Here is a 115,343-nt window from a genome sequence, read left to right on the forward strand (position 1 = left end):
GACGGTGAAGGTGTCGTTGCCCTTGTCGCCCAGCACCAGCATCGGCAGCGAGACGCCGCGCGACAGCCACCCACGGGTGGTCCGCTCGGTCGCGTCGTCGAAGACGTCGAAGGGATCGACCGCGTTGTAGTCGCGCTCGGACCCGTAGAGCTGGCCGATCTGGAAGTCGTCCGCGCCCACGCCGCCGTCCAGCGTGACGATGGCCGAGGTGTCGTCCGAGGCGAAGACGTCGTCGTCGCCGCGCCCGTTCACGATCAGGCGGCCGTTGATGTTGCGGTCGTAGTTGATCCGCTCGACCGGCGTGCCGGCCGGCTGGCCGCCGCGCACCGCGTCCTCGTCCGCGCCGTGGATCAGCGCCACGAAGGCGGGCGCCGGGCCGTCGGCGTATTCGGCCGCGTTGGCCGGGTCGAAGTCGGGGTTCTCGGCCACCCGCCGCAGCAGGAAGGCGTCGAAGCCCGAGGTGCCCTCGATGATCAGCGTGTCGGAGCCGGAGTTCACGCCGCCGCTGTCGAGCACGTTGATCAGGTAGTCGTTGGAGCCGAGCGCCGAGCCGGTGGTCTGGATCTTGACCTCGTCGCCGCCGGCCTGGCCGTCGATCAGCAGGCTGTCGCCGGCCGACTGGGTGGCGAGCTCGTCGATCACCACCTGGTCGTCGCCGCCGCCGCCGCGGATCACCGCGGGGCCGATCAGCTCGGCCGTCGGGCGCACCACGATGCGGTCGTCGTCGCCGCCGCCGGTGATGACGATCCGCTCGGCGTCGGCGATGTCGCCGGGCCGGGTCAGGTCCGCGCCCACGTCGATGCGGCCGCGGATGCGGATCACGTCCTCGTCGCCCGCGGTCTGGATCAGCACGCCATGGGCGGCCTCGATCACCGCGCCGTCCTCGATCACCACCTCGTCGGCGTCGTCGCCGGTCAGGATCTCGACGCGCGAGCCCTGGATCGTCGCGCCGCCCTCGACGGTGACGTTGGAGCCGGAGGCGTCCACGCCGCCCATCGACTGCCGGTCGCCCAGCACGCGGACCACCCCGTTCAGCGCCAGGACCGAGGCGCCGGCCATGATCAGCACGTCGTCGCCGCCGTCCAGGATCACGTTCGAGCCGGTGGAGACGATGCTCACGGCCTCCACGACCAGGTGGTCGGGATCGCCGTCCTCCTCGCCGACCGGGATCACGCCGTCGTCGTAATTGTCGTCGTTGGCGATCACGTCGATCTGGTCGACGGCGAAGATGCTCTCGGTCACCGTGATCGGGCTCGACGCGGTCAACTCGACCGAGCCGCCGGCGACCATGCCGCCGCCGGCGCCGGAGTCGATCACCCCGCCCACGCCCAGGGCGCCGAAGTTCAGCATCCAGGTGGAGCCGGACTGCGACCAGCTCTCGGCCGAGTTGGCGATGGAGACGATCCGCGCCCCGTCGGCGCCGATGTCGTTCAGCGCGAACAGCCAGATCTTGCCCGCCAGCAGGTTCGCCGTCGTCTCGTCCGCGTCGCCGTCGAGGATCGAGCCCTCGGGCGCCCGGATGAAGGCCACGTCGCCGATCTGGGCGACCTCGACGATCCCCAGCTTCAGGTCCTCGTAGAGCGGGTTCACCGACAGCTCGGTGATCCGCTGGTCGCCGCCGGAGAAGGTGTTCAGCGACCCGCCCAGCGTGTTGATCTCGACGTAGCCGCGCAGGGCGGAGCCGATCTGCCCCTCGCCCGGGATGCCCGAGCCGTTGTCCGGCGTCGCCCACAGCGTGATGTTGATGCCGGTGACGTCGATCGTGGTGTCCTCGGACCCCGTCGTGTTGACGTCGAAGATCGAGCCCTGGCGCGCGATCAGGTGCACGTCGCCCGTCTCGGTCCAGACCCGCTCGATCACCATGTCGCCGTCGGTGAAGTCGACGTCCGGGATCTCCATGATCCGGATGTCGCCGTTCAGCGCCTCGGCGTTCAGGGATTCCAGCAGCGCGATGTCGAGGAAGTTGGAGGCCGAGCCGATCGAGCCCGCCGCCGACAGGGTCAGCGTGCCGGAGTTGATCGTCGCAACCTCCGACGGGTTCGGGACCGCCGGGTCCAGCACGCCCACGTCGAGGATGTCGCCCTTGGTCGTCTCCAGGTCCGCATGGGTCGGATCGCCCAGGGTCGAGACGGCCGAGACCTCCTTGATCAGCAGGTCGCCGCTGTCGGACGCGTCGCCTGCCAGCGAATTCTCGGTGATCCAGATCTCGACGCCCGAGCGCGCGGTCAGCGTGCCGCCCTCGCGGAGGTCGATGACGAAGCGGTCCGCGGCGTCGCCGATCGAGCCCTCCTCGGCCTCCACGATCAGGGAGCCGGCGGTGACGGTGGCGTGGTCGGAGGTGTTGGGGTTCACGTCGCGCACGCTGTGCTGCGACTTGATCTGCGCGTCGCCGGTCTGGGCGTCCACCCGCAGGATGTTCATCCCCAGGATGGAATCCGCCCCGATGAAGACGTCGCCGTCCGCGATGGCGGTGATGTCGCCCTGGGCGGCGAAGTCCAGGTCCTCGGCCCGCTCGATCACCAGGTAGCGCGCGGTGGCGGAGGTGTCTTCCTGGTCGATCACGTTCCACGACGCGTCGAAGAAGGTGATCTCCCCCGGCTCGGCCGCGGCCAGGGCCAGCAGGATGTCGGAGTTGTCGTAGCTCGGGTCGGCGGCCATGTCGGCGGCCAGCTGCTCGAGGTCGATCTCCAGCGCGTCGAGGCGGCTGCCGATGTCGCCAGCGAGCGCGTAGACCTTCACGTCGGCGCCCAGGAAGTTCGCCGCCTCGGTCGCCAGCGTGGTGCCCGGCACGGCCTTGGGCCGCAGCACCGAGGCCGAGATCGAGTTGTCGAGCTGGTCCTGCGTCCAGGCCGCGCGGGCGGCCAGCGCCCCGCCTTCCCAGAGCGCATGGCCCGAGCCGGCCCCGCCGGCGAGCGAGACGATGTTCGTCCCGTCCGCGGTCGAGCTGAGGCTGAAGGAGGTGGTCGAGCCGGCCGCGAAGACGACGTAGTAGACCTCACCCGAGACCAGGTCGCCGAACGCGTCGCCCGCGCCCGCCTGGAACAGCACCGCCTGGCCGTTCTTGAAGACGTTGACGCCGTAGTCGATCACGTCGCCCGACACGTCCGCCGCCTCGAAGGTCGAGTGCAGCGCGTCCGTCGGGGCCGCGTCGCGGGTCCCGGCGTCGTAGGCGAAGCTCTCGTCCATCAGGTCGGCGTTGTAGGCGGGCGCGCCCGGCGCGCCGGTGGCCTGCAGCAGGTTGCCCACGTCGCCGTAGGTGGCGTGCAGGTTGTGGTACTCGACCGTGCGCGACTGCTCGAGCACGTCGATGCGCGCCTGGATCTCGGCCGCGTCCAGCGTGCCGGTCAGCGAGTGGGTCAGCCCCGTGGCGACCGAGGGATCGAGCGCGATCACCAGCCCGTCGAGCGTGGTCTGCGCGGCCAGGTCGTTCAGCGCATCGCCGTCCGAGAGCTCGGCCAGCGCGACGAGGAAGGCGGCGCGGTCGGCCTCGGCGATCAGCTTGATCGCGCCGCCCGTCTCGCCGGTCTTCCAGACCACGTAGTCCTCGCCGTCCACCAGCCCGCCGATGGCGTCGCCGCCGCCGGCCGAGTAGGTGGCGAGCTGACCGTCCACCAGCCCGTGGCCGCCCAGGTCGATGGCGTCGTCGGCCACGTCGGCGGGGGCGAAGGTCTCCTCGGTGGAGGTCGCGAAGAAGGCCTCGTAGGCGGCGCGCTCGGCCTCCGACAGCTCCGCCTGGTGGCCGGGGTCGTAGTAGAGGAACATGTAGCTGACGGCGTCCCCGGTCGACACCGCGCCCGTCACCCGGATCCCGTCATGGGCCTGGTCGAGGGCGGAATCCGCCCCCGAGGGGTCGAAGGCCGCCAGCAGGGAGGCGTCGGCCCGGTCGGCGGGCGGCGTCTCGCCCAGGAACAGGCGGTGCAGCGGCTTGCCGCCGGTCAGCGAATGGCCGGAGTCGGTGGCCGTGCCCTGCCCGATGGACAGAGTCGTCCCGGCGAAGGCGTCGGCCTGGGTCGCGGCCAGCATCAGCGTGCCGTCGGCCGCGTCGTCGACGACGGCGTAGTAGACGCCCCCGTCCACCAGCCCGTCGAAGGCGTCGCCCGAGCCCGCGGAGTAGACGATCTCCTGCCCCGTGACCCAGGTGCCCGGGGTCACGTCGAAGGCCGAGCCGCTGAGGCCTGCCGGGGTCAGCGCGACCTCGGTCGGGGCGGCGCGGTCGTCGGAGACGTCGAGCGCAAGGATTTTGGGCAGGAAGGCGATGGCGTCCGCCTGGCTCGCGGCCAGGTGGATCACGTCGCTGTCGGGCAGGTCGAAGCGGATGCCCTCGACGCCCGCCGCGCCCAGGATCGACAGGTCGATCAGGTCGTTGGTGCCCTCGTCGCGCAGGCGCACGAGGTCGCCGTTCTCGGCGTCGACCTCGACCAGGTAGGTCGTGCCGTCGACCAGCCCGCCGATCTCGAGCGTGCCCGCGCGCCACAGCGCCGGGTCGTCGAAGGTTTCGGCCGTCAGGTCGTAGCCGACGGCGTCGGCGCCCAGGTAGACCCAGATCGCGCCGCCGTCGTCCACCACGTCGCCCGCGGTGAGGTCGGCCGCGGCCTCGGTCGAGGCGATGGGCGTGGCGGAGGCCAGGTTGAAGGTCACCCGGTCGCCCGTCTCCAGCCCGTGGCCGGCGCCGAAGTCGATGGCGTCCGTCGCCTCGACCAGGGTCCAGCGCGCCGCGTCGCCGAAGTTCTCGTCCGCCAGCAGCACGCCCGTCTCGGCGTCGCCCACGTATTCGTAGACCGCCCCGGCGAGCCCACCGGCCGCGTGATCCGCCGCCGCCTGCACCCGCAGGCCGACGTCGAGATCGGCCGTCCCCGCATCCGAGACGAGGTCCGCGTCGATGGCGAAGTCGCCCAGCTCGACGGAACGGAAATCCTCGACCGCGTAATAGGTTCCGCCGTGGTTGAGGCCGCCGACGCCCTCGTCCTGGCCGGAGCGCAGGGTCCAGTAGGCCTCGTAGTCCGCGTTCACCGAGGCCTCGTAGGCGCCGATGGTCAGGTCGACCGAGGCCTGGCCCGACAGGTCGGCGCCCAGCAGCCGCTCGTAGACCTTCTGCAGGGTTTCGGCGGTGCGCGGGTCGATCTGCTGGCTGTCGTAGGCGTCGATCAGGTTGCCCGTCTCGACCGTCAGCTTGACGTTGTGGACCGTGCCCGTCGCGTCGGACGACGGGATCAGCTCGTCCTCCGGCACGCCGCCGTCGGTGTCGATCCGGCGCAGGCGCAGGTCGCCCGCGGTCTCGGTGACGTTGACCTCGCCGCGCGCGGCCACGTCCAGGAAGTCGTCGGCCGTGTCGCCCGTGTCGACCCGGATCGCGAGGCCGTCGTAGTCGCCGACCGCCCCCTGCTCCGCCGTCAGGGTGATGCGCGAGCCCTTGACCAGCGCGCCGCCGTCCCGCGCGACCAGGTCGCCCTGGGAGGTGATCTCGATCTTGGAGCCGGCGCCCGAGGTCACCTGGTCGATCTTCAGATCGCCGTCGGTCTCGACCAGGCGCACGTCTCCCGCGGCGCTCTCGGCATCCAGCCAGCCGCGGGTCGCGTCGGCGAGGTTCACCGACAGCGCCTCGTCCGCGCCGATCCCCGAGGCGGCCGTGAGGTCGATCTGCTGACCGCCGATGACCGAGCCGCTGGACTGCACGATCTCGCCCGAGGTGATCAGCTGCGTGACGCCGGCCGAGTTGCGCACGGCGCCCTCGACGATGATGTCGCCGATCGAGCGCACCGCGATGAAGGGCCCGTCCACCAGCGTGGTGTTGACGCCCGCGCCGACCAGGTCGATGCCCGAGACGTCCTGGTTGGCCGAGCCGGCGTCGTAGCCGATGAAGTTGACGTTGATCGTCTTGTCGGCCTGGATCGAGTGCCGGAAGATGTTCTTCAGGTTCTCGACCTCGACGCGGTTGTAATACTGCGTCGTGGTGCCGTACCAGGTCTCGGTCTTGCGGCCCTTGGTGATCGTGTCTTCGAACTTCGACAGGGTGACCAGCGTGCCGCCTTCGCTGCCCGCGGGGAACAGGTTCTTGATCGAGCCGCCGTCTTCGGTGCTTTCGTCGCTCAGCGTCAGGTAGGTGTAGGTGTCGTCGGTGCTGACGCCGATGACGTAGTATTCGCCCGCGTCGGCGAGCCCGATGTTCGCGCCTGTGCCGTTGGCGCGGAAGCGCACCTGGTCGTTGAGCTCGTAGCCCAGGTCGGTGCCCGCGAAGCGGATCGTGTTGGCGGTGCCGTTCACGTCGTCGAAGGCGTCGAAGCTCCGGCTGTCGTCGATGCGCAGGAACTCGAACAGGTAGTCGGCGGCCGAGCCGTTCTCGTCGAAGTAGTCGCCGTCCTCCAGCGGCACCGGGCTGCCCAGCGGCGTGCGGTGCGGGCCGTCGGTGATCTTGTCGGGATCGGGCGCCCAGCTGTCGAGGCCGAGCCACGCGCTCTCGCCATACTCGGTGTCGATGCGCTCGCTCAGGTTCTGGCCGGTGGTCCAGTTGTAGCGATAGTCCTCCGAGCGCACGTCGTAGGTGGTGGCGCGGCCGGCGGCGTCGGTGGCGTTGCTCTCGTCGAAGATCTGGCCCGAGGTCAGCGCGTCGGGCGCCTCGGTCAGGTCATGCTCGCCCGCCTCGGCGTCGACCGAGCCGTTGAGCGTGATCAGCACGCCCGCCTGGGTGCGCAGCGTCACCTCGGTATAGGACAGGGTCAGGTCGTAGTTGGTGGCGCTGGCCGCCAGCACGTTGCCGGCCGCGTCGCGCTTCACCTCGTTGACCGTGCGGATCTCGTAGACGCCGCCGTCGACCATCTGGCTCGAGATCGAGGCGTCGCCGTCGGTGCGGTAGAGGATCTTGTCCCCGACCTCGTAGTCCAGCGACACGCCGTCGAGACGGATGGTGTTGCCGGTCACGTCGGCGTTGGGGTCGAACTCGCCCTTTCCGGGCGTCTCGAACAGGGTCACCGTCTTGGTGATGTCGCCGTTCAGACGCTCGTAGGTGGTGGTCCACAGCTCGTCGCCGTCGCCGAAGTCGGTGATCTTCAGCACGCCCGCCACGTCGGCGCCCGCGTCCAGCGTGTTCACCAGCAGCCCGTAGGAGGTCTGGTTGTCGATCGCGATGCGGCCGTAGCCGTCCATCACGTTGAGCTGGCCGTTGCCGGTCGACACGACCTGGCCCGTCAGGCTCATGTAGCCGCCGCGCACCTGGGCGGCGGCGACCTCGAGCCGGTTCTCCTCGACGTTGTAGAACAGGCGCAGCACGTCCGAGCCGATCTCGGTGCGCGCCCTCAGCCCGGTCTCCTCGTCGATCACCTCCTCCTCGATGGCGCCGACCTCGATCTCGTAGAGGGGCTCGAGCGAGTTCCCCGCCGCCTTGTCGGCGTTGTAGTCGGCGATGGCCGCGGTGATCTGCGACTGGATCGCGTTGGTGATCGTCAGCGTCTGCTGGGCGAGGCCGGACTGGATCACGCCGTTCACGTTGATCCGCGAGGCGGTGATCGAGACGATGTTGCCCGCCACCACGTTGGACTGGGCGCCCGTGCCCTCGGCCCCGGCGATGGCGGCGGCGAGGGCGGCGCTGAGCGTCGCGGCGTCGGTCAGCGGCAGCGAGGTGGTCGCCCCGTCGTCGTAGAGGTCGGTCAGCGCGTCGGCCACCGCCCCCCAGCGGGAGTTCGCGCCCGCCGGATCGCCGCCCGCGTGGAAGGTGGAGCCCAGCGCCGAGAGCACGAAGTCGCGCTTGGCCTGCAGGTCCAGCTTCGAGGCGTTGATGTTGGCGAAGGCCACGATCGAGCCTTCGGAGATGATCCGCACCGTGCCGTCGAGGTTGTCGATGTCCCCGGTGATCTCGACGTCGGGCGAGATCGGGAAGGCGCTGTCGTCGTAGGGCGAGCCGTAGACGCCGGCCACGAAGCTGTTCTCGATCTCGATCAGCGGCTCGGACTCGCCCTCGGCCACGATGGTGCCGCCGAAGTCCTCGGACCCGACCTCGACGTTGTTGAACAGCACCATGCCCGCGTCGCCCGAGGGGATCTCGATCTTGCCCAGGCGCAGGATGGCCGGGGTCTCGTTCTCGATCCGCACGGTGACGTCGCCGGGCGAGAACAGGTCGCCCGTGCCGCCGATATTGCCGCCCTCGACCCGGATCACGCCGGCCTGGGCGAAGATGTCGTCCACGTTGATGACGGGATAGATCAGTTCGCGGTAGGTGGTGGTGCCGTCGGACTCGATCTCCGACAGGCCCAGGTCCGCGATCTGGCGCTCCACCCGATCGAGATCGGCGCTGTAGGCGGCGAGCGAGACTTGGTCGCCCGCGTACTCGTCCATCAGCAGCAGCAGGCGGTCGCGCTGCTCGAACAGCGAGGTCGCGAGCGACTCGAACGACAGGCTCCAGCCGATGCCGGCGGTGTTCTCGGCCACCTGCACCAGGTCCTGCTCGCTGTTCACGGGGTTGCCCCGCTCGAACCGCAGGATCTGCTCGCGGAACAGGCCGGTCTGCATGAACCCGTCCAGCGTCACGTCGCTGGATTCGGTCAGGGTGACGGTGCCGCCGGCGAACTCCTCCGAGACGCCGTCCGAGCCGAACAGCGTGTCGATCCCGTCGGCCACCGCGGTCAGCCAGTTGTGGCCGGTGCCGTAGGCGAACTTGTCGCCGGTGGAGCGGTCGGCGGCCACCACGTTGATGTCGCCGCCCGCGCTGACGCCCTTCGCGTCCGCGCCGGCCTCGGTCGGGTCGAAGCCCGGCCCGTTGTCCGAGGACTCGACCACCACCTCGTTGTGGATGTCGAGATTGATCAGCGCCTCGAGGTCGTCGATCGGCACCAGCGAGGCGTTCAGCGCGTCGCCGTGGGAGGTCAGGAACAGCCGCGAGACGTTGCCGTTGCGGTCCTGACCCGCCAGCAGGTTCACGTCGCCCGCCGCCAGCAGCGAGGCGTTCTCGGCCACCGTGGTGACGTTGACCACGTCCATCGCAATCTCGGAGTCCACGATGGCGCCGGCCGCGAGGCCGTAGGTGTGGACCTGCGGCGCGACCGTCAGGGTCGCGGTGGTGCGGGTCTGCACGTCGATGTCGCCGACCGAGGAGAGCTTCGCGCCCGAGCCCACCGTCGCCGTCGCGTCCACCTGGCGCGCGATGATGTTGGAGACCGCGCCCGAGCCCGAGATCAGGCCGCCGGCGGAGAGGTTGGTGTCGTCCTCGCCCTCGAAGTCGTTCAGCGCCGTGACCAGCAGGTCGCCGGGATCGAACACGTCGCCGCGCACGTCGACCACCGCGCCCGAGCCGATCGTGGCGTTGGTGTCGTAGTAGAGGAAGCTCTCGGACTCGCCCGCGTTGCCCGCGACCACGCCGCCCGAGGAGGCCTGCACGTTGTAGTCGCCCGAGCCGCGCTCGCCCACCAGGTCCTTGCGGGCCAGGTTGTGGGCGTCGACCACGAGGTTGCGCGTCTCGATGTTGACGTTGGCGCCCAGGCTCGCGTCCACGTCCGCGTCGACCGTCGAGGTCGCCCAGGAGCCGGAGCCCCCGACCAGCGCCACGGTGGTGGAGTCGGTCTGGTGATCGAAGCGCGCGGTGTGGCGGGATTCGATGGTCAGCGAGTCCACCCGCAGGTCGCGCTCGCCGTCGTCGGCCGAATAGTCGTCCAGCCCCGCCCAGGTCGAGGAGGTCGAGGTCACGTTGACCTCGGAGGCCGCGCCCGAGAAGCCGATCGAGACCGCCGCCGCCTCGGCCCGGCCGAACAGCGTGTCGGTCCCGGTGGCCGAGATCGTCACGTCCGCCCCGCCGAGGCGCGAGTAGGTGACCGCCTGCCCGTCGATCAGGTTCACCGTCGCCGGCACCAGGCGCCACAGGCTCTGGTCGGAGAAGACGGTCGAGCCCAGGGCGATGTCGGTGGGCAGCGCGCCCGCGAACTCGTAGACCGCGCCGGTCGAGAGATCGCGCACCCGCTCGCCCGTCGACATGGTCTGCGTGCCGTCGGCCGAGGTCCAGTCGGCCGGGATGGTGATGCCCGACGACAGGTCGATGAAGTTCCCCGACACGTCGAGGTTGGGATCGAACTCGAAATCGCCCGAGATGAAGGCCGACAGCGGGGTCAGCGCGTGGGTGAACCCGTTCACGTCGAGCGCGGTGAGGTCGATCAGCACCGGATCGCCCGAGACCGGCGCCGCGTCGGTCAGCGAGGCCGCGAGCCCCACCTGCCGCGGATCCGTCAGGCGCAGCGTGTGGCCCGAGGAGCCGGGCGCCGTCAGCTGCTCGTAACCGGTGGAATAGGTGCCGTCCGAGAGCTGGCGCGACAGGCGCACCGCGCCGTCGACGACCGAGTGCACCCGGTAGGTGTCGCCCGAGCTCAGCCCGCCCACGTCCGCGCCGGTCCCGGCGTTGATGTAGGTGACGAGATCCCCGGCCTCGACCCGCAGGTCCGTGCCCACGTCGATCCGGTCGGTGGTGGCGTTCACGTCGGCGCTGGCGAAGTCCAGCTCGTCCATCACCACGATGTAGTAGGTCTGGCCGTCGGTCAGCCCGCCGACGTCCTTGCCGTTGAGGATCTGCACATCCGCGCCCAGCGTGGCGGAGGTCTCGACGTCGGCCGTCACGTTCACCAGGTTCGCGCCGATGCCGGCGAGGCCCGCGATGGCGTTGGAGTCCGCGTTCGCCTCGGTGTCGGTGTCGCCGTTGGCGACCACGTCGATGGCGACGCCCACGTCGAGGATCGAGCCTGCGCCGACGCTCGAGGACACCGTGCCGCCGGTCACGGCCTCCGACAGCGCGCCGTTCACGCCGATCAGGCCGCCCGAGGAGCCGCCCGCGAAGGCGCTCGCCGCGCGCTGGCCGGCCGGCACGCTCAGCGCCGCGCCCACCGTCATCGAGCCGACGACGGTGATCTCGCCCTCGGCGTAGGCGTCGACCTCCGGGCTGGCGACGGCCAGCGCCTCGGAGGCGCCGACCGCCAGCGTGCCGGCGTTGACGCCGTAGGCGATGGCGTTGGCGTCGGGGGTGCCGACCGCGTTCACCGTCAGGTCGCCGCCCACCGTCGCCTCGTCAACGACGAAATAGGCCTCCGCCGTCGGCGACGCCTCGGCCGTGGCGAGCGAACCGCCCGCCGCGAGGGAGAGCAGCGCGACCGAGACCGAGGCCTGGCCGGTGTAGACGTCCGTCTCGGCGAGGGCGTTCGCGTCGATGTCGACGTCGCCCCCCGCGGTCACGTCGCGCGAGGCGGAATCCACCCCCGCGTAGGCGCCCGCGAAGTTGCGCCCGGTGGCGATGGCGGCGCCGCCGCTGACCGCCACGCCGATGGAGAAGGAGGCCGAGATCGCCGCCGCCCCCGCGATGGTCGAGAGATCGGTGTCGGACGTCGCGTCGATATCGACGTCGTCGCCCGCGATCACGGCGGAGCCGCGCGCCTCGGCGGTCGCGGCGCTGTAGATCACGCTGTCGGCGGTGGCCGCGGCGATCGAGATCGCGCCGCCCACCAGGCCGACCACGGCCGAGACGGAGGCCGCCACGACCTCGGCCTCGAGGCCGCTCGTGTCGGTCGCGGTGATGATCACGTCGTCGCCCGCGTCCAGGGTCGAGCCGCTGCGCGCGACGGCCTTGGTCTCGATGTCGATGACGTTGAGCGCGTCGGCGCCCGCCCCCGCGAGGCCCAGCGCCGCCGCGCCGCCGGCGATGGCGACCGAACCGGCCGCGACGGTCGCGTCGATGTTCGCCTCGGTGTCGGCGATCAGCTTCACGTCGCCGCCCGCCTCGAGCGTCGAGCCGGTGACCCGCGCCCGGACCATGGCGCCGTCGTCGCCGATCTGGTTCTCCGCCAGGCCCACGCCGATCGAGGCGGCGCCCGCGAAGCTGCCCACCGCCAGCGCGGCCGAGAAGCCCGCCACGATGGCGTCGATGTCGCCGTCGAACTCGGCCTCGACCGTGATGGTCCCGGCCGCGTCGAGCGTGGAGCCGTCCACCTCGGTCAGCACCTGGGCGTCGATCACGTTGCGCGACTCCGCCCCCGCGCCCGACAGCGACACGCCGATGGAGCCGAAGGAGGCCGAGGCCGCCGCCGCCGCGGAGATCGAGGAGATGGACGCGTCGAAGCTGGACTCCACGGTGATGTCGGAGACCGTGGCCTCCACCCGCGCCATGTCCTCGATCCGCGCCTCGACGGTCCCGTCGATCTCGTTCTCGGCGAGCGAGATGCCGATGGAGAGCGCCACGCCCGTGCCGCCGAAGCCCACCGACAGGGCCGCCGCGCCGGCGTCGGCCACGATGCTGGATTCGTCCTTGGCGGTGACCGAGATCCAGTCCGCCTCGATCTCGTTCGTGGCGATGACGTCGCCCGCGTCCAGGCTGCCGTCGATCTCGGCGATCACCTGGCCGCCGATCTTGTTGCGGGTGTCGGAGCCGGAGCCCGCGCCGCCGGCGCCGAAGCCGCCCACGCCCACGCCGACCGCGAAGGCCGCGACGATGGCGTCGATGTCGCGCTCGGCGACCGCGTCCACGTCCACGCCCTTCTCGGCGTCCACGTAGCTGTCGACGATGGCCGCGCGCACCTGGCCGCCGCCGGCGGTCCCGTCCTCGTCGTAGCCGATGTAGTTGTCCGCGAGCGAGGCGCCGATGGCGACCCCGACGCCGGCCGCGCCGCCGCCGATGGCGGCCGAGGCGCCCACGATGTTCGCGCCGATGGTCTGCGAGGCGGAGGCGTCGACGTCGAGCCCGCCGTCGGTGTCCACGTCCGCGCTCTCGACCAGGGCGACGACGTCTCCCTGCAGCACGTTGGTCGCGATGGCGCCGGCGCCCGAGATGGCGACGCCCGCCGCCCCCGAGAAGCCCGCCGCCAGCGAGGCCGCGACGGCCTCGGACTGGATCTCGGCCTCCTCGCTCGCCTCGACCTTCAGCGAGGCGGCGCCGGTGGAGGTCAGGACCACCTGGCCCACGCGCGCCAGGCGCGCCTCGACCGTGGTGTCGACCTCGTTGCGCGCCAGCGCCACGCCGATGGACAGCGACACGCCCGCGTAGGTGCCGAAGGAGGCCGCGATGGACGCCGCCCCCGCCACCGAGAAGATCGAGGATTCGTCGGTGGCGACGATGGAGATCGCGCTCGCCCGCACCGCGTCGTCGGCGATGACCGAGGCGCCCGCCAGGTCCTTCCCGTCGATGGCCGCCATCACGTCCATGTCGATCACGTTCTCGACGTAGACGCCCGAGCCCGAGATCGCGACGCCCGCCGAGGAGCCGCCGGCGATCGCCGCCGAGCCCGCCAGCACGTAGGCGTCGATGTCCTGCTCCGAGGTCGCCGAGACGTCGACCGCGCCGGTGGTGCGCACCACCCCGTCGGCGATGTAGGCGTAGACCTCGCCGCCGCCCGCGGATCCGCCGATCTCGTTGATCGCGATGGAGGCGCCGATGGAGGCGCCCACGCCCGTGTCGCCCACCGCCACCGCGGCCGAGGCGACCGCTACCGCGGCCTCGATCTTGCCGTCGGAGCTGGCGCTCACCACCACGTCGCCGGCCGAGAACGTGTCGTCCGCGTCCGCCGTCGTGGCGCCGTCGTCGCCCATCACCGTGCGGGTCATGTGGCTGCGCACGTTCGAGGTGATGACGTTGTGCGCATAGGCGCCGCCGCCGGAGATGGCGACGCCCACGGTGCCGAAGCCCGCCGCGATGGAGGCGGCCGCGGCGATGGAGAAGATGTCGGCGGAATCGTCCGCCTCGACCACCACCGAGCCGTCGGCGACCACGTCGCGGGCGCGCAGGTCGTCCACGCCCTCGATCGCCGCCTCGAGGGCGTTGTCGATCTCGTTTTCCGCCAGCGCCAGGCCGATGGAGACCGAGACCCCCGCGGTGCCGCCCAGCGAGGCGGCGATGGAGGCCGCGCCCGCGATGGAGGAGATGTCGGCCTCGTTCACCGCCGCGACGCGGATCGAGTCCGCCAGGATCACGTCCCCGGTCAGCCCGTCGTTGTCGATCTTGGCGAGCACGTCCGCGCCCACCCGGTTCTCGACGTAGACGCCGGAGCCCGAGATCGCCACGCCCGCGTCGCCGCCGCCGGCGATGGCGGCCGCGCCCGCGAAGGTCAGCGCGTCGATGTCCTGGTCGGCCGTCGCCTCCAGCGTCAGGGAGCCGCCCGCGATCAGCGAGCTGTCGGTGACCGTCGCCCCGACCCCCGCGCCGTCGCGCCCGGAGTCGTCGAAGCCGATCTCGTTGATCGCGATGGCCGCGCCGATCGAGACGCCCACGCCCGCGGTGCCGCCAATGCCCAGCGACAGGGCCACGCCCACCACGCTCGCCTCGATCAGGCCGGAGCTGTCGGCGGTGATGCTCACGTCGCCGCCCACGTCGAGGTCGGAGTTCAGGACCCCCGCCTCGACGTCGGTCAGGATCTGGTTGTGCGCGAAGGCGCCCGCGCCCGAGATCGCGACCCCGTTGCCGCCCCCGATGGAGGCCGCCAGCGCCGCCGCCGCCGAGATGGCGGAGACGGTGGAGCGATCCTCGGCCGCCATCGTCAGCCCGCCCTCGGCGTCGAGGCCCAGGCCCGCGCCGCCGTCCACGTCCGAGATCGTCGCCTCGACCGCGTTGTCGATTTCGTTCAGCGCCACCGAGACGCCGATCGAGAGGCTGACCGCGTTGTCCGCGCCCGCGCCGCCCGAGATCGCGGCGCCGCCGGCGAAGACGTCGATGTCGCTCTTGTCCAGCGCCTCGATCGCGACGTCGCCCTCGACGTCGTAGGTCGGCGCCGGGGCGCCCGCCTTCTCGCCGTCGATGTAGGCCCGCGTGCCGGCCTTGATGCGGTTGTTGGCGGCCACGCCCACGCCCGAGAGCGCGAGCCCGTTGTTGCCGAAGGAGACCGCGACCGAGGCGGCGGCCACGAAGGCGCCGATGGTCATGTCGGAGGTCGCCTCGAGCGTCAGGTCGCCTTCGACGTCGGCCGACGAGTCCTTCATGTAGGCCTCGGTGCGGGTGCGCCCGTCGGCGGCGTCGCCCTCGATCAGGTTCTCGGCGATGGACAGGCCCAGGGAGACCGCGCCCGCGTTGCCCGCGCTGACGGAAGCCGCGGCGGTGGCCGCGATGATGTCGGCGGTGATCTCGGCTTCGTTCTCAGCGGCGATCTTCAGCCCTGCGTCGGCGTCGACCGCGGTGCGGTCGATATGGGCGACCACGTCGGTGCCGATCTCGTTGAAGGCGGTCGCGCCGGCGCCCGAGAGCGACAGGGAGGTGCCGCCCAGGCCGGCGGCCGCGGCCACGCTGACCGCGACGGCGTCGGCGTCGATGCGCGCGTCGGAACTGGCCGTGACCCTCACCGCGTTGCCCGTGGTGGAGCCGGCCGACAGGTCGTCGACGTCGGTGATCGCCGCCTCGACGTCGCCGTCGATCTCGTTGAAGGCGATGGCGATGCCCATCGAGCCGCTGGTGGCGTTGTTCGCCCCCACCGCGGCCGAGGCCGCGACGGCGTAGACGTGGCTTTCGATGGTCGAGGAATCCTGCGCGTCGACCAGGATCTTGCCCGAGCCGCTGACCACGCTGGCGCCGCCGTCGATGCCGGCCGAGACGTCGAGCCCGATGCGGTTCTCGGCGTAGAGGCCCGCGCCCGCGATGCTGAGCGAGTTGCCCCCCGCGACCGCCGCCGCCACCGCGACCGAGGCCACGGTCGCGTCGATCTTCGCGGTGGAGGTGGCGGCGACGTCGATGTTGCCGCCCGCCGCCACGTCGGAGTCGATGATCGCGGCCGACACGCCCGAGCGCGAGGCGCTGGGGGCGAAGCTGGAGTCGGCGAAGTCGATCTCGCCGTCGTTGGGATCGCCGCCGTTCTCGACCTCGTCGTAGCCGATGATGTTGCGCGCGATGGAGAAGCCCAGCGCGATGCCCTTGCCGTCGCCGAAGCTGGCCGAGGCCGCGAGCGCCGAGGCGACCACGACCGCGTCGATCTCGGAGGCGTTGTCCGCCTGGACCGAGACGCCGCCCGTGCCGCCCGAGTCCGCGGTCACGTCGGCGTTGGCGAGGGTCGCCGAGGTCGAGCTCTGGATCGCGTTCTGGGAGATCGCGCCGCCGCCCGCGACCGAGGTCGTGGCGCCGGCCGACGCGCCCACCGCAACCGCCGCGGCCGAGGCGGAGGTGGCGATGGTGCTCGCCTCGCTGGCCTCCACGATCACCGATCCGTCGATCGCCTGGATGTCGTTGAGAGAGGCCGCCGAGGTCCCCGCCAGCGTCGCCACGGTCGAGGCGTCGATGTCGTTGCGCGCCACGCCCACGCCCACCGAGACGGTCTTCGAGTCCCCCCCGAAGGTGCCCGCGATGGCGATGGCCGGCGCGGTGACGGAGGACTGGATCGCCGAGACGTCGGAGGCCCGCGCCGCCACGTCGCCGGTCGTGGCGACCAGGTCGCCGCCGGTCGAGGAGGCCTCGGTCTCCACCGCCATCGCGTTGCGCGCGATGGTCCCCGCGACCGAGATCGCGGCGTTGCTGTCGTCGGCGAGCGCGATGTCGATCGAGACGACCGCGGTCGAGACCTCGGAGTCCATGGTCGCGACCGTGTGCGCCCCGATCAGGACGGACTCCACCGCCGTGAGGTCGGAGTTCGTCACGGTCGCCTTGGTGGCCACCGGATCGGGGGTGGCGATGCCGGTCCCGAACAGCGTGTCGAGCGCGTTGAACAGGATGTTCTGGCTCTCGTAGCCGATCGAGTTGAAGGCCAGCGTCACGCCGACGCCGGTGCCCTTGGTGTTGGTGGTGTTGTCGACCAGCGCGTCGAAGTCGGTGCGGTTCTGCGCCTGCACCGAGATCGCGCCGTCGTTCGTCGCGTCCATCGTCGAGTTGACGACCGTCGCTACGGCCGAGGACATGGCCACGTTCGTCGCGACCACCGCGTTCACGCCGGTCGAGCCGCCGCCCACGAAGAAGCTGCCGCCGTCGGAGGTGACGACGGAGGTGTTCTCGACGCTGAGCGTCGCCGCCTCGGAGGCGGAGACCGCGATGCCGCCGCCGGTGGCGTCCACGTTCGCCCCGGTGACGCTGGCCGTCGCCCCGCCGCGCAGGTCGTTCATCGAGACCATCGCGCCCACGGCGGTGGAATCCGACGAGGTGACGTTGAGGTTCGGCAGGAAGTCGATCACCGAGGAGATGAAGTCGGTGTCCACCTTCTCGAACCGCGCGTCGGTGGTGAAGTCGACGGCGCTGAGGTCGATCTCGTTCTCGAGGTCGATGATGAAGGCGTCGACCGGATCCTCGCTGTCCAGCCCGATCAGCTCGGACCCGTCGGCGGCGATCTCGGCCAGGCGCGCCTCGACGTCCGCGATCAGGATGCCCGCGATCCGCGCCGCGAAGTCGAAGCTGGCGGGCAGGATGTCGCCGCCCACGTAGCGGTAGATGTCGCCCGCCGTGCCCGCGCCGGGCGTGGTGGAGGCGACGCGCACCGCGTCGCCCAGGCGCAGCTTCTGCGTCCCGGACTCGGAGCTGAAGCGGTAGTCGCCGATCAGCGCCTCGGCCAGGCCCGCCACGATGCCGATGCCGCCGTCGTTGTCCACGGTGGAGGTCGTCTCCATCGTGATGGTGGAGTCGATCGTCGCCGTCTCGTCGGCCGAAACGTGCACGCCCCCGACCCGGCGCCAGAGCTTCGGATCGGCATAGTCGGCGACCGTGAGGTCGGCGCCCAGCACCGCCTCGCCCAGCCATTCGTAGAGCTCGCCCACCTGGGCCAGCACCGGCTTCCACCTGGTCTCGTCGCCGAAGTCCTCGTCGGTCAGGTCCAGCGTGTCGCCGGCGGACGCGGGGTCCGGATCGACGTAGCGGTAGACCTTGCCGTCCACTTCCACGAAGTCGCCGTTGAAGACGGTGGCCGAAGCCTGGGTGGAATCGTGCTGGTGGCCCGGATAGCCGTCGTCGACGCGCACCACCGTGCCCGTCTCGAGCGCGGCGACGCCGTCGCTCGTCTCGAAGTCGGCCGCAAGGTCGCCCTTCACCAGGTTGCCCGCGGGCCCGGTCTGGTCGATCCAGGCTTCGGTGTTGGCGGCGACCTTGTTGGTGGCGACCGTCGCGCCCACCGCGGTGCCCGAGGCGTTGACCAGCGCCGAGGCCGCCGAGGTGGAGGTGTTGGTCAGGGTCGAGACGATCTCGGCGTCGTTCACCGCCGTCACGCCCACCCGCCCCGTCGCGTTGACCGGGCTGTTGATGATGGCGGCCTTGGTGTCGACGTCGGTCTGGCCCAGCAGGCCCGCGGCGAGCGGATCGCCGATGATCGCGTCGAAGACCTCGAAGAAGATGTTCGACGGCTTCCAGCCCACGCTGTTGAAGGCGAGCACGATGCCCACGCCCGTGTCGCCGGTGGAGGTGGTCGAGGTGTTCAGCGCCAGCAGCGAGGCGTCGTTCGTGGCCGCCACGATCACGTCGCCGCCGCCCGTCGTCGCGACGTTCGCGTTCTCGATGTAGGCGGAGGCGTCGGCGTTCACGACGTTCATCGCCGCCATGACGTTGTAGGCGTCGGAGCTGCCCGAGCCCACCGCGCTGCCGCCCGAGGACGAGGCGGTGCTGTCGAGCGTGGCGCTCAGCGTCGCGCGCTCGTCCGCGCGGACCGTCACGCCGCCCGCGCCGGCGTCGACGTCGGCGCCCTCGATCTTGGCCGTGGTCTCGGCGTCGACCTGGTTGACCACCAGGATCCCCGCCACCGCGAGGCTGTCCGAGCCGGTGACGTTGAAGCCCTGCGGGATCAGCTGGGTCGAGGGCAGCTCGCGCCACAGGTCGAGGTCGGTGTAGTCGATCAGCGCAAGGTCCGGCGTCGCGCCCAGGTCGTCGTCGCCCAGGTACTGGTAGACCGAGCCGGCGTTGCCCCGCGTCTCCTCCGACCAGTCGTCGGAGAGGCGCACCCGGTCGCCGAAGACCAGCGCCCGCTCCTGCGTCTCATCCGAGGCCAGCCAGTCGGCGTCGGTCAGGTCGTTCAGCGTCTCCTGGATCACCGAGGCGCCGCCGTCGTTCGACGTGGACGAGGCCGCCACCAGCTTGGAGTTCGACCAGATCCCGCTGTCGTCCGACGCGGTCACCGAGACCCCATCGGCCGCCACCGTCTGGCCCGCGCTTTGCACGATGCGCGCGTCCGCCGCGGCCGAGACCTTGTTGGCCGCCGCCACGAAGCCCAGCCCCTTGCCGCCCGCGCCGTAGAGCGCCGAGGCCGCGCTGTCGGCGGCGTTCGAGACGGTGGCGTTCAGCTTCGCCTGGTTGACCGCAGAGACCTCGACCTCGTTGGCCGCGGTCACCGGCGTGTCCTGGATCAGGGCCACGGCCTGGGCCGTGTCCTCGTTGTCCGTCGCCTCGGCGATCAGCCCGCCCAGCAGCAGGTCGAGCGTGCCGAACAGGATGTTCTGACCCTTCCAGCCCAGCGAGTTGAAGGCGAGCGTGACGTTCACGCCCGTGTCGCCGGTCTGCGAGGTGGAGTTCAGGCGCGCATCCATCTGCGCGTCGTTGTCGGCGAGCACGCGCACGTCGCCCGCGCCCTCGCGCAGGACCCAGTCGCCGCCCGCGAGATCGGGGGCGCCCACGTCCACGTCGGCGTCGTCGCCCGCGAACTCCCAGATCTCGCCCTCGACCTCGAGCAGGTCGCCGGTCTCGACCGCGGTCAGCCCTTCGGAGCCGTCGAACGTGGGCGCGAGGAGGGAGGAGACGTCGCTGTTCTCGATCGTGGCGGTGGCCGAGGCGTTCAGCACGTTGGTCACGATCTGCGCGTTGACCGCGAGCGAGGTGCCCCCGCCCGACAGGCTGCCGCCCGACGAGGTGACGTTGGAGGTGACGTCGGACAGGAGCGCCGCGCTCTCGGTCGCCGAGACCAGGACCTCGCCGTTCTCGGCCGTGACCTCGACGTCGGCGATCTTGGCGTCGGCGCCGCTCTCGACCTTGTTGAACACGACCAGCACGCCGAAGGCGCGGCTGTCGGAGTCGGTCAGGTTGCCGACGTTGGGGAACAGCAGGTCCGAGTAGTCGTCGGCGGTCACGTCCTCCCAGACGGCGGAGTCCGCCCCCAGGAAGTCCTGCGCGCCCAGGTCGACCTCGATCCCGCTCAGGCCCGTGTAGGCGAAGATCCGACCGCGGGCGGCCGCGTCGGGATGGCTGGAGGAGACGTAGACCTTGTCGCCGGTGAGGTTGAAGGACGGAATGGAGCTGTCGGGCGAGGTCGCCGCCCCGCCCGGACCGTAGAGGACCTGGGGCCCGGACTCGGTCGTGTACTGGTACTGGTCCGGCCCCGCCTGGTCGGAATATTCCTTCAGCGCGTCGAGGTTGTTGGTCGACGCCTGGTCGGCGATCACCGTGGACTTCGAGGTCAGGAACGCGGTCTCGTCCGCGCGGACCTCGACGTCGCCGCCGGCGTCGATGGTGGTGGTTCCGTCGTCCTCGCCGATGAAGGCTTCGACCCCGGCCGCGACCCGGTTCATCGAGACCAGCGCCGCCGCCGCCATGCCCGAGGCGCCGTACTTCGCGCTGACCGCGAAGGTGCTGGTCGAGGTGACCACGGTCTCCGCCCCCGCCACGGCGTGAAGCTGGGCGTCGTTGAGCGCGACGGCGCGGACCGCGCCGGTCGCCGCGACCTCGGAGTCGATGATCTTCGCCGTCGCCTTCACGCCCTGGTTGGCGTCGAGCAGCGTCTCGAACACGTCGTCGCCGATGATGGCGCTGGCGGCGTTGAGCAGGCTCAGCGTCGGCGTGTAGCCGACCGCGTTGAAGGCCGCCACGACGCCGAAGTTGTTGCCCTTCTTGCCGGTGACCGTCGAGGTCGCCGAGACGTCCATCAGCGAGGTGTTGGTCGCCGTCACCGTCACGTCGCCGCCCACGGGCGCGTCGGAGACGGAATCCGACAGGATCGTGGAATCCTCGATGAAGGCCTCGGCCCCGCCCTGCAGGAAGTTGGTGACCAGGATGCCGTTGATCGCCTCGGAGGCCGTGACCACGGAGTCGTCGTTGGAGACGAGGGTCGAGCCCTCGTCCGCCGACACGCTCACGCCGCCGTCCAGGGTCCCCACCTCGGCCTCGAGGATGTAGGCCTTCGCCCCGCCGCGCAGGTCGTTGTAGGCGACGAGCCCGCCGTAGCTCTCGGCCGAGCCGGTGCCCAGCCCCGCCGACTTCAGCGCCGCCTTGGCGATGGCGGTGGGGATGACGTTGTCCTCGGTGACGATCCGCCAGAAGTCGCGGTCCGAATAGTCCTCGGTCGCGAGGTCGCGGCGATCGCTCTCGCCCATGAACTGGTAGATCTCGCCTTCCTCGCCGCCGGCGCCGGCATAGGTCGAGGCGATGCGCACCATGTCGCCGAACACGAGGCCGACCAGGCCGTCGGAGGCCTCGGCGCTCTCGGTCGTGTACTCGTGGTCGTTGGAGACCTGGTTGACGAGGTTGTTGAGCAGCCCCGCCCCGCCGTCGTTGGAGGCCGAGCTCTCGGACTTGATGGCGGTGGTGGAATAAAGGCCGACCTCGTCCTCGGCGGCGACCGTGACGCCGGTCCCGGCCTGCACGGTGGTCGGGGCGGCGGCGGTCCCGCCGTCCTCGGTCCCGATCCAGGCCTCGGCCGAGCCGTTGACCTTGTTGTTGGCCAGGCCGGCCGCGAAGCTCATCCCGTCGGCGCCGTAGAGGGCCGAGGCGGCGGCGGTCGCCTCGTTGTCGAGCACCGCGGTCAGCTGCGCGGCGTTGTCGGCGGTCACCATCACGGCGCCGCCGGCGGCGACGTCGGACTCGGTGATCCAGGCGCGGCTGTCGGCGCCGATGTCGCCGTCGAAGGCCGACGAGATCGCGGGATTGCCCAGGATCGTGTCGATCGTCTCGAACAGGATGTTCTGCGGGTCCCAGCCCAGCGCGTTGAAGGCGATCAGGGCGCCGATGGACTGCGCGCCGGTGGAGACGTAGGCCGAGTTCGTCGCCGACATCTCGGCGTCGTTGGTCGCGGCCACGATCACGTCGCCGGCCGCGTCGATCTCGGAGTCGGCGATGAAGGCCGTCGCGTCGCCGTTCAGCGCGTTGGTCGAGCGCGCGCCGGCGATGCCCAGGCTCTCGCCGTTGCCGAAGGCGTCGCCGCCCGAGGAGGTCGCCGTCACGTCCACGTCGACCGAGAGCGAGGCGCTCTCGGACGCGGTGACCGAGACGTCGGCGTCGCTCGCCGTCACGTCCGCGCCCTCCAGCGAGGCGGTCGCCCCGGTGCGGTGGTCGTTCAGCGCCACGGCGAAGGCCACGGCCTTGGAATCCGAGGGCGTGACGTTGTTGCCCTGGGGCAGGATCTCGGACTCGAGGATCTCCTTCCAGAGGTCCTCGTCGAAGTAGTTCTGGGTCGCCAGCTCGACGGTCGTGCCGTCGGCGCCCATCCACTGGTAGACGGCGCCGGGCTTGCCCAGCTCCTCGTTGTAGTCGTCGGCGAGCCGGACCAGGTCGCCCAGGTTGATCTGCACCGTGGGCGTGCCGTCGGTGCTCTCGAACCGGGTCTCGATCAGGTCGTTGCGGGTCTCCTGGATCACCGAGGCGCCGCCGTCGTTGGTCGTCTCGGACGAGGTGACCACCTTGACGTTCGCGCTCACCTCCGAGACGTCGCCGGCGTGGATCTCGAGGCCCCCGACCTCGATCCGGCGCAGGGCGGGGTTGGACTCGGTCACCGACGCCTCGGCCGCGACGTTCACCTTGTTCGAGGCGATCACCGCCGCCGCGCCCTCGCCGTCGGCCTTGAAATGCGCCGAGGCGACGGAGGAGGCGGCGTTCGAGACGGTGGAGTTGAAGAGCGCCGCGTTCTGCGCGCTCACGTCCATCAGGCCCAGCGCCTCGACGGACGTGTCCTCGACCGTGGCCGAGGCCATCGAGGGTGTGTCGAAGCCCAGCAGGTCCGAGGTCAGCGTGTCGCCCAGCAGCACGTCGATGGTGTTGAACAGGATGTTGGTGGTCTCGTAGCCCAGCGTGTTGAACGCCAGCACCAGCCCGTAGGCCTCGCCCTCGGAGTTCAGCGAGGAGGTCGTGGTGGCGTCCATGCGCACCGCGTTCTCGGCCGTCACCGAGACGTCGCCGTCGGCCGTCGCGGTCGCGAGCGGGGTCCAGTCCGGGCCCGAGAAGTCCTCCGCCGCGAGGTCGATCACGTCGCCCGCGCCGCCGTAGACGTAGAAGAGGCCGCCGTCGGAGACGATCTCGTTCGGGGCCACCGCGACCTCGCCGTCGGCGGCATCGTGGTCGGCGATCGCCCAGACCAGCTCCCAGTCCGGGGAGACGTCGAAGAGCTCGGCCCCCAGGTTCCGGGGCGTGCCGTCATGGCCGTTCGAGACCGAGCGGAAGATCAACTTGCCGGCCTGCACCAGGTCGCCGAAGAACACCTCGGCCGCGCCGTCGGTCGCGGCGTGGTCGGGAACGAAGGCGGCGGTCAGCGCGCTGCCGACGACCGAGGTGGTGGCGGTGGCCAGCACCGAGTTGGTGACGATGGTCCCGCCGATGGCGCGGCTGTCGCCCTCGCCGGTGAAGGAGCTGCCGCCGGAGGAGGAGACGGTGGTCGAGGTCGTCGCCTCGAAGGTCGCGCTCTCCTCGGCGGAGATGTCGATGGCGCCGTCGCCCTGGGTCTCGATCGTCGCGTTCTCGACCGTGGTCGTCGCGCCGCCCGAGAGCTCGTTGAAGATGATCAGCGCGCCGTAGGCGGCGCTGTCGGAATTGGTCAGGTTGCCCAGCGCCGGGAAGGCCAGGTCCTCGTAGTCGGCCTGGGTCACCAGCCGCCACAGGGTGTCGTCGGTGTAGTCGGTCGCGGCCAGGTCCACGAAGCCGATGGCGCCCACGTATTCGTAGACCAGCCCGCGCGGGTCGTCGCCCGGGAAGCCGGAGGCGTTCGAGGTGTCGTAGTCGGAGGCCACGTAGACCAGCGAGCCGAAGCCCCGGGTCTCGGTCAGCAGGTCGGTCAGCGGGTCGAACTGCGGCGCGGACAGGGGCGAGCCGTCGGCGGGCGCCTGCACCAGCAGGAAGCTGCCCGAATTCGAGGTGTAGTCGTACTGGTCGAGCTGCGCGGCCACGCCCTTCAGCGCGTCGATGTTCGAGCTGGCCGACGAGATCGCCTCGACCTCGGACGTGGCCGTGAGGGCGGAGGTCTCGGCCGAGGCGACGGTCACGTCGCCGGTCGCGTCGATGGTCATCGACTCGAGGTCGCCCTTCACCCAGGCGTCGGTCGAGGCGTTGACCTTGTTGGTCGCGAACAGCAGCCCGCCCGCCATCGAGGAGGCGCCGTTCTTCGCGTTGATCGCGAAGTCGGCGGTCTTCTCGGATTTCTGGACCGTGCCCAGGTCGGCGCTGAGCGAGGCGTCGGTGGTCGCGGTGACCGAGACGTCGCCGCCGGCCTGCACGGCGCTGTCCTCCATCCACGCCTCGGTGCGGGTCTGGGGGACGCCGTAGGTCTCGCCGTCGACGAAGTTGTCGAGCTGGACCAGCTCCTCGAACAGGTCGACGAAGAGGTTGTCGGACTCCCAGCCCAGCGCGTTGAAGGCGACGATGAAGTTGACCGGAACCTCGGAGCGGGTGCGCCCCTTGTCGTCGGTGTAGGTCTTGGGCTTGGTGACCTTGGAATCCGAGCGCGCGGTGGCGTCCACGCGGCTGACGTTCTGGGCCGCGACGACCACGTTGCCCGTCAGCGCGAGCGCCGAGGCGGCGTCGACGAAGGCCTCGGCGACCGAGGTCATGTTGTTGGTGACGACCACGCCCATCTTGGTCGTGCCCGCGGTGAGGGTCGAGGCGTCGTCGGCGAGGAGCGTCGCCTCCTCGCTCGCGGTGACCGAGATGTCGCCGGCAGAGGAGACCACGGCCGCGTCCGAGATGTAGGCCTGCACGCCGCCGCGCACGTCGTTGCGCGAGACCAGCAGGGTCATGCCGTCGCTGGAGCCGGTCGAGAAGCCCGCCGCCTTCAGCGCCGCCCGCGCGACCGAGCCGGGGATGGCGTTGTCGTCGGTGACCTCGCGCCAGTAGTCCTTGTCGAGGAAGTTGGTGTCGCCGAGGTCGAAGGACCCGGCGTCGCCCATGAACTCGTAGACCGAGCCGCGCGTCCCCTTCGCCTCGTCGTAGTCGGAGGCGATGTAGACCTTCTGGCCGAACTCCAGCCCCACCGTGCCGGAGTTGGTGGTGGCGACGTAGTCGTTCAGGATCTTGTTCTGGAGGTCGTTGAAGATCCCCGCGCCGCCGTCGTTGGTGACCTTGTTCTCGACGCTCAGCAGGGTGGAGCTGTCGAGCAGGATCGCGTCGACCGCGTTCACGTGCACGCCCAGCGCGCCGGAGACCGAGGTGCTCCCAACCAGCCCGTCGTCGGTGATGTAGGCCGCCGACCGGGCGGAGACGTAGTTGCCCGACAGCACCGCGCCGTAGGAGGCCGCCGCGGCCCCCTGGAAGGCCGCCGCGGCGGTCGAGGCGGTGTTCGACAGATCCGCCGTCAGGCTGGCGCGGCTGAGCGCCTCGACCGTGACGAGGCCGTCGGAGACGACGGTGGCGTCCTGGATGTAGGCGAGCGCCTGCTCCTCGGCCTGCTCGGAGGAGAAGCCGAAGCCGAACAGCGTGTCGAGCGCCTGGCCCAGCAGGCCGAAGTCGTCCTCCCAGCCGATGGTGTTGACGGCGAGCGTCACCACGATGGCGTCGGCGCCGGAGGTGACGGCGGCCTTGTTCTCGGCGGTGATCACCTGGGCGGAATCCGCCCGCACGGTCACGTCGCCGATGGAATCCGCGGGATCCGAGGCCTCGACCACGGCGTTGGTCATCGACGCCTTCGCGCCGCCCAGGATCATGTTCGAGGCGATGACCGCCCCGCCGGTGACGGAATCCCCGCCGCCCCAGACCGAGCCGCCGGAGCTTTCGGCCGTCACGTCGACCAGCGCCTCGATCTCGGAGGAGGAGATCGCCTCGGCGACCACGCCGCCGGCGGCATGGTGGATCTCGAGCTCGTCCAGCGACGCCTCGACGTCCACGTCGATCCGGTTCAGCGCCATCGCGCCCGCGGCGCCGTAGCTGTTGGAGTCGGTGAGGTTGTAGCCCTCGGGGATCACGTCCGCGCCGGGGGCGGGCTTCCAGAAGTCGAGGTCGGTGAAGTCCTCGGTCGGGTTCGTCAGGTCGATGACCCGGTTGGTTTCGCCGAGGTAGGTGTAGACCGTGCCGCCCTCGCCGAGGTCGGAGGGCCAGTCGCGGCCGACGAAGACCGTCTCGCCGAAGGCCACGTTCAGCGGCAGGCCGTCGGCCGCCGTGGTGCGGTGGTCGGCGTTGAGCAGCAGGTTCACGGTCGCGTCGAGCACGCCCGCGCCCGCGTCGGACTTGGTGGCCGAGGAGGCGAGCACCGTCACGGCCGAGCGGATGAAGCTTTCGTCGGTCGCCCGCGCGCCCGCCACGCCGTCGGCCCGCACGCCGTCGGCGCCGGAATAAACGAGGTCGGCGCTGATCTCCCGGTCGATGCGGTTGGAGGCGAGCGCGCCCGACACGGCGCCGCCCTCGGCGCCGTAGAGGGCCGAGGCGGTCGAGGTCGCCCCCACTTGGATGTCGGCGGAGATCGCCGCGGTCGACAGCGCCTCGACCAGCGCGTCGCCGGCGCTGTCGATGTCGGTGTCGGAGACCCAGGCCGAGACGTTGCCGAAGGCGCTGTCCGCGCCGAAAGTCAGGTCCAGGCCCACCAGCGCGTCGATCATGCCGGTGGCTTCGGGCGCGGGCGTGGCGTTGTTCAGGCCGATGGCGTTGAAGGCGATCAGGGCCGAGCCCGCGACGGCGGTCGAGCCGCCCGCGTTGGCGCCGGCCCGGGCGATGGCCTCGATCCCGGAATCGTCGATCGCGCGCACCGTCACGTCGCCGGAGCCGGTGGTGCCCAGCTCGGACGAAATGACGTCGACGGTGGTGTTGCCCGACAGGTAGTTCGACGCGAACGTCCCCGCCATCGACAGGCCGCCCAGGCTCGCCACCTCGTTGACCGTCGCGTCGGCCTGGGAGGCGTGGTAGGCGCCCAGCTCGACGTCGGTCAGGGCCAGCACCGACACGTCGCCGCCCGCCCCGCTGAGCGTGGCCTGGGTCATCCAGACCTCGACGTCGCGGCTGTAGTCGTTGATCGCGAAGGCGATGTCGAAATCGAGCCCCGCCGGCGCCAGCGAGATCGAGCGCTGGTCGGCGCCCGAGCCGAACTCGGAGAACATCGCCTTGGCCTCGGAGAGGGCCAGGGTCGTGTCCTTCGCCTCGACCGAGACGCCGCCCGCGGTCCCGGTCAGCTCGGACTGGTCGACCTCGACCGAGACCTCGCCGGCGAGCTCGGTCTTCGACAGCTTGCCCATCAGGATCGACTCGGCCGAGTTCTCGGCCAGGATCGAGACGGACGCGCCCTCGATGTCGACGGCGTCGACGGCCACCGTCGCGGTGTCGTCGAGCGTGTTGAACGCCATGGCGAAGAAGTCGAACTCCGCGCCGAAGCCCAGGAAGGTCCAGTCGGGCGAGGAGTAGTCCTCGCGGTAGAGGTCCACGGGACCGGCCGCGCCGGTGTACTCGTAGACCGCGCCGCCGATGCCGCTGAAGCTGCCGAAGCGGTAGCCGTCGGCGAGCTCGACCGTGTCGCCGGGCGAGAGGTCGACGGTCTTGTCGAGCGTGCCCGGGAAGGGCTGCGTGTCGTAGTCCGCGGTCTGGATCCGGTTCGAGACGCCGCCGGTGTTCAGCGCCTCGACGACCACGTCGCCCGCGCCGGGGGCGACGAGGGTCGCCAGCGCGCCGGAATCGCCCAGGGCGACGTTGGTCGAGCGGGTCAGGTCGACGTCGGAGACGATCACCGGCACCGGGCCCAGCAGGGAGGCGGTGCGGTTGAGGATCGAATAGTCGACGGCGGAGCTGTCCTCGGCCCGGATCACCAGGCTCGCGCTCTCGCCCGCGACGGTCCCGGTCCCGACGGTCAGCAGCGCGTTGCGCGCGATCGAGACGTCGGTCTGGTTGTCGACGGTGGTGAAGGCGAGGTGGGCGGCGTGGGTCTCGGCGATGGCCGCGTCCACCTGGATGTCGGAGGTCGCCTCGATCAGCAGGCTGTCGGCGGTGATCGACGCGCCCGCGCCCAGGATCACGTCGACGTCGGTGGTCACCTCGACGTCGGTGTAGCCGCCGATGGAGCCGTCGGTGCTCAGCACCGTGCCGGCGATGCCGAAGTCCCCGTCGAGATCGAAGTCATAGTCGACCGCGGCCACGGCCTTCAGGCGCACGTCGGCGCCCGAGATGGCGCCCTGGACGTTGAGCTGCGCGGTCAGGTCGGCGGACTCCGTCTCCCACACGAAGGGGACGAGGCCGGCGGAGGCCGAGGCGGACTCCGAGTCCCGCGCGGTCAGCGAGACGTCGCCGGTGGTGGTCAGCGAGGCGCCCGACAGGACGTTGATCGTCCCCGCCGTGGCGGTCAGGTTCAGCGAGCCGAAGTCGAGCGCGCCGGAGAAGTTGAGGATGTCGTCGGCGTCGAGCTCGAACACCAGGTCGGTCACGCCGACGCCGAAGATGTAGGTCTCGGCCGTGCCGTTGGCGTCGAGCGAGAACAGCCCCCCGGTCTGGGTCAGGGTGAACTCGTCCGCCGCGGCGGAGCCCTCGAACTTGAAGATCTCGGTCGAGCCGTCGCTGTCGACCAGCGGCTCGAGCCCGGCGTAGGCGTAGACGTAGCCGTCCTTGGTGATCGAGCCGGAATGCGCGTCGATGGGCTTGTGCGAGGTCAGCGAGACCGAGCCGCCGCGGAACTCCAGCGTGTCGAAGCCGCCGGCGCCGCCGTCCACCCCGCCGTCGATCCGCGCGAGGTCGTGGACGATGAACTGGTCCTCGTTGCCGGCGGCGCCCTGCAGCGCCTCGACGTCGATGAAGGTGGCCTCCGCGCCGCCGGACGTGCGGCCGGCGTTGTCGCCGAAGATGTCCCAGATCGTGTCGTCGACGTTCTTGAACGCCAGCGTGTCCTCGCCGTCGCCGCCGTAGATCGCCAGGGGGATCGCGCCTACGGATTCGAAGCCGGCGCCGTCGAAGGTGATCAGGTCGTCGCCGTCGCCGGTCTCGATCTCGACCGCGCCGATGGTCGAGAGATCGCCGAAGGCCAGCACCGCGCCCGAGCTGCGGTCGAGCACCTGGATCTTCTGGACCACCACCTCGCCGTCGGCGGCGGCCTCGACCTCGGAGATCATCTGCACCAGCAGATCGTGGTCCTGCTGATCCGCGGGGGCGGCGGTCAGGTCCACGGCGAGGATGTCGGCGCTCAGCAGAAGGCGCGGTTCCAGGGGGTCGAACCGGATCGCGGAGAGGTGCCTGTCCCGTCGGGATCGCCTGAGGGCTTCGAGCTTGCGCCGCAGACGGCGCGGCATGGCTTGCGAAGCGTCGGCGCCGGCGTTGCGCCCGAAAGCGAATGGAAACGACATGTTTCCCCCCCATATGCATTTGAAGTTCGCCGCCGCCTCCCGCCCCCTGCGGAAACCGTGCCGGCAAACTCCCTGAGACTTTCGCGGCGGAACTCGCGTCGCGGAAATCGGGGGACATCAAGAGGTTTCATGCGCTTAATCGGGAATGAACGAGCTGTATCGTCTGGATACGATTTCCGGCGCGTTTCCCTTCCCCAGCGGCGCCGAACGGGGGTCGGATTTTTTTTTCGTTGCGGCGCACCAACCATGTGAACGGGCCGACCCGGCGCGGAACGTTGATTCGGTTCAAATATTTTCGAATCAACCGCGCCACCGTCCGGCCCGTTCAGGATTCATTGCCGCTGGGTCAGCCCGACGCCGCGACGGCGAGCCGTCGCAGCGTCACGCGGGCGGCGTCCGGGGCGCGGCCCGCGCCGCCGGACGCGCCTCGTTTTCAGGGGTTCATCTGGCTGCCGCCGTTCACCGATATGCGCTGCCCGGTGATGTAGCTCGACGCGTCCGACAGCAGGAAGGCGACCGGGGCCGCGACCTCCTCGGCCTGGGCCCAGCGGCCCAGCGGGATCCGCGCGAGGTAGGTGTCGCGGAACTTCTCCCCGCGGATCGTCTCGGTCATCGGCGTCTCGACCATGCCGAAGGCCACCGTGTTGGCGCGCACGTTGTAGCGGGCCCATTCGCGCGCCGCGGACATCGAGGCGCCGATGATCCCCGCCTTGGCGGTGGAATAGTTGATCTGCCCGATGGTCCCCTGCACGCCCGCGTCCGAGGAGATGTCGACGATCGAGCCGCCGGTCAGGTCGCCGGCCTTGTGGCGGGCGATGCAGTGCTGGCCGAAGGCCTGCAGGAACAGGAAGGCCCCGGTCAGGTGCACGTCGAGCACCAGCTTCCACTGCTCGAGCGTCATCTTGTGGATCATCGCCGGGCGGGTCAGGCCCGCCATGTTCACCAGCCCGTGCACGGCGCCGAACTTCGCCACGGCTTCCGCCACCACGCTTTCGGCGAGGTCGGGGGCCGAGACGTCGCCGATCATGCGCAGGCAGCGGTCCTCGCCCAGCTCGGCACGGGTCTCGGCGAGGCCCTCGGCGTTCATGTCCACGGCGGCGACGTTGCCGCCCAGCTGCGCCACCAGCCGCGCCACCGCGCGGCCGATGCCCTGCCCCGCGCCTGTGACGATGACGGTGCGGCCTTCCAGGCTCATCGGGTTGGTCATGGGTCCTCCTGTCCGGCCATTCGCGGCCTGTCGTTCGCAGCCCGCCTCAGGCGGCGGGCGAAAGGGTCCAGCGCAGGCCGTCGCCCTCGACGCGCGCCTCGACGTCGATGAAGGCGCGGTGGGAGGCGACGGCCCCGCGCCACAGCTCGGTCCAGCAGGCGAGCAGGTCGGCGCGGTCCTCGCCCTCGATGCCGCGGGCGACGCGCAGGCCGTCGTGGCGGATCACGGCGCGCTCGCCCTCGATCTCCACCTGCGCCTCGTCGCCCATGCCCGCGAAGATCGCGGCGAGGAAGGCGGCGGCCTCGTGCGGGCCCGCGTCCTCTCCCCCCACTGCGGCGGCGAGGCGGGGGTATTCCTGCAACCCGATCAGGCGGGCGGAGAGGCGGCCGAGCTCCACGGCGCGCGCGCGCCCCAGCACGCCCGCCAGCTCCCGGACCCCGTTGCGGCAGTATTCGACGGCGTAGTTCCGCCCGGCGCGGGCGAGGCGCTCCTCGCTCCACTGCTCGGCGGGGGGCGCGGGCTGGGCGGCGGGGTCGAAGGGGGGCGGACGCTCGCCCGGAGCGAAGCGCAGGCGCTCGTCCTCGGCGAGGTCCCGCTCCTCCTCGATGAAGTAGCCGCAGAGGCCGAACTGCCCGCTCATGTCCTCGGACACGCATACGAAGCCCAGCCGCGGGTTGCCCAGCGAGACGCCGTTCTGCGCGTACCAGCCGCGCAGGAACCCGCGGGAGGCCTCGATCGGGATGCCGCAGATCACCGCCCCGTCGTACATCCAGCGGGGATGGCGGAAGCGGACCCAGGCCTTCTTCGGCCCCTCCTCCATGTACTCCACCCGCACCCCGCCGACGCCGTTCGACAGCACGTGATAGCGCGCGCAGGCGACCGCGGGCGGCAGCCCCTCGAGCCCCAGTTTCGCGAAGCTCGACAGGAACTTGTCGTGGTGCTGGCGGCGGAACAGGCGGAACATCCATTCGCCCACCGCCGCCGGCCCCTCGCGGGTCGAGACCATCAGCTGCAGGCCCAGCAGCCACTGGTGATGCAGGCGCGCCTGCGCCTCGATCGCCGCGGATGACGTCCCGCCGCTCGCGTCCATTCCGGTCTCCTCCCCGCCCGTGTTTTTCGGCGCGAGCCTAGCGGCGCCGCGCCGCGGAGGCGAGACGAAACGCTTGCCGGTCGGCAGGTGATTTGGGGCTGCGAACGCGGTATGGTCGCGCCCGAACGCCCCGCCCGCCGCGCGACCGCGCGGGATGCGAGAGCCGGGGCGACGACGACGGGAGGAGCGCGCCATGCGCATCGAGGACGAGGCCGCCCCCGGCGGCGGGAACGACGGCGGCGGGGCGGTCGAGCGGCGCGACGCCGTGGTGGTGGGAACCGGCGTCTGCGGCATCTACCAGCTTCACCGCCTGAGGGAGATGGGGCTCGACGCGCTGGCGCTCGACGCCAATCCCGGGCCGGGCGGCACCTGGTGGATGAACCGCTACCCCGGCGCCCGCTTCGATTCGGAGAGCTACACCTACGGCTTCTCCTTCTCGAAGGAGCTGCTGGAGGAGTGGAACTGGTCCGAGCGCTTCTCCGGCCAGCCCGAGAACCTGCGCTATCTCGACTTCGTGGTGGACCGGCTCGACCTGCGCCGCCTGATGCGCTTCGACAGCCGCGTCACCGCGGCGCGCTGGGACGACGCGCGCAACCTGTGGCGGCTGGAGGTCGAGGGCGCGCGGCCCATCGAATGCCGCTGGCTGTTCCTGGGCATCGGGGTGCTGTCGCGCCCGACCATGCCGCGGATCGCGGGCGTGGGCGACTTCCAGGGGCCTGAGTTCCACACCTACGACTGGCCGCACGAGGGCCTGGACCTCGCCGGCAAGCGGGTGGGGATCATCGGCACCGGCGCGACCGGCATCCAGATCATCGCCGAGATCGCGGACAAGGTGGGCGAGCTGACCGTCTTCCAGCGCCGCCCCAACTGGAGCGCGCCGCTCAACAACAGCCCAATCTCCGCCGAGGAGATGGCGCGGATCAAGACCCGCTACGACGAGATCTTCGCGACCTGCGCCGCCTCGCCGGGCGGGTTCGAGCACATCCCCGCCGAGAAGGGCTTCTGGGAGGCGACACCCGAGGAGCGGCGCGCCCTGTGGGATCGCCTCTACGACCAGCCCGGCTTCGGCATCTGGCTGTCCAACTACCGCGAGATCTTCACCGACGAGAAGGCCAACGCCCTGTTCTCGGACTACATCGCCGAGCGCATCCGCGGCCGGGTGAAGGACCAGAGCGTCGCCGAGAAGCTGATCCCCAAGGACCACGGCTTCGGCTGGGCCCGGGTGCCGCTGGAGACCCGGTATTTCGAGGCCTACAACCGCGACAACGTCGAGCTGGTCGACGTCTCCGAGACGCCGATCGAGCGGATCACGCCGACCGGGATCAGGACCAGCGCGCGCGAGTTCGAGCTGGACGTGATCGTCTACGCCACCGGCTTCGACGCGGTGACCGGCGCCTTCGAGATGCTCGACGTCGAGGGGATCGGCGGGCGTCGGCTGAACGAGAAGTGGACGCCCGAGCCGCTGACCTGGCTGGGCATGATGACCACGGGCTTCCCGAACCTGTTCACCCCCTCGGGGCCGCAGAGCAGCTCGGCCACCGTGAACTATCCGCGCTCCATCGAGATGTGCGTGAACTTTGTCTCCGACCTGATGGAGGGGGCGCTGGCCCGCGGCGCTACCCGGATCGAGCCGACGCAGGCGGCCGAGGACGCCTGGGTGAAGCACGTGCGCGAGATGTACGAGATGCTGCTGCTGCGCAAGTCGCGCTCGTGGTTCACCGGCTACAACTCGAACGTCGAGGGGCGCGAGATCGGCAAGGTCCGCCACATCGTCTACAACGGCGGCGGGCCGAAGTATCAGCGCATCCTCGCGCGCACCGCCGCCGAGGGCTATCGCGACCTGGTCTTCGACCGCGGGGAGACGGAGGCGCGGGCCGAGGCGCCGCCCGCCCGGGCCGGCGCCTGAGCGGGGCGGACCGGCGATGAACGCGCCCGCCCCCGCCTCCACCGTCTCGGCCGCCGCCGAGCGCGGCTTCCGCCTGCCCGAACCGGAGTTCGTGCCCGAAGAGCTGAGGATGCTGCGCGCCCAGGTGCGCCGCTTCGTCGAAGCCGAGATCGTCCCCCATGGCGAGGCCTGGGAGGAGGCCGGCGAGATCCCGCGCGAGCTGTTCCGCAAGCTCGGCGCGCTGGGCCTGCTGGGGATGCAGCACGAGGAGGCCTACGGCGGCTCGGCGCTCGGCTCGATGGCCGCGGTGGTGCTGTCGGAAGAGCTGGGACGCTCCACCTTCGGGGGCGTCACGGCGGCCGTCTCGGTGCACACGGACATGAGCGCCTGCCACCTGACCCGGGTGGGCACGGAGGTGCAGAAGGCCGAATGGCTGCCGCGGGCCTGCGCGGGCGAGGCGGTCTGCGCCATCGCGGTGACCGAGCCGGACGCAGGCTCGGACGTCGCGGGCCTTCGCACGCGGGCGCGGCGGGACGGCGACGGCTGGGTGATCGACGGCGCCAAGATGTTCATTACCAACGGCGCGCTGGGCGACCTGCTGATCGTGGCCGCGCGCACCGGCGAGGCGGGCTCGCGCGGGCTGTCGCTGTTCCTGGTGCCGCGCACGACGCCGGGGGTGGAGGTGACGCGGCGGCTCGACAAGCACGGCTGGCGCTGCTCGGACACCGCGGCGCTCAGCTTCGACGGCGTGCGCGTGCCCGAGGGCGCCCTGCTGGGCGGCGAGAACCGCGGCTTCTACGCCATCATGCAGGGCTTCGAGCATGAGCGCCTGGTGCTGGCCGCCGCCGCCGTGGGCGAGGCGCAGAAGGCGATCGAGCTGACGCTGGACCACGTCCGCGCCCGGCGCGCCTTCGGCAAGACCCTGTGGGACCAGCAGGCGACGCGCCAGCGGCTGGCCGAGCTCGCCTCGCGCACCGCCATGGCGCGGGCCTTCGTCTATCAGACGGCGCTGGCCAAGGACGCGGGGCGCCCCGTCAGCCTCGAGACCTCGATGATCAAGGCGACTGCGCCGGAGGTGCTGCACGACGTGGTGCACGGCTGCCTGCAGCTGCACGGCGGGACCGGCTACATGACCGGCACGCCCATCGAGCGCATGGCCCGCGACGCCCGCATCCACCGCATCGGCGGCGGCGCGACCGAGGTGATGCTGGAGGAGGTCGCCAAGCGCATCTGACGCGCCCGGCGACCGGCCCCCTCAGCTCAGCGACGGGTCCACCGTCAGCAGCGTCTTGGCCGAGCCCGCGCCCGACAGCGCGAACTCGAGGCAGGCCTTGTGGTCCGCGAAGGCGAAGCTGCGCCCGACGGGGGGCGAGAGGCGCCCCTCGGCGACCCAGGCGAGCAACTCGTCCAGCTCCGCCTCGGCGGCGGCGGGCTCGAACACGGCGGAGAACTGGCGGTAGTCCACGCCGACCAGCGAGGCGCCCTTCAGAAGCGGCAGGTTCACCGGCAGGGCCGGGATCTCCCCGCCCGCGAAGCCGATCACCAGGTGCCGCCCGCCCCAGCGCAGGGAGCGGAAGGCGGGCTGCATCAGCGGGCCTGAGACCGGGTCGAACACCATGTCGAGCCCCTCGGGCGCCAGCGCCTTCAGGCGCTCGCGCCAGCCCTCGGGCTCGCGGTCGAGGGAGGCGTCGGCGCCGGCGGCCTCGGCGGCGGCGCGCTTCTCGGGCGTGGAGGCGACCGCGATCACCCGCGCGCCCAGCGCCTTGCCCACCTGCACCGCCGCCATGCCGGTCCCCCCGGCCGCGCCGATCACCAGCAGCGTCTCGCCGGGGGCGAGGCGGCCGCGGTCGCGCAGGCCGTGCAGGGCGGTGATGTAGTTCACCCGGAAGCCCGCGGCCTGCGCGAGGCTCATGGCGTCGGGAATGCGGCGCACGTCGGCGGCCGTCGCCACGGCGAACTCGGCGAAGCCGCCCGTGACCTTCGCCATCACCCGGTCGCCGGGGGCGAGGCCGCTCACGCCCTCGCCCAGCGCCTCGACCACGCCGGCGACCTCGCCGCCCGGCACGTGGGGGAGCGGCGGCTTCACTTGGTAGCGGCCCAGCGAGACCAGCGCGTCCACGTAGCCTACGCCGCAGCAGGCGACGCGCAGGCGCAGCTCTCCGGGGCCGGGCCGGGGGGTGGGGAGGTCGACCTCCCCGTAGGCGTCGATGGACTCGAGGCTCGCGGCCTGGATCGCCTTCATGGGCGGTCTCCTCCGGGGTCGTCTTCCTGGGTCGGGCGGACGATGAGGCCCCGCGCGCCGGGGCGCAAGCGGGCGCGGGGCGGGCGCCGCGGCGCCCCGCCCGCCGGCCGCGATTCGAGGCGCCGACGCTCGCCCGAGGCGGGATCGGCCGCGCCTGCGACGCCCCGCCGCGCTTGTCGCGCGGCCGGACCGGCAGGTCCGCGATGCCGCAATGCGGGACGGGAGGCGCCACGCGGGGCGCGAGGGCGGGCGAACCGGAGGAATGCCCCGGCGGAAAGCCGTTGAAAGCGTTCGGGTTACGGAGGGCCCGTTGCATTTCTTCACTCAACTTACGCAAACGTCAGAAAAATCTTTACAGCTTAAATACCTGTTATCATGAAACATTTCGACGTTTCGGACGATTTCTGATAACCCTGTTTTTACAAAGACGCCCGGCGCGGCCGCTTTCGCCCCCCAGGATCAATCGCGTCGCAAGCGGAGGAAGGAACCATGACCGTCCAGCCCAAGACCGCCCTCGCCGAGACCGCCGTGCACATGCCGCCGGCCGATCTCGCGGCCGCGGCCCATGCCGACGCGGCCCGCTACGAAGAGCTCTACGCCCGCTCCGTCTCCGACCCCGAGGGGTTCTGGGCCGAGCAGGGCCGCCGCCTCGACTGGATCCGTCCCTACACCCGGGCGAAGAACACCTCGTTCGCGCCCGACGACGTCTCGATCCGCTGGTTCGAGGACGGGACGCTGAACGTCGCGGCCAACTGCATCGACCGCCACCTGAAGGACCGCGCCGAGCAGACCGCGATCCTGTTCGAGCCCGACGATCCCGCGGAGCCGGCGCAGCGCATCAGCTACCGCCAGCTGCACGACGAGGTGGCGACCTTCGCCAACGTCCTGAAGGCTCTGGGCGTGGGCAAGGGCGACCGGGTGGTGATCTACCTGCCGATGATCCCGGCCGCGGCCTACGCGATGCTGGCCTGCGCGCGGATCGGGGCGATCCACTCGATCGTCTTCGCGGGCTTCTCGCCCGACGCGCTGGCGGATCGCGTGAACGACTGCGGCGCCAAGCTGGTGATCACCGCCGACCACGCCCCGCGCGGCGGGCGCACGACGGCGCTGAAGTCGAACTGCGACAAGGCCCTGCGCCGCTGCTCGGACAAGGTGAAGCTGCTGGTGGTCCGCCGCACCGGGGGCCAGATCGACTGGGTCGACGGGCGCGACTTCCACTACGAGACGCTGGCCGCCACCGTGCCCGCCGAGTGCCCGCCCGAGGAGATGGGGGCGGAGGATCCGCTGTTCATCCTCTACACCTCCGGCTCCACCGGAAAGCCGAAGGGGGTGGTGCACACCTCGGGCGGCTATCTCGTCTACGCCGCGATCACCCACCGGTACGTCTTCGACTACAAGGACGGCGACGTCTACTGGTGCACGGCCGACGTGGGCTGGGTGACGGGGCACAGCTACATCGTCTACGGCCCGCTCGCGAACGGGGCCACGACCCTGATGTTCGAGGGCGTGCCCACCTACCCCGACGCCGGCCGCTTCTGGCAGGTGTGCGAGAAGCACCGCGTCACCCAGTTCTACACCGCCCCCACCGCGATCCGCGCGCTGATGGGCAAGGGGACGGCGCCGGTCGAGGCCGCCGACCTCTCGAGCCTGCGGATCCTCGGTTCGGTCGGCGAGCCGATCAACCCCGAGGCCTGGAACTGGTACAACGAGACGGTCGGCAAGGGCCGCTGCCCCATCGTCGACACCTGGTGGCAGACCGAGACCGGCGGCATCCTGATCGCCCCCCTGCCCGGCGCGACGCCGACCAAGCCCGGCTCGGCCACCCGCCCCTTCTTCGGCGTGCAGCCGGTGGTGCTGGACGACCAGGGGAACGAGCTGACGGGCGCGGTCGAGGGCGTGCTGGCCATCAAGGACAGCTGGCCCGGCCAGATGCGCACCGTGTGGCAGGACCACGCGCGGTTCGTGCAGACCTACTTCGAGATGTTCAAGGGCTACTACTTCTCGGGCGACGGCTGCCGGCGCGACGAGGACGGGTATTACTGGATCACCGGCCGGGTCGACGACGTGATCAACGTCTCCGGCCACCGGATGGGCACCGCGGAGGTCGAAAGCGCCCTCGTCGCCCATGAGAAGGTGGCCGAGGCCGCGGTGGTGGGCTGCCCGCACGCGCTCAAGGGCCAGGGCATCTACTGCTACGTGACCCTCATGGACGGGGTGGAACCGACCGAGGCGTTGCGCGCCGAGCTCGCCAACTGGGTGCGGACCGAGATCGGGCCGATCGCCAAGCCCGACGTGATCCAGTGGGCGCCGGGCCTGCCCAAGACCCGCTCCGGCAAGATCATGCGCCGCATCCTGCGCAAGATCGCCGAGAACGAGACCGACGCGCTGGGCGACACCTCCACCCTCGCCGATCCGGCCGTCGTCGACGACCTGATCGCCAACCGCGTCACGGCCTGAGGGGGATGAGCGTCATGGACGGCAACCGTTTCGACGACCGCCCCGCCGACCTCGTGCTGCTGGGCCCGCCGGGCGCCGGCAAGGGCACCCAGGCGCGGATCCTGCAGGAGCGCTTCGGCATCGTGCAGCTCTCGACCGGGGACCTGCTGCGCGAGGCGGTGGCCCAGGGCACGCCCGCGGGGCTGGCGGCGAAGGACGTGATGGCGGCCGGCGGCCTCGTCTCGGACGAGATCGTCATCGCCATCCTGCGCGACCGCCTGGCCGCCCCGGACTGCGCCGCCGGCGTGATCTTCGACGGCTTCCCCCGCACCGCCGTGCAGGCCGAGGCGCTCGACGCGCTGCTGGCCGACGCGGGCCGCGGGATCGTGGCCGCCGTCAGCCTCGAGGTGGACGACGCGGCCATGGTCGCGCGGATCACCGGCCGCTCGACCTGCGCGGGCTGCGGCGAAGGCTATCACGACGACTTCAAGCGCCCGGCCGTGGCCGGCGTCTGCGACCGCTGCGGCGGCACGGCGTTCAAGCGCCGGGCCGACGACACCGCGGAGACCGTGAGCGCGCGCCTCGCGGCCTACCACGCCCAGACCGCGCCGCTGATCGACCACTACGCAGGCCAGGGCCTGCTGCGCCGGGTCGATGCGATGGCGCCCATAGACGAGGTGACCGCCGGCATGGCCGCCGTCGTGGAGACGGCGCTCGCCTGAGCGGACCCTCCGCCGGCGCCGCGGGGAGGCGGCGCCGGCGCATTCCATCATCGATCGACAAGCGACGGGAGGAAGCCCCTTGTCCGAAGAGAAATCCAACAACGCCTACTGGTCGGCCAACATCCGGCTGATCGTCTGGAGCCTGGTGATCTGGGCCCTGGTCTCGTTCGGGTTCGGCATCCTGCTGCGTCCCCTGATCTCGGGGATCGCGGTCGGGGGTTCCGACCTCGGGTTCTGGTTCGCGCAGCAGGGGGCGATCCTCGTCTTCCTGGCGCTGATCTTCTTCTACGCCTGGCGGATGAACAAGCTCGACCGCGACCACGGCGTGGACGAGCAGTGAGGGGCTGAAATCATGGATCAGTTCACGCTCAACCTGCTGTTCGTGGGCGCGTCCTTCGCGCTCTACATCGGCATCGCCATCTGGGCCCGCGCGGGCTCGACCTCGGAGTTCTACGCCGCCGGGCGCGGCGTGCATCCGATCACCAACGGCATGGCCACGGCGGCCGACTGGATGTCGGCGGCCTCCTTCATCTCGATGGCGGGCCTGATCGCCTTCGTGGGCTACGACAACTCGACCTACCTGATGGGCTGGACCGGCGGCTACGTGCTGCTCGCGCTCCTGCTCGCGCCCTACCTGCGCAAGTTCGGGAAGTTCACCGTCTCCGAGTTCATCGGCGACCGGTTCTATTCCCCGACCGCGCGCCTGGTGGCGGTGATCTGCCTGATCATCGCGTCCACCACCTACGTCATCGGCCAGATGACCGGCGTGGGCGTGGCCTTCGGGCGGTTCCTCGAGGTGGACAACACCACCGGCCTGCTGATCGGCGCGGTGATCGTGTTCGCCTACGCCGTGTTCGGCGGCATGAAGGGCGTCACCTACACCCAGGTCGCCCAGTACGTGGTGCTGATCCTGGCCTACACGATCCCGGCGATCTTCATCTCGCTGCAGCTGACCGGCAACCCGATCCCGGGCCTCGGCCTCTTCGGGGACCACGTCGCCTCGGGCGAGCCGCTGCTGGCCAAGCTCGACCAGATGGTCGCCGACCTCGGCTTCGCCGAGTACACGACGCACCATCAGGACACGCTCGACATGGTGCTGTTCACCCTGTCGCTGATGATCGGCACCGCGGGCCTGCCCCACGTGATCATGCGCTTCTTCACCGTGCCCCGCGTCTCCGACGCGCGCTGGTCGGCGGGCTGGGCGCTGGTGTTCATCGCGCTGCTCTACACCACCGCCCCGGCGGTCGGCGCGATGGCGCGGCTGAACATCACCGAGCAGTTCTGGCCGCAGGGCGTCGCCGGCGAGGCGGTGTCGGTCGAGACCATCGAAACCTCGCCCGAGTACGACTGGATGAAGACCTGGCGTCAGACCGGCCTGCTGGGCTGGGAGGACAAGAACGGCGACGGCCGCATCCAGTACTACAACGACAAGTCCGAGAAGATGCAGGCCGTGGCGGCGGAGAAGGGCTGGCAGGGCAACGAGCTGACCAACTTCAACCGCGACATCCTGGTGCTGGCGAACCCCGAGATCGCGAACCTGCCCGGCTGGGTCATCGGCCTGGTGGCCGCGGGGGGCCTCGCGGCGGCGCTGTCGACGGCGGCGGGCCTGCTGCTGGCGATCAGCTCGGCGGTCAGCCACGACCTGATCAAGGGCCAGATCAATCCGGGGATCTCGGAGAAGGGGGAGCTTCTGTCGGCGCGCATCGCGATGGCGGTGGCGATCGCGGTGGCGACCTACCTCGGCCTCAACCCGCCGGGCTTCGCGGCCCAGACGGTGGCGCTCGCCTTCGGGTTGGCGGCGGCCTCGATCTTCCCGGCCCTGATGATGGGAATCTTCTCCAAGAAGATCAACAATCACGGCGCCGTGGCGGGGATGCTGGCCGGCCTGCTGGTGACGCTGCTCTACATCTTCCTGCACAAGGGCTGGTTCTTCATCCCCGACACCAACAGCTTCACGGACGCCGATCCGCTGCTGGGCACGATCAAGTCGACCTCGTTCGGCGCGATCGGGGCGCTGGTGAACTTCGCGGTCGCCTACCTGGTGGCCGGGATGACCAAGCCCACGCCCAAGGAGATCCAGGAGCTGGTCGAGAGCGTGCGCATCCCCCGCGGCGCGGGCGTGGCGCAGGCCGGGCACTGACCGCCTGAAGATCGGATCCCCGGAAGGGCTCCGCGACAGGTCCGGGGGCGCGCAGGCCGCGCCCCCGGACGCCCCTTCGAAGAATTCCCGCCGCCCCCTCCCCCGCCCTCCGGGCCTGGGACCTGGGCGCCGCCGCAGCGGAGCGAGGACGCGATGAGCGAACAGACGCCGACCGGACAGGAGGCCCCGCAGGGCCGGCTCGTCGACCGGCTGGCGCGGTTCGCCCCGTTCGACCTGCTGCCCCCCGACCGCCTGGTCGAGCTCGACCGCGACCTGCGCCTGCGCGGCCTGCGCCCCGGCGAGGACCTGTTCCTCGAAGGGCAGCCGCTGGACGGGCTCTACGTGATCCTCTCGGGCGAGATCGAGGTCTACGCCCGCGGCGGCGAGGTCGTCTCCCACCGCGGCGAGGGCGAGGCGATGGGCGAGCGCGGGCTGCTGCGCGACGGCCGCGCCATGCTGAGCGCGCGCGCCGAGACCGAGGCCGAGCTGCTGCTGCTGCCCGCCCGCGCCTTCCTGCGCCTGATGGACGCCGAGCCGGCGGTGGCGCGCTGGTTCGGCCGCTCGCTGGCGCCCGAGCCGGGGGCGATGGACGACGGCCCCTACGCCGCCGGGCTGACCGCGCTCCAGGTCCGCGACCTGATGGCGAGCACGCCCCTGACCGCCCCGCCCGAGGCGACCGCGGCCGAGGTCGCGCGGATCATGCGCGGGGCGCGGGTCAGCTCGGTGCTGGTGATGGAGGGGGCGCGGCTCGCAGGCATCGTCACCGTCCACGACCTCTCCGACAAGGTGCTGGCCGAGGGGCTGGGGGGCGAGGTTCCGGTGGGCCGGATCATGACCCCCGACCCGGTGACCATCGACCCCGAGGCCACCGGCCTCGACGCCATGGTCGCGATGGCCGGGCGCGCCTTCAACCACCTGCCGGTGGTCGAGCGCTCGGGCCGGGTGGCGGGGATGATCGCGCGCACCGACCTGTTCCGCCGCCAGGCCGCCGCCGCCAGCCACATGGCCGGAGAGCTGGTCGACGCCCCCGACGCCGAGGCCATGGCCGAGGTGTTCGAACGCCTGCCCGAGCTTCTGGGCGTGCTGGTCGCCGCCGGCGCGCGGCCCGCCGCGATCTGCCGGCGGATCACCGACCTCGCCGACGCCGCCACCCGGCGCCTGCTGCAGCTCGCCGAGGCGCGGCTGGGGCCGCCGCCGGTCCCTTACCTCTGGGCCGCCTGCGGCAGCCAGGGGCGGCGGGAGCAGACCGGCGTCTCGGACCAGGACAACTGCCTGATCCTCGACGACGCCGCCACGCCCGCCCACGACGCCTATTTCCAGGCGCTGGCGAGCTTCGTCTCGGACGGGCTGAACCGGGCGGGCTTCGTCTACTGCCCCGGCGAGATGATGGCCACGAGCGACCGCTGGCGCCAGCCGCGGCGGGTCTGGCGGAGCTATTTCGCCCAGTGGATCCGCGAGCCCGACGACATGGCCCAGATGCTCGCCTCGGTGATGTTCGACCTGCGGCCCGTCGCGGGGGAGATGTCGCTGTTCGCCGACCTGCACGCCGAGACGCTGGCGATGGCGCGGGCGAACACGATCTTCGTGCGCCACATGATCGGCAACGCGCTGAAGCACGCGCCGCCGCTGACCCTGTTCCGGGGCCTGTCGGTGATCCGCTCGGGCGCGCATCGCAACACGCTCGACCTCAAGATCGCGGGCGTGGTGCCGATCGTGGACCTGGCGCGGATCTACGCCCTGCGCGGCGGGATCGAGGCGGTGAACACGCGCGAGCGGATCGTCGCCGCCCGGGACCTGGGCGTGATATCGAGGGCGGGCGCCCATGACCTGCTGGACGCCTACGACCTGATCGCCGAGACGCGGCTCCGCCACCAGGCGGCGCAGATCGCCCGCGGGGCCGCGCCCGACAACTACCTCGCGCCCGACGGTCTGTCGGACCTCGAGCGCAGCCACCTGCGCGACGCGTTCCTGGTGGTGAAGACGATGCAGTCCGCCCTGTGAGGGGGCGGGCCGGCGACGGAAGGGAGGCCGGGCCATGTTTCTGGAGCTGATCGCGACCATCGTCGCGGGCGTGGGGGCGGCGGGGCTCGTCCTGCTGCTCAACCGTACGCTGGGCGGGCGCCTGCCGCGCTGGGCCGCGCCGCTGGCGGCGGGGGCCGCGATGATCGCCGCGACCGTGTGGTCGGAATACGACTGGGCCGGGCGCACCGTCGCCGCGCTCCCCGAAGGGCTGGTGGTGGTCGAGGAGGTGCAGGAGACCGCCTGGTATCGCCCCTGGACCTACGTGGTCCCGCTGACCACGCGGCTCGCGGCGCTGGACGTGGCGCGGCTGCGCTCGCATCCCGACGCGCCGGGGGTGAAGCTGGGGGAGGTTTACCTTTTCGGCCGCTGGCGCCCCGCCGGCCGCGCGCCGCAGCTGATCCGCTGCGCGCCCGCCGCGCGCGCCGAGGTGACCGACGCCGCCCTCTCCGATCCCGCCGCCGCCGCCTGGCGCCCGGTCGATCCCGCCGACCCGATGGTCGCCGCCGCCTGCGCGGCGCCGCAGACGGAGACCGGGAAGGGCGCGGCGCGCGGCGCGGGCGCGGAGGCCGCCTCCGATGCCTGAGAAGTCGGTCCTGCTGGTCGAGGACGAGGCGAACATCGCCCTCGCCCTCAAGTTCCTGATCGGGCGCGAGGGCTTCGGCCTGCGCCATGTCTGCGACGGCGACGCGGCGCTGGCGGCGCTGGAGGCCGACCGGCCCGACCTCGTGGTGCTCGACGTGATGCTGCCGGGCCCCTCGGGCTACGAGATCTGCCAGCACATCCGCGAGGATGCGCGCCTGCGCGACGTGAAGGTGCTGGTGATGACCGCGGGCGGCGGCGAGGTGGAGCGGCGCAAGGCCTGCGCGCTGGGCGCCGACGCCTTCCTGCGCAAACCCTTCGACACCCGCGAGCTGACCGCCACGATCCGCTCGCTGCTGACGGACTGAGGGGATGGGCCCGCTCCCGGCCGACCCTCGCCCCACCTCCGGCGCGGATCCCGCGACGGCCGCGGGCGCAGGCGCCGCGCCCTCCGCCGGCGCCCACGTCGAGAGCCCGGCGCCCGGGGTCTCCCGCGCGCCTGTCGAAGAGAGTTCGGCGCCGCCCCCGGAACGCCTCGGCCTGCGGCTGCGCTTCGCGCTGTTCTTCGCGGCCCTCGCGCTGGGCGGCGCGGCCTGCATCGCGGGGGCGCTGTGGTTCGGCCATCTCCACTCCGGCGGGCCGGTCGAGGGCTACGTCACCGCCGGCCTCGCCGCGGGCTTCGCGCTGGCGGGGCTCTGCGCCTGGGTGGCGCTGCTCTTCGACGAGAACGTGGCCCGCCCGATCCTGGGGCTCGCCGCCGACCTGCACGACCGCGCCCAGTCGGACGTGAGCGCGCGCATCGACGTGGCCCCCGCCCGCCACCTCGGCGCGATCGCCCCCGCCGCCCAGGCGATCCACGCCGCGCTGGAGGAGGCCCGCGAGAGCCAGGAGCGCGCGGTGGCCGAGCGCACCGCCCGCATGGCCCGCGACGCCGCCCTGTTCGAGGGGCTGGTGCGCGACCTCGCCGAGGCGGTGGTGGTCGCCTCTCCCGACGGGCGGATCATGCTCTACAATCAGGCCGCCGCCGTGCTGCTGGGGCCGCTGGGCCTGGGTCGGCCGCTGGCGCGGTTCCTGGACCCCGGGCCGCTGGCGGCGGCGGCCGACCGCTCGGACCGGCGCCGGGCGCGGGGCGAGGCGGGGACCGAGAGCTTCCTGACCGCGGCCGGCGAGGGGGAGGGCGCGCGGCTCCTCTCCGGCGCCGTGTCGGCGGTGACGGCGGAGGGGGCGCTGGTGGGCCGGGTGCTGCTGTTCCGCGACGCGACCGAGGATCTGCGGGCCCATGGCGCGCTGGAGACGCTGATGCGCGACACGCTCGAGGCGATGCGCCGCCCGGCCGCCGCGCTGGGGGCCGCGCTCGACGCGCTGGGAGCCGAGCCCGAGCCCTCGCCCGACGAGCGCGCCGCCTTCGCCGCGGCGATGCGCGAGGAGGTGGCGCGGCTGACGGCGGGGATCGAGCGGGCGGCGGCCTCGCGGGCGCAGGTCTCCGACGGGCGCTGGCCGATCCGGGACATCGCCGCCCAGGACATGATCGACGCGCTCGCCGCCGGGGCGGGCGGCGCGCTGACGGCCGGGCGCAGCGCGGCGCGGCTGCGCTGCGACGGCTACGCGATGACCCGCATCCTCGCCCGCGCGGTCGAGGCGCTGCGCGAGGATCCCGGTCGCCGCGACTTCGCCGTGGCGACGGAGGCGGGAGGCGAGGGAACGGCTGGCGAGGGGGCGGAGGCGCGCGTCTCGCTCGTCCTCTCGTGGCGCGGGCCGGCCCTGTCGCAGGGCGTGGTCGAGGGCTGGATGGGCGCGCCCATCGCCCCCGCCTACGGCCCCTGGACGGTGCGCGACGCGCTGGAGCGGCACGGCGCCGACCTCTGGGTCGAGGGGGGGACCCGCCTGGTCCTGCCCCTGCCCGCCGCCGGCGCCCCCGCCCCCGCCGCCGCTGCGGAGGCGTCGGACTTCTACGAGTTCGACCTGCCCCGCCCCGGCGGCGCCGAGGCCGCGCGGCCGCTGAGCGAGCTCGCCTTCGTGGTCTTCGACACCGAGACCACCGGGCTCGACGCGCAGACCGACGCGGTGGTGCAGATCGCGGGCGTGCGCATGGTCGGCGGACGCGTGCTGCGGGGCGAGAGCTTCGACGCGCTGGTCGACCCCGGCCGGCCGATCCCCGCGGGCGCGGCGCGCATCCACGGCATCGACGACGCCCGCGTGGCCGGCGCCCCCGCCCTGCCCGAGGTCGCCGAGGCGTTCCGCGCCTTCTGCGAGGGCGCGGTCCTCGTGGCCCACAACGCCCCGTTCGACATGGCCTTCCTGCGCCGGCTGGAGGCGGCGGGCGGCCCGCGGTTCGACAACCCGGTCCTGTGCAGCGCGCGCCTCTCGCAGCGGCTGCACGCGCATACCGGCGCCCACACGCTCGACGACCTCGCCGCCCGCTTCGGCGTCGAGATCCCGGCGGAGCTGCGCCACACCGCGCTGGGCGACGCCGCCGCGACGGCCGAGGTGTTCCGGCGGATGCTGCCCCTGCTCGCGGCCCGCCGGGTGCGCACGCTGGGCGAGGCGCTGGCGCTTCAGGGCCCGGTCTGAGGCGCGCGGGCCGCAGCCCCCGCCAAGGTCGGAGGCGCCGCGTCGGCCGTCGCGCAAGGCCCCGCGCCCGGCCCGCGGCGCAGGGCCGGCGCCGGTCCCGGCCCCACCGTCTCCCCCCGCGGCCGTCGCGCCGGGCGCCTCCGTCCGCCGCGCGCCGCGGGCGGAGGCGACGGGCCGGGCGCGACGCTCGACGCGGCGCCTCCGCAGGGGGGAGCCACGCGGCCCCGGGGCGCGCCCGGCGCTCCTGCCTGCCGCCGGCAGGCGCCTCGCGGTGGACAATGGCGCGCGGCTGGGCGAGGTCTTGTGCGCCTCGACCCCGTCGGGTCGGGACGACGCCCCCCGCGCCGGCGCCGCCGGCGACCCTGCGAGAGACGCGACATGCCCCAAGATTACACGCCCCCCAAGGTCTGGACCTGGAACAAGGAGAGCGGCGGCCGGTTCGCCTCGATCAACCGCCCCATCGCCGGCGCCACCCATGAGAAGGACCTGCCGGTCGGCGAGCATCCCTTCCAGCTCTACTCGCTGGCCACGCCCAACGGCGTGAAGGTCACCGTGATGTTCGAGGAGCTGCTGGCCGCCGGCCATTCGGGCGCCGAGTACGACGCCTGGCCGATCCGCATCGGCGACGGGGACCAGTTCTCCTCCGGCTTCGTCTCGATCAACCCCAACTCGAAGATCCCCGCCCTGCTCGACCGCTCGGGGCCCGAGCCGATCCGGGTCTTCGAGTCCGCCGCCATCCTGGTGCACCTGGCCGAGAAGTTCGGCGCCTTCATCGCCACCGAGCCGGCGGCGCGGGCCGAGATGTTCTCCTGGCTGTTCTGGCAGATGGGCTCGGCCCCCTATCTCGGCGGCGGCTTCGGCCATTTCTACGCCTATGCGCCCGAGAAGTGGGAATACCCCATCGACCGCTTCGCGATGGAGGTGAAGCGCCAGCTCGACGTGCTGGACCGCCGCCTGGCCGAGAGCGAGTACATCGCCGGCCCCGACTACACCATCGCCGACATGGCGATCTGGCCGTGGTACGGGCAGCTCCAGCAGGGCAAGCTCTACGAGGCGGGCGAGTTCCTGGACGTGGGCTCCTACAAGAACGTGGCCCGCTGGTCGGACGCGATCGACGCCCGCCCCGCCGTGAAGCGCGGCAAGAAGGTCAACCGCCTGACCGGCCACCCCGCCGGCCAGCTGCACGAGCGTCACGACGCCTCGGACTTCGATCTGCGCACCCAGGACAAGATCGGCGAGCCCGACAAGGGCTGAGCCGCCCGGGTCCGGCGCCGACCCCGCGCGCCCCGCTTCGGCGGGGCGCGCGCCGTTAAGCCGATTATCACGATCCCCGGTTAGCTCCCCTCGCGGGGGCCATCGCCGAGGGTCGAGAGGATGCAGGACGTCGCCGGGCTGTTCGAGCTGCTGCTGGGGGGCGCCGGTCTGCCGGCCGCGCTGACCCGCACCGACGGGGCGGTGCTGGCGGCCAACGCCGCCTTCGCCCGCCGTCTGGGCCGACCGGAGGCGTGGCGCCCGGACGGCCTGCTCCACGATCTCGCCGCCCCCGATCTCGCCGATCGCCTCCAGGCCGCCGTCGCCCGCGCCGCCGCCGCGCCGGGGCGCGAGCTGCGGGTGGAGGGCGAGTTCGATCATGGCGAATACGGGCGCCTGCGCCTCGCCTGCCATCTCTCGGCTGTGCTGGTCGAGGGGCGATGCGCCGGCGTCCTCCACCGCCTGCGGCTCGTCGCGCATGCGCCGTCCACGGACGGGGAGGAGGCGGCGGGCACACGCGCCCCCGGCGCGCCGCCGGCGTTCGACCGGCACGGGATGCTCGAGACGCTGGTCGAGGGGGCGCCGGTCGCGCTGTTCCAGTACCGCGCCGATCCCGACGGGCGGGCCAGCGTGCCGCTGTTCAACGCCTCGACCCTCGACCTCTTCGGCGTCTCGGCCGAGACGCTGGAGCGCGACGGCGGCGCGGTCTTCACCCATGTGCCGGCCGACGACCTGAAGATGATGGCCGACGTCATCGCGCACACCAGCCGCACGCTGCAGACCGGAACCCTGCGCTACCGGATCGCCCATCCCACCCGCGGCCTGCGCCACGTGATCGGGGAGGGGAGGCCCATGCGCCTGCCCGACGGCGGGGTGATCTGGCACTGCGTCGCCTTCGACGTCACCCGCGAACAGGAGGCGGAGTTGCGCGCCAGGGAAAGCGACGCGGCGCTGGCGCTGGCCAACCAGCGGCTGGCGCGCATCGCGCTGGTGGCGCCGGTGGGCCTCTACGAATTCCGCAGCGCGCCGGACGGGAGCTGGAGCTTCCCCTACCTCAGCCCCCCAATGAAGGAGCTGCTGGGCGTCGAGGACGCGCGCGAGTCGCTCGAGGCGTCGGCCGTCTTCGACCTGATCGTGCCGGGCGACGTGCCGGACCTCGCCGCCAGCATCGAGCGCAGCGGCCGCACGGGGGAGCGGTGGACCCGACGGATGCGCGTCCGCCACCCCCAGCGCGGGCTGATCTGGGTGCGCGCGGAATCCCTGCCCCAGGCCGACCCCGACGGCGGCGTCACCTGGACCGGGGCGATCTACGACGTCAGCGAGGACGTGCGCCGGGAGGCCGAGCTGGCCGAGGCCCACGCCCGCGCCGACGCCATGCGCGCCGAGAACGAGCGCCAGGCCCTGCAGGACGGGCTGACCGGCCTGCCCAACCGTCGCGCCTACGACCGCGCCTTCGCCGAGCGCATCGCCCGGGCCCGAGACGGCTCGGGCGCGACCGAGGCGATCCTGGTGCGGCTCGACCTCGACCACTTCAAGGCGGTGAACGACACGCTGGGCCATGCCGCCGGCGACCGGGTGCTGCTCCAGGTGGCGCAGATCCTGCGCCAGGGGCTGCGCGGAGGGGACTTCGCGGCCCGCATCGGGGGGGACGAGTTCTCGATCCTGCTCGCCCCCGACGCCACGCCCGAACTGGCCGAGCGCATCGTCGAGCGCATCCAGGCGGGGCTGGCCGAGCCGCTGATGCACGATGGCCGGCCCTGCCGCTTCGGGGCGAGCTTCGGCCTCGCCCATACCGAGGAGCTGGGCGAGGTGGGGGCGGAGCTGCAGGTCTTCGCCGACGCCGCGCTCTACCGCGCGAAGGAGAGCGGGCGCAGCCGGCTGGAGCTGTTCACGCCCGAGCTGCACCGCGGCATCCTCGCCGACCGGCGCATGGCGATGGAGCTTCAGGACGCGCTGGAGCGGGACGAGTTCGTGCCCTTCTTCCAGCCCCAGGTGCGCGCGCGGGACCGCAGCCTCTACGGCGCCGAGGTGCTGCTGCGCTGGCGGCATCCGCGCGACGGGCTGCTGGCGCCGCCGGCCTTCCTGCGCCTGGCCGACCAGCTGCGCCTGTCGCCGAGCATCGACCGCCGGGTGATGGAGCGCACGCAGGAGGTGCTGGCGGCGTGGGCCGAGGCCGGCTTCGTGCCGCCCCGCCTGAGCTTCAATATGAGCGCGGGGCGCATCCGCGACCCCGACGTGGTCGAGACCGCGCGCCGGATCGCCGACGGCCCCACCCGCATCGCCATGGAGCTTCTGGAATCGACGCTGGTGGAGGAGGAGGGCGACGTCTTCCGCTTCAACCTCGACAAGCTGCGCGAGGCGGGGATCGCCATCGAGATCGACGACTTCGGCTCCGGCCACGCCTCGATCGTGGGGCTGACGCAGATGGCGCCGGACGTGCTGAAGATCGACCGCCGCCTGGTGGCGCCGGCGGCGGAGGACCGACGCTCCCGCCGGCTGGTGCAGGCGATCCTCGAGATCGCGCGCACCCTGGGCATCTCGACCATCGCCGAGGGGATCGAGAGCGAGGCCCACGCCCGGGCGCTGGCGGAGCTGGGCTGCGACGTGCTGCAGGGCTACCACTTCGGCGCGCCGATGGAGGCGGACGCGTTCCTCGCCTTCGCGCAGGACTGGGTGGCGCGGGTGGCCTGAGGGCGCGCCCTCAGCCCGCCGGCGCCGCGCGCGCGCGACGATCGAGCCGCCCGGCCGCCGCCCAGCTCGCCGCCGCCATCGCCCCCGCGACGGCGAGGCAGGCCGGTAGCCCGCCCGCCTGGTAGGCGAGGCCCGACAGCAGCGTGCCGACCAGCCGTCCGGCGGCGTTGGCCATGTAGTAGAAGCCCACGTCCATCGTCACCCGTTCGGCCGAGGAGAAGGCGAGGATCAGGTAGGAATGCAGCGAGGAGTTCAGCGCGAAGACCCCGCCGAAGACCATCAGCCCGACGATCAGCGTGGCCGTCAGCCAGTCCGCCGGCGCCCCCGCCGCCCAGGCCGCCGCCGCGAGCGCGAGCGGGATCAGCGTCAGCACGCCCGCCCACAGCCGCGCGAGGCCCACGGTCTGCGCCAGGCTCTTGTCCCGCGCGCGCAGGAGGCGGGGGGCGAAGGCCTGCACCGCGCCGTAGCCGATGATCCACAGCGCCATGAAGGTCCCGACCTGGAAGAAGGCGGCGCGGTCGCCGGCCTCGGTCCCGTCGGAAAACACGGCCTGGAAGTAGATCGGGATGCCGACCACGAACCACACGTCCCGCGCGCCGAAAAGGAACAGGCGCGCCGCCGACAGCAGGTTCACGTCCCGGCTCTTGGAGAAGACCTCGGCGAACTTCGCGCCCTTGCGCCCGCGCGGCAGGCCCGCGGGCATCAGCAGGGCGACGGCTGCGAGCACCGCGGCCAGCACCGCGGCCATGCCCAGCACCGCCGCCTGGAACCCCGCGCCGGCGAGCAGCGCCGCGCCGAGCAGGAAGCCCAGCCCCTTCACCGCGTTCTTCGACCCGGTCAGCGCCGCCACCCAGCGGAACAGCCCCCCGTCCCCGGCCGGGGCCAGAAGCTTCACCGCGCTCTTGGCGCTCATTTTCGCGAGGTCCTTGGCCACGCCCGAGGCGCCCTGCACGACCATCACGAAGACGACCGAGACCGCCAGCGTCCAGCCCGCGTCCACCTGCGCCAGCGCGACCAGCGCCGCGATCTGCAGCGCAAGCCCGGCGTAGAGCGTCGAGGTCAGCCCGAAGCGCGCCGCGATCCACCCCGCGCAGAGGTTGGTGACCATACCCGCCACCTCGTAGAGCAGGAACAGCCAGGCGAGCTGGATCGGCGAGAAGCCCAGCACGTGGAAATGCAGCAGCACCAGCATCCGCAGCGCGCCGTCGGTCAGCATGAAGGCCCAGTAGGCCGCGGTGACGGCGGCGTAGGCCGCGAGCGGCCGCTCGGGCGCGCCTGCGGGGGCGGACATGCTCAGAGCCCCTCCGCCGCCAGGCGCAGCACGTCCACCAGCCGGCAGGCGTAGCCCCATTCGTTGTCGTACCAGGCGTAGATCTTCGCCTGGGTGCCGTTGACCACCATCGTGGACGGCGCGTCGATCACCGCCGAGCGGGGCTCGTTCACGTAGTCCGCCGAGACCAGCGGCCGCGTCTCGACGCCGAGGATTCCGGCGAGGGGGCCGGCCTCGGCCGCGGCGAAGAGGGCGTTGATCTCCTCGGCCGAGGTGGCGCGCTCCATCTCGAAGACGCAGTCGGTGAGCGAGGCGTTCAGCAGCGGCACGCGCACCGCATGGCCGTTCAGGCGGCCCTTCAGCTCCGGATAGATCATGGTGATCGCGGTGGCCGAGCCGGTGGTGGTCGGGATCAGGCTGTTGAGCGCCGAGCGGGCGCGCCGCAGGTCCTTCGCCGGCCGGTCCACGATCGTCTGGGTGTTGGTCACGTCGTGCAGCGTGGTGATCGAGCCGTGGGAGATGCCGATCGCCTCGTGCAGCACCTTCACCACCGGGGCGAGGCAGTTCGTCGTGCAGCTCGCGGCCGTGACCAGATGATGCTTGGCCGGATTGTAGAGGTTGTGGTTCACCCCGTAGACGATGTTCAGCGCCGGCGCCTCCTTGATCGGGGCCGAGACCACCACCTTGCGCACCCCGGCGTCGTAGTAGGGCTGCACCTTCGCGGGCGTCTTGAAGACGCCGGTGCAGTCGAGCACAAGGTCGACGCCGAGCTCCCTGAGGGGCAGATCCTCGATCCGCCGCACGCAGGTCATCGCCATGCGGGTCCCGCGCAGGGTGAGGCTCCCGGCGTCATGCTCGGCCTGCGCGTCCCAGCGGCCGTGGACGGTGTCGAACTCCATCAGGTGCGCGTGCTGGGCGGGGTCGCCGGCGGCGTCGTTCAGCAGCACGATCTCTCCGGGCAGGCCCTGGTCGAAGGCCGCGCGCAGGGCGAGCTTTCCCATTCGGCCGAGACCGTTGACGGCGATGCGGGGCATGAGGTCTCCAGATCTGGAAGCGAGGGCGCGGGGAGGCGAGGTCAGGCCGCGGGCTGGGCGCGCGCGTCGCGCGCGATGGCGTCGAGCCGGGCCTGGAGGGAGACGCGGTCGAGCGACTCGAGCGGCAGCGACGCGAAGGCGGAGATGCGCCGCTGCAGGCTGCGGTAGGCGTCGAGGAAGGCGAGGCCCTTCTCGGCCTCCGTCCCCTCCACCGCCACCGGGTCGGGCAGGCCCCAGTGGGCCGAGATCGGCTGGCCGGCCCAGGGGGGGCATTCCTCGTTCGCGGCCTGATCGCAGACGGTGAACACGAAATCGAGCCGCGGCGCGTCGGGCCCCTGGAACTCGGCCACGTTCTTCGCGCGCAGGCCGGAGACGTCGTGGCCCAGCTCCCGCAGGACGGCGACGGCGTGGGGGTTCAGCTCGGAATAGGGCTTCGTGCCGGCTGAGAAGGCCCGGAAGCGCCCGGCGCCCTCGGCCGCCAGGATCGCCTCGGCGAAGATCGAACGGGCCGAGTTGCCGGTGCAGATGAACAGCACGTTGAAGCGACGGTCGGTCATGACGGAGCCTCCGACAGGCCGGGCGGCGCGGGCCGCCAGCGGCAGGCACAGCTCGGGCCGCCCGCGGCAGCAATCCGAGACGAGGAAGTCGACCAGCCCGCCGGTGCGGGCGAGGTCGATGCTGTAGAAGACCGACTTGCCCCGCCGCTCGGACGTCACCAGCCCGGCCCGGGCCAGCGCCATCACGTTCACCGAGAGCGTGTTGGGCTTCATGCCCAGCGCTTCGGCGATCTCGGAGGGGCGCACCCCGTCGGGCGCGCGCCGGGCGAGGAGACGGAACACCGCCAGCCGGCCGGGATGGCCGAGGGCGGCGAAGGCGTCGACATGCAGATCGAATTCCATGATACATGGATGCATGAATTGTTGATTCGACGCAAGACCAAGCCGCCCGCGCGCCGCGGGGGCGCGCGGGCGGTTCGGAGGTCGCGCGGGAAACGCCGGCCGCGGGCCGGCGGGCCTAGTCGGCCGGCGCGGCGTAGCGGCGATAGCCGCGGGCCCAGCGGCCTGCGTCGGCGCGCATCGCCTCGCGCGCGGCGTCGGGATCGCCGGCGCGCAGGGCGGACAGAAGGTCGAGGTGCGGGCCGGGGCGCCAGCGCGGGGCGCGGGCGTCGATCGAGTGCCACAGGAGCGGGCCGGAGCGCACCCACAGCCCCTCGATCAGCTCGGCCAGGATCGGCGAGCCGCCCAGCCGGCCGGCGGCGAGGTGGAAGCGGGTGTTCAGGCGCACCGCCTCGGGGATGTCTCCGGCGGCATGGCGGGCGACCAGATCGGCGTTGATCGCCTCGAGCGCGTCGATCTCGGCCGGCGTGGCCAGCAGCGCGGCCTGGGCGGCGGCGCGGCCCTCCAGGTCCTCGCGCAGGACCGCGATCTCGTCGACCTGCCCGGCCACGAGCACCGGGACCGAGGCCGCGCCGCGGGCGTCGATGGTCAGCGCCCGCTCCCCCGCCAGGCGCAGCATCGCCTCGCGCATCGGGGTGACCGAGATGCCGAAGCGGCGCGACATCGGGCGCAGCGGCAGGGGCGCGCCGGGTTTCAGTCGCCCCTCGGTCAGGGCGGCGCGCAGGGCGCGGTAGGCGGCCTCGGACAGGTTCTCGCGCGTCAGCGGGCGGGCCCAGTCGGCCTCCGGCCGGGCCCCGCCGGGGCCGAGCGGCCCGCGGGGCGGCGCGGCCTGGGCGTCGTCGCGCGCGCTTGCGGCGCCCGGGGTCTTGGCGTTATCCCGCGCAGGCGCGGCGGCGCCGGCGCGAGGTCTCGTGCGGGGCCGGCGCATGGCGCGGGTCCCCTCCGCCGGATCGACGGCGTTGCTTGCAGGCGGCGGAATGCTCCGACCCTCCTCCCTGTTGCGGGCGCGTCGGCGGATTGCTCCCGGTCGCCTCCCGCGGCCGGGGCCGCTCTGGCCCGGGATCGCCATCATTCCAAGCTTTACGCCGGTCGGGAAGCCCCCTCTCGACACGCGCCAAGCGACGCTGCAATACCGCGGTGCGACGTTTCCATTTCGCCGCCAGGGTTGACATACGCGCAGGTATGGTCCCCATGTTATAACAAATGACGCCTCCATCCCGTAAAACTTCGGGCAAGGTGGAATCAGGCGCGCGACGGGGTCGGTCCGGTTCCTCGGACCACGTCGGGAGTGGAGGAAGGATGCCCCTGCACCTAGGGTTCGCAGCGCCCTGCGCGCTCGTCCCGAGCGTCGATCGCTCGGCCGCGGCCGCGCCTGCGCGGACCGGCGCGCGCCCCTTCCCGACCTGCGGCGTCGCCGCGTCCGGACCCGTCCTTTCAGACTGACCCGTCCGGGCGCCCCGCGCCCGGCCCGACACGACCCGAGCGCGCCCCCTCCCGGGCCGCGCCGCTTCCTCACGGAGCCTCAGGAGGACCCATGATCCGCACTGCAACCGCGTCGGCCCTCGCCCTCGCCCTGGCCGCCGTCTCGGCCCCCGCCGCCGGCGCCGCCGAGATCTCCTACGCCCACTACATCTCGTCCGTGCACGTGGTGAACACCCAGGGCATCACCCCCTATTTCGAGCGCGTCACCGAGAAGACCGGCGGCGAGCTGACCTTCGAGACCTTCTGGGGCGGCGCCATGGGCGGCCCGAAGGAGCTGCTGGGCGCGATCGAGACCGGCGTGATCGACTCCGGCGGCGTGGTCGACGTCTACCTCAAGACCGCCCTGCCCTACTCGAACCTGCTGTCGAGCCTGTTCGTCGTCGCCGACGACGTGAAGGTCTACGGCGCGGCGATCAACGAGTTCCAGCTGCTGCACTGCCCGGGCTGCCTGAAGGACTACGAGAACAACGACGTGGTGCCGCTGGCCTGGTACCCGACCTCGCCGTACCTGCTGATGTGCACCTCCGACGTGCGCACGCTGGACGACCTGGCGGGCAAGAAGGTGCGCGCCACCTCGCGCATGGGCGTGCTGATGCAGAACATGGGCGCCACGCCCGTGTCGATCACCTCGGCCGAGATGTACGAGGCGATGCAGCGCGGCCAGGCCGACTGCTCGGTCGGCGCGGCCGCCTGGCTGACCGGCTACAACATCAAGGACTTCGTGAAGACGATCATCCAGGACCCGCTGGGCGCCTACATCGGCTCGGGCCTGATGAACATGAACGTCTACACCTGGGAGGACCTGACCGAGGCGCAGCGCCAGGTGATGATCGACGAGCTGCCCCAGCTCGTGGCCGACACCACCTGGGCCTATCTCGAGGAGGCGGACTCCGCCACCCAGCTGACCGTCGATGAGAACGGCGCCCAGTACGTCCCGGCCGCCGACGACTTCCGCGCCCGCCTGCTGGAGCTGCGCGAGGCCGAGTGGGACGCCGCCATCGCCCAGGGCGAGGCCGACGGCGTCGAGGACGCCCGCGCCGTCGTCGACAGCTTCCGCCAGACCGTCGAGAAGTGGCGCGGCATCGTCGCCGAGACCGGCGACGACAAGGCGGCCTACGCCGCCGCGCTCGACGCCGAGATCTTCTCGAAGCTGAAGCCCTGATCCCGTTTCCGCGCCGCCGGCGGGAGGCCTCGGCGGCGCGGATCCAACCCCAAACCCCGCATGAATCCCGAGGGAGGACATTTCATGAAATTCGCGATCGGCGCCCTGATGAGCGGCGCGGCGACCCTGACCCTGGCGGCCGCTTCGGCCCAGGCCGACGAATACACCTACGGCTCGTTCCTGCAGCCGACCGCGATCACCATGCGCGACGGCCAGATCCCGTTCTTCGAGCGGGTCAAGGAGAAGACCGGCGGCGAGGTCGAGTTCGAGGCGTTCTGGGGCGGCTCGATGGGCGGCCCGAAGGAGCTGCTGGGCGCGATCGACGACGCGGTGCTCGACTCCGGCCTGATCGTGGACGTCTACACGAAGAAGGCGCTGCCGCACTCCTCGACCATCTCCTCGGCCTTCATCCTGGCCGACGACAGCCTCGCCTGGGGCGCCGCGGTCAACGAGTGGCACCTGCTGGGCTGCGACGGCTGCATGGAAGAGTTCGCGGACAACGGCCAGATCGGCCTCGCGTGGTACTCGACCACCCCCTACGTCCTGCAGTGCACCTCGCCGGTCTCCACGCTGGCGGACCTGAAGGGCAAGAAGGTGCGCTCGGTCTCGCGCCTGGCGGACCTGATGTCGGCGATGGGCGCGGTGCCGGTGTCGGTGACCGTGGCCGAGATGTACGAGGCGATGCAGCGCGGCCAGGTGGACTGCGCCCTGGGCTCGCCGAACTACCTCAACACCTATAACATCAAGGACTTCGTCACCTCGATCATCGAGACGCCGATCGGCGGCTACGTGTCGACGCTGACCCTGTCGGTCAACCTCGACAGCTGGGATGCGATGGGCGAGAAGAACCGCCAGATCATCATCGACGAGATCCCCCAGCTGCTGGCCGACATCAAGTGGGCCGCCTTCGAGGACGACGCCAACGGCATCGCCGAGACAAAGGAGAAGGGCGGCCAGGTCGTGCAGCCCGACCAGGCCTTCCTCGACAAGCTCGAGGAGCTGCGCGCCACCGAGTGGGAGGCCGTGATCGCCCAGGCGAAGGAAGACGGCGTCGAGGACGCCGAGGAGACCGTCGCCTCGTTCCGCAAGATCCTCGAGAAGTGGCAGGGCATCGTCGCCGACATCAAGCACGACGAGGCCGGCAAGAAGACCTTCGAAGAGGCGCTGCGCCGCGAGATCTTCTCCAAGGTCCAGCCCTGACCGGTTCGATCGAGACCCGGACCCCGGCCTGACGGCCGGGGTCCTCCCCCTGTTCTCCACCCTTCCCTGCGACCCCTTTCCCCTTCGAGGTCCGAATGAAAATCCTTGAAAGGATCGCGGCCTTCGGCGCCGGCCTGACGGCCTGGCTCGCCGGCGCCGTGATGCTTCTGATGATGCTCCAGATCACCCTGGACGTGCTGTTCAAGTACCTGCTGAACTGGCCGATCCCGATGACGCTGGAGACCGTGGCGACCTACTACATGGTGGCGCTGGTGTTCCTGCCGCTGGGCCAGGTCACCCGGAAGGAGGAGCATCTCGAGGTCGAGCTGTTCACCCAGAACCTCGGGCCCCGCGCGCTGGCCTGGGTCAAGCTGTTCGGCTGCCTGATCGGCCTGGCCTACGTGGGCATCCTGTTCGGCGAGGCCATCGACGAGGCGATGAAGATGACCCGCCGCGGCGAGGTCTGGGAGACCGCGACCATGGACCTGCAGGTCTGGCCGACGCGGTGGTTCCTGCCGGTGGGCTGCGGGCTGATGCTGTTCTGGCTGGCGCTGCATGCGATCGACTCGATCTACATGGCGCTGACCGGCAAGCACGCGCTCATGGAGCACGAGCACGGCGGCCCCGCCTCCGATCCCGACCACATCACCCTCGCCGACTGAGGAGCGCGACATGGACAGTCTTATGATCGGCGGCCTCGGGGTCGGCGCGATCCTCGTTCTGCTGGCGCTTCGCGTGCCGATCGCCTTTTCGCTGGGCTCGGTGTCGTTCCTGGGGATCATGTTCCTGCGCAACGAGCGCGCGGCCCTGGGCATCCTGGGCTCCCTGCCCCACGACTTCGCCGCGAGCTGGGAGTTGTCGGCCGTGCCGATGTTCCTGCTGATGGGCGCGGCGGCCTACCAGACGGGCCTGACCTCCTCGCTCTACACCGCCGCGCGGCTGTGGCTGAACGAGCTTCCGGGCGGCCTCGCGGTCGCGACCAACTTCACCGCGGCGGGCTTCGCGGCGGCCTCGGGCTCGTCCGTGGCGACCTCGGCGGCCGTGGGGCGTCTGGCGATCCCCGAGATGCTGAAGTTCGGCTACGACAAGGCGCTGGCGACCGGCACCGTGGCGGCCTCGGGCACGCTGGGGGCGCTGATCCCGCCCTCGATCGCCTTCGTGATCTACGGCTGGTTCACCGAGCAGTCGGTGGGCTCGCTCCTGATCGCGGGCATCATCCCGGGCCTGATGACCGCGGGCCTCTACACGGTGATGATCGTGGGCCGCTGCATGGTGACCCCCTCGCTCGCCCCGCGCGTGGCGATCAAGGTGACGATGGGCGAGAAGCTGGCGGCGCTGGGCAAGGTCTGGCCGATGCCGCTGCTGGTGCTGGGCGTCGTGGGCGCGATCTACTCGGGCCTCGCCACGCCGACCGAGGCGGGCGCCCTGGGCGCGACGCTGGCCTTCCTGATCGGCGGCCTGCAGGGCCGGCTGACGAAGAAGGTGATCGCGGACAGCGTGGGCGATGCGATGCGCACCACCTCGTCGCTGTTCTTCCTCGCGATCGGCGCGGTGATGCTGACCCGGTTCCTGGCGCTCGCCGGCGTTCCGACCTTCATCGCCGACACGGTGGCGGCGCTGCAGCTGGGGCCGGTGGCGCTGGTGATGGCGCTGGCGGTGATCTACCTGATCCTGGGCATGTTCCTGGACCCGATCGGCGTCATGCTGCTGACCCTGCCGGTGTTCCTGCCCGCGTTCCACGCGCTGGACATGGACCTGATCTGGATCGGCGTGATCGTGGTGAAGATGATCGAGGTCGGCCTGCTGACCCCGCCCGTGGGCCTGAACGTCTACGTGGTGAAGGGGGTTGCGGGCGACTCGGTGGGCCTCGCGACCGTCTTCAAGGGCGTCGCCTGGTTTCTGGCCTGCGAGCTGGTGATCATGATCCTGCTGATCTCCTTCCCGGCCCTGTCGACCTGGCTGCCGAGCCTGATGGCGCACTGAGCGCGCCATCGACGCAAGACGACCGGGGGCCGGCGCCGCGAGCGCCGGCCCTTTTTCGTGGCCCCGTCTCGGGCGGGGCGGATTTTCGACGCCCCCGCTGGACGGCGCCCCATGGCTCTGCGCATCCTGCCGCCCGTCCGGCCGCCCTTTCCCGACGCGGCCGGCGCGGAGAAGGAGCGCACCCCATGGACAACCGTCTGAAGATCGCCGTCATCCCCGGCGACGGCATCGGCAAGGAGGTGGTCCCCGAGGGCCTGCGCGTGCTCGAGGCCGTGGCCGGCCGCCATGGCATCGACTTCAATTTCCAGGAGCACGACTTCGCCTCCTGCGACCATTACGCAAAGCACGGGCAGATGATGCCCGACGACTGGAAGGACCGGCTCTCGGGCGCCGACGCCCTGTTCTTCGGCGCCGTCGGCTGGCCCGACACGGTGCCCGACCACATCTCGCTGTGGGGCTCGCTGCTGAAGTTCCGGCGCGAGTACGACCAGTACATCAACCTGCGCCCCGCCCGCCTGATGCCCGGCGTGCCCGCGCCGCTCGCCGGCCGCGGCCCCGGCGACATCGACATGTGGATCGTGCGCGAGAACACGGAAGGCGAATACTCCTCCGTCGGCGGGCGCATGTTCGAGGGCACGGACCGCGAGATCGTCATGCAGGAGACGGTGATGACCCGTCACGGGGTCGACCGGGTCCTGCGCTACGCCTTCGAGCTGGCGAACCGCCGCCCGCGCCGCAAGCTGACCTCGGCCACCAAGTCGAACGGCATCGCCATCACCATGCCCTGGTGGGATGAGCGGGTGGCGGCGATGGCCGCGAACTACCCGGATGTGGACGTGGACAAGCAGCACATCGACATCCTGTGCGCGCGCTTCGTCCTCCAGCCGGACCGCTTCGACGTGGTCGTCGCCTCGAACCTCTTCGGCGACATCCTCTCGGACCTCGGGCCCGCCTGCACCGGGACCATCGGCATCGCCCCCTCGGGCAACATCAACCCGGAGGGCGCGTTCCCTTCGCTGTTCGAGCCGGTGCACGGCTCGGCCCCCGACATCGCCGGCCAGGGCATCGCGAACCCGGTGGGCCAGATCTGGGCGGGGGCGATGATGCTCGAGCACCTGGGCCACGCCGAGGCCGCCGCCGAGATCGTCACGGCGATCGAACGCGTGCTGGCCGAGCCGAAGCTGCGCACCCGCGACCTGGGCGGCTCGGCCGACACGCAGACCTGCGGCAAGGCCATCGCCGATGCGCTGGGCTGAGCGATGAGGGAGGCCGAGGCCCGCGCCCTGCTGCGCGCGATGTTCGACGCGGCCGTGGCCGCCGCCGACCCCGCGCAGGTGCTGGCACGTTACCTGCCGGAGAAGCCGAAGGGCCGCTGCCTCGTGGTCGGCGCCGGCAAGTCCGCCGCCGCCATGGCCCGCGCGGTCGAGGCGGCGTGGCCGGACGTGGACCTCTCGGGCGTGGTGGTCACCCGCTACGGCCACGCGGTCCCGACCGAGCGGATCGCGGTGCGCGAGGCCTCCCACCCCACCCCCGACGCCGCCGGCGAGGCGGCGGCGCGGGAGATCCTGGAGGTCGCGGCCTCCGCCGGGCCCGAGGACCTGGTGCTGGCGCTGATCTCCGGCGGCGGCTCGGCGCTGATGACGCTGCCGAGGGAGCCGCTGACGCTCGACGAGAAGATCGCGGTCAACAAGCTGCTGCTGAAGTCCGGGCTCGCCATCGACGACATGAACCGGGTGCGCCGCAGGCTGAGCCGGGTGAAGGGCGGCGGGCTGGCCCGCGCGGCGGGCGAGGCGCGGCTGGTGACGCTCGCGATCTCCGACGTGCCGGGCGACGACCCGGAGGCCATCGCCTCGGGCCCCACGGTCCCCGATCCCTCGGCCGCCGAGGACCTCTCGCGCCTGATCGAACGGCTCGGCCCCGACCTGCCCGACGCGGCCCGCCGGCTGCTGGAGGCGCCGGCCGATCCGCAGCCGGACTTCACCCCCGACTACCGTCTGATCGCCACGCCCCAGGCCTCGCTGGAGGCGGCGGCGGAGGTGGCGCGCAAGGCGGGCGTCGCGCCGGTCCTGCTGGGCGACGCGCTGGAGGGGGAGGCGCGGGAGGCCGGAACCCTGATGGCCGGCATCGCGCGGGCGGTCGCCGATCATGGGACCCCTGCCCCGGCGCCCGCCGTCCTGCTCTCGGGCGGCGAGACGACGGTGACCATCGGCAAGGAGCCCCCCGGCCGCGGCGGGCGCAACACCGAGTTCCTGCTGGCGCTCGCCGTGGCGCTTCACGGCCGCCCCGGCATCCACGCGCTGGCCGGCGACACCGACGGCATCGACGGGACCGAGGATGCGGCCGGAGCGGTCGTCGGCCCCGACACGCTCGCCCGCGCGCGCGAGGCCGGGCTGGACCCGCGCAAGGTCCTGTCGGGGCACGACAGCTATTCGCTGTTCGACGCGCTGGGGGACCTGGTGAAAACCGGGCCGACGCTGACCAACGTCAACGATTTCCGCGCGGTGCTGGTGCTGCCCGAGGCCGGGAAGGACTGAGGCCCCGGGCCAGGCCCGGGGCGCCGGCGCTTTTCAGGCCAGCACGCCCATCCGCCGCGCCACCGCCACCGCCTGGGTGCGGTTGCGCGCGTCGAGCTTGGAGTTGATCGAGCGCAGGTGCGTGCGCACGGTGCTGTCCGAGACGCCCAGCCGCGAGGCGATGGTGGCGTTGGGAAGCCCCTCGGACAGCAGGCGCAGCACCTCTCGCTCCTTGGGCGTCAGCGCCTCGATGGGGGCGGAGAGCATCGGCTCGGGCGCGTCCTGCCCGGCCGGCGCGCGGCGCGGGGGCGCCATGGCCGCGGTCAGATCCTCGAGCCAGGCGCGGAAATGCGGATCGCGGGCCGCGCCGCCGGCGCCGAGGGCGGCGCGCCGGTTGGCGACCGCGCGGATCGCCTCGGCCAGCGGCTCGCCCTCGTCGAGGATCATGCGCATCGCGCCCTCGCGGGCCGCGTCTGCGAGCGGCCGCTCCAGCCAGGCGGCGGCGGTCTCGTATTCGCCCGCCCCGTGGTGGGCGGCGCCGGCCAGCAGGCGCAGGTGCAGGGCGCGGCGGTGACGGCCCGAGGCGGCGGCCGCGGCGATCTCGCGTCGCAGGATCGGCAACGCCTCGGCCGCGCGGCCCTCGTGCAGGGCGAGGCGCACGCGCCCGACCTCCGGGTACTCGGTGTCGTTGGCGCGCAGGCGCAGGGCGGCGACGCGGCGCCAGACGTCCGGGTCGTCGGCGCGGCGGAGCTGCTCGCGCGCTTCGTCGAGGTGGCCGCGCAGCATCAGGTGGCGCGCCCGCTCCAGCCGGGCCGAGGCCGCGACGCGCGGCAGGCCGCGCCGCTCGGCATGGTGCTCCAGCTCTCCCAGCAGGCCCATGGCGGCGTCGGCGTCCCCGTCCCCGTCGGCGATGCGCGACAGCATCACGTGGCCGATGATGGTGTGGTCCACCAGCCCGAGGTCCCGCGTGGTCGGCAGGTGCAGGTGGAACAGGTGCGCCGCGCGGCGCAGGTCGTTGCGTTCGTAGAGCGAGATGGCGTGCAGCATCGCCGCCCAGGCGTTCACCCCGTTGCGGCTGAGCGGGTCGTCGCGCCCCGCGGCCAGCGCCAGGCGGAAGCGGGCGCCGGCGTCGCGCATCCGCCCCTCGAGCCAGTCGATGATCCCCTCGGTCGCGTCGGCGAAGAGGGCGCTGAATCCCGCTTGGCGCTCCGACCCGCCGACCTCGCGGCGCACCTCCAGCAGGGCGCGGCGCGCGTCGTCGAAGGCGCCCACGCCCAGGAACACGGTGGCGAGCGAGTTGGCGAGCGAGGCCGCCGCGTAACGGCTGTCGAGGCGGGGCCCGTCCATCGCCTCGCGCGCGAGCGCCGCGGCGGCGGGATAGTCGTCGGAGATGCTGAGCACCAGGATTCGGGCCGCACGCGCCTCGGCCGCGATCTGCTCGCGGGGGTCGGCCTCGATGCCGGTCGCGTCCAGCAGCTCCCCCGTCGCGCGGGGACCGCGGGTGAAGCACAGCGCCCAGGCGCGGATCAGGTGCAGCTCCGGCCGTCCCTCGAAGGCCCGGGCGTCGAGCGCGTCGAACCAGCGGGTCAGCAGGCGCATGCGCCCCTGCTCGAGGAACCCGCGCGCGTGCTGGGAGAGGAGATCGGCGGCGAGCGCCATGTCCCCGCCCTCGATCGCGTGGTCGATCGCCGGCGCCGCGCGACCGGCCGCGAGATACCAGCGCGCGGCGGCCCGGTGCAGGGCGGGCTTCTCCTGCGGCATCCGGCGGTCGAGCTGGGCGCGCAGGAACGAGGCGAACAGCGAATGGTAGCGATAGGCGCCGTCGTCGGGCGTCAGCAGCACGTTGCCCGCGGCCAGCGCCTCGAGGATCGCGGCCGAACCGCCGGGCGGATGCAGCGCGTCGCACAGCCCGGGGTCGAGCCGCGGCAGGATCGAGGTGCGCAGCAGGAACTGCACCCGCTCGGGCGGCTGGGCCGAGAGCACGTCCTCGGCCAGGTACTCCGCCACCGCCCCGTCGGAGCCCGAGAAGCGGGCGACGAAGTCCGAGGCCTCGCCCTGCCGCTCGAGCGCGATGGAGGCGAGGCGCACGGCGGCGGGCCAGCCCTCGGTCTTGTCCTGGAGCCGTGCGAGATCCTCGGCCGCCAGGCGCAGGCCGCGGGCGCGGGTCAGGAACTCGGTGGTCTCGGGACCCGAGAAGCGCAGGTCGCCGGCGTCGAACTCCTGCAGCAGGCCCTGGGCGCGCAGGCGGCCGAGCCCGAGGTCGGGCGGCGTGCGGGAGCCGACGACCAGCCGCGCGCCCGGCGGAAAGGCCTGGATCAGCTCGCGCACCAGCGAGAGCACGGCGTCGTCGGAGACGAACTCGAAATCATCCAGGAACAGCGCGAAGGCCGTGGGGTGGCGCGCCAGCCGGTCGAGCAGCGCGAGCCAGCCCTCCCCGCCCCCGCCGTCGCCCTCGGGCGGCTCGATCCCCAGTTCCGCGAGCGCCGCCATCAGCCCGGTCGAAAAGCGCGAGGCGTCGTTGTCGCCGTTGTCGAGCGCGAGCCAGGCGGTGCGCAGGCCGCGGGCGGCGAGCGCCTCGCGGCACTCGGCCATCAGCATGGTCTTGCCGAAGCCGGAGGGGGCGCGCAGCACCGTCAGGCGGGCGCCGGGGGCGGCGAGGAACCGCTCCGCCAGCCGCCGGCGGGACAGGTGATCCGACGTGATCGAGGGGGGTCGCAATTTTCCGCCGATGTAGACGCGGGACACGGGGCGTCGCCTCCGACCGGGGATCCGGCGGACCGGCCGGCCGGCGCAGGCTGCGTCGACGCGGAACGAATCCGGGGAGGCGAAGCTGCCCTGCGCGCGCGCCGACGTCCAGCGTCGGCGCGCGCGCAGGGCGATCGTCTCTCCGCGGCGGCGCGATTTGGGAGGCTGGCCGCCGCGGAGCGGGCCGGGACCTTCGGGGAGAGCTTCGGGAGCCCCCCGTCAGACCGCGGCCCGGACCCTGACCGGGATTGGGATCAGGGTCGTGGGCGCATCAGGCTCAGGGCTGGACCTTGGAGTAGATCTCGCGCTCCATCGCCTCGATCAGGGCTTCCTTGTCGCCGCCCGTCTCGTCGACGATCTTCTGCCACTTCTCGGCCAGCGCCACGACGTTGGCGATGCGGGCCTCGGGGTCCTTGGCGCCCAGCTTCTGCGACTGGGCGAGGTCCTCGTCGCGCTCGGCGATGCGGGCCTCCTCGAGCTTGGCCTTGATGTCGTCCTCGGGCTCGAGGAAGGTCACGCCGTGCTCCTCGACCGCCAGCTTGCGGGCCTTCTCGCCCTCGGCGAAGTAGGCGTAGGCGCTGTCGGCGGCCAGGCGCGCGCGCTCGGCCAGCATGGCCTTCTGCTGCTCTTCCGAGAGGCTCTCGAACTTCGACTCGGACATCATCGTCAGCACGCCGGCGAACAGGCCGAGGGGCATGTCGAGGATGTACTTGGCGCTGTCCCACCAGGAGTAGTCCATGATGAACGTGTCGATGCCGGTGGTGCAGTCGACCTGCCCGCGCTCCAGCGCCTCGTAGCCGTCGGTGACGGGCATGGCGACCGGCACCGCGCCCCACTTGGCCAGCATCCGGCCCAGGACGCCCGTGGCGCGGACCTTCTTGCCCTCGAGCTGGGCGAGGTTCGCCACCGGCTCGCGGCACATCAGGTACTGGGAGGGCAGCGAGAAGACGTTGTAGTTGAACGCGCCGAACTCGGCGAGCTCCTCCTCGCAGCCCTCGCAGCCGATCATCCGGGCCTCGGCCGCGACCGCGGTCATCACGCGGGCGTCGAGGTTGACCAGCGGCAGGTTGGTGACCAGCACCGAGTTCGGCAGGTCCTGCGCGCCGTAGAGGTCGGCCATGAAGCCCATGTCGGCCAGGCCGTCGCGGATCGCGGGGGGCATGGCGCCGTGCTTGGCGACGGTGCCGCCCCAGAAGAAGTTGACGTTGATGTCATGCTCGGCCAGGCGCTCGGCCCAGGGCTTCAGCGCCGGCTCGACCGTGACGTTGGTCGAGGGGATGTGCGTCGCGTAGGCGATGTCGGCGGCGGTCGCGGGCGCGCCCAGCGTGGCGGCGAGCGCGACGGCGGCGGCGGACGTGGTCAGCAGGGACTTCAGGCCGGTCATGGATTTCCTCCGGGCATGGGATGGGAGGGCGGGCCTCGGGCGCCCGCCTTCTGCGTTCTTGGACGGCCCTAGCGGGCCATCAGGTTGGGAAGCCACAGCGACAGCTGCGGGAAGGCGATCAGCAGGCCCATGATGACCACCTCGGCCATCAGGAACCACGAGACGCCCTTGAAGATCGTGCCCAGCGGCACCCGCTCGCCCAGCGCGGCCTTGACCACGAAGACGTTCAGTCCGACGGGGGGCGTCAGCATCCCGATCTCGATCATCTTCACGATGATCACCCCCATCCAGATCATGTCGAGGTCGGCCGCGCGGAACAGCGGCAGCAGGATCGGCAGGGTGACGAGCATGATCCCGATCGGGTCGAGGAACGCGCCCAGGATCAGGTAGACCACGACCAGCGCCATGATGATCATCAGCGGCGACAGCTCGGCGGTCTGGGAGATCATCATCATGTAGGCCGGGAAGCCCGACAGCGCGAGGAAGCGCGTCAGCAGCGAGGCGCCCAGCGCGATGAAGAAGATCGAGCCCAGCGCGCCCACCGTGTCGCCGATCATCTCGCGCAGCGTCTGCTTGGTCAGCGTGCCGCGGACGAGGCAGAGCAGGATCGCCGAGACCGCGCCCAGCGCCGCCGCCTCGGTCGCCGTCGCCACGCCCGAGTAGATCGAGCCGATGACCGCCACGATCAGCACCGGCACCGGCCAGATCGTGCCCAGCACGCGCATCTTCTCGCCGAAGCTGGTCACGCGGGTGTCGCGGGGCGCCATCTCGGGCTTCACCACCGCGATCGAGAGGACCAGCAGCGCGTAGGCGCCGGCCGTCAGCAGGCCCGGGATGATGCCCGCGATCAGCAGCGTGCCGATCGAGGTCTGGGTGTACCAGCCGAAGATCACGAAGATGATCGAGGGCGGGATCAGCGCGCCCAGCGTGCCCGCCGCGGCCACCACGCCGGTGGCGAGCGCGGGGCTGTAGTTCGACTTCAGCATCTCGGGCACGGCGATGCGCGCCATCGCGGCCGAGGAGGCGACCGAGGAGCCCGAGGCCGCCGCGAACACCGCCGAGGCCATGTTGGTGGCGATGGCGAGCCCGCCGGGCAGCCGCCCGAACCACACCCGCATCGCCTCGAACAGCGACGCGGTCAGCCCGCCGCGGAAGGCGGCCGCGCCCATCAGCAGGAACATCGGCACGGCCGACAGCGACCAGTGGGCGCCGAACTCGTAGGGCGCGGTCTTCAGCGCGCCCCAGGCGGCGTCGAAGCCGCGCACGTAGGCGATGCCGGCGAAGGAGACGATGCCCAGCGCCACCGCGATCGGCACGCGGATGGCGAACAGGACCAGCAGCGCGGCCAGCGCCGTCAGGACGATCTGGATCGAGTCGCTCACAGGAAGGCCTCGGGGTTCTCGTGATGGTCGTCGCGCCCGGGGCGCAGCAGGTCGGCCAGGAAGCTGGTGATGGTGGCGAGCGCGATCAGCACGCCGCCGAAGGCCATGATCCAGTAGGAGGGCCAGATCGGCATGTCGAAGAAGATCACGTCGCGGAATGTGCCCTTCTCGGTCTGGCGCATCGTCTCCTGGATCGCGGCGACGGCGAAGGCGGAGCAGAAGATCGCGGTCAGAGCCGAGGCGATCAGGTCGGTCGCGCGCAGCATTCCCTTGGGGAACAGCTTGGCGAAGATCTCGACCTTGATGTGCTCGCGCGCGCGCTGGACGAGGGCGAGCGCGAGGAACACGACCGAGGTCATGTAATAGTTCTCGACGATCTCAAGGGTGCCGGTGAAGGGGCTGTGGAACAGCCAGCGCGCGAGCGTGTCGGCGCAGATGTGCAGCATCATCGCGACGAGGGCCAGGATCGTGCCCGCCGCGCCCACGCGCGACAGCCAGAACCCGATCCTGTCGAGCAGGTCGAGCAACGACGTCAATGTTTCCTCCCGTTCGACGCATTGCGGGCGCCGGTTAGTTGAACGGTTAAGGAAGCCGGAGGCGGGAGGGATCGTCCGAAGCGACGAGCGGGGGTGCGGCGTGGAGGCAGGGGGCGGTCAGGGAGAGGAGAGGGCGCTCAGACCGCGCGGCCGAAATGGAACGAATAGCGCGAGGCCTCGACGACGATCACCGCGCGCGCATCCGGATCGACGCCGTCCATCGCCGAGAAGCCGTCGGCCAGGATGCGGCGTTGCTCGGGATCTTCGATGGAGTCCCAGAAGGCCCGACGGCGATCGAACTCCGGGCGTTCCCCATCGGGCAGGCCCGCGCCGTCGCCGGGCCTGTGGTCCGGGCCGGAGAGATCGCTCGCCAGCCCGCTCCATGACCAGGTGTAGTCGCCCTGCAGAACGTCCCCGAGCAATGCCGTTTGACGCGCGTCCAGCCCCGTCTCCAGGGAAAGCCAGAACAGGGTCGCGAGGAATGGAGGCGCCGAGCCGTCCGACGGCGACAGAAACGCCTCGAGATCCTCCCCCCGTCGCCGCGACCGCAGCAGCCGGTAGAGGTTCACGAACCGTTTCGCCGTCCGCGGGGAGCGGCCGACGAGGGGGCCCAGCGCCTCGATGGCGTCGAGCTCGGCGCGGGTGAGGGTGACGCGCTCCAGCACCTGCTCGGGCGTCTCCTCGCGCGGCCAGACGGCGGAGAGGTCGACCAGAGGCAGCGCGGGCGCGGCGCCTTCGGAGGTGGCGTCGCCCGGATCGGCGCGTCCGTCGGCGGCGTCGTCTGGGCGGCCCGGCTCCGTGTCGCGACCCGGCGCGGCGGGGTCGCCGGGACGCTCCTGCACCGGGCCGACGAGCTCGGCGACGAGGCGGGAATAGCCGCCGCCCTCGCCCAGCGCCATCGGGCGCAGGCGGAAGGGGATCTGGAAGATCTTCTCGAGGTAGTCGGCCACGCTGGGGCGGCCGTCGGGCGCGGAGCCGGCGGCGAGCTGCTTCTCGTAGAAGCGCGACAGCGCCCCCTCGACCCAGCGCGCGTCCACGCCCACCACCACCACGAACAGATCGAAGGCCAGCAGCAGGTGGATCGCCTCCAGCACCTCGACCACCTGCTCGTCCCGGCAGCGGTCGAGATCGTCGATGTAGAGGACGATGCGCTCGATCTGCGGCAGCCGCTCGGGGGCGGCGCCGATGCGGGCGGCGGCGTCCTCGCGCTGCTTCGGATTGCGGGGGGCGAGCAGGTCGGCCATCAGCTCGAAGTCCGAGCGGATCTGGGAGAGCAGCCCGAGGTGCTTGCGGTAGCCCTCGGCGCGGGCGCGCTCCTCGATGAACTGGGCGAGCATCTCGGCGGGCTCCTCGCCGCGGCGCATGGCCTCCAGCCGCTCCCGCTCGCGCCGGCGGGCGTCGAGGTCGTCCTGGGCGCGCAGGCGCTCGGCCTCCAGCCGGGCGAGATCCGCCTCCAGCCGTCGCCGCCCCGCCTCGGCGCGGGCCAGCGCCGCGCGGGCCTCCTCCTCGGCGGCGGCGAGGGCGTCGAGGGCGGCGTTGGCGCGCCGGAGGTGGGGGACGACGACGGCGGCGAGCGCGCCGGCGGCGCCCAGCCAGGCCATCCCGTCGGCGAGGAACCCGGCGAGCCACGCGGGCAGCAGGCGTCCGCCCGCCTCCGCGTTCAGCCAGGCCCCCGCCCCGCCCAGGACCAGCAGCGCGCCGGCGGCGAGGACCAGCCAGCCGACGCTGCGCCAGCCGCCCTTCAGCAGCGCGCCGCCCGCCAGCCGCAGCCGCCCGCCGAGGCCCGAGAGCTCCCGCCGCAGGTCCTGGAGCTGCTCGACGCTGTGCAGGGGGGCGGCGAGGCCGGCGGCCTGCAGCGCGTCGAGGCCTTCGCGCGTCTTCGCCTCCAGCAGATCGTCCAGCGCGCGGGGCGCGGCCTGGGCGAGCTTGCGGCGCAGGCAGGCGCGCAGGCGGTCGGCGGCGGCCACCCGGCGCCGCGCCTTCTTCACCGAGGCGTCGGCGGCCCGCACCCCTTCGCGCGCCGCCGTCTCGGCCTGGGCGGCGGAGGCGAGCTTCTCGACCAGGTAGTCCATGCGCCGCGCCTCCTCGGGCGAGGCGCCGCGCGAGAGGCGGTGCAGCTCCCGGAAGATGTGGCTGACCAGCGAGGCCCAGAGATTGGCGTCGAGGTAGTGCCAGGCGTTGAACCACACATGCGCTACGCTCTCGACGAACGGGGGCGAGACGCCCTCGGCCCGCATGGCGGCGGCGGCGGCGCGGTCGGCCTCGGCCGCCTCCTCGATCATGCGCATGAAGGTGGACTTGCCCGAGCCCCAGGGGCCGAAAAGCCCGATGGCGAGGGGCGGACGCGCGGCTTTCAGGCAGATCAGGTCGGCGAGCGCCCTTGCGTCGGCGGCCACCCCCAGCCGGTCGGCGTCGAGCATCGAGCGATCCGCGCCGCGCCGGCGGGCGACGTCGTCGGCGGCGTAGTCGGGGAAGACCAGCCGCACGGGCCGGCGCAGGTTCAGGCCCTGCAGGGGATCGCCCTCGCCCCAGGCCTCGTCCAGCGCGGCGCTCCAGCGGCGGCGGTCGGCGGAGGGGAGGTCGCGGCCGCCCATCTCCTCGACCATCGCGCGCAGGCTCTCGAAGGCGCGGGCGGGCTCGTCGCCCAGCAGGCCGAGGTCGATCCAGGCCTGCCGGCCCGCGGGCGTGGCGACCAGCGCGGCGAGGGTCGCGGCGAGGGCGATCGGCTCCGCCCCCCGCCCGGCGCTTGCCTGCAAGGCGGCGGCGGCGGCGAGCACGTCGAGCAGTTCGGGCGCGAGCAGCGGGGGGCCGTCCGCGTCGGTGGAGGCGAAGGCGGGCTCGGGCGGCTCGGGCAGGACATCGGAGAGATAGCCGGCGAGGTAGGCCGCGTCGTGATCCTCGCCGTGGAGCTCGATGTCCTGGGCGAAGGCGATCAGGGCCGCGAGCAGCGCCGCGGGGGTCAGCAGGCGAAGGGGCGCCTCGCCTCCCTGCGGGTCGGGGACGGTCGCCGCCGCCGCCATCTCGCCGGCCCGGGACAGGGTGTTCGCGAGCGCCATGCCGAAGAGCGGCAGCGGGGGATCGCCGACATGGGCCTCGATCAGCGCGCCCAGCGGCACGGCGCGACCGGCGGCGGAGGCCAGCAGCGCGACGCGGGGGTCTTCGGAGGGGTCGAACTTGTCGGACGCGTCCTCCGAGGACGGGTCCGACGTCTCCGTGAAGGCGGCCTTCGATGCGGCGGGGTCCTCGGCTTCGCTCGACTTGACCCCTGGGCGGTCGCGGAAGGGGCGGCTCATCCGGTCGAGCAGCGAGGCGAGGGCGTATAGGGGGCGCTCGGCGGCGTCGGCGTCCTCCTCCTTCGGGCCGGGGCCGACGATGCGGACGAGCGTGTCGTAGCTGCGGCGCAACTCCTCGGGGTCGAGCTTCTCCAGCACGCCCTGCACGCGCTCGGCCGCCTGGGCGAGGTCGCCCAGCGTGCCTTCGCCCGGATCCTCGACCGCGGCGCGGAGGATCTCCTCGGGTTCCATGGGCGGGGCGCTCGCCACGCGATCTCTCCTTCCCCTGACGCGGCTGGCAGGCTATCGCGAGAGGGCGGCCTCTGTCGCCCTTCGCGCGGCGATTTCCGCCCGCGCGTGCCGACGACCATCTCCGGGAGCCCCCATGTCCGAGCTCGTCATTCCCGCCCCGCCGACGCCGACCGTGGCGGTCGCCGGCGCCTCCGCCCGCTTTCCGGTGCGGCGCATCTTCTGCGTGGGGCGCAATTACGCCGCCCACGCGCGGGAGTTCGGCAACGACCCCGACCGCGAGCCGCCGTTCTTCTTCACCAAGCCCGCCGACGCGGTGGTCGACGACGGCGCGACCGTGCCCTACCCGCCCCAGACCCAGGACCTGCATTTCGAGGGGGAGCTGGTGGTGGCGATCGGCAAGGCCGGCTTCGACGTCTCTGAGGACGATGCGCTGGGCCACGTCTGGGGCTACGCCGCCGGCAACGACCTGACGCGCCGCGACCTGCAGAACCAGGCCAAGGACATGCGCCGGCCGTGGGATTTCGCCAAGGGCTTCGACCGCTCGGCCCTGTGCGGGCCGCTGGTCGCGGCGGCCGAGATGGGCCGGCCCTCGGGCTTCATCCGGCTGAGCGTCAACGGCGAGACGAAGCAGGAGGCGCAGCTCGCCGACATGATCTGGAACGTGGCCGAGGTGATCTCGTTCCTCAGCCGCTCGATGGAGATCGCGCCGGGGGACCTGATCTACACCGGCACGCCGGCGGGCGTGGGGGCGCTGGTGCCCGGCGACGTCTGCACCACCGAGATCGAGGGCCTGCCCTCGGCCACGTTGACCATCGCCGGCGCCTGAGGCGCGGAATTTCCCTGTCGGATCAGGACGTCGCCGGGCGGCTGCGCCCGGCGTCGACCTCCGCCATCGCGGCCAGCGTCGCCTGGAGCTGATGGGCGAAGCGCGCCGGCGCCACGGGCAGCGTGCGCCCGCGCATCTGGCCCAGCAGCAGGTGGGCGGGCGGCACGTCGCGCACCGAGACGGGGCGGGAGACGACCTCCGGCCCGTCCTTCAGCCCCACCGGGATCTGGAAGCCGACGGCCCCTTCATGCAGCACGTAGTGGCGCATGAACTCGAAGGAATCCGCCTCCAGAGACGGACTTAGCCGCATCGAGCGGCCGCGCACAGAGACCTCGAGCAGGTGGCGCACGCCGTAGGGCGCGGTCGGAACCACGTGCGGCCCGGCCAGGCAGTCGCGCAGGCGAAGCTCCCGCCGCGAGGCGAGGGGGTGGTCGGCGGCCATGACCGCGTGGATCGGCTGCTGGAGTGCGAAAAGCACTTCGAACTCAGCGAGATAGACCGGCTCGACCACCAGCGCGAGGTCGGAGCGGAAGGCCGAGAGATCCTCCTCGGCCGAGGCGCGGTCGCGCACATGCACCGAGAAGCTGACGCCCGGATGCTCGCGCCGGTAGGCGGAGATCTGCTCGGGCAGGAAGTAGGGCTGCAGGGCCTGGGAGCAGGCGATGGAGACATGGCCGCGGCGCTCGCCCGAGAGGTCCGCCACCTGCCCCCGAACCCGTTCCAGATCAGAGACTTGCGAGCGGATATGCTGGATCAGCAGCTCGCCCGCGGGGTTCAGGCGCACGCCGCGGGGGAGCCGCTCGAAGATCGGGTAGCCGAACTCGTCCTCGAAGCCGGTGATGCGCCGGTTGAGCGCCGAGGAGGTGATCGCCATGTCCTCGGCCGCCTTGCGGATCGAGCCGGCGCGGGCCACCGCCTCGATCAGGCGCAGGGTCTGGAGATGGCGCATCAGGCGGCCTCGCGGGCTTCGAGCACGGCGCGGGCGTGGGAGAACAGGGCCGTGTGGTTCGTCAGGCTGTTCGGCACGCTCACACCGCGTCCGCCGCGAAAGAACAGCCGGTCCCCGCCCCAGAGCAGGTTGCCGACGCGCACCGCCTCCAGCTCGTCCCAGGAGAAGCGCCGCTCGCCCCGCAGGGCCGAGCGACGCAGCAACCCGCGCGCGTCCCAGACCAGCTCGAGGCGGCCCACCTCGCCCCAGATCCAGACGCCGCCGAAGGCGAAGAGGATCGAGCCGGCGGCGATCCAGGGATCCTTGCCCATCGCCAGCGCGAGCAGCCCGCCCAGGCCGAAGAACGCTGCGCAGAACAGCCCCAGGACCTGCACGCGCATCGGCCCCAGCGCCTCCTGCTCGCCGGCGGTCAGGCGGGCCGGCGCCTCGGCGGCGCGGCGGCTGCGCCGGTAGCCGGCGACGCCGATCGCCAGGCCGAGGCCGGCATAGAGCGCCCATCGCCAGTCATCCATCCGCCTGCGCTCCCACTCGCTTTCCTCGGCCCACCTTCGACCGCTGCATTTACCGAAGCGGATCTCTGCGAAAATAGCAATGGATGCGATCACTCCGCGCGCGCACGCTTTCGGCAGACCTGCGGCGCGCCAGAACGCCGCGAATCCAGCGGGACCGACAAGGAGAGCGACATGGGCCTGGACACGAGCCGACGGGGATTTCTGAAGGGCGGCGGAACCGTCGCCCTGGGCGCCGCGGCGCTGCCCTTCCTGAAGTTCCTGCCCGCGCAGGCGGCCGGGAACGACACGGTGGTCGTGGTGATGGGCCAGACCATCAACAGCCTGGACCTGCACCGCACCGGCACCAACCGGCCCAGCTACCAGGTCGCGGTCAACTGCTATGACCGGCTGGTCAGCTTCGGCACCAAGACGATGCCCGACGGCTCGCTGTCCTACGACTACTCGCAGATCGTGCCCGAGCTGGCCGAGAGCTGGACGATCTCCGAGGACGGCAAGACGATCACCTTCACGCTGAAGGACGAGGCGGTTTTCCAGGACGGCTCGCCCGTCACCGCCGAGGACGTGAAGTGGTCCTTCGACCGGGCGGTCAGCGTCGGCGGCTTCCCCACGGTGCAGATGAAGGCCGGCGGGCTGGAGCGGCCGGACCAGTTCGAGGCCGTCGACGAGAAGACCTTCGTGGTGAAGCTCGACAAGCCCTCGAAGCTGTCGCTGCCCGACCTCGCGGTGCCGGTGCCCTTCGTGCTGAACGCGAAGATCGCCAAGGCGCACGTCACCGAGGCCGACCCCTGGGCGATGGAGTACGTGCACAAGAACACCATCGGCTCGGGCGCCTACAAGGTGGTGCGCTGGGATCCGGGCCAGCAGCTGGTCTACGAGCGCAACGACAAGTGGACCGGCGGCCCCCTGCCCGGCGCCCAGCGCGTGGTGCTGCGCGAGGTGCCCAGCCAGGCCACCCGCCGCGCGCTGATCGAGCGCGGCGACGTGCAGATGTCGTGGAACATCCCCAACAAGGACGCCTCGGAGCTGGACGGCAAGGTCGAGGTCTATTCGACCCCCATCGAGAACGCGATCTACTGCGTCACGCTCAACACCAACTTCGAGCCCTTCACCGACCCCGACGTGCGCAAGGCGGTGGCCTACGCGATCCCCTACGAGGAGATCTTCAAGACCGCCGCCTACGGGCGCGGGGTGCCGATGTGGGGCGGCACGCCGACGGTCGACGACATCACGTGGCCGCAGCCGAGCCCCTATGCGTTCGACATGGACAAGGCCAAGGCGCATCTCGAGAAATCGGGCTTCGCCGGCGGGTTCGAGGTGCCGTTCTCGATCGACCTGGGCCAGTCCGACTGGATGGAGCCCGCGGCCCTGCTGATCCAGGAGAACCTGGCCAAGCTCGGCATCAAGACCGAAATCGACAAGATCCCGGGCGCGAACTGGCGCACGGCGAGCCTGGTCGAGAAGCGGCTGCCGCTGGCGCTGGAGACCTTCGGCGGCTGGCTGAACTATCCCTGCTACTACTTCTTCTGGGCCTATCTCGACGGGCACCTGTTCAACGCCTCGAATTACCGCAACGAGGAGATCGAGACGCTGGTCGACGAGACGCTGCACCTGCCCGTGGAGCACCCCGACTACGCGCCCAAGATCAAGCGGATGATCGAGATCGCCTACGAGGACCTGCCCCGCATCCCGCTGTGGCAGCCCGCGCTTTCGGTCGCGATGAACGGGGCCACGGGCTACGAGTACTGGTTCCATCGCGAGCTCGACGCCCGCAAGCTGGCGAAGGCCTGAGGCGATGCCCCGGCGCCTGCGAGCGGTGAGCGCGCGCCTCCTGCAGGCGCTGCCGGTGATCTTCGGCGTCGTGCTGGTCAGCTTCCTGCTGACCCGCGCCCTGCCGGGCGACCCGGCGGCCTATTTCGCGGGCGACGCGGCGGATGCGGCCTCGATCGAGGAGACGCGGGCCAAGCTGGGGCTGGATCGCTCGATGCCCGAGCAGTTCGGGCTCTACGTGGTGCAGCTGGCCCAGGGGGACCTGGGCCAGTCGCTCTCCACCGGGCAGCCGGTGGCCGACGAGCTGGCGCGGCGGCTGCCGGCCTCGCTGGAGCTGACGCTGGTGGCGCTGCTGGTGAGCTGCGGCATCGCGGTGCCGCTGGGGGTGCTGGCCGCCACAAGGCCGGGAAGCTGGGTGGACCACGCCTGCCGGCTGCTGGTGACGGCGGGGGTGAGCCTGCCGACCTTCTTCACCGGCGTGGCCCTGATCTACGTCTTCTATTACCTGACCGGCTGGGCCCCCTCGCCGCTGGGCCGGCTGGACTTCATGTATCTCGAGCCGCCCAGCGTGACCGGGTTCCTGCTGATCGACGCCTTGCTGATCGGGGATTGGGAGACCTGGTTCGCGGCCCTGCGCCAGCTGGTGCTGCCGGCGGCGACGCTGGCGCTGTTCACGCTGGCCCCGATCGCGCGGATGACGCGGGCGGCGATGCTGTCGGCGCTCAGCTCGGACTACATCCGCACCGCGCGGGCGGCGGGGCTGACCTCCCGCAAGGTGCTGTTCGGCTACGCGTTCCGCAATGCGCTGCTGCCCGTGGTGACCACGCTGGGCATGGTGTTCAGCTTCACGCTGGGCGCGAACGTGCTGGTCGAGAAGGTGTTCGCCTGGCCGGGCATCGGCTCCTACGCGGTCGAGGCGCTGGTCGCCTCGGACTACGCGGCGGTGCAGGGGTTCGTGCTGTGCATGGCGATGCTGTTCGTCGTCCTCAACCTGGTGATCGACCTCGCCTACTCGATGATCGATCCGCGCATAGGATTCGACGCCCGATGACCGCGATGTCCGAGATCAAGGCCGAGGCGGCCTCCGAGCCCGACGCCCGGCCCGCCCCGCGGCGCAAGGGGACGCTGGACCACGTGGTCTACGTGCTGCGCGACAACCCCGTGACGCTGCTGGCCTTCGCGATGTTCGCGGTGCTGATGCTGGCGGCGATCCTGGGCCCCTCGCTGGTTCCTTACGATCCGCTGGCGACCGACGCCGCGTCGGCGCTGCAGCCGCCCTCGGCCGCGCACTGGTTCGGGACGGACAACCTGGGGCGCGACGTCTTCTCCCGCGCCATCGTCGCGACGCGGCTGGACCTGACGATCTCGGTCGCCGCGGTGCTGCTGAGCTTCGTGATCGGCTCGGCGCTGGGGGCGGCGGCGGGCTACTGGGGCGGGTGGCTGGACGTGGGGCTGAGCCGGGTGCTCGACACGATCATGGCCTTCCCGCTGTTCGTGCTGGCGATGGGGATCGTGGCGGCGCTGGGCAACACGATCGAGAACATCGTCTACGCCACCGCGATCATCAACATCCCCTTCTACGCCCGCCTGGTGCGGGCCGAGGTGAACATCCGCCGCGAGGCGGGCTTCGCCCTGGCCGCCAAGCTGGCGGGCAACACCGACGTGCGGGTGCTGGCGATGCACATCTTCCCCAACGCCCTGCCCCCGATGATGGTGCAGGTATCGCTGAACCTGGGCTGGGCGATCCTGAACGCGGCCGGGCTGAGCTTCATCGGGCTGGGCGTGCGGCCCCCGACGGCGGAGTGGGGGATCATGGTGGCCGAGGGGGCGAACTTCATCGTCTCGGGCGAGTGGTGGCTGGCGATCTTCCCGGGGCTTTGCCTGATGTTCGCGGTGTTCACCTTCAACCTGCTGGGCGACGGGCTGCGCGACATGGTCGATCCGCGCCGGCGGACGTGAGGGGGGAGAACCTGATGCTGTCGATCAAGGACCTGGCGGTCTCCTTCCGCACCCGGCGGGGCGAGGTCGAGGCGGTGCGGGGCGTGAGCTTCGAGGTGGCCGAGGGCGAGGTGCTGGGCATCGTGGGGGAGAGCGGCTCGGGCAAGTCCGTCACCTCCTACGCGCTGATGCGCATCCTCGACGCGGGCGGGCGGATCAAGGCGGGCGAGGCGGTCTATTCGGGCGTCGACCTGCGCCGGGCGGACGAGCGGGAGATGCAGGGGCTGCGGGGGCGCGAGATTTCGATGATCTTCCAGAACCCGCGGGCGGCGCTGAACCCGATCCGCAAGGTCGGCCATCAGATCGAGGACGTGCTGCGCCGCCACGCGCGGGCGGACGCGCAGAACGCCAGGGCGAAGGCCATCGAGGCGATGGAGGCGGTCAGGATCAACGACGCCGCCGCGCGCTACGACGCCTATCCGTTCGAGCTGTCGGGGGGCATGTGCCAGCGGATCGTCTGCGCCATCGCGCTGGCCTGCGACCCGCGGCTGCTGATCATGGACGAGCCGACCACGGGCCTCGACATCACCACCCAGAAGGCGGTGATGGAACTGGTCACGGAGCTGATCCGGGCGCGGTCGATGAGCGCCATCCTGATCACCCACGACCTCGGCCTCGCCGCGCAGTACTGCGACCGGATCGTGGTGATGAAGGACGGCGCTGTGGTCGAGGCGGGCGATCCCGCGCGCCTGTTCGCGCGGCCCGCGCATCCCTACACCCGCAAGCTGGTGGACGCGACGCCGCGCGAGGGCGCCTCGATCCGCGAGCTGCTGCCGGCGGAGGCGCGCACGCCGGAACCTGCGAGGACCGTCTCGGAGGAGACGCTGCTGTCGGTGCGCGACCTGGCGAAGACCTATGCGGGCAAGTCGGGGCCGGTGCACGCGGTGAAGGGCGTGAGCTTCGACGTGAAGGCGGGCCAGTCGGTGGGGCTGGTGGGCGAGAGCGGATGCGGGAAGTCCACCACCTCCTCGATGGTGGTGCGGCTGCTGGACCCGACCTCCGGCCGGATCCTGTTCCGGGGGGAGGACCTGGCGAAGCGGCCGGCGGCGGGCTTCGCGCGCGATCCGCTGCGCGCGAAGATCCAGATGGTGTTCCAGGACGCCACCGACAGCCTGAACCCGCGCCACACCTCCCGCCAGACCATCGCCGAGCCGTTGCGCGCGATGACGGACCTGCCCGCGAAGGCGCGGGCGGCGCGGGTCGAGGAGCTGGCCGACCTGGTGGGCCTGCCCCGGCCGCTGCTGGACCGGTTCCCCCACCAGCTGTCGGGCGGCCAGAAGGCGCGGGTGGGGATCGCGCGGGCGATCGCGGTGGACCCCGACTTCCTGGTGCTGGACGAGCCGACGGCGGCGCTGGACGTCTCGATCCAGGCGGTGGTGCTGAACCTGCTGGCGGACCTGCGGGCGCGGCTGGGGATGAGCTACCTGTTCGTCAGCCACGACCTGCACGTGGTGCGCCTGCTGTGCGATCACGTGGTGGTGATGAAGGGCGGCGAGATCGTCGAGCAGGGCCCGACCGAGCGGGTGATGACCGCCCCGGCCGACGCCTACACCGCCGAGCTGCTGGCCGCCGCCCCCCGGCCGCCCGCGCGCGACGCCGCCTGAGGCGCAAGGCGCGCGGCTTCCATCGGGCGGAGGCCCGTCCCGTCCTGCGACGACCCCCCGGCCGGACAGGCCGCGGAGGGGGGCGTTTCCGGCTGCGTCGAGACAACATGGCGCGGGTCGGGCGCCGCGACGGCGGCCTGCGATTGTTGACGATTCGTAAGGTCGAAAGATAGGATTGGGTTGAAAGTTAAGCAAAATCGTCGATCGACCGCCTCAAGATGCGGTTCAGCGCAGAGCCGCAGTCTCCTGCGCTCAGACGATTGCGGCGTCCAAACTGGGGGCACTCATGACGAGCTTCGTCAACAAAACGAGCGTGTACTTCCCGACGTACATCAACATCACTCAGACCTATGGCGTCAGCTTCTTCGACGTCAACGGGGACGGGTGGCTCGACATCTACCTCAACCACCATGACGCGCAGCCGGATGCGTTCATGCTGTCGACGGGCATGGGCACCTGGACGACGCAGGAGCTGTACCAGCACTACGACCAGCACATCGCGATCTGGGCCGACTACGACGGCGACGGCCAGCGCGAGATGCTGGAGACGGTGGGCGGCGCGGGCGGCAACGCCACCAACCCCGAGACGTCGTCGAACTTCCTCTACGAGCTGGTCGACGGCCAGCTGGTCAAGCAGGCCGACGGGCTGGGGCTGGAGTATCCCTACGCCTCCGGGCGCACGCCCACGCCCTTCGACTTCGACCGCGACGGGGACGTCGACGTGTTCTTCGGCGCGCGCGAGCGGGGGGACGGGAACTATTCCGCGACGTTCCTGATGCAGGATGACGCGACGGGGGACTTCGCCTCGAACGAGACGTTCCTCGGCTACAACATGGACGACGTCTTCGCCCTGTTCTACGGCGACTTCGACGGCGACCGGGACGTGGACTTCATCGCCTCGGAGTTCCGCAAGAAGACGCGCATCTTCCTGGACGACGGCGACGGGACCTACACGCAGAAGTTCGTCGCCAACCCGGGCAGCGCGACCTCCGAGGTCATCGTCCAGGACTTCAACAACGACCAGATCTCGGACGCGCTGATCATCGCGCCGGGTCAGGCGCAGGAGCTGGTCGTCATCGACGAGCACTCGTTCCGCTTCAAGCTGTTCGACCGCGACATCGGCCCGGCCACCCCCGACCAGCTGATCACCTTCGAGACGGACTCGCCCTTCACGCTGGCGATGTACGGCTGGGGGCAGCAGGTCATCTACGGCGCGGGCAACAACGTCGGCGTCTACGGCGGGCAGCTGTTCGATCCCGACGATCCCGACGTCTACGGCCGTCCCTCGGGCATCGACACGGCCACCAAGGGCACCATCGGCGTGTGGCGCGACGCGGACACGGGCGTGTGGACGATCGAGCTGAACGGGCTGACCGGCACGGTCTACCCCTCGTTCCGGGGCATCGTCACCTCGGAGCAGCCGATCGACGTGATGCCGGCCGAGAAATACGACGTGCTGACCCAGCCCGACACGCTGCTGACGCTGTCGAACGGCAACGGCGGGCGCACGACCACCGACATCGGCGCCGACCTGCCGATCATCGCCGGCTCGGCCGGGGACTTCGACAACGACGGCGACGTGGACGTCTTCGCCCTGGTCGCGGGGCCGGCGCACAACTTCGAGAACGTGCTGTTCGAGAACGACGGGCACGGCAACTTCACCCAGATCCGCGGCGGCGCGGCGGCGCCGAGCACGGGCAAGGGCCTGGCGTGGTCGGCCTCGACCATCGACCTCGACCGCGACGGCTGGCTGGACGTGTTCATCTCCAACGGGCGCGAGCCCGACGGGTTCAACATCGACGGCGGCTACGAGTATTTCGAGAACACCAGCTCGGGCAACGGCAACGGCTGGCTGAAGTTCGACGTGGCCTCGGGCCAGGGCGACGCCGCGCTGCTGGGCTCGTTCGTCTACGTGACCTCGGCGCTGGGCACGCAGATGCGGGTGGTCGACGGCGGCCTGACCCAGCACGGGTCGGACGATCCGCTGCTGCACTTCGGCATGGGCCAGGACCGGCAGGCGGACGAGGTGACCGTCCACTGGCTGGACGGGCTGGAGACCCATGCCGAGTACGTGGGCCTGGAGCAGATCGTGAAGGTCTACCGCTCCGGCGACGCCGAGACGAAGGCGCGCGGCCATGCCGGCGACGACATCCTGGTCGGCACCGAGGGCGCCAACACCATCGACGCGCTGGGCGGCGACGACGTGATCGACGGCCTGGGCGGCGACGACGTGCTGCGCGGCGGCGCGGGCAACGACGTGATCCGCGGCGGCGAGGGGAACGACGTCGGCGACGGGCGCTTCGGCAACGACGTGATCCACGGCGGCGAGGGCGACGCGGACGTGGCGACCTTCCGCGGGAACTTCGCCGACTACAAGATCACCGGCGGCGCGGGCTGGGTGCAGGTCGCGGGTCCCGACGACGTGGACCGGGTGTGGATGGATGTCGAGCAGCTGAAGTTCGACGACGTCACCGTCTCGACCGCGACCTATGCCGAGCTGCCGACCATCGGCCAGGTGGGCACGCTGAGCGTGGAGCAGACCAGCGGCTCGGTCTGGCACACGGTGACCTTCGACCAGCGCATCGAGAACGCGGTGGTGGTGATGGGCCCGCCGAGCGGCGACGAGGGCGATCCGGCCTGGGCGCGGGTGCGCAACGTCACCGCGACGGGCTTCCAGTTCCAGATCGAGGAGTGGGACTACCAGGACGGCGTCCACGCCCCCACGACGGTGAGCTGGATGGCGATGGCCGCGGGCACGCACACGCTGGCCGACGGGCGCACGGTGCGGGCGGGCTCCTCCGAGATCGGCTCGGACCCCGGGGTGGTGAAGCTGGGCGGCTTCGACGCCGCGCCGGCCGTGTTCTCGACCGTCGCGTCGAGCAACGGCGCGCAGTCGGTCGTCTCCCACGTCAGCGCGATCACGGCGGGCGAGTTCAAGCTGCGCGTGCAGGAGCAGGAAAGCGCCGACGGCTATCATCAGCAAGAGACGATCAACTGGATCGCCATGGACGAGGGCGACGGCCTCGCCTCGGTCCCGGGGATGCTGGTGACCACGGGCACGACCTCGGGCGGCGCCGCGAGCATCGACTACAGCGGCGAGGGCCTGGGCGGGAACGCGGCGCTGTTCTACGAGTCCCGCACCGTGCGCGGCTCCGACCCCGTCACGACGCGGGTGACCGACCATTCCGGCGCCACGGCCAGCTTCGCGATCGAGGAGGAGCAGAGCTTCGACGAGGAGACCCAGCACGCCGAGGAAGGCTACTCGGCGATGGCGGTGGCCAACGGGGCGCTGAAGGGGCTGAGCGAGATCTCGCTGCTGGAGGACTGGCAGGCGTTCCAGGTGGGGCGGACGATGGTCTCGACCCCCAGCCGCGACGTCTGGCACACGGTCAGCTTCGACGCGCCGATCGCGGACGCGGTGGTGATGATGGGGGGGCTGACGGCCAACGGCATCGAGGCCGCCCTGACCCAGGTGCGCAACGTCAGCGACACCGGCTTCGAGTTCCGCGTGGCGGAGTGGAACTACCTCGACGGCGCCCATGCCGACGAGTGGGTGAGCTGGATGGCGATGAGCGCGGGCGAGCACACGCTGGCCGACGGGCGCAAGGTGGTGGCGGGCTCCGGCCAGTCGACGCACGAGGCCACGCACACGAGCTTCGGCGGCGCCTTCGACGACGCGCCGCTGGTGTTCGCGCAGCTCGCCTCCGCCCGCGGCGCGCAGCTGACCACGGCGCGGGTCTCCGGGGTGGACCGGGACGGCTTCTCGGTGCGCCTGCAGGAGCAGGAGTCGGCGGACGGGCTTCACGTGGCCGAGCAGGTGGACTGGATCGCCATCGAGGCCGGCGGGAGCGTCGCCGGCGGCATCGTGGCCGACCGCGCCTACGGGGTGACCGACGCCGGGCGCGACATCAGCTTCGGCGGCTCGTTCTCGGGTCAGCCGGCGCTGTTCGCCGACATGCAGACGATGAACGGCGGCGATCCCGCCGACATGCGGCTGGCCTCCTGGAGCCCCTCGGGCATGCGGGTGCTGCTGCAGGAGGAGACCTCGGCCGACGCCGAGACGTTCCATGTCGGGGAGCAGGTCGCCTACCTGGCAATGGACGAAGGCTACCACTACCTGTGAGCCGGAGGGGCGGGGGCCCGGCGCCCCCGCCCTGCCCGCCTCCCGCGCGCGCCCGTCGGCGCCCTCGCATGCGCCCGTCGGCGCCCCTCGCGCGGCGGGCTGCGTAAACGCTTTCTAAACGGACATCGGCTATCAGTCAGGAGCCGGCGGCCTGCGCGTCGTCCGGCGAAGGCCTGTTCCTCCGGTCCGCCGTCCCGTTCGGCGGCGCGCCGGTCGGCGCGGCCTCGCCCCTTTCCCGAGCCCTGATGGCAACGACTCCGTCCGGCCCCGCCGCGGCGCGTCGGCGCGACGCGGAGGCCTCGGGACGGGGCCGACTGGCCCGGGTCGGGCGGCACGCGGCGCCGGGGCGGGACGCAGCCTTCCCCGACGAGGTCCGACATGCGCCTGTCTCCCGCCCGCCTCCCCCTTCCCTCCCCCGTCCGCAGTCTCGCCGACGGGACCAGCGGCACGCTGGGCCCCGGCGTCGTGGGCGCCTACGAGCTTCAGAAAGGCGCGGTCGAGCTCGACCGCATGGCCACGCTCTCGGCCGGGGTGCTGCTGGGCCGGCAGGCGTCGAGCGGCGGCCGGCCCCAGGCCCTGAGCCCGAGCCAGGTGCGCGAGATCCTGGGCAACGCCGACACCGTGATGCAGGCGGCGGACGTCTCCGGGGCGGAGGCGCTGACGCCCTCGGGCTCGGTCCTCTCGATCCAGACGCTGGGGCGCGAGTCGCCGGGCGACGGCGGCGGCGCGCGCTACGTCCGCGCGCCGTCGAACCCCGGCCATGCCGCGGCCTTCCAGACCGCCGACGGCCAGTGGTGGGAGCTGGCCGAGCTCTACGTCACGCCGCAGAACTTCGGGCCGGCGGCGAACGGGTCGGGCGACGACAGCGCCTGGTTCGACGCCGCGCTGGCCTGGCAGCAGAACCGCCGGCTGGGGATCGTGCTGGCGGGCGAGTATCGCCTCGGCTCGCGCGTGGTGGCGCCGGCGGCGGCGACGCTCGAGGGGCTCGGCTCGCGGCAGACGCGGCTGCTGCTGACCTCGACCAACGCCAAGCTGGAGGTGGGCGGCGGCCCCTCGGCCATTCCGGGCAACAGCTGCGACCTGGGCGGGTTCGAGATCGACGGGACCGAGACGGCCAACTTCGGCCTGGTGCTGTCGGAGGAGCAGCGCCCCGACGGCACGCCGCTGGGCTGGTCGGTGTTCACCGGCGGCGGCGCCTACCGGCGCATCGACATCACCGGCTGCCGGAAGGTGGGGCTGCACGTGGGCGCGGACAGCGACAACAGCCAGTTCCACCTGGTCACCAGCCACGGGCACCGCGCCTCGGGCACCGACGCGGACGCGGTGCGCGTCGAGGCGCCGGCGCATTTCGTGCAGTGCCAGTTCGGCGGGACCAACGGCTACGCCTTCCGCGCCGACCGCAGCGTCAGCGGCTCGCAGACGCCCGAGACGCTGTACACGGTCGACAGCTCGCGCATCAACCTCGCGCGCAAGGGGCTGATCTACCACAACGGCGTCTCCGACACCGCCGACGGCGGCGCGGTGGGCGTGTTCGACAAGTGCTTCATCGAGAACTGCGGCTTCGCCGGCTCCGCCTTCCCGGAGAAGGAGCCGGTGAACAACAACACGCTGGAGCCCGCGACGGTGCATTGCGAGCGCGGGCGCCTGGTGATCAGCAACCCCAAGAAGCTGCAGAGCGGGTGGGGGCGTTCGTTGCTGAAGGCGTCCAACAAGGGGCAGCTCGACCTGGTCCTGAACGGCACGGAGGTGTCGGGGGCGAGCGTCCCCGCCTCGCGCGACTGCACGATGTTCGTGGCGGGGCTGGAGAACGACCACGCGGCGCGGATCAACATCCACGGGCGGGTCGAGATCCACGACCCCGACGGCTTCGCCGAGATCGCGCGCGTGGCGCCCCGCTCCGGCGGCTGGCCGATCGACAGCATCGGGGGCGACCTGGCCTGGGAGGCGGACCTGAGCCGCACCGCGGGCTGGGGCGCGCCGGCCACCACGCTGAGCACCACGAGCGCGGCCAACCAGTCGCTGTCGGCCGGAGAGGCCTACGAGATCGTGGGCAACGGCTCGGGGACCAACAACCGGATCGAGCGGATGATCCGCATCCCCCAGGCCGAGAAGCGGCTGATCCTGCTGCAGGTGGCGGGGATGGGGCGCAAGACCGGCGGCCAGAACCGGCTGGGCTTCATGGCGCGCCTGCAGGGCGACGGGCTGCGCAGCACCACCGCGCAGTCGGACGAGGTCTGGTGGGACGACAGCGTGGGCGGCGCCAACAACGGCTACGACCGCTGGGTCTATCACTGCGCCATGGCCTACGTGAACAACGGCGACAAGGACATCCAGATCCAGATCTTCTCGGGCCGCGGCACGGCCTCGCCGTCCTCCGACACGCTCTACGTCGGGATGGCGCGGGTGTTCATCCTCTAGGACGGTCGTCCGCAGGATCCCGGCGCGCCGGGGCCGCCCGCGGGCGGCCCCGGCGTCGGTTCGGGCTCAGGCCCCCTGCGCCGCGCGGGCGTCGGCGAGGACCGCGAGGCGGCGCGCCAGCAGCGGGGGCGTGGGGCGCGCGGTCTCGGTGGGCATGGCGGCCACGGTCTCTGCGAAGTGGCAGGCCGCGGCGGCGGAGCCGGAGGCCGAGGGCATGGCGCGCAGCTCCGGCCGCTCCCGCCTGCAGATGTCCTGGGCGAGCGGGCAGCGCGGGTGGAAGGCGCAGCCCGAGGGCGGGCGCAGGGCCGAGGGGGCGTCGCCCATCACCATCTCCCGCCCCTCGGCGGCGCCGGGCACGGGCTTGGGCGCGGCCTCGATCAGGGCGCGGGTGTAGGGGTGGCGCGGGGTGGCGAACAGCTCCTCGGCCGGCGCCTCCTCGACGATGCGGCCCAGGTACATCACCGCCACGCGCTTGGCGATGTGCCGCACGACGGCAAGGTCGTGGGAGATGAACACGTAGGCCATGCCGAACTGGCGCTGAAGGTCCTGGAGCAGGTTCACGATCTGCGCCTGCACCGAGACGTCGAGGGCCGAGACCGGCTCGTCGCACACGATCAGGCGGGGGCGCGTCGCCAGCGCCCGGGCGATGCAGATGCGCTGGCGCTGGCCGCCCGAGAACTCATGCGGATAGCGCTCGGCATGGTAGTCGTTCAGGCCCACGGTCTTGAGCAGGTCGGAGACCAGCTTCTCGGCCGCGGGGCCGGTGGCGACGCGGTGCAGGAGGATCGGCTCCATCAGCGTCTCGCGCACGGTCATGCGCGGGTTGAGCGAGCCGAACGGGTCCTGGAAGACCATCTGCATGTGCCGCCGCGCCGCCTGGAGGCGCGAGAGCGGCAGGGCCGTCACGTCCTCCCCGTCCAGCACCACCTGGCCGGAGTCGGGCTCGAGCAGGCGCAGCAGCGCGCGGCCGGTGGTGGACTTGCCGCAGCCGGACTCGCCCACGATCGCCAGCGTCTCCCCCGCGCCGACCGAGAAGGTCACGTCGGTGACCGCCTGCACGGCGCCGGTGGTGCGCTTCAGCACGCCCGACTTCACCGGGAAATGCTTGGTCAGGTTGCGGACGTCGAGAACCGGGGCGCTCATGCGGCGACCTCCTCGATGGGCGCGCGCCAGCAGGCGACGGCGCGGCCGGGCCCGATCTCCTTCAGCGGCGGGGGCGCGGAGCGGCAGTGGTCGGTGGCCAGCGGACAGCGCCCGGCGAAGCGGCAGCCCGGAAGCTGGAGATAGGGCGGCGGCACCGAGCCGGGGATCGTCTCCAGCCGGTCGGCGCGCACGTCGAGGCGGGGCACGGCCGCCATCAGGCCCAGCGTGTAGGGATGCTGGGCGGAGGCGAAGAGATCGGCGACGGGCGCCTTCTCGACCACCTTGCCGGCATACATCACCACCACGTCGTCGCAGGTCTCGGCCACCACGCCGAGGTCGTGGGTGATCAGCACGATGGCCGAGCCCGTCCGCTCGCGCAGGTCGCGCATCAGGTCGAGGATCTGGGCCTGGATGGTGACGTCGAGGGCGGTGGTCGGCTCGTCCGCGATCAGGAGCTCGGGATCGTTGGCGAGCGCGAGCGCGATCATCACGCGCTGGCGCTGGCCGCCGGAGAGCTGGTGGGGGAAGTCGTCGACGCGGGATTCCGGGCTCGGCAGCTTCACCAGGTCCAGCATCTCGATGGCGCGGGCGCGGGCCTTGGCCTTGTCCTTCCAGCCATGGGCGCGGAGGCTTTCGATGATCTGCTGCCCGATGGTGTAGACCGGGTTCAGCGAGGTCATCGGCTCCTGGAAGATCATCCCCATGCGCCCGCCGCGGAGCTTGCGCATCTCGCCTTCGGAGATCTTGAGGATGTCCTTGCCCTCGAACAGCACCTGGCCGCCGGCGTAGCGGCCGGGGGGGCGCGGGATCAGGCGCATGACGCCGAGGCTGGTCACGGACTTGCCGCAGCCGGATTCGCCCACGATGCCCAGCGTGGCCCCCCGGCGGACCGAGAAGCTGACCCCGTCGACGGCGCGGAACACGCCGCCTTCGGTGTCGAAATGGACCTGGAGGTCGCGGACCTCGAGGAGAGGCGCGTCGGTGTCTTCGGTCATTCGGCGCCCTCGTTGGCGTAGACGTAGGGGGCCGCCTCGGCGTGGCTGCGGCCGGCGAAGTCGAGCTGGCGGAACATCGCCTCGGCGCGCCGTTGGGCGGCTTCGAGCCCGTCCAGCGCGCGGTCCAGGTCGAAGGCGATGCAGTCGCCGTCCTTCACCACCTGGCGGCCGTCGACGTAGACGTCGGAGACGGCGCGCTCGGCGGCGACGTAGACGAGCGAGGAGAGCGGGTCGCGCACCGGGCGCATGGCGCGGTGCTTGATGTCGACGGTGAACAGGTCGGCCTTCAGGCCCGGGGCCAGCTTGCCGATCTGGTCGTTGTTCAGGATCGCCGCGCCGCCGGTGGTGGCCATGTCGATCACCTGGGCGGTGCGGATGTCGTAGACGTTGGTGGCCATGACGCGGGAGTTGGTCAGCGCGTTGCGCATCTCCTCGATCATGTTGTGGGGGTAGGTGTCGGTCCCCAGCCCCATGCGGATGCCCCCGCGCAGGTAGCGGCCGAGCGTGCGCATGGTGATGCCGCGGCGCTGGAAGACGGTCGGGCAATGGGCGACGGCGGCGCCGGACTTCTGCAGACGCTCGAAGTCGTTGCCCAGCGGCCAGTTGGCGCTGGCGTGATCGTTGAGGAAGATGCCGTGGCCGATGATCAGGTTGTCGTCGAGCACGCCGAGGCTGTCGAGCCACTCGATCGGCGTCATGCCGTGGCGGCGCGTGATCTCGTGGAACTCCACCACGCTCTGCGCGGCGTGCAGCGTCATCTTCAGGCCGCGCTTCTTCGCCTCGGCGGCGGAGGCCTGGATCAGCTCGGGCGTGCAGGTGTCGATCTGGGAGGGCGAGACGATGCCCGAGAGGCGGCCCGAGGGGTGGGCGACGGCGGCGTCGATCACCGACATCGCCTCCTCCATCGCCTTCTCGCCGGCGGCCTCGTCCCACTCGTATTCGGTGACGTGGCCGTTCTTGGTGTACCAGCGGGCGGAGCGGTACATGGGCGCCGCGTAGGCGCGAAGCCCGCTCTGCGCCAGCAGGTCGATCCAGCCCTCGTAGGGGACCGAGAGGTCGACCAGCGTGGTGACGCCGGACATCAGCAGCTCGGAGAGCGCGACCTTCACGCAGTCCTGCACCCCCTCGGGGTCGGGGCGGAACAGGGGCATGAACTCGTAGAGCGAGGACATGTAGAGGCGCTTGGAGCCGAGCTCGTCCAGCATCCCCTTGTTCATCGGCTCGGACGAGGGGTGGGAGTGGATGTTGACCAGGCCCGGGGCGACCATGCGGTCGCGCCCGTCGATCTCGACGGCGGCTTCGCCCTCGTACTTGCCGCCGACCTGGACGATGCGGTCGCCGACTAAGGCGACGTCGCCGTCGTGCAGGTACGTATGGCGGCCCTTGGCCTCGTCCCAGGCGACGATCCAGGCGGCGTCGCGGATCACGGTGGCGGGGGCGGAGGGCTCGGACATCTGGGGCGGACCTCGGGTCGCGGCCCGGCGCGCGGGGCGCGGCGCGGGCGGAATTCATCGGGGGGGAGAGGGGCGCCGGCCCCGGGCGGGGGCCGGCGCGGTCGTCAGGGGGCGCGGCTCACTTGAACTCGAGCTGCAGGCCCTTGTAGAGGCCGGCGCCGTAGATGTTGTGCGGCGTGATCGGCTTGAGCTTGTTGACGTAGGCGATCTGCATCGGGCGCTCGTAGATCGGCAGCCAGGTGACCGCCTCCTGCACCTTCAGCAGCACCTTGCCGTAGGCCGCGGCGCGCTCCTCGTCGGTGGTGGCGGCGGCGGCCTGCTTGAGCAGCTCGTCCGTCTCCGGGTCGTTCCAGTTCATCCGGTTCGGCGAGGGGATGTTCGCCGAGCGGAAGTACAGGTTCAGCGCGTCGCCCGTCGACACGTAGGGGAAGCCCATGGTGAAGACGTCGAACTCCTGCGTCGCCAGCTTGCCCCAGATGACGGTGGGGTCGAAGGTCTGGATCTGCAGGTTGATGCCCACCTTCAGAAGGTCCGCCTGGACCATCTCGGAGGTCTTCGCCCACTCGCCGATGAAGGAGTAGATGGTCGGCTCGAGCTTCACGCCGTCCTTCTCGCGCACGCCGTCGGCGCCCACGGTCCAGCCGGCCTCGTCGAGGACCTTCTTGGCCTGCTCGGGGTCGTACTTCAGCACGAACTTGTCGACCTCGGGAGCGAAGTCGAGCGCGCCGGCGGAGACGTAGGTGTAGGCCGGGTCGACCTCGCCGAAGAACAGGTCCTCGGCCATCGCCTCGCGGTTCACGGCCAGGTTGATGGCCTTGCGCACCGCCGGATCGTTCATGCCGGGCTTGTCGATCTTGAAGCCGATGAAGTTGGTCCAGAACGCCGCGTCGGAGCGCACGACCTCGATGTTCGGCGCCTGGCGCATCTTCTCGAGGCCGATGAACGGCACGTAGTAGGAGACGTCGGCCTGCCCGGTCAGCAGGGCGACGGTGCGGGTCGCGGCCTCGGGGACCGTCTTCCACACGACCTTGTCGACCTTGGCCGCGCCCTCGCCGTACATCGGCGGACCCCAGTTGTAGCCCTCATGCTTGGTCATCACGAGCTGGTTGCGCGGCTCCCAGCTTTCCCAGCAGAAGGGGCCGGTGCCGTTGAAGCCGGTGACGCCGAAGTCCGCGCCCAGCGCCTCGACGTTCTCCTTGTCGACCACGGTCCCGAAGGACTGGGCCAGCTGGTAGAGCAGCTCGGAGTAGGGGGCGTTGAGCTCGTACTTCAGGGTGTAGTCGTCCAGCGCGACCACTTCCTTGATGTCGCCGGCGCGCCAGGCGACGCCCGACTTCAGCTCGGGGCTGACCCAGCGGTTGATCGAGTAGGCGATGTCCTCGGCGGTCATCGGCTTGCCGTCGCAGAACTTGACGCCCTGCTTGATCTTGAAGGTGTAGGTCTTGCCGTCCTCGGAGACCTCCCAGCTCTCGGCCAGGAGCGGCTCGATGGTCTTCATGTCCTCGTTCAGGGCGACGAGCGTGTCGCCCATCATGAACAGGGCCTCGGACCCGGCCAGCGCGGTGATCGCGGGGGGGTCGTACTTGTTCGAGTCCAGCTCGCGGACGATGGTGACGGTCTGCGCCGTCGCCAGCGCCGGGAGCGAGACGGCCAGCGCCGCCCCCAGTCCCAGGGTTTTCTTGGTCATCTAACGGGCCCTCCTTGTCGGCACGTATCGGGTGCGATGGCGGCCGGGGTCTGTCGCCCCGGTCCGCGATGCGGGGTTGGCCGCGGCCTCAGGCCTGAAGCCGCGGGTCGAGCACGTCGCGGAGCGCGTCGCCGGCGACGTTCGCGCAAAGGACGATGATGAAGATGACGACCGAGGGGATCACCGCGATGTGCGGCGCGAACAGCAGGTAGTCGCGTCCCTGGGAAGCCATCATGCCGAGCTCGGCCATCGGCGGGCGCGCGCCCAGGCCGAGGAACGAGAGCGCAGCCCCGATCAGGATGACCTGGCCGAAGCGGAGCGAGATGAAGATCATGATCGAGGAGATGCAGTTCCGAAGCAGGTACTTGCGGAACAGGTCCCGGTCCGAGAGGCCGACGGCGCGGCCGGCCTCGATGAACTCCATCTTCATCACGCCGACCGCGATGCCGCGCGCGATGCGGGCGCAGTCGGGGATCGAGCTGACCGCCAGCGCGATGATCACCGGCACCGCCCCCTGCCCCATCACCGCCACCAGCGCGAGGCCGAGCAGGATGGCGGGGAAGCTGAGCATCATGTCCATGAAGCGCATCAGCCAGGCGTCGAGCCGGGTGTAGAAGGCCGACAGCAGCCCGATCATCGAGCCGATGAAGCCGCCGATGCCCACCGAGACCAGGCCGATCAGCAGCGTCAGCCGCGAGCCGTAGAGGATGCGCGAGAAGATGTCCCGGCCCTGCCCGTCGGTGCCCAGCAGGTGCTGGGCCTCGCCGCCCGCCTGCCAGACCGGAGGGGTCATCACCGAGCGGGAGTTCACGTAGGGGTCGTGGGTCGCCAGCAGCGGCGCGAAGATCGCGCCCAGGATGATGATCAGCAGCACCGACATCGCCGCGACCGCGGCCTTGTCCTTCAGCAGGCGACGGAACCACGACTTGCGGCGCGGGGGGGCGGCGTCCTCGGGCGGGAGGGCGGCCGCCGCGGCGGCGGGGGCGGTGGAGGCTTCGGCCAGGGTCATCGGCGCACCCGCGGATCGAGAAGGGAGTAGAGGATGTCGACGATCAGGTTGATGAGGATGAACGTCAGCGCGAACACCAGGATCGCCCCCTGCGCCACGGTGAAGTCGGAGCTCAGGATCGCCCCCACCGTCAGCCGCCCGATGCCGGGCCAGGAGAAGATCGTCTCGGTCACCACCGCGCCGCCCAGCAGGTAGCCGGCCTGCAGGCCGATCAGCGTGACGACGGGGATCAGCGCGTTGCGCAGTCCGTGGCGCAGGATCACCTGCGTCTCGGTCAGGCCCTTGGCGCGCGCGGTGCGCACGTGGTCGAGCTTCAGCACCTCGAGCACCGAGGACCGCGTCATGCGCGCCACCGGCCCGATCATGATCGCGCCCAGCGAGACGGCGGGCAGGATCAGGTGCAGCAGGCCGTCGGCCGACCACAGCGGACCGCCGCGGCCGATGAAGGGCAGCTGGAACCACAGCACGCCGAAATACTGCACCGCCAGCAGGCCGATGAAGAAGATCGGCAGCGACACGCCCGCCACCGACAGCCCCATGATGAAGCGGTCGATGATCGAGCCGCGCAGCACCGCGGCCAGCGTCCCCATGCCGATGCCAAGCGGCACCGACCAGACCAGGCAGGCGAACATCAGCTCGACCGTCGGGCCGATGGCCGACCACAGCTCCTCGGTGACCGCCTTGTTGGAGATCATCGAGCGGCCCATGTCGCCCTGGGCCATCCGCTCGAGATAGGCCCAGAACTGGTAGATCATCGGCTGGTCGAGGCCCATCTGGACCCGGATCGCCTCGACCACGTCGGGGGCGGCCATCGGGCCGGCCACGACCTGGGCGGGGTCGCCGGGGACGAGCTGCAGCAGCAGGAAGCCGAACAGCAGCACGCCGAACAGGACCGGGATCGACAGCAGCAGCCGATCGGTGATCGTGGAGATCATGCGGCGAGGCCCTCCCTGTCGAAGACCACCGCGCCGCCCAGCAGGGTCATGTCGCAGACGGTGGTCAGGATCTCTTCGGGGTCGATCTCGAAGAAGTCCTTCGAGAAGACGGCGACGTCGGCGTACTGGCCCGGGATCAGCCGGCCCTTGCGCTCCTCGGCGTGGACGCCGTAGGCGGCCTCGTAGGTGTAGCAGTGCAGCGCCTCGGCCATGGTCAGGCGCTGGTCGGCGCCCAGCACCACGCCGGTGTCGGTCTTGCGGGTGACCATGGCGTAGATGTTGGCGAACGGGTCGATGTCGCACACCGGGCAGTCGGTCGAGGCCGAGGGATGCACCCCCGCCTCGAGGAACGCCTTCATCGGGTAGCAGAACTGCGGCCGCTCCTTGCCCAGGCACGCCTCGTAGCCGTTGCCGAAGAAGTAGATGAAGGAGGGCTGGGGCGCGGGCACGATGCCGAGCTTGGCCATGCGGTCGATCTGGGATTGGCTCAGCCAGCCGCAATGCTCGATCCGGTGGCGGCGATCCTCGGCCGGGTGGGCGGCGTAGGCCTTCTCATAGGCCACCAGCATCTGCTCGATCGCGGCGTCGCCGATGGCGTGGGGCGTCACCTGGTAGCCCCAGGTGTGATACTTCAGCACGAAGGCCTCGGTCTGCGCGGCGGTCTGGCACTGGAGGCCGTAGTTCGCCGGCGCGCCCTCGCTCTCGGGCTCGTAGGGCTCGGACATGTAGGCGGTGCGCCCGCCGGCGGAGCCGTCGAGGAAGATCTTCACGCCCGCGATGCGGAACATGTCGTCGCCCACGCCCGTCACCAGCCCCTCGGCATGGGCCTGGTCGACGACGTTGCGGTCGAGATCGCCCATCAGCACGCCCGCCACGCGCACCGGCAGCTTCCCCTCGGCATGGGCCTTCTGGTAGGCGCGCAGCTCGAGGATGTCGTCGCGGATGCCGATGGCGGCCTCCATCACCGAGGTGATGCCGTAGGTCAGCAGGTCGCGGCCGGCGAGCTCGATGGCCTCGACGATGTCCTCGACCTCGGCCTTGGGCATCACCCGCTGCAGCGGCTCGCGCGCGGTCTCGGCGAGCCAGCCGGTCAGCTCGCCCTCGGCGCGCCCGATGGCGCCGCCGAACGGGTCGGGCGTGTTGTGGCCGATCTCGGCGAGCTGCAGCGCCTTCGAGGACGCCACGCCCACGTGCCCGCAGGCGCGCACGATGTAGACGGGGTTGTTCGGGGCGGCGGCGTCCAGCTCCCGCCGGTGGGGGTGGCGCTGCTCGGCCAGCTTGTCGTGGTCGTAGCCGCGGCCCACGATCCACTCGCCCGGCTGGGCGGTCTCGGCGGCCTTGGCGATGCGCTCCAGCAGCGCCTCGACCGAGCGGACGCCGTCGCGGGCGCGCAGGTCCACCTGCTTCATGTTGAAGCCGTACATGTGCAGGTGCATGTGGTTGTCGTTCAGGCCGGGCGTGGCGAGCTTGCCCTTCAGGTCGACGACCTCGGTCTCGGGGCCGGCCATGGCCTCGATCTCCTCGCGCGTGCCCACGGCGAGGACCTTGTCCCCCTGGATGGCGAGCGCCTCGTAGAAGCCCTCATTCAGGCCGGCCCAGATCTTTCCGCCGACCAGGATGCGGTCGGCCGCGGCGTCGGTCATGCGAGGCGCTCCTGGACGGGGACGGCGGGGGCGGTTGAGGTCATCTTCGGGCTCCGGGAGGGGGCTTGGCGGGCGGGAGGCGGGCGGGCGCGGTCAGTAGCCTCGGCGGCGGTCGACGCGGGTGTCGGGGTCGCGCCCCTCGGCCAGCGCCTGCATGGCGTCGGCGAGCTGGCGCACGGTGGCGTGGCGCGAGGTGTCGGAGGCGCGGTGCGGGGTGACGAACACCCGCGGATGCGCCCAGAACGGATGGTCGGGGCGGGGCGGCTCCTGGCGGAACACGTCGACCGAGGCGGCGGCGACCTGGCCGGAGTTCAGCGCGGCGAGGAGGTCCTCCTCCACCATGTGCTCCCCCCGGCCGATCTGGATCAGGCAGGCGCCCTTGGGCATCCGCGCGAAGAGGGCGGCGTCGAGCACGTCGCGCGTCTCCGCCGTCAGGGGCAGGACGTTGATCAGGATCTGCGCGCGCTCGGCCGTCCGCCCGATGGCGTCGGGACCCGAGAGCACCTCGATGCCGGCTGCGCCCTCGGCGGGCGAGCGGGCGGCGGCCACCACGCGGAAGCCCAGCGTCGAGACGGCGCGCGCCACCGCCCGGCCCATCATGCCGTAGCCGAGCACGCCCACCGTCGTCTCGCAGGGCTCGGCGGGGCGGTCGGTTCGCCGCCACTCGCCCCGGCGGTTCCACTCGTGGAAATCGTCCATGCGGCGGTGGTGCCAGACCACGTGGAAGGCCGCGAAGCCCGCCATCAGGTCGGCCTGGCTGTCGTCGCGCACCCGGGTCACCACCGCGTCGGCGGGCAGCGAGGGGCAGGAGAGGATGTGGTCGACGCCCGCGGCGATGGAGCCGGCGAGCTTCAGGTTGGGATAGGGCGCGAAGGCCTGCGGCCCCGCCTGCCAGCACAGGGCGCAGACGACGGCGGCGGGATCCTCGACCTCCTCGGGGCGCAGCAGGACCAGGCGGGGATCGCGCGCCTCTCCGAACACCGCCTTCAGGTCCAGCGCGTCGGAGAGGTAGACGCCGATCGCCGGCGCCCGGGGGTCGTCCTCCGGCGCGGCGGAAGCCTGGGGCTGGAGAGGCGGGATCGCGTTCATCGTCAGCGGTCGAAGTCGGGGCAGCGCTTCTTGCACAGACGCAGGTACGCTTCCCACTCCGGGTCGGGCTTGCCCGAGGCCTCGTGCTTGGCCGCCCAGTCCTCGCCCTGGCGGGCGGTGAACTCGGCCAGGTCGTGGGGAACAAGGCGCGGCGTCAGCGAGGTCGCCATCAGCGCCAGCTGCGCCTTGCAGGCGCGCTCGAAGTTGAACATCGCCTTGAACGCGTCCCCGACCGAGGTCCCGCAGGTCATCAGGCCGTGGTTGCGCAGGATCATGATCATCTTGTCGCCCAGGTCGGCGATCAGGCGCTCGCGCTCCTCGAGGTTCAGGGCGATGCCCTCGTAGTCGTGGAAGGCGATGCGGTCGTAGAACTCCAGCGACCACTGGTTCAGCGGCAGCAGCCCCTCCTCGGAGGAGGAGATCGCCACGCCCGCGACCGTGTGGGTGTGCAGCACGCAATGCACGTCGGGGCGCGCCATGTGCACCGCCGAGTGGATGGTGAAGCCCGCCTTGTTGATCCCCTGCCCGTAGTCGTCGCGCAGAATGTTCCCGTGGATGTCGACCGTGACGAGGTTCGAGGCCGTCACCTCGTCGAAGCGCAGCCCGTAGGGGTTGATCAGGAACGCGTCCTTGCCCTCGGACTCCGGCGCCTTGGCGGAGATGTGGGTGAAGATGGAATCGTCCATGCCGAACTCGGCGATCAGCCGGTAGGCGGCGGCGAGGTGAACCCGTTCCATCGGCTGGGCCGAGGAGACCTGGGTCTGGATCGTCATAGCTGACTCCAAAAAGGGCTTGCCGTCCGGCTTCGTCCCGACGACCCTGCTGCGATGCAAAACACCCTGATGAAGATTTGACGACAAATCAACTGTCGACAGTTTCTTTTTTTCAGGGTTCCCTGATCCGACTCGGCCGGGCCCGGCGACGCGGCCTGACGTGGGTGGATCGGGGGCTCGACTCGCCCTTGACGCTCACGGAAAAGGACCCGCCGCGGGAGGACGAGAGGGACGGTATTCCAAGATGTTCGAGAACAGCCCGGAGCGATCCGCCGGCCCGACGTTTCGGGCGCTGGAAGCCGACGACCTGGTGACGCGAATCGCCGACCAGGTCGTCCGCGCGATCGGCGACGGGCGGCTGCGGCCGGGCGAGAAGGTGGCCGAGGCGAAGCTGGCGCGCGAACTGGGCACCTCCCGCGCGCCCGCGCGCGAGGCGCTGCGGCTGCTGGAGAGCCAGGGGCTGATCGTCTCCCACCCCCGCCGGGGCTTCTTCGTGCATGCCTACGATTCCAAGGAGATGCACGACATCTACGACCTGCGCGAGTGCCTCGAGATCCACGCCGCGCGCCTGGCGATGAAGAGAATCACGGACGAGGACCTCGCCCGGCTGGAGGCGCAGCTCGAGACCCTGCACCGCCTGGGCCGCGCCGGCGCCGCGCAGGAGCAGGTGATCGAGGACTACGCCTTCCACCGGATGCTGTGCGAGATCGGGGGCAACGCCCAGATCGTGCGGATCTTCGACCAGCTCGCCACCCAGCTTCGGGCGGGAATCGCCATCGTCGGGCGGCTCTACGACGACCCGGCCAAGATCGCCGAGACCCACGATCCGCTGATGGCCGCGATCCGCGCCCGCGACGCGGACGCGCTGGAGGCCGGCCTGCGCGAGCATCTGGAGGATGCGCGCGAGCATGTGGTGGCGCTCTACCACGCCGCCAGCGTGGCCTGAGCCGGGCCGCCCGCGCGGCCCCCCCGGAAACGCGGAAGGGCGCCCGCCGGCCGGCGGGCGCCCTTCGTTTGTTCAGACGGTCGCGCCGGGGCTCAGCGCGGCTCGTCCATCAGGCCCTTGATGATCGCCCAGCAGCCGATCAGCAGCACGACCGCGAAGGGGAAGCCGGTCGAGACGGCCATGGCCTGCAAGGCCCCCAGTCCGCCGCCGACCAGCAAGGCGATGGCGACCAGCCCCTCGAAGCTCGCCCAGAACACGCGCTGGGAGACGGGGGCGTCGACCTTGCCGCCGGCCGTGATGGTGTCGATGACCAGCGAGCCCGAGTCGGACGAGGTGACGAAGAACACGATCACCAGCACCACCGCGAGCACCGAGGTGATCGAGGCCATCGGCAGGTCGGCCAGCATCCCGAACAGCGACAACTCCGGGCTGTAGCTGTCGATCACGTGTTCCTTGACCTTGGAATCCGCGAGCTCGACCACCTGCTCGATCGCGGTGCCGCCGAAGGCCGACATCCAGAACACCGAGACGATGGTGGGGATGATCAGCACGCAGACGATGAACTCGCGCACCGTGCGCCCGCGGGAGACGCGGGCGATGAACATGCCCACGAACGGCGACCAGGAGATCCACCACGCCCAGTAGAAGCTGGTCCAGCCCTGGCGGAAGGAATCGTCCTCGCGCCCGAACGGGTTGGACAGCGGGATCAGCTCCTGCCCATAGGCCACCAGCCCGTCGGCGAAGCCGGTCAGGATCGCCAGCGTCGGCCCCACCAGCACCACGAACAGCAGCAGCGCCAGCGCGAGGACCATGTTGACCTCGGACAGCATCTTCACGCCGCCGTCGAGGCCCCGCAGCACCGAGAACAGCGCCACCGCGGTGATCAGCAGGATCAGGACGACCTGCACGTCGATGTTGTTGGGCAGCCCGAACACGAAGGAGAGGCCGGCGTTGGCCTGCTGCGCGCCGAAGCCCAGCGAGGTGGCCAGGCCGAACAGCGTCGCGAACACCGCCAGGATGTCGATGATGTGGCCCGGCCAGCCCCAGACCTTCTCGCCGAAGATCGGGTAGAACATCGAGCGCACGGTCAGCGGCAGGCCCTTGTTGAAGCTGAACAGCGCCAGCGCCAGCGCCACCACCGCGTAGATCGCCCAGGGGTGCAGGCCCCAGTGGTAGATCGTGGCGGCCATGCCCATGGCCCGCGCGGCGTCCAGGTTCTCGGGGATCAGCGTGCCGTCCTCGGCGAAGGGCGAGGGCACGCCCAGCGGCTCGGAGATCGCCATGTGGTAGACGGGCTCGAGCACGCCGAAGAACATCAGGCCGATGCCCATGCCCGCGGCGAACAGCATCGCGAACCAGCCGAAGTAGGAATAGTCGGGCGTCGCGTGCTTGCCCCCCAGCCGGACCTTGCCCAGCGGCGAGACCACGATGCCCAGGCACACCAGCACGAAGATGTCGCCCGCGAGCAGGAAGAACCAGTCGAGCGAGCCGGTCAGCCAGCCGCGCAGGTCGTTGAACGCCGGGCCCAGCGAGTTCTGGAAGGCCAGCGTCACGATCACGAAGGCGATGACCACCAGCGCCGAGATGGCGAAGACGGGGTTGTGGATGTCGAGGCCGAAGGGCCCGATCTTGGGCTGGATGTTGTCCTGGCCGATCTCGAAATCGGTCTCGATGATGTTGGCGGGGCCCTCGGGCGAGGGAATCGCCTCGGGGCTGGGATCGTCGCTCATGCGGATCTCCCGGTCAGGATTTCACAGGGGGCGCGGGGCCGCGCCGCTCGGATGTCGCGCGGGGTCGGCGGCGGCTCAGCGCACCAGGAAGACCGAGACCTTCGCGTGCGAGGCCAGCGCCCCGCCGTGCGAGGGCCACAGGTGGTCGGCCAGGTTGGGCACGTGGCTCTGCATCACCACCAGGTCGGCGCCGATCTCGTCCGCGGCCTTGATCAGCTTGCGGTCGAGGTCGACGCCCGGGTCGTGGCTGACCACCGGATGCGCCGTGGCGCGGATCCCGTGGGTCTCGGCCTCGGCGGCGGCGAAGGTCTCGAGCTTGGCCGCGAACTCCTCGGGACTGTGGGCGACCGCGCTCGGTTCGGGCGAGGTTACGGCGACGTAGGCGATGGGCGCGTCGTAGAGCCGGGCGAGCCCGGCGGCCACGTCGAGCGACTTTCGCAAGCGGTCGACATGGGCCAGGTCGACCGGCGTCATGATGCTGGAATACACGGCTCCCCTCCTCCGGGCCGGGGGCCCGGTTCAGTTTCTGTTCGTATTGGCGGCGCAGCCGGGGCGCCGACATCGAATTCGCCGGACGGACGGAAAGATGAGCCTTGACTCACCCCGTCGACGATCCGCGCGGATGGACGGACGAATATTACATTCATTCACCCGAATTTCCGGCGCGGAGACGGAGAGCCTAGGGCGCAGGCCCCGAAAGGCAACCCCACGGCTTTCCGAAGGCGCGCGCTATACGAAGCCGGACGCGGCCTGTCCCAAGGGAACCACCCTCGGCCCCGAACCCGCGGTCCGCCCCCGACCATCGGGAACAGGAATGCGACGGATGTCGCCGGGCGCGTCGGCTCCGGCCCCGCGTTTCGCCGACGGCCACAATATATTCCGGCCTGCCCATATTATCGCCCGCAGGCGCCGGGGGCATATTGAGCGGGACCGCCCCTTCGCCCCGCGCCGCCAGGAGAGAGCCCATGACCGACGCCCCCACCGCCTCCGCCGCGACGGCGCCCGGCGCGATGTTCGACCTGCACGCCGCGCCGCTGCATGTCGCCCGCGTGCGCCTGCGGGTGCGCGACCTCGCCCGCGTCGCCGACTTCTACGAGGGGCTGCTGGGCCTCTCGCGCATCGACCAGGGCGCGGGCTTCGCGGTGCTGGGCGCGCCCGGGCCCGACGGCGCGCCGCGCGCGCTGCTGGAGCTGAGCGGCGACGCGCGGCTCGCGCCGCTCGACCGCCGCCAGGCGGGGCTCTTCCACACCGCCTTCCTGATGCCCTCGCGCGCCGACCTGGGCCGATGGCTGAACCGGACCGCGCAGGCGGGGATCCGGCTGGAGGGCGCCTCGGACCATGTCGTCTCGGAGGCGGTCTACCTCTCGGACCCCGAGGGCAACGGGATCGAGGTCTATGCCGACCGGCCCGTCGCCTCCTGGCGGGAGCCGTCGGGCGAGATCCGGCTCGCCACCCTGCCGCTCGACGCGCAGGACCTGCTCGCCAGCGGCGGCGGCGGGGCCTATGCGCAGGCGCCGTCGGGGCTGATGGTGGGCCACGTGCACCTGCAGGTCGGCGAGACCGGGCGCGCCGACGGCTTCTATCGCGACGTGCTGGGCTTCGACGTGGTGGCTGACTACCCGGGCGCGAGCTTCTACGGCTCGGGCGGCTATCACCACCAGCTCGCCGGCAACGTCTGGAACAGCCGCGGCGCGAAGCGCCGGCCCCAGGGCATGGTCGGGCTGGACCAGGTGGTGCTGGCGGCGCGCGAGCCCGCCGTGCGCGACGCGGCGCTGGCCCGCGCCGAGGCCGCGGGCCTCGTCCCCGAGACGCGCGACGGCCTGACCCTGCTGCACGACCCCTGGGGCGGCGCGGTGGCGCTGGCCGCCTGATCCCGACCCGAATAATCCGACCGCGCGTCCCTCAGGGCGCGCCGGTCCCGCCCCCCCCCCGACGACAGGAGACCCCGCGATGCTGGTGAACGGCCGCTGGACCGAGGATTGGCAGCCCGTGCAGGCGACGGACGCCAAGGGCGGCTTCGTGCGCCAGACCTCGAGCTTCCGTAACTGGGTGACCCCCGACGGCGCCCCCGGCCCCACCGGCGAGGGCGGCTTCGCGGCGGAGGCGGGGCGCTATCGCCTATACGTGGCGCTGATCTGCCCCTGGGCCTGCCGCACGCTGATCGGGCGGGCGCTGAAGGGGCTGGAGGAGGCGATCGAGGTGGTGGTGGTCGAGCCGGAGCTGGGCGCCCAGGGCTGGCGCTTCGGAACGGGCGCCGCCACGGGCCTCGCCCCCTCCGCCGATCCGGAGTTCGGCGCGACGTGGATGCACGAGATCTACACCGCCGCCGACCCGACCGTCTCGGGCCGGGCCACGGTGCCGGTGCTGTGGGACAAGACCCGCCGGACGATCGTGAACAACGAATCCGCCGACATCCTGCGGATGCTGAACTCGGGCTTCGGCCCGCTCGCCCGCAACGCCGTCGACCTCTGCCCCGAGGACCTGCGCGAGGCGATCGACGCGCTGAACGCCGAGGTCTACGCGCGCCTCAACAACGGCGTCTACCGCGCCGGCTTCGCCACCACGCAAGAGGCCTACGAAGACGCCTTCGCCGAGGTCTTCGCGATGCTCGACGCGCTCGAATCCCGCCTCGCCGCCGGCGGCCCGTTCCTGTTCGGGGAGCGCGTGACCGAGACCGACGTGCGCCTGTTCGTCACCCTGATCCGCTTCGACGCGGCCTATCACGGCCTGTTCAAGTGCAACCTGCGCCGGCTGGTCGACCACCCCGCGCTGACCGCGCACACGGGGCGGATGCTGGCGCTTCCGGGCGTGCGGGAGACGGTCTCGATCGACCATATCAAGCGCGGCTACCACTCGATCCGCAGCCTCAACCCCCACTGCATCGTCCCCGCGGGCCCCGCCCTGCCCTGGGATCTCTGAGCCCCGGGACCGGGGTCGGCGGGCGGGCGTCCCGGCCGCGCAGCGGCCGGCAGAGCCGCCCGCCGGCGCGCCGGTTTCGTCCGCCTGCGATTCCCCGCTTGCGGCCGGCGGATGCGCGACATAATTTCCGCGCCATGTCCGGACCCCTCGTCATGAGCGACCGCGCCCGCCTGCCGTGGCGCTTCTTCGGCCGCTACGCCGAACTCCCTGGCCTTCTCTGAAGCCCGGGACCGCGCCCGCGCGGACCGCGACTGATGACGACCCCAGCCTGACGCCAATTCCGGAGACGAACGCGATGACCGCCCCCAAGAGCACCGGCCCCAAGACCCTGTACGACAAGATCTGGGACTCCCACGTGGTGCACGAGGCCGAGGACGGCACCTGCCTCCTCTACATCGACATGCACCTGACCCATGAGGTCACCTCGGCCCAGGCCTTCGAGGGTCTGCGCATGGCCGGCCGCCCGGTGCGCCGCCCCGAGCTGACGGTCGCCGTGCCCGACCACAACGTGCCCACCGACGTGGGCCGCGCCACCGGCGAGATCTCGGATCCCGAGGCGAAGCTGCAGATCGACACGCTGCGCAAGAACGCGGCCGACTTCGGCGTGACCTATTTCGACGTGAACGACGTCCGCCAGGGCATCGTGCACATCATCGGGCCGGAGCAGGGCCTGACCCAGCCGGGCATGACCATCGTGTGCGGCGACAGCCACACCGCCACCCACGGGGCCTTCGGCGCGCTGGCGCACGGCATCGGCACCTCGGAGGTCGAGCACGTGCTCGCCACCCAGACGCTGATCCAGAAGAAGTCCAAGAACATGCTGGTGAAGATCGAGGGCGAGCTGCCCGTCGGCGTCACCGCCAAGGACATCACCCTGACCGTGATCGGCAAGACCGGCACCGCCGGCGGCACCGGCTACGTGATCGAGTACGCGGGCTCCGCGATCCGCTCGCTGTCCATGGAAGGCCGCATGACGGTCTGCAACATGGCCATCGAGGGCGGCGCCCGCGCCGGCCTGATCGCCCCCGACGAGAAGACCTTCGAGTATGTGAAGGGCCGTCCCTACGCGCCGAAGGGCGCCGCGTGGGAGATGGCGCTGGCGCACTGGAAGACCCTGACCTCGGACGAGGGCGCGCATTACGACAAGATCATCGAGATCGACGCCGCCGAGATCGAGCCCGTGGTGACCTGGGGCACCTCGCCCGAGGACGTGCTGCCGATCTCGGCCGTCGTCCCCTCGCCCGACAGCTTCAAGGGCGGCAAGGTCTCGGCCGCGACCCGCTCGCTCGAGTACATGGGCCTGAAGCCCGGCACCGCGCTGAAGGACATCGAGATCGACACGGTGTTCATCGGCTCGTGCACCAACGGCCGCATCGAGGACCTGCGCGAGGTTGCGAAGGTCATGGAGGGCCGCAAGGTCAAGGAGGGCGTGCGCGCCATGATCGTCCCCGGCTCGGGCCTCGTGCGCGCCCAGGCCGAGGAGGAGGGCATCGCCCAGAAGCTGATCGACGCGGGCTTCGAGTGGCGCATGGCCGGCTGCTCGATGTGCCTCGGGATGAACCCCGACCAGCTGAAGCCGGGCGAGCGCTGCGCCTCGACCTCGAACCGCAACTTCGAGGGCCGTCAGGGCCGCGGCGGCCGCACCCACCTGCTGAGCCCGGCGATGGCCGCGGCCGCGGCGGTGACCGGCAAGCTGACCGACGTGCGCGAGCTGGCCTGAGGCCCCGCCCGGCCGCGCCGGGCGCCTGACGACATCGACGGGCGGGCCGGGACCTTCGGCCCGCCCGTTCCGTTTCCGGCCGCCCCCGGCGCCCGGCCCGCTGCGACCCGAGGATCCCGCGCGATGACCGCCCCCGACTGGCCCGCCGACCCGCTCCCCCTCGCCCCCGGCCCGCGTCCCGCGGGCCTGACGATCCGCGAGGCGGGCGACGCCGACGCGCAGGAGGTGGCGCGGCTGATGAACATCCTCGGCGCCGAGATCAGCGGAGAGGCGGGGGCGATGACGGCCGAGATCGTGCGGCGGGACGTGTTCGCGGGAGACATCGGGCTGAAGGTGCTGCTGGCCGAGATCGACGGCGCCGCCGCCGGCGTCGCCGTCCACCAGCCGGCCTACGAGACCGCCTACGCGGTGCGCGGCCGCTACCTGCAGGACCTGGCGGTGGACCCCGCCTTCCGCCGCCGGGGCGTGGCGCGCGCGCTGCTGGCGCGCCTCGCGCGGCTGACGCGGGACGAGGGCGGCGGCTTCATCTGGTGGATGAACATGGACGCGATGCCCGGGCCGCGCGCGCTGTATCAGGCGGTCGCGGACGTCGAGGATCGCAGCTCGGCCTTCGCCGTCACCCGCGCGCGCTTCCTGGCGCTGTGCGAGGAGGACGAGGCCGGCCGCCCCGCCCCTCGCGCCGACTGAGCGCGCGGGGCCCCGGGGCGGCGGTCGCGTCAGCGCCGCAGGCGCCGGGCGTTGGCCTGCATGCGGCGCGTGACCGGCACGGCGGCGGCGCGCATCGCCTCCTGCGGGGCGGCCCCGCCGGCCAGCGCCAGCGCCATCTCCTCGAGCGCGCTCGAGAAGGCGGCGGGCTTCTCCAGCACCATGTCGACCGCCTCCTGCAGGCTCAGCGCCCCGGTCGCGGCCAGCAGCGTGCGGCGCAGGATCACCTCCGCCGCGGCGGCCGAGGCCTCGTAGTGGAAGCGCCACATCTCGGTCATCATCATCCAGGGCGCCATCATCTCGGCGTAGCCCGGCATCGCCGTGCGCGCGGTTCGCTTGCTCATGCTCGTCACCCACCCGTTCTCGTCCCGTCGGGCCCACGGCCCGGCTCCGACGGCACCCTGCCCCATGCTCTCTGAAGACCGGGTTCACGCCCGGCCTTCCGCGCCGTCCGCCCCCGGAGGGACCCGCGGCGGCGCTTGTCGGACGGTCACTCAAGCACGCGGCCGCCGAGAAAGCGAGCATTTGCTTTGTATACGAGCATTCGACCAAGGGAGGACCGCGCCGCCCGCGGCCCGGCGCGGCCGGTCCGGGCGGAGGCCGCCTGGAAGAGGAGAGCCGCCCGGCCGGAACGGCGGCGGCGAGACCGGCGGCGGGGCCGCCGCGCCACGGTTGAACCGGCGCAGCGCCTGACGACAGGGGCGGCGGGCGAGGCCCCCGGCCGCCCCGTCTCAGCCGCGGCGCGCGACCCGAAGGGTCACGGGCGCGCGGGTGCGCAGGGTGATCTTGCCCACCGGCTCAGGCGGGGGGCCGTCGGGGGCGAGGCGGAAGCGCGGCAGCGCGCGCGCCAGCAGCAGCACCCCTTCCAGCCGCGCCAGCGCCAGCCCCACGCAGATCCGCGGCCCGCCGCCGAAGGGGATATGCGCGAACGGATGCCGCCCGGCCCGGCCCGCGGGCAGGAACCGCTCGGGGTCGAAGACGCCCGGCCGCTCCCAGTAGCGGGGGTTCCGGTGGATCATGCCGATCACGATCTGGATGCGCGTGCCGGGCGCGATCTCCACGTCCTCGAACCGGTCGGCGGCGATCGCCTGGCGCCCGATCGAGAAGGCCGGCGGGTAGAGGCGCAGGATCTCGTCGTAGGCCGCCGGCAGCAGCGCGACGCCGCGCGCCTGGGCGGGATCCAGAGGGCCGCCCGCCTCGGCCTCCGCCTCCGCCGCGACGGCGGCGAGGCGGTCCTGCCAGTCCGGCTCCCGCGACAGGCGGTCGAGGCCCCAGGCGAAGCTCAGCGCCGTGGTCTCGTGCCCGGCGGCGAACAGCGTCAGCACCTCGTTGCGGATCGACTGGCGGTCGAGGAAGGCGCCCGTCTCCTCGTCCTTGGCGTGGACGAGGATGTCGAGCAGGTCCGGCGCCTCCGGCTCGCCCTGGTCGCGCCGCGCGAGGCGGGCGTCGATCAGGCCGTAGAGCCAGGCGTCGAGCTCCTCCAGCCAGCCCATCGCCTGCTTGCGGGAGCGGCGGGGGAACCAGCCCGGCAGGTTCATGATGTCCGCGAAGGGCGGCGAGCCCGCGTCGGTGATGACCTTGTCCATCAGGTCGCCGATGCGGGCGGGGTCGTCGCCCATGTCGGCGGAGAAGAACGCCTCCATGGCGATGCGCATGGCGAGTTCGCCCACGTCGTGGGTCAGGTCGACGGGGCGGGCGGCGTCGGCGGCCTCGCCCCAGCTCTCCAGCATCGCCTCGACATGGCGGGCGACGACGGCCTCGACCCCCTTGATGGCGCGGGCGTTGAAGGCGGGCGAGATCAGGCGGCGGCGCTGGCGCCAGACGTCGCCGTCCATGGTCAGCGAGCTCTTGCGCAGGAACTTCGAGAAGATGATCTCGTAGAGCCGGCCCTTCACGTAGGCGTCGGAATTGACCTGCAGGACGTGGCGGGCGAAGTCGGCGTCGTTGACGGTGAAGATCGTCTCCCCGCCCGCGCGCACGACGTGCCAGCGCCGCCCGGCCAGCTCCGGGTGGATCAGGTCGAGCAGGTTCTTCGACCCCTTCCACATCATCCGCACGGTGTTGACCTTGCGCAGCAGGCGCGAGGCCTCGAGCTTCGCCATCGGCGGCGGCGGGTTGGCGGGGACGTAGAGCGCCTCGCGCTCCAGCGCCGCCCGCTCGTCGGCGGAGACCGCGTGGCCGGTGGTCCCGAAATCCTTCATCGCGCCGACTCCCTGTCGCGTCCGCTTCCGCATGTCTTTACGCAGGCGGCAGTGTCGCCCGTCGCAGGCCCCGAGGCAAACGCCGCGAGGCCGGGCTGCTCGCCGTCCCCGACCCGACGCCCGCCGCGAAGGCCCGCGCCCCCGCCCCCGGCCCGCCGGGGAGGGCGGGCGGGAGGCGGGCCGGGGGCGGGGGCGCGGGCCGGGCGCAGCCTCGGTAGGCCCGCGCCGGCCGCCCGGATCAGAGCACGTAGCGGCTCATGTCGGCGGAATGGGCCAGCGCGCCGACGCGGGCCTCGACATAGGCGCGGTCGATGGTCACCGACTGGCCGCCGCGGTCGGGCGCCTCGTAGCTCAGCTCCTCGAAGACCCGCTCCAGCACCGTGTGCAGGCGGCGCGCGCCGATGTTCTCGACCGAGCGGTTCACCTCGGCCGCGAACTCCGCGATGGCGGCGACGCCGTCTTCGGCGAAGTCCACGCTCACCCCCTCGGTCTCCAGCAGGGCGGCGTACTGGCGGGTCAGGGCGTTGTCCGTCTCGGTCAGGATGCGCACGAAATCCGCCTCGGTCAGCGCCTTCAGCTCCACCCGGATCGGCAGGCGGCCCTGAAGCTCCGGCAGCAGGTCCGAGGGCTTGGAGACGTGGAAGGCGCCCGAGGCGATGAAGAGGACGTGGTCGGTCTTCACCGCGCCGTGCTTGGTGGTCACGGTCGTGCCCTCGATCAGGGGCAGCAGGTCGCGCTGCACGCCCTCGCGCGACACGTCGGCGCCCTTCGCGCCTTCGCGCGCGCAGACCTTGTCGATCTCGTCGAGGAACACGATCCCCGACTGCTCCACCGCCTCGATCGCGTCGCGGGTCACCGTCTCCTGGTCGACGAGCTTGTCGGCCTCCTCGGCGATCAGCAGCTCGTAGCTGTCCTTCACCTTCACCTTGCGCTTGCGGGTGCGCCCGCCCAGCGCCTTGCCGAAGATCGAGCCGAGGTCCGCCATCTGCCCCGGCTGCTGGCCCGGCAGTTCGAAGGCTGCGAAGGGGTTGGAGGTGTCCTCGAGGTCGAGCTCGATCTCGGTGTCGTCCAGCTCCCCCGCGCGCAGCTTGCGGCGGAACATGTCGCGGGTGGAATCGCGGCTGCCCGAGCCGGTCAGCGCGTCCAGCACCCGCTCCTCGGCGGCGCCGTGGGCGCGGGCCTTCATCTCGTCGCGGCGACGCTCCTTGATCATCACGATGGCGGCTTCGACCAGGTCGCGGATGATCTGCTCGACGTCGCGGCCGACGTAGCCGACCTCGGTGAACTTGGTGGCCTCGACCTTGATGAAGGGCGCCTGCGCCAGCTTGGCGAGGCGGCGCGAGATCTCGGTCTTGCCGACGCCGGTCGGGCCGATCATCAGGATGTTCTTGGGCGTCACCTCCTGCATCAGGTCGGCGTCGAGCTGCCGGCGCCGCCAGCGGGAGCGGAGCGCCACGGCGACGGCGCGCTTGGCCTCCTGCTGGCCGATGATGAAGCGGTCGAGCTCCGAGACGATCTCGCGGGGGGTCAGGTCGGTCATGGGGGTCTCCGTATCGCGCCGCGGGCCCTGGCAGGGCGCGCGCGTCCCAAAAGGATGTCAGGCGGGCGGGGCCCAGGGGGGCAGCCGGTCCTTGCCGGGGAAGTCGGGCAGCGCGCGCATCAGGCGGGTGCGAAGGCCCGTCCAGCCGGCGCCGAGGCCGATGACGATGGCGCCCAGCAGCATCAGCCCGCCGGCGGCGCCGAGCTCTGCCGCTTCGACCACGCCCCAGACCATCGAGGCGAGGTAGGCGGCCGCGGCCAGCAGCAGCGAGCGGCGGTCGAGCGCCAGCGCCAGCACCGCCAGCAGCGCCAGGAACAGCGCCATCAGCAGGCCGGAGATCGCGCCGGGATCGTTCAGCAGGCTGAGCGCCACGGTGTTGACGATGGCGGGCCCGGCCGCGAGGTGCAGCCAGAACCCGCAGGCCGAGAGCCGCGTGACCCGGTGCGGATCGCGCAGGTCGAAGCTGAGCGCCAGCGCGAAGCAGGCCAGCCCGAAGACCAGCGTGGCGATGGCGAAGATCGAGGTCGAGCCGAGGTCGAACAGCGCCGCCGGCCCGCCGCCCGCGATGATCGCCTGCACCGCCGCCTCGCCGTCGCCGGCGAGCGCGATCAGCAGCGTGGCGTAGGCCGCGAGCGCCGCCAGGAACAGCGCGAAGGGCAGCCGGAAGCGGGCGAAGAAGGCGAGCGCCGCCACCAGCGCCGCGCCGGTGACCGCGGCGAAGGCGGAGACGGCGGGCGTCTCGCCGTAGAGATCCGCCTGGGAGACGAAGAGCCCCGTCGCCGCCATCCCGGCCGAGACCGTGAAGCCGATCGCCAGCAGCAGGCTGGGCAGCGTCATGCGGCGGCGCAGGGTGAGGTATTCGGCCAGCCCCCAGGCGCCGATCACGCCCATCAGGCCGGGCCCGAGCTCTCCGAACGCCAGGCCCAGCAGCCAGCCGCCCATGCCCAGGATCGCGACGCCCGCGGCGACGAACACGTCGTTGAGGCCGCGGAACAGCTCGAACGGCTCGTCGCCCACGCGGGCGCGCAGGCCGCGGCGGGATTCGCCCAGGGCGGCCAGGCGCACGGCCTGACGCTCGTCGATCATCCCCGCGCCGACGGCGGCGCGAAGATCGGCGGCGTCGAGGATCGCGTCGGCGGGGGCGGCGTCCGAAGGGGCTTGGGGGGCCTCAGCCATCGAGGGTTTCGACCGTCAGCTTGCCGTTGGTGAACACGCAGATGTCGGCGGCGATGGCCATGGCCTTGCGGGCGATGGTCTCGGCGTCGAGCTCGGTCTCCATCAGGCCCCGCGCCGCGGCCATGGCGAAGTTGCCGCCGGAGCCGATGGCGGCGACGTCGTGCTCGGGCTCCAGCACGTCGCCGGCGCCGGTGATCACGAACAGCTGGGCGCCGTCGGTGACGATCAGCATCGCCTCGAGGTTGCGAAGATACTTGTCGGTCCGCCAGTCCTTGGCGAGGTCGACGCAGGCGCGCATAAGCTGGCCCGGCTGCGCCTCGAGCTTGCTCTCGAGCCGCTCGAGCAGGGTGAAGGCGTCGGCGGTGGAGCCGGCGAAGCCCACCACCACCGGCGCGCCGCCGGGCGAGAGCCGGCGCACCTTGCGCGCGGTGCCCTTGATGACGGTGTTGCCGAGCGAGACCTGTCCGTCGCCCGCGACCACCACCTTGCCGCCGCGCCGGACCGCGAGAATGGTGGTGCCGTGCCAGCCGGGGAAGTCGTCTGCGCTCATGGGGCCTCTGCGTGCTCTGCGCCCCGGGCGCGGGGGCCTGGGGCTGGATCGGGTTCGTGCGGCCATATAGGCGGCGGGGCGGGGGGACGCCACCCGAGTTGACGCAAGGGTCGCGACCGTGGGGCGCCGCGCGCCCTGCCCCGCCGGCCCTGCGCGGCGGCCCGCCGGGCGCGTCGTCCGGGGCTCTTTCCGCCGGCCCCGGGCGCCGCTATACCCCTGCGGTCCGCAAGATCCGGGGGAAATCCCATGCGCACCGCCAGCCTGACGCGCAAGACCAACGAGACCGACATCTCGGTCGAGCTGAACCTGGACGGGACCGGGGCGCACGACTGCGCCACCGGCGTCGGGTTCTTCGATCACATGATCGACCAGCTCGCGCGCCACTCGCTGATCGACATGACGGTGCGCTGCACGGGCGACCGGCACATCGACGACCACCACTCGGTCGAGGACGTGGGCATCGCGCTGGGCCAGGCGCTGGCCCAGGCCGTGGGCGACAAGCGCGGGATCCGGCGCTACGGCGCGTGCCTGCTGCCGATGGACGAATCTTTGGTTCGCGCGGCGCTCGACCTGTCGGGCCGGCCCTTCCTGGTGTGGAAGGTCGAGTTCCCGACCGAGAAGATCGGGACCTTCGACACCGAACTGGTGCGCGAGTTCTTCACCGCCTTCGCCATGAACGCGCGGATGACGCTGAACGTCGCCCTGCTGGACGGGGCGAACAGCCACCACATCGCCGAGTCCATCTTCAAGGCCGTCGCCCGCGCCCTGCGCGAGGCGGTCGAGGAGGATCCGCGCCAGAAGGGCGCGCTGCCGAGCACGAAGGGCGCGCTATGACCACTGCCGCAGGAACCGCGATCGTCGACTACGGCTCGGGCAACCTGCACTCGGCCGCCAAGTCCTTCGAGCGGATGAGCCGCGAGAGCGGCGCGGGCGGCCCGATCCTGGTCACCGACGACGCCGAGGCCGTGCGCCGGGCCGAGCGCATCGTGCTGCCGGGCGTGGGCGCCTTCGGCGACTGCGCCGCGGGCCTGCGCGCGGTGCCCGGCATGTGGGAGACGATCGAGGAGCGCGTCGCCGCAGGCACGCCGTTCCTGGGCATCTGCGTCGGCCAGCAGCTGATGGCCGACCGCGGGCTGGAGTTCGGCGCCCACTCGGGCTTCGGCTGGATCGGCGGGGACGTGGCGGCGATCGAGATCGACGATCCGTCGCTGAAGATCCCCCACATGGGCTGGAACGAGCTGGTCATCGACCGCCCCCACCCCCTGCTGGAGGGGATCGCGGACGGCGACCACGCCTATTTCGTGCACTCCTTCCACCTCACGCCGCAGGACCCCGAGGCGCTCTGCGCCCACGTCATGCACGGCGGCAAGGTCACCGCGATGGTGGCGCGCGACAACATGGCGGGCACCCAGTTCCACCCGGAGAAGAGCCAGGCCACGGGGCTGCGCCTGATCGCCAACTTCCTCGCCTGGAAGCCCTGAGCAGGGGGCGGAGGCGCCGCGTCGGGCGTCGCGCACGGGGCGATCTCCTGCCCGCGGCGCGGAGCGGGGGTGGCGCTTGGGGGACCGGGAGACTGGGGCGGGCGTGGCGTTCGAGACGCGCAGGCGCTCCTGACTCACCCAAGAACAAAGCGCCCGCGCCTGGTCTCCGGATCCGTCTCTCGCTGAAGATGCCTGAGCGACTCGGCCCCCGGGGTCAAGGACAAGCCCCGCTTCGCGGGGTCGCTGCGCGATCCTTGACCCCGGGGGCCGAGTCGCTCTTCACGGCATCAGCGAGAGACGGCTCCGGAGAACAGGCGCTCCCGAAGGGGCGGCGCGGCTTGCGTTCGGGGGCGGACCGGTCCAAATCTCCGCCGCCCCGCCCTGCCCGCTGACTTGTCCGCCTGCTGACTTCGGAGACCGGCGCCATGATCCTCTACCCCGCCATCGACCTGAAGGAAGGCCGTTGCGTGCGCCTGCTGCGCGGCGAGATGGAGAGCGCGACCGTCTTCAACGACGATCCCGGCGCCCAGGCGCGCGCCTTTCAGGACGCGGGCTGCGCATGGCTGCACATCGTCGACCTCGACGGCGCCTTCGCCGGGCGCCCGGCCAACGCGGCGGCGGTGGAGCAGATCCTCTCGGCCATCACCATCCCCGCGCAGCTCGGCGGCGGCATCCGCGACATGGCCCAGGTCGAGGCCTGGCTGACCCGCGGCGTCGCCCGCGTGATCCTGGGCACCGCCGCGGTGCGCGACCCGGAGTTCGTGAAGGCCGCAGCCAAGGCCTTCCCCGGCCAGGTCGCGGTGGGCATCGACGCCCGCGACGGCATGGCCGCGGTCGAGGGCTGGGCCGAGACCACCGACATCTCGGCCGTCGACCTCGCCCGCCGGTTCGAGGACGCGGGCGTCGCCGCGATCATCCACACCGACATCGACCGCGACGGCGCCATGCAGGGGCCCAACATCGCGGCCTCGGCCGAGCTCGCCCACGCCGTCGCGATCCCGATCATCGTTTCGGGCGGCGTCTCCTCGATGGACGACATCCGCGCGGCCAAGGCCTGCGGCGCGCCGCTGGACGGGGTGATCTCGGGCCGCGCGCTCTACGACGGGCGCCTGGATCCGGCGGAGGCGGCGGCCGTCCTCGCCGCCTGAGCGGCCGCTCGCGCCGGGGGTCCGACGAGGCCGGCGCCGGGCGCGCGCAGAAATCCGTGGAAGACGGTTTCACGCTGTGACAAATTTCGCGGCGGGGTGGGATGCCGCGAGGCGGCCGCGACGGCGGCGATGCGATTCGGCACGACGGCCCCGTCGATTGTCGCTTTCGCAACAGGACCAGCGATGCATTGGTTGAGGACGGCGGCCTTCGCGGCCGCCTTTTGCACGGCGGGCGCGGCCCCTGCCGCAGCCAGCGTGGTGTTCGACTACGTCGGGCCCACGACCTACGACTCGGGCGGCTACGGAACCTACGCCTGGCCCATCACCGGCTACGTCGCCTTCTCGGAGGCGAGCTTCGCCCCCGGCGCGACGCTGACCGCGGCGGATCTGGACGACCTGTCCTTCACCATCCCCTGGAGCGTCGTCGAGCTGACCTTCGTCCTCGCCGAGCTCAGCTACCTCTACGCCGAGTTCGTGGTGAACGCGACGGGCGACGGCTTCACCGGCGTCGTGCTGGGCATGGAGCAGGAGATCTTCGCCGGCGGCGATCCGGCGGGGCCGGAGACGCTGCTGCTGTGGGATCAGACCGGCAACGCGCTCGGGGTGAACGACCAGCAGCCGAACGCGTTCCCCTTCACCACCTACTACAGCGGCGGCGTGTCGAGCGAGCTGGGGACCCTGACCCTGCGCGCCGCCGCCGTGCCCACGCCCGCGGCCCTGCCGCTGCTGGGCGCCGGAATGCTGGCGCTGGGCCTCGCCGCGCGTCGGCGCGGCCGGGGGAGGCGCGCCCCGCCGCCGCCCGTCGCGGCGACGGCCTGAGACAGGCGTCAGGCCCCGTCCCGGCCGTGGCGTCGGGGCGGGGCCCGGGGTCTGGGTCGGCCCTGCGCCCCCGCCTGCGCGGGCCGCGCGCCGCGGCCGCCCGCCCTCTTTCGGTCCCCCCGCGGGCCGGGCTATAGGGAGGCGCGCCGCCGCCCGCCCGGAGACCTTCCATGCTCAAGACCCGCGTGATCCCCTGCCTCGACGTCGCCGGCGGCCGGGTGGTGAAGGGCGTGAACTTCGTCGACCTGGTGGACGCCGGCGACCCGGTGGAGGCCGCGCGCGCCTACGACGCCGCGGGCGCCGACGAGCTCTGCTTCCTCGACATCACCGCGAGCCACGAGAACCGGGGCACCATCCTCGACATCGCCGCGCGCACGGCCGAGCAGTGCTTCATGCCGCTGACCATCGGCGGCGGCGTGCGCACGGTCGAGGACGTGCGCAACCTGCTGCTGGCCGGCGCCGACAAGGTCAGCTTCAACACGGCCGCCGTGAACACCCCCGACGTGATCGACGCGGCCGCCGAGAAGTTCGGCGCCCAGTGCATCACGGTGGCCATCGACGCCAAGACCGTCGAGCCCGGCCGCTGGGAAATTTTTACGCATGGCGGCCGCACCCGCACCGGCATCGACGCCGTCGAGTTCGCCTTGCAGATGGAGCGGCGCGGCGCGGGAGAGATCCTGCTGACCTCGATGGACCGCGACGGCACGCGCGCGGGCTACAACCTGCCGCTGACCCGCGCGGTGGCGGACGCCGTCTCGATCCCGGTGATCGCCTCGGGGGGCGTCGGCTCGCTCGAGCACCTGGTCGAGGGGGTGACCGAGGGCCATGCCTCGGCGGTGCTCGCCGCCTCGATCTTCCACTTCGGCCACCACACGATCGGGGAGGCGAAGGCCGCGATGGCCGCCGCCGGCATCCCCGTGCGGTTGTGAGCCGCCCTCCCGATCCGGACCGACCCGCCGCCGCCCCTTCCCTGCGTCGACAGGAGCCCCCGATGCCCAAGGCCCCCCAGCCCTCCGCCGCGCTCGACCTCTCGGTTCTGGCGCGTCTCGACGCGGTGATCCGCTCGCGCAAGGGCGCCGATCCCGCCAGCAGCCACACGGCGAAGCTGTTCTCGAAGGGGCCGCGCAAGTGCGCCCAGAAGTTCGGGGAGGAGGCGGTCGAGGCGGTGATCGCCGCCGCCGCCAACGACCGCGCCGAGCTGAAGGCGGAGGCGGCCGACACGCTCTACCACCTGCTGGTCATGCTGGCCGCGCGCGACGTCTCGCTGGCCGACGTGCTGGCAGAGCTGCAGCGGCGCGAGGGCGTCTCGGGCGTGGCCGAGAAGGCCGCCCGTCCGAAGGACTGAAAACGCCCGCGGCCCCCTTCGATCCTGCGTTGCACCGCCCCGCGGCGCCCGCTATACACCGCCCTCGACGCACCCGTAGCTCAGCTGGATAGAGCGCTGCCCTCCGAAGGCAGAGGTCACAGGTTCGAATCCTGTCGGGTGCGCCATTTCTCCCAGATGACCGCCCCGCCCCGAGCTGCAATGAAACCGCACGGTTTCGCGGCTCTGAATCGCCGTGCCCGGCGCGGTCGGGGGAGACCGGTGCGCATGTGCCGCGCGCGCGCTCTGGAGCATCTAGATCCACGTCGGAGGGGCTGCCGGAGGCTCGCGCCGGCCCTCGCCCCTTGCGTCCCGCACGCGTCGCCGGGCCTTGATGCGCATGGCGCGCCCGGTCAGGGTGGCCCTCGACAGCCGGCGCGGAGACCGGCCGGAGGAGGAGACCCCCCATGACCCAGACCCTGAGCAACCCCTCCTGGCGGCGGCCCGAGGCGATCGTGGACGGCGCGGGACTGCAGGCGCGGCTCGGCGATCCGGACCTGCGGATCTACGACTGCACCGTCTACCTGCGCTACGAGGTCGGCACCGGTCGGCCCTACCGGGTCGAGAGCGGGCGGGCGGACTGGGAGGCAGGCCACATCCCCGGCGCGCGGTTCCTCGACCTGCAGGAGGAGCTGTCGCAGGACGATGCGCCGACGCGCTTCATGCGCCGCTCGGCCCAGGCCACGGCGGACGCCTTCGCCAGGGTGGGCGTGGGCGAGGGGACGCGGGTCGTCCTCTATTCCCGCGGCACGCCGCAGTGGGCGACGCGGGTCTGGTGGATGCTGCGCTGGATCGGCTTCGACGACGCGGCCATCCTCGACGGCGGGTTCGACCTGTGGGAGGCCGAGGGG

Annotated in this window: 68 protein-coding genes, 1 tRNA gene and 1 pseudogene (2 of these 70 cut by a window edge); 38 read left to right on the forward strand and 32 right to left on the reverse strand. The window is 71.8% G+C overall.

What is annotated here, in order from left to right; all coding sequences use genetic code 11:
• The 4 genes and pseudogenes from P2H44_RS20645 to P2H44_RS20655 all read right to left on the reverse strand — a co-directional run.
• Positions 1-29,145: the 5' portion of a matrixin family metalloprotease gene (locus tag P2H44_RS20645; RefSeq protein WP_275766651.1), read on the reverse strand. Its footprint begins 7,419 nt before the window's first position; only the first 29,145 of its 36,564 coding nucleotides appear in the window; it begins with the start codon at positions 29,143-29,145; its stop codon lies off the left edge, out of view.
• Positions 29,146-29,322 (reverse strand): annotated as a pseudogene (locus P2H44_RS25565) (LEPR-XLL domain-containing protein); the annotation flags it as partial.
• 433 nt (positions 29,323-29,755) lie between these two features.
• Positions 29,756-30,529 carry an SDR family oxidoreductase gene (locus P2H44_RS20650; RefSeq protein WP_275766654.1) on the reverse strand — a complete coding sequence of 258 codons (774 nt, stop codon included), beginning with the start codon at positions 30,527-30,529 and terminating at the stop codon, positions 29,756-29,758.
• A 46-nt stretch (positions 30,530-30,575) separates the two neighbouring features.
• Positions 30,576-31,619: a hypothetical protein gene (locus P2H44_RS20655; protein WP_275766657.1), complete on the reverse strand. Its 1,044-nt coding sequence runs from the start codon at positions 31,617-31,619 to the stop codon at positions 30,576-30,578.
• Between the two features lie 193 nt (positions 31,620-31,812).
• On the opposite strand from P2H44_RS20655, the gene P2H44_RS20660 reads away from it, so the two are divergent.
• Together P2H44_RS20660 and P2H44_RS20665 are read left to right on the forward strand one after the other, a co-directional pair.
• Positions 31,813-33,525 (forward strand): flavin-containing monooxygenase, encoded by a 1,713-nt coding sequence (locus P2H44_RS20660; RefSeq protein ID WP_275766660.1) that lies wholly within the window; start codon positions 31,813-31,815, stop codon positions 33,523-33,525.
• Between the two features lie 16 nt (positions 33,526-33,541).
• Positions 33,542-34,738, forward strand: coding sequence for an acyl-CoA dehydrogenase family protein (locus tag P2H44_RS20665; protein ID WP_275766663.1), 1,197 nt, complete (start codon positions 33,542-33,544; stop codon positions 34,736-34,738).
• Between the two features lie 21 nt (positions 34,739-34,759).
• Here P2H44_RS20665 and P2H44_RS20670 read toward each other — a convergent pair whose 3' ends face one another.
• The gene (locus tag P2H44_RS20670) at positions 34,760-35,746 is read right to left on the reverse strand and encodes an NADPH:quinone oxidoreductase family protein (RefSeq protein ID WP_275766666.1); all 987 of its coding nucleotides are present in this window, start codon (positions 35,744-35,746) and stop codon (positions 34,760-34,762) included.
• 534 nt (positions 35,747-36,280) lie between these two features.
• Here P2H44_RS20670 and acs point away from each other — a divergent pair.
• The 10 genes from acs to P2H44_RS20720 all read left to right on the forward strand — a co-directional run bounded on the left by acs (position 36,281) and on the right by P2H44_RS20720 (position 50,158).
• Positions 36,281-38,203, forward strand: a complete 1,923-nt coding sequence (acs, locus tag P2H44_RS20675) for an acetate--CoA ligase (RefSeq protein ID WP_275766901.1) — start codon at positions 36,281-36,283, stop codon at positions 38,201-38,203.
• A 14-nt stretch (positions 38,204-38,217) separates the two neighbouring features.
• A complete protein-coding gene (locus tag P2H44_RS20680; protein WP_275766668.1) occupies positions 38,218-38,904 on the forward strand; it encodes an adenylate kinase in 687 nt (228 codons plus the stop codon).
• 79 nt (positions 38,905-38,983) lie between these two features.
• The gene (locus P2H44_RS20685; RefSeq protein ID WP_275766670.1) at positions 38,984-39,244 is read left to right on the forward strand and encodes a DUF4212 domain-containing protein; all 261 of its coding nucleotides are present in this window, start codon (positions 38,984-38,986) and stop codon (positions 39,242-39,244) included.
• A gap of 12 nt (positions 39,245-39,256) precedes the next feature.
• Positions 39,257-41,044, forward strand: a complete 1,788-nt coding sequence (locus P2H44_RS20690; protein WP_275766672.1) for a sodium:solute symporter family protein — start codon at positions 39,257-39,259, stop codon at positions 41,042-41,044.
• A 153-nt stretch (positions 41,045-41,197) separates the two neighbouring features.
• Positions 41,198-43,045, forward strand: a complete 1,848-nt coding sequence (locus P2H44_RS20695; protein WP_275766674.1) for a putative nucleotidyltransferase substrate binding domain-containing protein — start codon at positions 41,198-41,200, stop codon at positions 43,043-43,045.
• A 34-nt stretch (positions 43,046-43,079) separates the two neighbouring features.
• The gene (locus P2H44_RS20700) at positions 43,080-43,649 is read left to right on the forward strand and encodes a hypothetical protein (protein WP_275766676.1); all 570 of its coding nucleotides are present in this window, start codon (positions 43,080-43,082) and stop codon (positions 43,647-43,649) included.
• Positions 43,642-44,013: a response regulator transcription factor gene (locus P2H44_RS20705; RefSeq protein WP_275766678.1), complete on the forward strand. Its 372-nt coding sequence runs from the start codon at positions 43,642-43,644 to the stop codon at positions 44,011-44,013. The genes P2H44_RS20700 and P2H44_RS20705 overlap by 8 nt, the downstream gene beginning before the upstream one ends.
• A 4-nt stretch (positions 44,014-44,017) precedes the next feature.
• Positions 44,018-46,216 (forward strand): 3'-5' exonuclease, encoded by a 2,199-nt coding sequence (locus P2H44_RS20710; protein ID WP_275766680.1) that lies wholly within the window; start codon positions 44,018-44,020, stop codon positions 46,214-46,216.
• Positions 46,217-46,594: 378 nt separating this feature from the next.
• Positions 46,595-47,470 (forward strand): glutathione-dependent disulfide-bond oxidoreductase, encoded by an 876-nt coding sequence (gene yghU, locus P2H44_RS20715; RefSeq protein ID WP_275766682.1) that lies wholly within the window; start codon positions 46,595-46,597, stop codon positions 47,468-47,470.
• A gap of 120 nt (positions 47,471-47,590) precedes the next feature.
• Positions 47,591-50,158, forward strand: a complete 2,568-nt coding sequence (locus P2H44_RS20720) for a putative bifunctional diguanylate cyclase/phosphodiesterase (protein WP_275766683.1) — start codon at positions 47,591-47,593, stop codon at positions 50,156-50,158.
• A gap of 10 nt (positions 50,159-50,168) precedes the next feature.
• On the opposite strand, the gene arsJ is transcribed toward P2H44_RS20720, so the two are convergent.
• The 4 genes from arsJ to P2H44_RS20740 all read right to left on the reverse strand — a co-directional run bounded on the left by arsJ (position 50,169) and on the right by P2H44_RS20740 (position 54,286).
• Complete coding sequence (arsJ, locus tag P2H44_RS20725; RefSeq protein WP_275766684.1) at positions 50,169-51,449, reverse strand: organoarsenical effux MFS transporter ArsJ; 1,281 nt, start codon at positions 51,447-51,449, stop codon at positions 50,169-50,171.
• A 2-nt stretch (positions 51,450-51,451) separates the two neighbouring features.
• A complete protein-coding gene (locus P2H44_RS20730; RefSeq protein WP_275766686.1) occupies positions 51,452-52,462 on the reverse strand; it encodes an ArsJ-associated glyceraldehyde-3-phosphate dehydrogenase in 1,011 nt (336 codons plus the stop codon).
• A gap of 41 nt (positions 52,463-52,503) precedes the next feature.
• Positions 52,504-53,361, reverse strand: coding sequence for a metalloregulator ArsR/SmtB family transcription factor (locus P2H44_RS20735; protein ID WP_275766688.1), 858 nt, complete (start codon positions 53,359-53,361; stop codon positions 52,504-52,506).
• Between the two features lie 115 nt (positions 53,362-53,476).
• On the reverse strand, positions 53,477-54,286 hold the full coding sequence (locus P2H44_RS20740; protein WP_275766690.1) for a GntR family transcriptional regulator: 810 nt from the start codon (positions 54,284-54,286) through the stop codon (positions 53,477-53,479).
• Between the two features lie 606 nt (positions 54,287-54,892).
• Between P2H44_RS20740 and P2H44_RS20745 the strand changes: the two genes are divergently transcribed.
• The 6 genes from P2H44_RS20745 to P2H44_RS20770 all read left to right on the forward strand — a co-directional run bounded on the left by P2H44_RS20745 (position 54,893) and on the right by P2H44_RS20770 (position 61,719).
• Complete coding sequence (locus P2H44_RS20745) at positions 54,893-56,002, forward strand: C4-dicarboxylate TRAP transporter substrate-binding protein (RefSeq protein WP_275766692.1); 1,110 nt, start codon at positions 54,893-54,895, stop codon at positions 56,000-56,002.
• Between the two features lie 84 nt (positions 56,003-56,086).
• Positions 56,087-57,202: a C4-dicarboxylate TRAP transporter substrate-binding protein gene (locus P2H44_RS20750; RefSeq protein ID WP_275766695.1), complete on the forward strand. Its 1,116-nt coding sequence runs from the start codon at positions 56,087-56,089 to the stop codon at positions 57,200-57,202.
• Between the two features lie 95 nt (positions 57,203-57,297).
• Positions 57,298-57,864 (forward strand): TRAP transporter small permease, encoded by a 567-nt coding sequence (locus P2H44_RS20755; protein WP_275766697.1) that lies wholly within the window; start codon positions 57,298-57,300, stop codon positions 57,862-57,864.
• A 10-nt stretch (positions 57,865-57,874) separates the two neighbouring features.
• Positions 57,875-59,185, forward strand: coding sequence for a TRAP transporter large permease (locus tag P2H44_RS20760; RefSeq protein WP_275766699.1), 1,311 nt, complete (start codon positions 57,875-57,877; stop codon positions 59,183-59,185).
• Positions 59,186-59,370: 185 nt separating this feature from the next.
• Positions 59,371-60,441: a tartrate dehydrogenase gene (locus P2H44_RS20765; protein ID WP_275766702.1), complete on the forward strand. Its 1,071-nt coding sequence runs from the start codon at positions 59,371-59,373 to the stop codon at positions 60,439-60,441.
• A 3-nt stretch (positions 60,442-60,444) separates the two neighbouring features.
• On the forward strand, positions 60,445-61,719 hold the full coding sequence (locus P2H44_RS20770) for a glycerate kinase type-2 family protein (RefSeq protein WP_275766704.1): 1,275 nt from the start codon (positions 60,445-60,447) through the stop codon (positions 61,717-61,719).
• Positions 61,720-61,752: 33 nt separating this feature from the next.
• Here P2H44_RS20770 and P2H44_RS20775 read toward each other — a convergent pair whose 3' ends face one another.
• The 5 genes from P2H44_RS20775 to P2H44_RS20795 form a co-directional block, all read right to left on the reverse strand.
• Entirely contained in the window at positions 61,753-64,443 is a 2,691-nt protein-coding gene (locus P2H44_RS20775; RefSeq protein WP_275766706.1) for a LuxR C-terminal-related transcriptional regulator, read from the reverse strand.
• A 277-nt stretch (positions 64,444-64,720) separates the two neighbouring features.
• The gene (gene dctP, locus P2H44_RS20780) at positions 64,721-65,827 is read right to left on the reverse strand and encodes a TRAP transporter substrate-binding protein DctP (protein WP_275766708.1); all 1,107 of its coding nucleotides are present in this window, start codon (positions 65,825-65,827) and stop codon (positions 64,721-64,723) included.
• 68 nt (positions 65,828-65,895) lie between these two features.
• Positions 65,896-67,209, reverse strand: coding sequence for a TRAP transporter large permease (locus P2H44_RS20785; protein WP_275766710.1), 1,314 nt, complete (start codon positions 67,207-67,209; stop codon positions 65,896-65,898).
• Positions 67,206-67,745 carry a TRAP transporter small permease gene (locus P2H44_RS20790; protein WP_275766713.1) on the reverse strand — a complete coding sequence of 180 codons (540 nt, stop codon included), beginning with the start codon at positions 67,743-67,745 and terminating at the stop codon, positions 67,206-67,208. The genes P2H44_RS20785 and P2H44_RS20790 overlap by 4 nt, the downstream gene beginning before the upstream one ends.
• Positions 67,746-67,882: 137 nt before the next feature.
• Positions 67,883-71,287 (reverse strand): P-loop NTPase fold protein, encoded by a 3,405-nt coding sequence (locus tag P2H44_RS20795; protein WP_275766715.1) that lies wholly within the window; start codon positions 71,285-71,287, stop codon positions 67,883-67,885.
• 115 nt (positions 71,288-71,402) lie between these two features.
• On the opposite strand from P2H44_RS20795, the gene P2H44_RS20800 reads away from it, so the two are divergent.
• Positions 71,403-72,095, forward strand: coding sequence for a fumarylacetoacetate hydrolase family protein (locus P2H44_RS20800; RefSeq protein ID WP_275766718.1), 693 nt, complete (start codon positions 71,403-71,405; stop codon positions 72,093-72,095).
• Between the two features lie 22 nt (positions 72,096-72,117).
• Here the strand turns inward: P2H44_RS20800 and P2H44_RS20805 are convergent, their stop codons facing one another.
• Positions 72,118-73,044: a LysR family transcriptional regulator gene (locus tag P2H44_RS20805; RefSeq protein WP_275766721.1), complete on the reverse strand. Its 927-nt coding sequence runs from the start codon at positions 73,042-73,044 to the stop codon at positions 72,118-72,120.
• Positions 73,044-73,556, reverse strand: coding sequence for a hypothetical protein (locus tag P2H44_RS20810; RefSeq protein ID WP_275766723.1), 513 nt, complete (start codon positions 73,554-73,556; stop codon positions 73,044-73,046). Before P2H44_RS20810 ends, P2H44_RS20805 begins: the two co-directional genes overlap by 1 nt.
• A 171-nt stretch (positions 73,557-73,727) precedes the next feature.
• Here P2H44_RS20810 and P2H44_RS20815 point away from each other — a divergent pair, with 171 nt between their 5' ends.
• The 6 genes from P2H44_RS20815 (at position 73,728) to P2H44_RS20840 (ending at position 85,466) form a co-directional block, all read left to right on the forward strand.
• Positions 73,728-75,344: an ABC transporter substrate-binding protein gene (locus P2H44_RS20815; RefSeq protein ID WP_275766725.1), complete on the forward strand. Its 1,617-nt coding sequence runs from the start codon at positions 73,728-73,730 to the stop codon at positions 75,342-75,344.
• Between the two features lie 25 nt (positions 75,345-75,369).
• Positions 75,370-76,374 (forward strand): ABC transporter permease, encoded by a 1,005-nt coding sequence (locus P2H44_RS20820; protein ID WP_275766726.1) that lies wholly within the window; start codon positions 75,370-75,372, stop codon positions 76,372-76,374.
• Positions 76,371-77,282: an ABC transporter permease gene (locus P2H44_RS20825; RefSeq protein WP_275766728.1), complete on the forward strand. Its 912-nt coding sequence runs from the start codon at positions 76,371-76,373 to the stop codon at positions 77,280-77,282. Before P2H44_RS20820 ends, P2H44_RS20825 begins: the two co-directional genes overlap by 4 nt.
• A gap of 14 nt (positions 77,283-77,296) precedes the next feature.
• Positions 77,297-78,925: a dipeptide ABC transporter ATP-binding protein gene (locus P2H44_RS20830; protein WP_275766730.1), complete on the forward strand. Its 1,629-nt coding sequence runs from the start codon at positions 77,297-77,299 to the stop codon at positions 78,923-78,925.
• 313 nt (positions 78,926-79,238) lie between these two features.
• Positions 79,239-83,048 carry an FG-GAP-like repeat-containing protein gene (locus tag P2H44_RS20835; protein WP_275766731.1) on the forward strand — a complete coding sequence of 1,270 codons (3,810 nt, stop codon included), beginning with the start codon at positions 79,239-79,241 and terminating at the stop codon, positions 83,046-83,048.
• A 378-nt stretch (positions 83,049-83,426) separates the two neighbouring features.
• On the forward strand, positions 83,427-85,466 hold the full coding sequence (locus P2H44_RS20840; RefSeq protein WP_275766733.1) for a hypothetical protein: 2,040 nt from the start codon (positions 83,427-83,429) through the stop codon (positions 85,464-85,466).
• Positions 85,467-85,532: 66 nt separating this feature from the next.
• Here the strand turns inward: P2H44_RS20840 and P2H44_RS20845 are convergent, their stop codons facing one another.
• From P2H44_RS20845 to P2H44_RS20885, 9 genes are all read right to left on the reverse strand, one after another.
• Positions 85,533-86,609 (reverse strand): ABC transporter ATP-binding protein, encoded by a 1,077-nt coding sequence (locus tag P2H44_RS20845; protein WP_275766734.1) that lies wholly within the window; start codon positions 86,607-86,609, stop codon positions 85,533-85,535.
• Positions 86,606-87,604, reverse strand: coding sequence for an ABC transporter ATP-binding protein (locus P2H44_RS20850; RefSeq protein ID WP_275766735.1), 999 nt, complete (start codon positions 87,602-87,604; stop codon positions 86,606-86,608). The genes P2H44_RS20845 and P2H44_RS20850 overlap by 4 nt, the downstream gene beginning before the upstream one ends.
• On the reverse strand, positions 87,601-89,058 hold the full coding sequence (locus P2H44_RS20855; protein ID WP_275766738.1) for an amidohydrolase family protein: 1,458 nt from the start codon (positions 89,056-89,058) through the stop codon (positions 87,601-87,603). The genes P2H44_RS20850 and P2H44_RS20855 overlap by 4 nt, the downstream gene beginning before the upstream one ends.
• A gap of 118 nt (positions 89,059-89,176) precedes the next feature.
• On the reverse strand, positions 89,177-90,745 hold the full coding sequence (locus P2H44_RS20860) for an ABC transporter substrate-binding protein (RefSeq protein ID WP_275766739.1): 1,569 nt from the start codon (positions 90,743-90,745) through the stop codon (positions 89,177-89,179).
• An 88-nt stretch (positions 90,746-90,833) separates the two neighbouring features.
• On the reverse strand, positions 90,834-91,754 hold the full coding sequence (locus tag P2H44_RS20865) for an ABC transporter permease (protein WP_275766741.1): 921 nt from the start codon (positions 91,752-91,754) through the stop codon (positions 90,834-90,836).
• Positions 91,751-92,689 carry an ABC transporter permease gene (locus P2H44_RS20870; protein WP_275766744.1) on the reverse strand — a complete coding sequence of 313 codons (939 nt, stop codon included), beginning with the start codon at positions 92,687-92,689 and terminating at the stop codon, positions 91,751-91,753. Before P2H44_RS20870 ends, P2H44_RS20865 begins: the two co-directional genes overlap by 4 nt.
• Positions 92,686-94,332 (reverse strand): amidohydrolase, encoded by a 1,647-nt coding sequence (locus P2H44_RS20875; protein WP_275766746.1) that lies wholly within the window; start codon positions 94,330-94,332, stop codon positions 92,686-92,688. The genes P2H44_RS20870 and P2H44_RS20875 overlap by 4 nt, the downstream gene beginning before the upstream one ends.
• 93 nt (positions 94,333-94,425) lie before the next feature.
• Complete coding sequence (locus P2H44_RS20880) at positions 94,426-95,421, reverse strand: NAD(P)-dependent oxidoreductase (RefSeq protein WP_275766748.1); 996 nt, start codon at positions 95,419-95,421, stop codon at positions 94,426-94,428.
• A gap of 2 nt (positions 95,422-95,423) precedes the next feature.
• Positions 95,424-96,194 carry a class II aldolase/adducin family protein gene (locus tag P2H44_RS20885; protein WP_275766750.1) on the reverse strand — a complete coding sequence of 257 codons (771 nt, stop codon included), beginning with the start codon at positions 96,192-96,194 and terminating at the stop codon, positions 95,424-95,426.
• Between the two features lie 244 nt (positions 96,195-96,438).
• Here P2H44_RS20885 and P2H44_RS20890 point away from each other — a divergent pair, with 244 nt between their 5' ends.
• Positions 96,439-97,140, forward strand: a complete 702-nt coding sequence (locus tag P2H44_RS20890) for a GntR family transcriptional regulator (RefSeq protein ID WP_275766753.1) — start codon at positions 96,439-96,441, stop codon at positions 97,138-97,140.
• A 92-nt stretch (positions 97,141-97,232) separates the two neighbouring features.
• On the opposite strand, the gene P2H44_RS20895 is transcribed toward P2H44_RS20890, so the two are convergent.
• Both P2H44_RS20895 and P2H44_RS20900 read right to left on the reverse strand, forming a co-directional pair.
• Positions 97,233-98,870: a BCCT family transporter gene (locus P2H44_RS20895; protein WP_275766755.1), complete on the reverse strand. Its 1,638-nt coding sequence runs from the start codon at positions 98,868-98,870 to the stop codon at positions 97,233-97,235.
• A gap of 75 nt (positions 98,871-98,945) precedes the next feature.
• On the reverse strand, positions 98,946-99,359 hold the full coding sequence (locus P2H44_RS20900; protein WP_275766756.1) for a universal stress protein: 414 nt from the start codon (positions 99,357-99,359) through the stop codon (positions 98,946-98,948).
• A 476-nt stretch (positions 99,360-99,835) separates the two neighbouring features.
• On the opposite strand from P2H44_RS20900, the gene P2H44_RS20905 reads away from it, so the two are divergent.
• The 4 genes from P2H44_RS20905 (at position 99,836) to P2H44_RS20920 (ending at position 104,196) form a co-directional block, all read left to right on the forward strand.
• Positions 99,836-100,741: a VOC family protein gene (locus P2H44_RS20905; RefSeq protein ID WP_275766757.1), complete on the forward strand. Its 906-nt coding sequence runs from the start codon at positions 99,836-99,838 to the stop codon at positions 100,739-100,741.
• A gap of 79 nt (positions 100,742-100,820) precedes the next feature.
• Positions 100,821-101,789, forward strand: a complete 969-nt coding sequence (locus P2H44_RS20910) for a glutathione S-transferase family protein (protein ID WP_275766760.1) — start codon at positions 100,821-100,823, stop codon at positions 101,787-101,789.
• Between the two features lie 295 nt (positions 101,790-102,084).
• A complete protein-coding gene (leuC, locus tag P2H44_RS20915) occupies positions 102,085-103,509 on the forward strand; it encodes a 3-isopropylmalate dehydratase large subunit (protein ID WP_275766763.1) in 1,425 nt (474 codons plus the stop codon).
• Positions 103,510-103,632: 123 nt separating this feature from the next.
• The gene (locus P2H44_RS20920; RefSeq protein ID WP_275766765.1) at positions 103,633-104,196 is read left to right on the forward strand and encodes a GNAT family N-acetyltransferase; all 564 of its coding nucleotides are present in this window, start codon (positions 103,633-103,635) and stop codon (positions 104,194-104,196) included.
• A 29-nt stretch (positions 104,197-104,225) separates the two neighbouring features.
• Here P2H44_RS20920 and P2H44_RS20925 read toward each other — a convergent pair whose 3' ends face one another.
• From P2H44_RS20925 to hslV, 5 genes are all read right to left on the reverse strand, one after another.
• On the reverse strand, positions 104,226-104,558 hold the full coding sequence (locus P2H44_RS20925) for a hypothetical protein (RefSeq protein WP_275766766.1): 333 nt from the start codon (positions 104,556-104,558) through the stop codon (positions 104,226-104,228).
• Positions 104,559-104,945: 387 nt separating this feature from the next.
• The gene (locus tag P2H44_RS20930) at positions 104,946-106,415 is read right to left on the reverse strand and encodes a cytochrome P450 (protein ID WP_275766768.1); all 1,470 of its coding nucleotides are present in this window, start codon (positions 106,413-106,415) and stop codon (positions 104,946-104,948) included.
• Between the two features lie 238 nt (positions 106,416-106,653).
• The gene (gene hslU / locus P2H44_RS20935; protein ID WP_275766769.1) at positions 106,654-107,955 is read right to left on the reverse strand and encodes an ATP-dependent protease ATPase subunit HslU; all 1,302 of its coding nucleotides are present in this window, start codon (positions 107,953-107,955) and stop codon (positions 106,654-106,656) included.
• Between the two features lie 57 nt (positions 107,956-108,012).
• A complete protein-coding gene (locus tag P2H44_RS20940) occupies positions 108,013-109,131 on the reverse strand; it encodes a hypothetical protein (RefSeq protein WP_275766771.1) in 1,119 nt (372 codons plus the stop codon).
• Complete coding sequence (gene hslV / locus P2H44_RS20945; RefSeq protein WP_275766773.1) at positions 109,124-109,681, reverse strand: ATP-dependent protease subunit HslV; 558 nt, start codon at positions 109,679-109,681, stop codon at positions 109,124-109,126. Before hslV ends, P2H44_RS20940 begins: the two co-directional genes overlap by 8 nt.
• A gap of 246 nt (positions 109,682-109,927) precedes the next feature.
• On the opposite strand from hslV, the gene hisB reads away from it, so the two are divergent.
• The 8 genes from hisB to P2H44_RS20985 form a co-directional block, all read left to right on the forward strand.
• A complete protein-coding gene (hisB, locus tag P2H44_RS20950; protein WP_275766775.1) occupies positions 109,928-110,515 on the forward strand; it encodes an imidazoleglycerol-phosphate dehydratase HisB in 588 nt (195 codons plus the stop codon).
• Positions 110,512-111,162 carry an imidazole glycerol phosphate synthase subunit HisH gene (gene hisH, locus P2H44_RS20955; RefSeq protein ID WP_275766776.1) on the forward strand — a complete coding sequence of 217 codons (651 nt, stop codon included), beginning with the start codon at positions 110,512-110,514 and terminating at the stop codon, positions 111,160-111,162. Before hisB ends, hisH begins: the two co-directional genes overlap by 4 nt.
• A 425-nt stretch (positions 111,163-111,587) precedes the next feature.
• Positions 111,588-112,310 (forward strand): 1-(5-phosphoribosyl)-5-[(5-phosphoribosylamino)methylideneamino]imidazole-4-carboxamide isomerase, encoded by a 723-nt coding sequence (gene hisA / locus P2H44_RS20960; protein ID WP_275766779.1) that lies wholly within the window; start codon positions 111,588-111,590, stop codon positions 112,308-112,310.
• 258 nt (positions 112,311-112,568) lie between these two features.
• Entirely contained in the window at positions 112,569-113,129 is a 561-nt protein-coding gene (locus tag P2H44_RS20965; RefSeq protein ID WP_275766782.1) for a hypothetical protein, read from the forward strand.
• A gap of 170 nt (positions 113,130-113,299) precedes the next feature.
• Positions 113,300-114,058, forward strand: a complete 759-nt coding sequence (gene hisF / locus P2H44_RS20970; RefSeq protein ID WP_275766785.1) for an imidazole glycerol phosphate synthase subunit HisF — start codon at positions 113,300-113,302, stop codon at positions 114,056-114,058.
• Between the two features lie 62 nt (positions 114,059-114,120).
• Positions 114,121-114,474: a phosphoribosyl-ATP diphosphatase gene (locus P2H44_RS20975; RefSeq protein WP_275766787.1), complete on the forward strand. Its 354-nt coding sequence runs from the start codon at positions 114,121-114,123 to the stop codon at positions 114,472-114,474.
• Between the two features lie 69 nt (positions 114,475-114,543).
• Positions 114,544-114,620: transfer RNA gene (locus P2H44_RS20980), tRNA-Arg, on the forward strand.
• 279 nt (positions 114,621-114,899) lie between these two features.
• Positions 114,900-115,343: the 5' end (the start) of a sulfurtransferase gene (locus tag P2H44_RS20985; protein WP_275766790.1), read on the forward strand. The gene runs 450 nt beyond the window's last position; 444 of the gene's 894 nt are visible here — the first part of the coding sequence; its start codon is at positions 114,900-114,902; its stop codon lies beyond the right edge, outside the window.

The organism is Albimonas marina, from assembly GCF_029223255.1.
In the GTDB taxonomy this organism is placed as follows: Bacteria; Pseudomonadota; Alphaproteobacteria; order Rhodobacterales; family Rhodobacteraceae; genus Albimonas.

What these genes read in the sequence shown, in the direction of transcription:
- P2H44_RS20750 (WP_275766695.1), top strand. Translation starts at nt 56,087, where the DNA reads ATGAAATTCGCGATCGGCGCCCTGATGAGCGGCGCGGCGACCCTGACC.
- P2H44_RS20885 (WP_275766750.1), bottom strand. Translation starts at nt 96,194, where the DNA reads ATGACGATCCAGACCCAGGTCTCCTCGGCCCAGCCGATGGAACGGGTT.
- P2H44_RS20805 (WP_275766721.1), bottom strand. Translation starts at nt 73,044, where the DNA reads ATGCGCCATCTCCAGACCCTGCGCCTGATCGAGGCGGTGGCCCGCGCC.
- P2H44_RS20975 (WP_275766787.1), top strand. Translation starts at nt 114,121, where the DNA reads ATGCCCAAGGCCCCCCAGCCCTCCGCCGCGCTCGACCTCTCGGTTCTG.
- yghU (WP_275766682.1), top strand. Translation starts at nt 46,595, where the DNA reads ATGCCCCAAGATTACACGCCCCCCAAGGTCTGGACCTGGAACAAGGAG.
- P2H44_RS20815 (WP_275766725.1), top strand. Translation starts at nt 73,728, where the DNA reads ATGGGCCTGGACACGAGCCGACGGGGATTTCTGAAGGGCGGCGGAACC.
- P2H44_RS20655 (WP_275766657.1), bottom strand. Translation starts at nt 31,619, where the DNA reads ATGGACGCGAGCGGCGGGACGTCATCCGCGGCGATCGAGGCGCAGGCG.
- P2H44_RS20830 (WP_275766730.1), top strand. Translation starts at nt 77,297, where the DNA reads ATGCTGTCGATCAAGGACCTGGCGGTCTCCTTCCGCACCCGGCGGGGC.
- P2H44_RS20690 (WP_275766672.1), top strand. Translation starts at nt 39,257, where the DNA reads ATGGATCAGTTCACGCTCAACCTGCTGTTCGTGGGCGCGTCCTTCGCG.
- P2H44_RS20730 (WP_275766686.1), bottom strand. Translation starts at nt 52,462, where the DNA reads ATGCCCCGCATCGCCGTCAACGGTCTCGGCCGAATGGGAAAGCTCGCC.
- P2H44_RS20860 (WP_275766739.1), bottom strand. Translation starts at nt 90,745, where the DNA reads ATGACCAAGAAAACCCTGGGACTGGGGGCGGCGCTGGCCGTCTCGCTC.
- hisA (WP_275766779.1), top strand. Translation starts at nt 111,588, where the DNA reads ATGATCCTCTACCCCGCCATCGACCTGAAGGAAGGCCGTTGCGTGCGC.
- P2H44_RS20760 (WP_275766699.1), top strand. Translation starts at nt 57,875, where the DNA reads ATGGACAGTCTTATGATCGGCGGCCTCGGGGTCGGCGCGATCCTCGTT.
- P2H44_RS20680 (WP_275766668.1), top strand. Translation starts at nt 38,218, where the DNA reads ATGGACGGCAACCGTTTCGACGACCGCCCCGCCGACCTCGTGCTGCTG.
- hisH (WP_275766776.1), top strand. Translation starts at nt 110,512, where the DNA reads ATGACCACTGCCGCAGGAACCGCGATCGTCGACTACGGCTCGGGCAAC.
- hslV (WP_275766773.1), bottom strand. Translation starts at nt 109,681, where the DNA reads ATGAGCGCAGACGACTTCCCCGGCTGGCACGGCACCACCATTCTCGCG.
- hslU (WP_275766769.1), bottom strand. Translation starts at nt 107,955, where the DNA reads ATGACCGACCTGACCCCCCGCGAGATCGTCTCGGAGCTCGACCGCTTC.
- P2H44_RS20765 (WP_275766702.1), top strand. Translation starts at nt 59,371, where the DNA reads ATGGACAACCGTCTGAAGATCGCCGTCATCCCCGGCGACGGCATCGGC.
- P2H44_RS20695 (WP_275766674.1), top strand. Translation starts at nt 41,198, where the DNA reads ATGAGCGAACAGACGCCGACCGGACAGGAGGCCCCGCAGGGCCGGCTC.
- P2H44_RS20890 (WP_275766753.1), top strand. Translation starts at nt 96,439, where the DNA reads ATGTTCGAGAACAGCCCGGAGCGATCCGCCGGCCCGACGTTTCGGGCG.
- P2H44_RS20875 (WP_275766746.1), bottom strand. Translation starts at nt 94,332, where the DNA reads ATGACCGACGCCGCGGCCGACCGCATCCTGGTCGGCGGAAAGATCTGG.
- dctP (WP_275766708.1), bottom strand. Translation starts at nt 65,827, where the DNA reads ATGACCGGCCTGAAGTCCCTGCTGACCACGTCCGCCGCCGCCGTCGCG.
- P2H44_RS20755 (WP_275766697.1), top strand. Translation starts at nt 57,298, where the DNA reads ATGAAAATCCTTGAAAGGATCGCGGCCTTCGGCGCCGGCCTGACGGCC.
- P2H44_RS20940 (WP_275766771.1), bottom strand. Translation starts at nt 109,131, where the DNA reads ATGGCTGAGGCCCCCCAAGCCCCTTCGGACGCCGCCCCCGCCGACGCG.
- P2H44_RS20870 (WP_275766744.1), bottom strand. Translation starts at nt 92,689, where the DNA reads ATGATCTCCACGATCACCGATCGGCTGCTGCTGTCGATCCCGGTCCTG.
- hisF (WP_275766785.1), top strand. Translation starts at nt 113,300, where the DNA reads ATGCTCAAGACCCGCGTGATCCCCTGCCTCGACGTCGCCGGCGGCCGG.
- P2H44_RS20720 (WP_275766683.1), top strand. Translation starts at nt 47,591, where the DNA reads ATGCAGGACGTCGCCGGGCTGTTCGAGCTGCTGCTGGGGGGCGCCGGT.
- P2H44_RS20800 (WP_275766718.1), top strand. Translation starts at nt 71,403, where the DNA reads ATGTCCGAGCTCGTCATTCCCGCCCCGCCGACGCCGACCGTGGCGGTC.
- P2H44_RS20665 (WP_275766663.1), top strand. Translation starts at nt 33,542, where the DNA reads ATGAACGCGCCCGCCCCCGCCTCCACCGTCTCGGCCGCCGCCGAGCGC.
- P2H44_RS20745 (WP_275766692.1), top strand. Translation starts at nt 54,893, where the DNA reads ATGATCCGCACTGCAACCGCGTCGGCCCTCGCCCTCGCCCTGGCCGCC.
- P2H44_RS20710 (WP_275766680.1), top strand. Translation starts at nt 44,018, where the DNA reads ATGGGCCCGCTCCCGGCCGACCCTCGCCCCACCTCCGGCGCGGATCCC.
- P2H44_RS20905 (WP_275766757.1), top strand. Translation starts at nt 99,836, where the DNA reads ATGACCGACGCCCCCACCGCCTCCGCCGCGACGGCGCCCGGCGCGATG.
- P2H44_RS20650 (WP_275766654.1), bottom strand. Translation starts at nt 30,529, where the DNA reads ATGACCAACCCGATGAGCCTGGAAGGCCGCACCGTCATCGTCACAGGC.
- P2H44_RS20845 (WP_275766734.1), bottom strand. Translation starts at nt 86,609, where the DNA reads ATGAGCGCCCCGGTTCTCGACGTCCGCAACCTGACCAAGCATTTCCCG.
- arsJ (WP_275766684.1), bottom strand. Translation starts at nt 51,449, where the DNA reads ATGTCCGCCCCCGCAGGCGCGCCCGAGCGGCCGCTCGCGGCCTACGCC.
- P2H44_RS20810 (WP_275766723.1), bottom strand. Translation starts at nt 73,556, where the DNA reads ATGGATGACTGGCGATGGGCGCTCTATGCCGGCCTCGGCCTGGCGATC.
- P2H44_RS20670 (WP_275766666.1), bottom strand. Translation starts at nt 35,746, where the DNA reads ATGAAGGCGATCCAGGCCGCGAGCCTCGAGTCCATCGACGCCTACGGG.
- P2H44_RS20920 (WP_275766765.1), top strand. Translation starts at nt 103,633, where the DNA reads ATGACCGCCCCCGACTGGCCCGCCGACCCGCTCCCCCTCGCCCCCGGC.
- acs (WP_275766901.1), top strand. Translation starts at nt 36,281, where the DNA reads ATGCCGCCGGCCGATCTCGCGGCCGCGGCCCATGCCGACGCGGCCCGC.
- P2H44_RS20880 (WP_275766748.1), bottom strand. Translation starts at nt 95,421, where the DNA reads ATGAACGCGATCCCGCCTCTCCAGCCCCAGGCTTCCGCCGCGCCGGAG.
- P2H44_RS20895 (WP_275766755.1), bottom strand. Translation starts at nt 98,870, where the DNA reads ATGAGCGACGATCCCAGCCCCGAGGCGATTCCCTCGCCCGAGGGCCCC.
- P2H44_RS20740 (WP_275766690.1), bottom strand. Translation starts at nt 54,286, where the DNA reads ATGCGCCGGCCCCGCACGAGACCTCGCGCCGGCGCCGCCGCGCCTGCG.
- P2H44_RS20840 (WP_275766733.1), top strand. Translation starts at nt 83,427, where the DNA reads ATGCGCCTGTCTCCCGCCCGCCTCCCCCTTCCCTCCCCCGTCCGCAGT.
- P2H44_RS20825 (WP_275766728.1), top strand. Translation starts at nt 76,371, where the DNA reads ATGACCGCGATGTCCGAGATCAAGGCCGAGGCGGCCTCCGAGCCCGAC.
- P2H44_RS20850 (WP_275766735.1), bottom strand. Translation starts at nt 87,604, where the DNA reads ATGACCGAAGACACCGACGCGCCTCTCCTCGAGGTCCGCGACCTCCAG.
- P2H44_RS20660 (WP_275766660.1), top strand. Translation starts at nt 31,813, where the DNA reads ATGCGCATCGAGGACGAGGCCGCCCCCGGCGGCGGGAACGACGGCGGC.
- hisB (WP_275766775.1), top strand. Translation starts at nt 109,928, where the DNA reads ATGCGCACCGCCAGCCTGACGCGCAAGACCAACGAGACCGACATCTCG.
- leuC (WP_275766763.1), top strand. Translation starts at nt 102,085, where the DNA reads ATGACCGCCCCCAAGAGCACCGGCCCCAAGACCCTGTACGACAAGATC.
- P2H44_RS20735 (WP_275766688.1), bottom strand. Translation starts at nt 53,361, where the DNA reads ATGGAATTCGATCTGCATGTCGACGCCTTCGCCGCCCTCGGCCATCCC.
- P2H44_RS20855 (WP_275766738.1), bottom strand. Translation starts at nt 89,058, where the DNA reads ATGTCCGAGCCCTCCGCCCCCGCCACCGTGATCCGCGACGCCGCCTGG.
- P2H44_RS20930 (WP_275766768.1), bottom strand. Translation starts at nt 106,415, where the DNA reads ATGAAGGATTTCGGGACCACCGGCCACGCGGTCTCCGCCGACGAGCGG.
- P2H44_RS20770 (WP_275766704.1), top strand. Translation starts at nt 60,445, where the DNA reads ATGAGGGAGGCCGAGGCCCGCGCCCTGCTGCGCGCGATGTTCGACGCG.
- P2H44_RS20910 (WP_275766760.1), top strand. Translation starts at nt 100,821, where the DNA reads ATGCTGGTGAACGGCCGCTGGACCGAGGATTGGCAGCCCGTGCAGGCG.
- P2H44_RS20700 (WP_275766676.1), top strand. Translation starts at nt 43,080, where the DNA reads ATGTTTCTGGAGCTGATCGCGACCATCGTCGCGGGCGTGGGGGCGGCG.
- P2H44_RS20705 (WP_275766678.1), top strand. Translation starts at nt 43,642, where the DNA reads ATGCCTGAGAAGTCGGTCCTGCTGGTCGAGGACGAGGCGAACATCGCC.
- P2H44_RS20925 (WP_275766766.1), bottom strand. Translation starts at nt 104,558, where the DNA reads ATGAGCAAGCGAACCGCGCGCACGGCGATGCCGGGCTACGCCGAGATG.
- P2H44_RS20865 (WP_275766741.1), bottom strand. Translation starts at nt 91,754, where the DNA reads ATGACCCTGGCCGAAGCCTCCACCGCCCCCGCCGCCGCGGCGGCCGCC.